The organism is Helicobacter sp. (assembly GCF_017502485.1).
In the GTDB taxonomy this organism is placed as follows: domain Bacteria; phylum Campylobacterota; class Campylobacteria; order Campylobacterales; family Helicobacteraceae; genus Helicobacter_B.
Genome location: NZ_JAFVUX010000001.1, coordinates 1 through 111893, shown reverse-complemented (window position 1 = coordinate 111893; position 111893 = coordinate 1). Strand labels below are relative to the sequence as shown.

At 42.4% G+C, this 111893-nt stretch carries 134 protein-coding genes and 1 pseudogene (1 of these 135 running past the window's edge); 61 read left to right on the top strand and 74 right to left on the bottom strand.

All coding sequences use genetic code 11. From position 1 onward, the window contains the following. Positions 1 to 336, bottom strand: partial view of a hypothetical protein gene (locus IKB69_RS00675; RefSeq protein ID WP_290945068.1) — the 5' portion only. It extends 54 nt beyond the left edge of the window; 336 of the gene's 390 nt are visible here — the first part of the coding sequence; it begins with the start codon at positions 334 to 336; its stop codon lies beyond the left edge, outside the window. 67 nt (positions 337 to 403) lie between these two features. Here IKB69_RS00675 and IKB69_RS00670 point away from each other — a divergent pair, with 67 nt between their 5' ends. Next, complete coding sequence (locus tag IKB69_RS00670; RefSeq protein ID WP_290945066.1) at positions 404 to 814, top strand: hypothetical protein; 411 nt, start codon at positions 404 to 406, stop codon at positions 812 to 814. 3 nt (positions 815 to 817) lie between these two features. Here the strand turns inward: IKB69_RS00670 and pseC are convergent, their stop codons facing one another. The 4 genes from pseC to accB are packed head-to-tail and all read right to left on the bottom strand — an operon-like array spanning position 818 to position 4569. Beyond that, positions 818 to 1963: a UDP-4-amino-4,6-dideoxy-N-acetyl-beta-L-altrosamine transaminase gene (gene pseC, locus IKB69_RS00665; protein ID WP_290945065.1), complete on the bottom strand. Its 1146-nt coding sequence runs from the start codon at positions 1961 to 1963 to the stop codon at positions 818 to 820. Further along, on the bottom strand, positions 1963 to 2694 hold the full coding sequence (locus IKB69_RS00660; protein WP_290945063.1) for a hypothetical protein: 732 nt from the start codon (positions 2692 to 2694) through the stop codon (positions 1963 to 1965). The genes pseC and IKB69_RS00660 overlap by 1 nt, the downstream gene beginning before the upstream one ends. Positions 2695 to 2719: 25 nt before the next feature. Next, positions 2720 to 4078, bottom strand: a complete 1359-nt coding sequence (locus tag IKB69_RS00655; protein ID WP_290945062.1) for an acetyl-CoA carboxylase biotin carboxylase subunit — start codon at positions 4076 to 4078, stop codon at positions 2720 to 2722. Between the two features lie 2 nt (positions 4079 to 4080). Beyond that, positions 4081 to 4569 carry an acetyl-CoA carboxylase biotin carboxyl carrier protein gene (accB, locus tag IKB69_RS00650; RefSeq protein WP_290945059.1) on the bottom strand — a complete coding sequence of 163 codons (489 nt, stop codon included), beginning with the start codon at positions 4567 to 4569 and terminating at the stop codon, positions 4081 to 4083. A 130-nt stretch (positions 4570 to 4699) separates the two neighbouring features. Between accB and dcd the strand changes: the two genes are divergently transcribed. Continuing rightward, positions 4700 to 5269: a dCTP deaminase gene (gene dcd, locus IKB69_RS00645; protein WP_290945057.1), complete on the top strand. Its 570-nt coding sequence runs from the start codon at positions 4700 to 4702 to the stop codon at positions 5267 to 5269. 466 nt (positions 5270 to 5735) lie between these two features. Here the strand turns inward: dcd and IKB69_RS00640 are convergent, their stop codons facing one another. The 3 genes from IKB69_RS00640 to mltG form a co-directional block, all read right to left on the bottom strand. Continuing rightward, a complete protein-coding gene (locus tag IKB69_RS00640; protein ID WP_290945055.1) occupies positions 5736 to 6131 on the bottom strand; it encodes a hypothetical protein in 396 nt (131 codons plus the stop codon). Positions 6132 to 6141: 10 nt separating this feature from the next. Further along, positions 6142 to 7086 (bottom strand): alpha/beta hydrolase, encoded by a 945-nt coding sequence (locus IKB69_RS00635; protein ID WP_363239976.1) that lies wholly within the window; start codon positions 7084 to 7086, stop codon positions 6142 to 6144. 70 nt (positions 7087 to 7156) lie between these two features. Next, complete coding sequence (gene mltG, locus IKB69_RS00630; RefSeq protein WP_290945053.1) at positions 7157 to 8107, bottom strand: endolytic transglycosylase MltG; 951 nt, start codon at positions 8105 to 8107, stop codon at positions 7157 to 7159. Here mltG and IKB69_RS00625 point away from each other — a divergent pair. The 41 genes from IKB69_RS00625 (at position 8049) to IKB69_RS00425 (ending at position 38019) form a co-directional block, all read left to right on the top strand. Then, positions 8049 to 11633: a DUF3971 domain-containing protein gene (locus tag IKB69_RS00625; protein WP_290945051.1), complete on the top strand. Its 3585-nt coding sequence runs from the start codon at positions 8049 to 8051 to the stop codon at positions 11631 to 11633. The genes mltG and IKB69_RS00625 overlap by 59 nt on opposite strands. Continuing rightward, positions 11633 to 13648: an ATP-dependent helicase gene (locus IKB69_RS00620; protein WP_290945049.1), complete on the top strand. Its 2016-nt coding sequence runs from the start codon at positions 11633 to 11635 to the stop codon at positions 13646 to 13648. Before IKB69_RS00625 ends, IKB69_RS00620 begins: the two co-directional genes overlap by 1 nt. A gap of 286 nt (positions 13649 to 13934) precedes the next feature. Further along, complete coding sequence (gene rpsJ / locus IKB69_RS00615; RefSeq protein ID WP_290945047.1) at positions 13935 to 14246, top strand: 30S ribosomal protein S10; 312 nt, start codon at positions 13935 to 13937, stop codon at positions 14244 to 14246. Positions 14247 to 14275: 29 nt separating this feature from the next. After that, a complete protein-coding gene (gene rplC, locus IKB69_RS00610; protein WP_290945045.1) occupies positions 14276 to 14854 on the top strand; it encodes a 50S ribosomal protein L3 in 579 nt (192 codons plus the stop codon). Positions 14855 to 14863: 9 nt separating this feature from the next. Continuing rightward, the gene (gene rplD, locus IKB69_RS00605) at positions 14864 to 15493 is read left to right on the top strand and encodes a 50S ribosomal protein L4 (protein ID WP_290945043.1); all 630 of its coding nucleotides are present in this window, start codon (positions 14864 to 14866) and stop codon (positions 15491 to 15493) included. Continuing rightward, positions 15494 to 15799 carry a 50S ribosomal protein L23 gene (locus IKB69_RS00600; protein ID WP_290945041.1) on the top strand — a complete coding sequence of 102 codons (306 nt, stop codon included), beginning with the start codon at positions 15494 to 15496 and terminating at the stop codon, positions 15797 to 15799. It begins immediately after the preceding gene. 11 nt (positions 15800 to 15810) lie between these two features. Then, a complete protein-coding gene (gene rplB / locus IKB69_RS00595; protein WP_290945039.1) occupies positions 15811 to 16638 on the top strand; it encodes a 50S ribosomal protein L2 in 828 nt (275 codons plus the stop codon). Between the two features lie 9 nt (positions 16639 to 16647). Next, the gene (gene rpsS, locus IKB69_RS00590; RefSeq protein WP_290945037.1) at positions 16648 to 16929 is read left to right on the top strand and encodes a 30S ribosomal protein S19; all 282 of its coding nucleotides are present in this window, start codon (positions 16648 to 16650) and stop codon (positions 16927 to 16929) included. 9 nt (positions 16930 to 16938) lie between these two features. Next, entirely contained in the window at positions 16939 to 17442 is a 504-nt protein-coding gene (gene rplV, locus IKB69_RS00585) for a 50S ribosomal protein L22 (protein WP_290945035.1), read from the top strand. Positions 17443 to 17444: 2 nt separating this feature from the next. After that, positions 17445 to 18155, top strand: coding sequence for a 30S ribosomal protein S3 (rpsC, locus tag IKB69_RS00580; protein WP_290945033.1), 711 nt, complete (start codon positions 17445 to 17447; stop codon positions 18153 to 18155). A 3-nt stretch (positions 18156 to 18158) separates the two neighbouring features. Then, complete coding sequence (gene rplP / locus IKB69_RS00575; protein ID WP_290945031.1) at positions 18159 to 18584, top strand: 50S ribosomal protein L16; 426 nt, start codon at positions 18159 to 18161, stop codon at positions 18582 to 18584. Further along, positions 18571 to 18759, top strand: coding sequence for a 50S ribosomal protein L29 (gene rpmC / locus IKB69_RS00570; protein WP_290945029.1), 189 nt, complete (start codon positions 18571 to 18573; stop codon positions 18757 to 18759). Before rplP ends, rpmC begins: the two co-directional genes overlap by 14 nt. A 3-nt stretch (positions 18760 to 18762) precedes the next feature. Beyond that, positions 18763 to 19020, top strand: coding sequence for a 30S ribosomal protein S17 (rpsQ, locus tag IKB69_RS00565; protein WP_290945027.1), 258 nt, complete (start codon positions 18763 to 18765; stop codon positions 19018 to 19020). A gap of 1 nt (position 19021) precedes the next feature. Continuing rightward, complete coding sequence (rplN, locus tag IKB69_RS00560; protein WP_023930279.1) at positions 19022 to 19390, top strand: 50S ribosomal protein L14; 369 nt, start codon at positions 19022 to 19024, stop codon at positions 19388 to 19390. Next, entirely contained in the window at positions 19390 to 19620 is a 231-nt protein-coding gene (gene rplX / locus IKB69_RS00555) for a 50S ribosomal protein L24 (protein WP_290945023.1), read from the top strand. Before rplN ends, rplX begins: the two co-directional genes overlap by 1 nt. Positions 19621 to 19623: 3 nt before the next feature. Then, positions 19624 to 20169: a 50S ribosomal protein L5 gene (gene rplE / locus IKB69_RS00550; protein WP_290945021.1), complete on the top strand. Its 546-nt coding sequence runs from the start codon at positions 19624 to 19626 to the stop codon at positions 20167 to 20169. Position 20170: 1 nt separating this feature from the next. Next, entirely contained in the window at positions 20171 to 20356 is a 186-nt protein-coding gene (locus IKB69_RS00545) for a type Z 30S ribosomal protein S14 (protein ID WP_290945020.1), read from the top strand. Positions 20357 to 20370: 14 nt separating this feature from the next. After that, positions 20371 to 20766: a 30S ribosomal protein S8 gene (gene rpsH, locus IKB69_RS00540; RefSeq protein ID WP_290945018.1), complete on the top strand. Its 396-nt coding sequence runs from the start codon at positions 20371 to 20373 to the stop codon at positions 20764 to 20766. A gap of 12 nt (positions 20767 to 20778) precedes the next feature. Further along, positions 20779 to 21315 (top strand): 50S ribosomal protein L6, encoded by a 537-nt coding sequence (rplF, locus tag IKB69_RS00535; protein ID WP_290945016.1) that lies wholly within the window; start codon positions 20779 to 20781, stop codon positions 21313 to 21315. A gap of 13 nt (positions 21316 to 21328) precedes the next feature. Then, entirely contained in the window at positions 21329 to 21685 is a 357-nt protein-coding gene (gene rplR / locus IKB69_RS00530) for a 50S ribosomal protein L18 (protein WP_290945014.1), read from the top strand. A 12-nt stretch (positions 21686 to 21697) separates the two neighbouring features. Then, positions 21698 to 22138, top strand: a complete 441-nt coding sequence (gene rpsE / locus IKB69_RS00525; protein WP_023930286.1) for a 30S ribosomal protein S5 — start codon at positions 21698 to 21700, stop codon at positions 22136 to 22138. A 9-nt stretch (positions 22139 to 22147) separates the two neighbouring features. Further along, entirely contained in the window at positions 22148 to 22591 is a 444-nt protein-coding gene (gene rplO, locus IKB69_RS00520; RefSeq protein WP_290945012.1) for a 50S ribosomal protein L15, read from the top strand. A 14-nt stretch (positions 22592 to 22605) separates the two neighbouring features. Continuing rightward, entirely contained in the window at positions 22606 to 23865 is a 1260-nt protein-coding gene (gene secY / locus IKB69_RS00515) for a preprotein translocase subunit SecY (protein WP_290945010.1), read from the top strand. 34 nt (positions 23866 to 23899) lie between these two features. After that, positions 23900 to 24658, top strand: a complete 759-nt coding sequence (map, locus tag IKB69_RS00510) for a type I methionyl aminopeptidase (RefSeq protein ID WP_290945008.1) — start codon at positions 23900 to 23902, stop codon at positions 24656 to 24658. A 10-nt stretch (positions 24659 to 24668) separates the two neighbouring features. After that, positions 24669 to 24887 carry a translation initiation factor IF-1 gene (gene infA, locus IKB69_RS00505; RefSeq protein ID WP_023930291.1) on the top strand — a complete coding sequence of 73 codons (219 nt, stop codon included), beginning with the start codon at positions 24669 to 24671 and terminating at the stop codon, positions 24885 to 24887. 110 nt (positions 24888 to 24997) lie between these two features. Further along, on the top strand, positions 24998 to 25111 hold the full coding sequence (rpmJ, locus tag IKB69_RS00500; protein WP_033588102.1) for a 50S ribosomal protein L36: 114 nt from the start codon (positions 24998 to 25000) through the stop codon (positions 25109 to 25111). A gap of 3 nt (positions 25112 to 25114) precedes the next feature. Next, on the top strand, positions 25115 to 25480 hold the full coding sequence (gene rpsM, locus IKB69_RS00495; protein WP_290945006.1) for a 30S ribosomal protein S13: 366 nt from the start codon (positions 25115 to 25117) through the stop codon (positions 25478 to 25480). Positions 25481 to 25559: 79 nt separating this feature from the next. Continuing rightward, on the top strand, positions 25560 to 25895 hold the full coding sequence (gene rpsK, locus IKB69_RS00490) for a 30S ribosomal protein S11 (protein WP_290945099.1): 336 nt from the start codon (positions 25560 to 25562) through the stop codon (positions 25893 to 25895). Between the two features lie 10 nt (positions 25896 to 25905). After that, positions 25906 to 26532 carry a 30S ribosomal protein S4 gene (rpsD, locus tag IKB69_RS00485; RefSeq protein ID WP_290945004.1) on the top strand — a complete coding sequence of 209 codons (627 nt, stop codon included), beginning with the start codon at positions 25906 to 25908 and terminating at the stop codon, positions 26530 to 26532. Between the two features lie 18 nt (positions 26533 to 26550). After that, the gene (locus IKB69_RS00480; RefSeq protein ID WP_290945002.1) at positions 26551 to 27564 is read left to right on the top strand and encodes a DNA-directed RNA polymerase subunit alpha; all 1014 of its coding nucleotides are present in this window, start codon (positions 26551 to 26553) and stop codon (positions 27562 to 27564) included. Positions 27565 to 27587: 23 nt separating this feature from the next. Beyond that, a complete protein-coding gene (gene rplQ / locus IKB69_RS00475) occupies positions 27588 to 27941 on the top strand; it encodes a 50S ribosomal protein L17 (RefSeq protein ID WP_290945000.1) in 354 nt (117 codons plus the stop codon). A 54-nt stretch (positions 27942 to 27995) separates the two neighbouring features. Continuing rightward, positions 27996 to 28376, top strand: a complete 381-nt coding sequence (locus IKB69_RS00470) for a rhodanese-like domain-containing protein (RefSeq protein ID WP_290944998.1) — start codon at positions 27996 to 27998, stop codon at positions 28374 to 28376. After that, positions 28377 to 29297 (top strand): pyrroline-5-carboxylate reductase, encoded by a 921-nt coding sequence (locus IKB69_RS00465; RefSeq protein ID WP_290944997.1) that lies wholly within the window; start codon positions 28377 to 28379, stop codon positions 29295 to 29297. Then, complete coding sequence (locus tag IKB69_RS00460; RefSeq protein ID WP_290944995.1) at positions 29294 to 30973, top strand: ABC transporter ATP-binding protein; 1680 nt, start codon at positions 29294 to 29296, stop codon at positions 30971 to 30973. Before IKB69_RS00465 ends, IKB69_RS00460 begins: the two co-directional genes overlap by 4 nt. A gap of 66 nt (positions 30974 to 31039) precedes the next feature. After that, positions 31040 to 31387 (top strand): pirin family protein, encoded by a 348-nt coding sequence (locus tag IKB69_RS00455; RefSeq protein ID WP_290944993.1) that lies wholly within the window; start codon positions 31040 to 31042, stop codon positions 31385 to 31387. Positions 31388 to 31505: 118 nt separating this feature from the next. Further along, positions 31506 to 32255, top strand: coding sequence for an amino acid ABC transporter ATP-binding protein (locus tag IKB69_RS00450; RefSeq protein WP_290944991.1), 750 nt, complete (start codon positions 31506 to 31508; stop codon positions 32253 to 32255). Between the two features lie 212 nt (positions 32256 to 32467). Then, entirely contained in the window at positions 32468 to 33145 is a 678-nt protein-coding gene (locus IKB69_RS00445; RefSeq protein ID WP_290944989.1) for a response regulator transcription factor, read from the top strand. 27 nt (positions 33146 to 33172) lie between these two features. Continuing rightward, positions 33173 to 34438 (top strand): ArsS family sensor histidine kinase, encoded by a 1266-nt coding sequence (locus IKB69_RS00440; protein WP_290944987.1) that lies wholly within the window; start codon positions 33173 to 33175, stop codon positions 34436 to 34438. 142 nt (positions 34439 to 34580) lie between these two features. Next, entirely contained in the window at positions 34581 to 36056 is a 1476-nt protein-coding gene (purF, locus tag IKB69_RS00435) for an amidophosphoribosyltransferase (protein WP_290944985.1), read from the top strand. Next, positions 36056 to 37021, top strand: coding sequence for a TIGR01212 family radical SAM protein (locus tag IKB69_RS00430; RefSeq protein ID WP_290944983.1), 966 nt, complete (start codon positions 36056 to 36058; stop codon positions 37019 to 37021). The genes purF and IKB69_RS00430 overlap by 1 nt, the downstream gene beginning before the upstream one ends. After that, on the top strand, positions 37021 to 38019 hold the full coding sequence (locus IKB69_RS00425; protein ID WP_290944981.1) for an asparaginase: 999 nt from the start codon (positions 37021 to 37023) through the stop codon (positions 38017 to 38019). The genes IKB69_RS00430 and IKB69_RS00425 overlap by 1 nt, the downstream gene beginning before the upstream one ends. A 14-nt stretch (positions 38020 to 38033) precedes the next feature. Here the strand turns inward: IKB69_RS00425 and IKB69_RS00420 are convergent, their stop codons facing one another. The 6 genes from IKB69_RS00420 to IKB69_RS00395 are packed head-to-tail and all read right to left on the bottom strand — an operon-like array spanning position 38034 to position 42751. Beyond that, positions 38034 to 38591 carry a D-sedoheptulose 7-phosphate isomerase gene (locus IKB69_RS00420; RefSeq protein WP_290944979.1) on the bottom strand — a complete coding sequence of 186 codons (558 nt, stop codon included), beginning with the start codon at positions 38589 to 38591 and terminating at the stop codon, positions 38034 to 38036. Positions 38592 to 38601: 10 nt separating this feature from the next. After that, positions 38602 to 40026, bottom strand: a complete 1425-nt coding sequence (gene rfaE1, locus IKB69_RS00415; protein WP_290944977.1) for a D-glycero-beta-D-manno-heptose-7-phosphate kinase — start codon at positions 40024 to 40026, stop codon at positions 38602 to 38604. Further along, entirely contained in the window at positions 39998 to 41089 is a 1092-nt protein-coding gene (rfaD, locus tag IKB69_RS00410; protein WP_290944975.1) for an ADP-glyceromanno-heptose 6-epimerase, read from the bottom strand. The genes rfaE1 and rfaD overlap by 29 nt, the downstream gene beginning before the upstream one ends. 9 nt (positions 41090 to 41098) lie before the next feature. Next, positions 41099 to 41638 (bottom strand): HAD family hydrolase, encoded by a 540-nt coding sequence (locus tag IKB69_RS00405; protein ID WP_290944973.1) that lies wholly within the window; start codon positions 41636 to 41638, stop codon positions 41099 to 41101. 14 nt (positions 41639 to 41652) lie between these two features. Then, positions 41653 to 42330: a sulfite exporter TauE/SafE family protein gene (locus tag IKB69_RS00400; protein ID WP_290944972.1), complete on the bottom strand. Its 678-nt coding sequence runs from the start codon at positions 42328 to 42330 to the stop codon at positions 41653 to 41655. 13 nt (positions 42331 to 42343) lie between these two features. Then, on the bottom strand, positions 42344 to 42751 hold the full coding sequence (locus IKB69_RS00395) for a hypothetical protein (protein ID WP_290944970.1): 408 nt from the start codon (positions 42749 to 42751) through the stop codon (positions 42344 to 42346). Between the two features lie 129 nt (positions 42752 to 42880). Here IKB69_RS00395 and lysA point away from each other — a divergent pair, with 129 nt between their 5' ends. After that, positions 42881 to 44410 carry a diaminopimelate decarboxylase gene (gene lysA / locus IKB69_RS00390; protein WP_290944969.1) on the top strand — a complete coding sequence of 510 codons (1530 nt, stop codon included), beginning with the start codon at positions 42881 to 42883 and terminating at the stop codon, positions 44408 to 44410. On the opposite strand, the gene IKB69_RS00385 is transcribed toward lysA, so the two are convergent. The 3 genes from IKB69_RS00385 to rfbF are packed head-to-tail and all read right to left on the bottom strand — an operon-like array spanning position 44393 to position 47490. Continuing rightward, entirely contained in the window at positions 44393 to 45613 is a 1221-nt protein-coding gene (locus tag IKB69_RS00385; protein ID WP_290944967.1) for a glycosyltransferase family 8 protein, read from the bottom strand. The two genes, lysA and IKB69_RS00385, sit on opposite strands and share 18 nt — an antisense overlap. A gap of 31 nt (positions 45614 to 45644) precedes the next feature. Continuing rightward, entirely contained in the window at positions 45645 to 46667 is a 1023-nt protein-coding gene (locus tag IKB69_RS00380; RefSeq protein ID WP_290944965.1) for a radical SAM protein, read from the bottom strand. Between the two features lies 1 nt (position 46668). After that, positions 46669 to 47490, bottom strand: a complete 822-nt coding sequence (gene rfbF / locus IKB69_RS00375; protein WP_290944963.1) for a glucose-1-phosphate cytidylyltransferase — start codon at positions 47488 to 47490, stop codon at positions 46669 to 46671. A gap of 273 nt (positions 47491 to 47763) precedes the next feature. Between rfbF and IKB69_RS00370 the strand changes: the two genes are divergently transcribed. After that, positions 47764 to 47928: a transcriptional regulator gene (locus tag IKB69_RS00370; protein ID WP_290945097.1), complete on the top strand. Its 165-nt coding sequence runs from the start codon at positions 47764 to 47766 to the stop codon at positions 47926 to 47928. A 52-nt stretch (positions 47929 to 47980) separates the two neighbouring features. On the opposite strand, the gene IKB69_RS00365 is transcribed toward IKB69_RS00370, so the two are convergent. The 3 genes from IKB69_RS00365 to IKB69_RS00355 are packed head-to-tail and all read right to left on the bottom strand — an operon-like array spanning position 47981 to position 50233. Beyond that, positions 47981 to 48637 carry an amino acid ABC transporter permease gene (locus IKB69_RS00365; protein WP_290944961.1) on the bottom strand — a complete coding sequence of 219 codons (657 nt, stop codon included), beginning with the start codon at positions 48635 to 48637 and terminating at the stop codon, positions 47981 to 47983. Between the two features lie 20 nt (positions 48638 to 48657). Further along, positions 48658 to 49353 (bottom strand): amino acid ABC transporter permease, encoded by a 696-nt coding sequence (locus IKB69_RS00360; RefSeq protein ID WP_290945095.1) that lies wholly within the window; start codon positions 49351 to 49353, stop codon positions 48658 to 48660. Then, positions 49346 to 50233: a DUF5718 family protein gene (locus IKB69_RS00355; RefSeq protein ID WP_290944959.1), complete on the bottom strand. Its 888-nt coding sequence runs from the start codon at positions 50231 to 50233 to the stop codon at positions 49346 to 49348. The genes IKB69_RS00360 and IKB69_RS00355 overlap by 8 nt, the downstream gene beginning before the upstream one ends. Before the next feature lie 231 nt (positions 50234 to 50464). Between IKB69_RS00355 and IKB69_RS00350 the strand changes: the two genes are divergently transcribed. From IKB69_RS00350 to IKB69_RS00330, 5 genes are all read left to right on the top strand, one after another. Further along, on the top strand, positions 50465 to 50593 hold the full coding sequence (locus IKB69_RS00350; protein WP_290944958.1) for a hypothetical protein: 129 nt from the start codon (positions 50465 to 50467) through the stop codon (positions 50591 to 50593). 221 nt (positions 50594 to 50814) lie between these two features. After that, positions 50815 to 51831 carry a DUF3943 domain-containing protein gene (locus tag IKB69_RS00345; protein WP_290944956.1) on the top strand — a complete coding sequence of 339 codons (1017 nt, stop codon included), beginning with the start codon at positions 50815 to 50817 and terminating at the stop codon, positions 51829 to 51831. Positions 51832 to 51875: 44 nt separating this feature from the next. Beyond that, on the top strand, positions 51876 to 52481 hold the full coding sequence (ribA, locus tag IKB69_RS00340; RefSeq protein ID WP_290944954.1) for a GTP cyclohydrolase II: 606 nt from the start codon (positions 51876 to 51878) through the stop codon (positions 52479 to 52481). 17 nt (positions 52482 to 52498) lie between these two features. After that, positions 52499 to 53506, top strand: a complete 1008-nt coding sequence (gene hypE / locus IKB69_RS00335) for a hydrogenase expression/formation protein HypE (protein WP_290944953.1) — start codon at positions 52499 to 52501, stop codon at positions 53504 to 53506. 30 nt (positions 53507 to 53536) lie between these two features. Continuing rightward, the gene (locus tag IKB69_RS00330; RefSeq protein ID WP_290944951.1) at positions 53537 to 54964 is read left to right on the top strand and encodes a nicotinamide phosphoribosyltransferase domain-containing protein; all 1428 of its coding nucleotides are present in this window, start codon (positions 53537 to 53539) and stop codon (positions 54962 to 54964) included. 11 nt (positions 54965 to 54975) lie between these two features. Here IKB69_RS00330 and IKB69_RS00325 read toward each other — a convergent pair whose 3' ends face one another. From IKB69_RS00325 to tig, 10 genes are all read right to left on the bottom strand, one after another. Next, the gene (locus tag IKB69_RS00325) at positions 54976 to 55695 is read right to left on the bottom strand and encodes an HNH endonuclease family protein (protein ID WP_290944949.1); all 720 of its coding nucleotides are present in this window, start codon (positions 55693 to 55695) and stop codon (positions 54976 to 54978) included. Between the two features lie 161 nt (positions 55696 to 55856). Further along, positions 55857 to 56780 (bottom strand): DUF262 domain-containing protein, encoded by a 924-nt coding sequence (locus IKB69_RS00320; RefSeq protein WP_290944947.1) that lies wholly within the window; start codon positions 56778 to 56780, stop codon positions 55857 to 55859. A 178-nt stretch (positions 56781 to 56958) separates the two neighbouring features. After that, positions 56959 to 58146, bottom strand: coding sequence for a glycosyl transferase family 90 (locus tag IKB69_RS00315; RefSeq protein WP_290944945.1), 1188 nt, complete (start codon positions 58144 to 58146; stop codon positions 56959 to 56961). 12 nt (positions 58147 to 58158) lie between these two features. Then, entirely contained in the window at positions 58159 to 59229 is a 1071-nt protein-coding gene (locus IKB69_RS00310) for an LptF/LptG family permease (protein WP_290944944.1), read from the bottom strand. 1 nt (position 59230) lies between these two features. Continuing rightward, the gene (gene pth / locus IKB69_RS00305) at positions 59231 to 60025 is read right to left on the bottom strand and encodes an aminoacyl-tRNA hydrolase (RefSeq protein WP_290944942.1); all 795 of its coding nucleotides are present in this window, start codon (positions 60023 to 60025) and stop codon (positions 59231 to 59233) included. Between the two features lie 21 nt (positions 60026 to 60046). Beyond that, positions 60047 to 60583, bottom strand: a complete 537-nt coding sequence (locus IKB69_RS00300; protein WP_290944940.1) for a 50S ribosomal protein L25/general stress protein Ctc — start codon at positions 60581 to 60583, stop codon at positions 60047 to 60049. A gap of 132 nt (positions 60584 to 60715) precedes the next feature. Beyond that, complete coding sequence (gene def, locus IKB69_RS00295) at positions 60716 to 61246, bottom strand: peptide deformylase (protein WP_290944939.1); 531 nt, start codon at positions 61244 to 61246, stop codon at positions 60716 to 60718. Next, complete coding sequence (locus IKB69_RS00290) at positions 61224 to 62315, bottom strand: hypothetical protein (RefSeq protein ID WP_290944937.1); 1092 nt, start codon at positions 62313 to 62315, stop codon at positions 61224 to 61226. Before IKB69_RS00290 ends, def begins: the two co-directional genes overlap by 23 nt. A 35-nt stretch (positions 62316 to 62350) precedes the next feature. Continuing rightward, complete coding sequence (clpP, locus tag IKB69_RS00285) at positions 62351 to 62938, bottom strand: ATP-dependent Clp endopeptidase proteolytic subunit ClpP (RefSeq protein WP_290944936.1); 588 nt, start codon at positions 62936 to 62938, stop codon at positions 62351 to 62353. After that, positions 62935 to 64329: a trigger factor gene (gene tig / locus IKB69_RS00280; RefSeq protein ID WP_290944934.1), complete on the bottom strand. Its 1395-nt coding sequence runs from the start codon at positions 64327 to 64329 to the stop codon at positions 62935 to 62937. The genes clpP and tig overlap by 4 nt, the downstream gene beginning before the upstream one ends. 100 nt (positions 64330 to 64429) lie before the next feature. Between tig and fliI the strand changes: the two genes are divergently transcribed. The 4 genes from fliI (at position 64430) to queF (ending at position 68067) form a co-directional block, all read left to right on the top strand. After that, a complete protein-coding gene (gene fliI, locus IKB69_RS00275; RefSeq protein ID WP_290944933.1) occupies positions 64430 to 65770 on the top strand; it encodes a flagellar protein export ATPase FliI in 1341 nt (446 codons plus the stop codon). Between the two features lie 325 nt (positions 65771 to 66095). Then, positions 66096 to 66896, top strand: coding sequence for a spermidine synthase (locus IKB69_RS00270; protein WP_290944931.1), 801 nt, complete (start codon positions 66096 to 66098; stop codon positions 66894 to 66896). Next, a complete protein-coding gene (gene coaE, locus IKB69_RS00265) occupies positions 66881 to 67540 on the top strand; it encodes a dephospho-CoA kinase (RefSeq protein ID WP_290944930.1) in 660 nt (219 codons plus the stop codon). The genes IKB69_RS00270 and coaE overlap by 16 nt, the downstream gene beginning before the upstream one ends. A 47-nt stretch (positions 67541 to 67587) precedes the next feature. Then, positions 67588 to 68067 (top strand): preQ(1) synthase, encoded by a 480-nt coding sequence (gene queF, locus IKB69_RS00260; RefSeq protein WP_290944928.1) that lies wholly within the window; start codon positions 67588 to 67590, stop codon positions 68065 to 68067. Between the two features lie 131 nt (positions 68068 to 68198). Here the strand turns inward: queF and IKB69_RS00255 are convergent, their stop codons facing one another. Both IKB69_RS00255 and IKB69_RS00250 read right to left on the bottom strand, forming a co-directional pair. Continuing rightward, positions 68199 to 69335 (bottom strand): hypothetical protein, encoded by a 1137-nt coding sequence (locus tag IKB69_RS00255; RefSeq protein ID WP_290944927.1) that lies wholly within the window; start codon positions 69333 to 69335, stop codon positions 68199 to 68201. Positions 69336 to 69562: 227 nt separating this feature from the next. Next, the gene (locus IKB69_RS00250) at positions 69563 to 71767 is read right to left on the bottom strand and encodes an NADP-dependent isocitrate dehydrogenase (RefSeq protein WP_290944925.1); all 2205 of its coding nucleotides are present in this window, start codon (positions 71765 to 71767) and stop codon (positions 69563 to 69565) included. A 174-nt stretch (positions 71768 to 71941) separates the two neighbouring features. Between IKB69_RS00250 and IKB69_RS00245 the strand changes: the two genes are divergently transcribed. Beyond that, the gene (locus tag IKB69_RS00245) at positions 71942 to 72424 is read left to right on the top strand and encodes a hypothetical protein (RefSeq protein WP_290944923.1); all 483 of its coding nucleotides are present in this window, start codon (positions 71942 to 71944) and stop codon (positions 72422 to 72424) included. A gap of 12 nt (positions 72425 to 72436) precedes the next feature. Here the strand turns inward: IKB69_RS00245 and IKB69_RS00240 are convergent, their stop codons facing one another. The 11 genes from IKB69_RS00240 to IKB69_RS00190 all read right to left on the bottom strand — a co-directional run bounded on the left by IKB69_RS00240 (position 72437) and on the right by IKB69_RS00190 (position 86791). Next, positions 72437 to 74494 (bottom strand): glycosyltransferase, encoded by a 2058-nt coding sequence (locus tag IKB69_RS00240; RefSeq protein WP_290944922.1) that lies wholly within the window; start codon positions 74492 to 74494, stop codon positions 72437 to 72439. 111 nt (positions 74495 to 74605) lie between these two features. Then, positions 74606 to 75397: a glycosyltransferase family 2 protein gene (locus tag IKB69_RS00235; RefSeq protein ID WP_290944920.1), complete on the bottom strand. Its 792-nt coding sequence runs from the start codon at positions 75395 to 75397 to the stop codon at positions 74606 to 74608. Next, positions 75387 to 77237: a glycosyltransferase family 2 protein gene (locus IKB69_RS09125; RefSeq protein WP_363239987.1), complete on the bottom strand. Its 1851-nt coding sequence runs from the start codon at positions 77235 to 77237 to the stop codon at positions 75387 to 75389. Before IKB69_RS09125 ends, IKB69_RS00235 begins: the two co-directional genes overlap by 11 nt. Before the next feature lie 124 nt (positions 77238 to 77361). Continuing rightward, positions 77362 to 79128, bottom strand: coding sequence for a glycosyltransferase (locus IKB69_RS00225; RefSeq protein WP_290944918.1), 1767 nt, complete (start codon positions 79126 to 79128; stop codon positions 77362 to 77364). Beyond that, the gene (locus IKB69_RS00220) at positions 79115 to 79339 is read right to left on the bottom strand and encodes a hypothetical protein (RefSeq protein WP_290944916.1); all 225 of its coding nucleotides are present in this window, start codon (positions 79337 to 79339) and stop codon (positions 79115 to 79117) included. Before IKB69_RS00220 ends, IKB69_RS00225 begins: the two co-directional genes overlap by 14 nt. A 44-nt stretch (positions 79340 to 79383) precedes the next feature. After that, on the bottom strand, positions 79384 to 81666 hold the full coding sequence (gene wecB, locus IKB69_RS00215) for a UDP-N-acetylglucosamine 2-epimerase (non-hydrolyzing) (protein WP_290944914.1): 2283 nt from the start codon (positions 81664 to 81666) through the stop codon (positions 79384 to 79386). A gap of 115 nt (positions 81667 to 81781) precedes the next feature. Then, positions 81782 to 82825, bottom strand: a complete 1044-nt coding sequence (locus tag IKB69_RS00210) for a glycosyltransferase family 2 protein (protein ID WP_290944912.1) — start codon at positions 82823 to 82825, stop codon at positions 81782 to 81784. Continuing rightward, complete coding sequence (locus IKB69_RS00205; RefSeq protein ID WP_290944910.1) at positions 82815 to 83306, bottom strand: glycosyltransferase family 2 protein; 492 nt, start codon at positions 83304 to 83306, stop codon at positions 82815 to 82817. The genes IKB69_RS00210 and IKB69_RS00205 overlap by 11 nt, the downstream gene beginning before the upstream one ends. A gap of 500 nt (positions 83307 to 83806) precedes the next feature. After that, on the bottom strand, positions 83807 to 84742 hold the full coding sequence (locus IKB69_RS00200) for a glycosyltransferase family 2 protein (protein ID WP_290944908.1): 936 nt from the start codon (positions 84740 to 84742) through the stop codon (positions 83807 to 83809). A gap of 49 nt (positions 84743 to 84791) precedes the next feature. Next, positions 84792 to 85745 carry a methyltransferase FkbM gene (locus IKB69_RS00195; RefSeq protein WP_290944906.1) on the bottom strand — a complete coding sequence of 318 codons (954 nt, stop codon included), beginning with the start codon at positions 85743 to 85745 and terminating at the stop codon, positions 84792 to 84794. After that, on the bottom strand, positions 85745 to 86791 hold the full coding sequence (locus IKB69_RS00190) for a hypothetical protein (protein WP_290944905.1): 1047 nt from the start codon (positions 86789 to 86791) through the stop codon (positions 85745 to 85747). Before IKB69_RS00190 ends, IKB69_RS00195 begins: the two co-directional genes overlap by 1 nt. A 167-nt stretch (positions 86792 to 86958) precedes the next feature. Between IKB69_RS00190 and IKB69_RS00185 the strand changes: the two genes are divergently transcribed. Continuing rightward, on the top strand, positions 86959 to 87984 hold the full coding sequence (locus IKB69_RS00185) for a putative sulfate exporter family transporter (protein ID WP_290944903.1): 1026 nt from the start codon (positions 86959 to 86961) through the stop codon (positions 87982 to 87984). Between the two features lie 32 nt (positions 87985 to 88016). On the opposite strand, the gene IKB69_RS00180 is transcribed toward IKB69_RS00185, so the two are convergent. The 15 genes from IKB69_RS00180 to IKB69_RS00110 form a co-directional block, all read right to left on the bottom strand. Further along, positions 88017 to 88967, bottom strand: coding sequence for a metallophosphoesterase (locus tag IKB69_RS00180; RefSeq protein ID WP_290945093.1), 951 nt, complete (start codon positions 88965 to 88967; stop codon positions 88017 to 88019). Next, positions 88967 to 89962 (bottom strand): hypothetical protein, encoded by a 996-nt coding sequence (locus IKB69_RS00175; protein WP_290944901.1) that lies wholly within the window; start codon positions 89960 to 89962, stop codon positions 88967 to 88969. Before IKB69_RS00175 ends, IKB69_RS00180 begins: the two co-directional genes overlap by 1 nt. Positions 89963 to 89970: 8 nt before the next feature. After that, positions 89971 to 91647: an AAA domain-containing protein gene (locus tag IKB69_RS00170; RefSeq protein ID WP_290944899.1), complete on the bottom strand. Its 1677-nt coding sequence runs from the start codon at positions 91645 to 91647 to the stop codon at positions 89971 to 89973. Between the two features lie 96 nt (positions 91648 to 91743). Continuing rightward, positions 91744 to 92508, bottom strand: a complete 765-nt coding sequence (gene dapB, locus IKB69_RS00165; protein ID WP_290944897.1) for a 4-hydroxy-tetrahydrodipicolinate reductase — start codon at positions 92506 to 92508, stop codon at positions 91744 to 91746. A 7-nt stretch (positions 92509 to 92515) separates the two neighbouring features. After that, positions 92516 to 93454 (bottom strand): thioredoxin-disulfide reductase, encoded by a 939-nt coding sequence (trxB, locus tag IKB69_RS00160; RefSeq protein WP_290944895.1) that lies wholly within the window; start codon positions 93452 to 93454, stop codon positions 92516 to 92518. A gap of 57 nt (positions 93455 to 93511) precedes the next feature. Then, on the bottom strand, positions 93512 to 93829 hold the full coding sequence (gene trxA, locus IKB69_RS00155) for a thioredoxin (protein ID WP_290944894.1): 318 nt from the start codon (positions 93827 to 93829) through the stop codon (positions 93512 to 93514). 130 nt (positions 93830 to 93959) lie between these two features. Next, positions 93960 to 95210 (bottom strand): hypothetical protein, encoded by a 1251-nt coding sequence (locus tag IKB69_RS00150; protein ID WP_290944892.1) that lies wholly within the window; start codon positions 95208 to 95210, stop codon positions 93960 to 93962. Positions 95211 to 95256: 46 nt separating this feature from the next. After that, positions 95257 to 96771, bottom strand: a complete 1515-nt coding sequence (locus tag IKB69_RS00145) for a YifB family Mg chelatase-like AAA ATPase (protein WP_290944890.1) — start codon at positions 96769 to 96771, stop codon at positions 95257 to 95259. Between the two features lie 34 nt (positions 96772 to 96805). Continuing rightward, the gene (locus tag IKB69_RS00140) at positions 96806 to 97450 is read right to left on the bottom strand and encodes a phosphatase PAP2 family protein (RefSeq protein ID WP_290944888.1); all 645 of its coding nucleotides are present in this window, start codon (positions 97448 to 97450) and stop codon (positions 96806 to 96808) included. Then, on the bottom strand, positions 97440 to 98528 hold the full coding sequence (gene aroC / locus IKB69_RS00135) for a chorismate synthase (protein ID WP_290944886.1): 1089 nt from the start codon (positions 98526 to 98528) through the stop codon (positions 97440 to 97442). Before aroC ends, IKB69_RS00140 begins: the two co-directional genes overlap by 11 nt. After that, positions 98525 to 99226, bottom strand: coding sequence for a ribonuclease III (gene rnc / locus IKB69_RS00130; RefSeq protein WP_290945091.1), 702 nt, complete (start codon positions 99224 to 99226; stop codon positions 98525 to 98527). Before rnc ends, aroC begins: the two co-directional genes overlap by 4 nt. A gap of 28 nt (positions 99227 to 99254) precedes the next feature. Then, a complete protein-coding gene (gene rnhA / locus IKB69_RS00125) occupies positions 99255 to 99719 on the bottom strand; it encodes a ribonuclease HI (protein ID WP_290944884.1) in 465 nt (154 codons plus the stop codon). Positions 99720 to 99734: 15 nt separating this feature from the next. Further along, entirely contained in the window at positions 99735 to 100784 is a 1050-nt protein-coding gene (locus IKB69_RS00120) for a hypothetical protein (RefSeq protein WP_290945089.1), read from the bottom strand. Beyond that, positions 100777 to 100929, bottom strand: a complete 153-nt coding sequence (locus tag IKB69_RS00115) for a hypothetical protein (RefSeq protein WP_290944883.1) — start codon at positions 100927 to 100929, stop codon at positions 100777 to 100779. Before IKB69_RS00115 ends, IKB69_RS00120 begins: the two co-directional genes overlap by 8 nt. Next, on the bottom strand, positions 100916 to 101791 hold the full coding sequence (locus IKB69_RS00110) for a peptidylprolyl isomerase (protein ID WP_290944882.1): 876 nt from the start codon (positions 101789 to 101791) through the stop codon (positions 100916 to 100918). The genes IKB69_RS00115 and IKB69_RS00110 overlap by 14 nt, the downstream gene beginning before the upstream one ends. Positions 101792 to 101978: 187 nt before the next feature. Between IKB69_RS00110 and IKB69_RS00105 the strand changes: the two genes are divergently transcribed. From IKB69_RS00105 to dsbI, 3 genes are read left to right on the top strand one after another with little or no spacing between them, the layout of a single operon-like run. Then, positions 101979 to 103145, top strand: a complete 1167-nt coding sequence (locus IKB69_RS00105) for an MFS transporter (protein WP_290944880.1) — start codon at positions 101979 to 101981, stop codon at positions 103143 to 103145. 57 nt (positions 103146 to 103202) lie between these two features. Then, the gene (locus tag IKB69_RS00100) at positions 103203 to 103865 is read left to right on the top strand and encodes a thiol:disulfide interchange protein DsbA/DsbL (RefSeq protein WP_290944878.1); all 663 of its coding nucleotides are present in this window, start codon (positions 103203 to 103205) and stop codon (positions 103863 to 103865) included. Between the two features lie 22 nt (positions 103866 to 103887). Further along, positions 103888 to 104517, top strand: coding sequence for a protein-disulfide oxidoreductase DsbI (gene dsbI / locus IKB69_RS00095; protein WP_290944876.1), 630 nt, complete (start codon positions 103888 to 103890; stop codon positions 104515 to 104517). On the opposite strand, the gene obgE is transcribed toward dsbI, so the two are convergent. From obgE to IKB69_RS00070, 5 genes are all read right to left on the bottom strand, one after another. Further along, positions 104503 to 105567 carry a GTPase ObgE gene (gene obgE / locus IKB69_RS00090; protein ID WP_290944875.1) on the bottom strand — a complete coding sequence of 355 codons (1065 nt, stop codon included), beginning with the start codon at positions 105565 to 105567 and terminating at the stop codon, positions 104503 to 104505. The genes dsbI and obgE overlap by 15 nt on opposite strands. Before the next feature lie 28 nt (positions 105568 to 105595). Continuing rightward, positions 105596 to 106084, bottom strand: coding sequence for a DUF2059 domain-containing protein (locus IKB69_RS00085; protein ID WP_290944873.1), 489 nt, complete (start codon positions 106082 to 106084; stop codon positions 105596 to 105598). A 92-nt stretch (positions 106085 to 106176) separates the two neighbouring features. Continuing rightward, complete coding sequence (rpmA, locus tag IKB69_RS00080; protein ID WP_290944871.1) at positions 106177 to 106440, bottom strand: 50S ribosomal protein L27; 264 nt, start codon at positions 106438 to 106440, stop codon at positions 106177 to 106179. A gap of 9 nt (positions 106441 to 106449) precedes the next feature. Next, complete coding sequence (gene rplU, locus IKB69_RS00075; protein WP_290944869.1) at positions 106450 to 106761, bottom strand: 50S ribosomal protein L21; 312 nt, start codon at positions 106759 to 106761, stop codon at positions 106450 to 106452. Positions 106762 to 106855: 94 nt separating this feature from the next. Then, positions 106856 to 107254 (bottom strand): RidA family protein, encoded by a 399-nt coding sequence (locus IKB69_RS00070; protein ID WP_290945087.1) that lies wholly within the window; start codon positions 107252 to 107254, stop codon positions 106856 to 106858. A gap of 71 nt (positions 107255 to 107325) precedes the next feature. Here IKB69_RS00070 and IKB69_RS00065 point away from each other — a divergent pair, with 71 nt between their 5' ends. Beyond that, positions 107326 to 107967 (top strand): hypothetical protein, encoded by a 642-nt coding sequence (locus IKB69_RS00065; protein WP_290944867.1) that lies wholly within the window; start codon positions 107326 to 107328, stop codon positions 107965 to 107967. Between the two features lie 84 nt (positions 107968 to 108051). Here IKB69_RS00065 and IKB69_RS00060 read toward each other — a convergent pair whose 3' ends face one another. From IKB69_RS00060 to IKB69_RS00020, 9 genes are all read right to left on the bottom strand, one after another. Then, positions 108052 to 108225, bottom strand: a complete 174-nt coding sequence (locus tag IKB69_RS00060) for a hypothetical protein (RefSeq protein WP_290944865.1) — start codon at positions 108223 to 108225, stop codon at positions 108052 to 108054. 68 nt (positions 108226 to 108293) lie between these two features. Next, on the bottom strand, positions 108294 to 108437 hold the full coding sequence (locus tag IKB69_RS00055) for a hypothetical protein (protein ID WP_290944863.1): 144 nt from the start codon (positions 108435 to 108437) through the stop codon (positions 108294 to 108296). Then, positions 108425 to 108703, bottom strand: a complete 279-nt coding sequence (locus IKB69_RS00050) for a type II toxin-antitoxin system RelE/ParE family toxin (protein ID WP_290944861.1) — start codon at positions 108701 to 108703, stop codon at positions 108425 to 108427. Before IKB69_RS00050 ends, IKB69_RS00055 begins: the two co-directional genes overlap by 13 nt. Next, positions 108684 to 108908 (bottom strand): hypothetical protein, encoded by a 225-nt coding sequence (locus tag IKB69_RS00045; RefSeq protein ID WP_150337697.1) that lies wholly within the window; start codon positions 108906 to 108908, stop codon positions 108684 to 108686. The genes IKB69_RS00050 and IKB69_RS00045 overlap by 20 nt, the downstream gene beginning before the upstream one ends. A 145-nt stretch (positions 108909 to 109053) precedes the next feature. Continuing rightward, positions 109054 to 109332: a type II toxin-antitoxin system YafQ family toxin gene (locus tag IKB69_RS00040; RefSeq protein WP_290944857.1), complete on the bottom strand. Its 279-nt coding sequence runs from the start codon at positions 109330 to 109332 to the stop codon at positions 109054 to 109056. Continuing rightward, positions 109319 to 109546: a hypothetical protein gene (locus IKB69_RS00035; RefSeq protein WP_290944855.1), complete on the bottom strand. Its 228-nt coding sequence runs from the start codon at positions 109544 to 109546 to the stop codon at positions 109319 to 109321. The genes IKB69_RS00040 and IKB69_RS00035 overlap by 14 nt, the downstream gene beginning before the upstream one ends. 129 nt (positions 109547 to 109675) lie before the next feature. Next, positions 109676 to 109945, bottom strand: coding sequence for a Txe/YoeB family addiction module toxin (locus tag IKB69_RS00030; RefSeq protein WP_290944853.1), 270 nt, complete (start codon positions 109943 to 109945; stop codon positions 109676 to 109678). Next, complete coding sequence (locus tag IKB69_RS00025; RefSeq protein ID WP_290944851.1) at positions 109926 to 110207, bottom strand: type II toxin-antitoxin system RelB/DinJ family antitoxin; 282 nt, start codon at positions 110205 to 110207, stop codon at positions 109926 to 109928. Before IKB69_RS00025 ends, IKB69_RS00030 begins: the two co-directional genes overlap by 20 nt. A 165-nt stretch (positions 110208 to 110372) precedes the next feature. Next, positions 110373 to 110969 carry an NYN domain-containing protein gene (locus IKB69_RS00020; RefSeq protein WP_363239983.1) on the bottom strand — a complete coding sequence of 199 codons (597 nt, stop codon included), beginning with the start codon at positions 110967 to 110969 and terminating at the stop codon, positions 110373 to 110375. Positions 110970 to 111003: 34 nt separating this feature from the next. Between IKB69_RS00020 and IKB69_RS00015 the strand changes: the two genes are divergently transcribed. Beyond that, on the top strand, positions 111004 to 111201 hold the full coding sequence (locus tag IKB69_RS00015) for a hypothetical protein (protein WP_290944847.1): 198 nt from the start codon (positions 111004 to 111006) through the stop codon (positions 111199 to 111201). Positions 111202 to 111227: 26 nt separating this feature from the next. On the opposite strand, the gene IKB69_RS00010 is transcribed toward IKB69_RS00015, so the two are convergent. Together IKB69_RS00010 and IKB69_RS00005 are read right to left on the bottom strand one after the other, a co-directional pair. Beyond that, on the bottom strand, positions 111228 to 111431 hold the full coding sequence (locus IKB69_RS00010) for a hypothetical protein (RefSeq protein ID WP_290944845.1): 204 nt from the start codon (positions 111429 to 111431) through the stop codon (positions 111228 to 111230). A gap of 131 nt (positions 111432 to 111562) precedes the next feature. After that, a pseudogene (locus IKB69_RS00005) lies at positions 111563 to 111893 on the bottom strand (transglycosylase); the annotation flags it as partial.

Sequence of the window (111893 nt, the reverse complement as noted above, 5' to 3'; positions counted from 1 at the left end):
GAATGCTTCATAAGCACGGATTTTGTCCTTATTTTTTAAAAATGTCTCTAGGGCTACACGATTTTCTATAATGTTATTGAGGAATGAAGTGATAATAGGTGAGTAGTTGAGCGTTTTTTCATCTAAAAACACTTCGATGTTGAATTTTTGCAGTGCGCTAAAGTCTGCCCTATGCTTACTAATCCCTTCTGCTACGATGTCAAATTTATTTAAGAAAAATCCCTTTTGAATAAGGTCGGAATCTCTTTGTAAATGTTGCATAATCTCTATGATATTGGATTCTAGTGCACAAAGTGAACTACAAAAAAACGCGATAAAAGCTATATTGCGAAGCATTGGTTATCCTTTTTGGGGCTTTGTGTATTGTATAATAAAGTCTATAAAAATATGTAAAAGAGCGAAGATGTTTAAATATAGCTTGGCAGCGGCAGTGAATATTTGTGTAGCACTAGGGATCTCGCTATTCCTCCATATCCCAGCTGGGATAAGTTTTGAAGTGGCGTATTTTTCTACACTACTTGTGGTCATAAGCTCGTGCTATGCGCTACAAAAACGACTGGCTAAAGAGCTAGAATCCATACAACAGCAAGCGGGCGAGCAAGATAAGCAAGATCAAGCAACAAACAAGGGTATTGGCATATCTAAGTTTATGCTAGGGGTACGACTATCATTTGGGTTATATCGATTGCTCTCTTATATCGTGCTTGGGTTTTGTGTGGTAGTTTTAATCGATTTGCGGTGCTTCCATATTGTGGGCTATGTGGCAGGCGTGCTAGTGTGTCTGTGTAGCGTGATTATCTTGCGCATGCCTTAGACTCTAACAGTTTTTGCGTACTTTGGCACATACTTCAAGTGTGGTATCTATGCAGTATCGCACTTGCTCATCACTCATCGCCTGATGGCAAGGCAACGATAGTTCGGCATAATACCAATCAAGCGCATTTTGCCCGCCGCTTTTGCGCGCAGAAGCATAAAGCTCATAGAGAAAGATCGGCTTATAATGCACCTGCACGCCAAGCCCCTTTTCCCATAGCATTGTAAAAATCTCTTCCTTAGCACAATAAAGCTCTTTATGGAGCAAAATGGGATAGAGATGATTGGTGCTTATGTGAGTGTGCGGGATTGCTGGGTGTGTGGGTGTGAAGTAAGGGTTTTTCATAAATGCTTCGTCATAGATTCTAGCGATTGTCTCTCTACGCGCCAAAAACTGCTCGATTTTGTGGAGCTGGGAGAGCCCAAGCGTGGCTTGTAGCTCGTTTAAGCGGAAGTTAAAACCTATTTGCGCTACTTCTGTATTCCAAAGCCGTTTTTTTACTAAGCCGTGGGCGCGCACAAGCTTTGCTTGTTCATAGATTTTCTCATTATTAGTGCTAATCGCACCACCTTCAGCGGTGGTTATAGGCTTAATAGCATGGAAGCTAAAAATGCTCACATCAGCAAGGCCTCCAATCTTGTGCCCATCAACACTCCCACCAAAGGCATGCGAGCTATCTGCTATGAAGTGTAAGTTATGTTCTTTTGCGATAGTTTGTATGCTATCTACATCAGCACTGTTGCCAGCAAAATCTACGCTCACAATCCCTTGCAATCTCTCCCTATCATTAGAATCTAAGTTGCTAATAGCGCGCGCAATGGAATCTGGCGCGATATTGCCATCAAACCCAATATCAGCAAATATAGGCTCGCAGTCACAAGCTAGTAGCATATTTGCCGTGGCAACAAAGCTTATAGGTGTGGTGATGACAAGAGCATTTGGACTAAAGCAAGCTCGATATGCTGCATAGAGCGCAGAAGTGGCGGAGTTGAAGCATATCACATAACGCACTCCCAAATACTTAGCAAGAGCCTTTTCAAACTCTTCTACCGCCTGTCCTTGTGTAAGTAAAGGCGCACGCAGAGCTTGTGCCACACAGGCAATGTCTTCCTCATCAATAAGCTGTGTGCTATAAGGGATAACTTGCATTATCGTAATAGGTGTAGCACTCTATCAAGTGTAACGCCACTACTCCCTTGCGCAGCTTTAAACTCACTAGAATCTAGCTTACTGGAATCTAGCTTCTCATACCTAGAATCTGTCTTTTGTACAGAATCTAGCTTCTTATCAAGCTCACTTTGGATAAGCTTTTTTGCCTGCTTGGCATAGGATCTTTGCTCGCTTAAATCTTTGGCATAAAGAGAGAGATTCTCGAGCTGTTTGACATCAAGCTTATTTGGTGAGAGTTTTTTGGCATTGAGATGACTCTCTGGGATTTCTGCATAGCTTTTAGTGAAAACATTTTCATCATTAAAGAGCGCGGAGTCAAAAGTCTCTTGCATTTTGTCTTTTATCGCACCTGCTTTGTTTGCAAGATCTTTGGCTTCTTGAGTGTTATCTTGGAGATTTTGAAGCTTTAGAGCCAGCTTTTTGTAGATTTTGTTTTGTGTCTGCAAAGAGTGAATAGATTGTATCATCACATCAAGCGCGCCTATCATAGTATTGGCATTTTGAACTACCGCACCTAGATCTTTTGTCTCTTCTTTGCCCAAAGATTTGGGCTTAGGCATTTTAGGGGATTTTACGCTCTCTTCTTGCGTGTTTTGGGTAATTTGTGTTGCTTTTGGCCGCTCTTTTTGCTCTATAACCTTTCTTGTACTCTTACTTTTTAGAGCATCGTCTTTCAAGGTGGTTGAAGCACTTGTATTTGCCACTTTCACGCTTTTCTCCTATTCTTTAAGCCTACTACTCCATATTTTGCTCAAGGTATTTTGTATGAATAGCTGACTTGAGAAAATCGGCATTATTCATCATTTTTAAATGGAAAGGTATGGTAGTTTTGATTCCTTCAATGCTAAATTCTTTAAGCGCGCGACGCATTTTAGCGATCGCCTTATTGCGATCTTCGCCCCAGACGATGAGTTTGCCGATCATTGAGTCATAAAACATTGGCACTACATAGCCCGCATACGCGTGGCTATCAAGCCGTACATTTGCTCCACCGGGTGCAATCCACTGCGTGATCTTCCCAGCACTTGGGTAAAACTTCACAGGATCTTCAGCAGTGATTCTGCACTCTATGCTATGCCCCTTGCAACATATCTCTTCTTGCTTTGGAAGCTTCTCTCCCTCTGCTATGCGGATCATCCATTCCACCAAATCAAGTCCGCTTACCATCTCGCTCACTGTGTGTTCTACTTGCAAGCGCGTATTCATCTCCATAAAGAAAAAGTCTTTATTATTAGAGTCTAGCAGGAATTCAAATGTCCCAGCCCCCACATAGCCAATATGTTTAGCTGCTTTTACTGCAGTCTCAAGTAGTCTTTGGCGCACATCTTCGCTTAACACCACTGCTGGCGTTTCTTCAATGAGCTTTTGCTGGCGGCGTTGTGCTGAGCAATCACGCTCGCCGATATGCACGACATTACCGTGTTTATCAGCTAGAATCTGTACTTCTATATGCTTTGGCTTGTTGATAAACTTCTCCATATAGATTGTGCCATCGCCAAATGCACTCAAAGCTTCGGACTCTGCAGCAAGGTAGAGATTTTTAAGCAGTGATTCATTCTCTACAATCCGCATACCCCTGCCACCACCACCAGCAGCAGCCTTTAGGATCACAGGATAGCCGATTTGCTTGGCGACTTCTTGGGCGTGATTGGCATCTTTTAGCGCACCATCGCTACCCTCAATCACCGGCACTCCCGCATCTTTCATTACATCTTTTGCCTTAGATTTATCACTCATCATCACCATCACATCACTGCTTGGTCCAATAAACTCTATCCCGTGATGTGTGCAGATCTCTACAAAATGCTGATTCTCACTCAAAAATCCATACCCCGGAAATATCGCATCAGCATCAACAAGTGCTGCGGTACTCATAATCGCTGGGATATTGAGATAGCTCTCCGAACTCTTTGCCCCACCTACGCAAATCTTCGCATCAGCTACATCAAGATAATGCGTATCTTTATCTGCCACAGAGTAAATAGCGATTGCCTGCTTGCCCATCTCCTGTATCGTTCGTATTGCTCGAAGCGCAATTTCTCCGCGGTTTGCAATGAGAATGCGCTCAAGCTTTTTTGTAGCTACCTTTTTCATCTCTATACTTTTTCCACTTTGATAAGATGGCTACCAAACTCCACAGGTTGCCCATCTCCTGTCTCAATAGCTAGAATCTTGCAGTCAAACTCCGCTTCAATCTCATTCATAATCTTCATCGCTTCGATAATCCCTATCGTCTGTCCTTTTTTGATCACATCACCAACCTTAATGTATGGGTCAGCATCTGGGCTTGGGCGGTGGTAGAATGTCCCTACCATAGGAGAAGTGATAAAATCTCCACCCTTGCTAGCACCCACGCTGGATTCTAGGGTTTGGGCTGGAGCTGGATCTGCTGCTACTTTCGGCACTTGCGCTTGCACTTGTGTGGTGTGGGCAGCTGGCATAGCAGACACTGGTGCAACAGGGAGAGCTGTCGCATTGCTTTTATCAAGCTTTAGCTCAAAGTTGTCTTGCTTTATGCTAAGTCTTGCAATTTGTGAGCTGCTATTGAAAATCTCAATCAGCTTCTTGATTTCAGCCAAATTCATCAAAAATCCTTTAAAAATGAAGTAAATTTTGTATAATAGCACACTTTTAAGCCCAAAATTGCTTAAAATATCGTTTTGGACTACTACTCACTCCGCAAAATAAATCCACATTACTTAAAGGACAAACACTATGGGACTAAAATCAGATGCGTGGATACGCAAGATGAGCCTAGAGCATAAAATGATCGATCCATTTTGCGAGAAGCAAATCGGCAAAAATGTCGTGTCTTACGGACTTTCAAGCTATGGGTATGATATTCGCGTAAGCGATAGATTTATGATCTTTAGTAATGTAGATTCTATGGTCGTAGATCCTAAGAACTTCGATGAGAAAAATGTCATCATCAAAACAGCTAAAGATGGATTTTGCATAGTCCCACCAAATTCTTTCGCCCTAGCCCACACGATAGAATACTTCAAAATGCCCCGCGATGTGTTAGCGATTTGCCTAGGTAAAAGCACTTATGCAAGGTGTGGGATTATCGTCAATGTTACGCCATTTGAGCCAGAGTTTGAGGGGCATATCACCATTGAAATCAGTAATACCACACCTCTGCCTGCCAAAATCTATGCTAATGAAGGCATAGCGCAAGTGCTATTTCTCCAGGGTGATGAACCTTGCGAAGTAAGCTACAAAGACAAAAATGGTAAATACCAAGGGCAAAGAGACATCACACTCCCTAGAATCTTGCGTGATTAGAACAGATTCTACATTCGCGCAATGTCATTTTATGCGCATTAAAAGGATCTTAAGCCTCCTAGAATCCTGCGCTAGTTTTAGGAGCGTGATATAAAATGCTTGTGTCTATCTTAAATTATAAACTCCACACATACTAACTAAACAAACTTAAGCGCGACGCACTACTTTGCTTTATGGAATTTTATATTGTATGTAATCACACAAAGAAAGCTTAAAGAAATTTTTACAGCCTTGTGCGACTTCTTTGACAACTTGATTAGAAAAATGTATTTAGTTATAGCCCTAGACTTAATGTATGGCGATCCAAACCGCGAACTTTTGCATATAAAGTCGATTCTAGTCAGATGCAAATGGATTGGAAAGAAACATCTGCTTACCAAGACTTGCTTCGCAAGTCTTGCAATGACAGCAAGTTGAATTCTAATTTATTATCTGCTCAAGTGTAGAACTAGAATCTATACAGACTTTAAGGATTATCTTTTAGTAAATCCTTGAGCCGTAGCTCTTCTTGGCGTGCGGCAATGTATTGTCTTTGCGCGATTTTTTGCGCAAGGGTGGCTTGGTGGATCGCGCTTTTATCCCCCGATTCTCTTGCTTGTGCTAGGGTCATATTGGCGTGAGTAAGCGCAGATTTCATTGAGGCGATATGGCTACGAACTTCTTCTAAAATCTCCTTATCATCGCAGTGCTTTAGTAGGCTATTTAGCTCATCTTGTGCATCTTGAAGCTTATGGGGATCTTTATGTGGTTTTTGCATATAGGCATCTAGCCCATCTTGTGCCTGCTTGATTTTATACTCGCAAATTGAGCCTCCATAGAGTAAAGAGACAAGCCCTAAAAGTAAGATAGTGGCATATTTCATTAGTGAATCCCTATAAGCCTTTAGATTCTAGCCATAGTAGTATATCTGCTATGACTTGCTCTTTTACAGGCTCATTTAGCACTTCGTGGCGCGCGCCTTTATAGAGCAAGATATTAACATCATCAAAGCCTTGAGACTCTAGGTGATTACGCGCTCTTTTCACCCCTATGCCAAACTGTCCGCTTGCATCATCGCTTCCGCTGACAAACAAAATAGGCAAATGTGGATTCTTAGGGTTAGGGTAAATGCCATAGACTTCTTGCATACCCACAAAGAGATGCAAAAAGCTCTCTATGTCAAAGTTGAATTGGCATTTTGGATCATCTCTATATGCTTGTCTTGTGGTTTCATTAGAGCATAGCCAGCCTAAGCCTACTGGAAGATCCTTTTTAAATTGCTTATTAAACCCACTAAAAAGCGTGTTTGTAAAAAACTTTTGTCCAAAGCTTTTCGCCCCAAAAAACCGCAGAAATTTAGCAAGTGTGATGCCGTATTTGAGATTCTTATCAAATGCTGGATAGCCACTAAGGATAAGCGCACTAAGTGCTTCGCTATATAGTGAGGCATATCGTCTAGCTAGTAGCGATCCCATAGAGTGTCCAAGTAGTACAACGCGCGCATTTGCATAACGCTCCTTAAGTAAGCAAGAGAGTTTATAAAGATCATAGCTCGCGCGGCAGAATCCATCTTCGCCCATTGAGCCAAGCACAATGCCATTATCACCATTAACACTTTCTCCGTGCCCTCTGTGATCGCTTACTGCCACGATGTAGCCCTTTTGTGCAAGTGTGTTTGCTACCCACTCATAGCGGTCTTTGTGCTCAATCATTCCGTGTGCGATTTGAATGATTATAGGGTTAGAATCTACTTGCGCTGGCTCATAGAGATCATAAGCCACTCGCCCAAAATCTGAAGAGAAGTGGAGATTTTTTGTGCATTGTATAGCTGCTTGCATAGGCACTCCTTGTGTTTGTGATTCTAACCAGACTAGATTCTAGCCTAGTAGGCTAGAATCTAAGCTAAAACTATTTGTCAAAATTCTCTCTATGCTCCTTGAAAGTTTTGCTAAATGAGTGCGTGCCATTTTTGTTGCGCACGAAGTAGAGATAGTCCACCTGCGCCGGCTCAAAAACTGCTTGAATAGCTTCTAAGCTCGCGCTACCTACTGGGGTCTTTGGCACGCCTTTATTGCGGTAGGTGTTGAAAGGGGAGCTATCGTTGCGTATGCGCTCTGGTGTTATTTTGCTATGGGAGTATTTGCCATAGTTTAGTGAGCCATCCATTTGCAGTGGCATATTGAGCTTTAGGCGGTTGTAAATCACTGCGGCGATGATGGGCATTTCTTGTGTATTGGCAGCTTCTTTTTGAATGATTGAAGCCATAGCGATATGCTTAAACCACTCATCGCTCTCATATCGCCCTAGATATTTGCGCGCTAGATTCTCGTGGATTGCTAGAGACTGCTGGATAAGCGATTGCATAAGAGTGTCTTCTGTGGCGTTGGTGTGGATTTTGTAAGTGTTTGGTAAGATCACGCCCTCTTCATAGGGTGCATAGCGCAAATAGGATTCTAGAAGCTTGTCTTCATCTAAGTTAAGCAGTGCTGCGCTCTCTTTGATGAAAAAATACATCGTTTCCCCCGGAATTAGCGTAATACTCTCTTGTGCGGCTTTAGCAGAAGTGAGTGCATAGAGAAAATCACCTTTTGCAATGACGCCATTAGATAAAGCGTAGCTTATGTCAATCGCTCCACTTTGTGGCTTGCCAAGTAGGCGCAAAATATGTTTATCGATTTGGTTAATATCCAAGCCATTTTTGGCTAGATGTGCTATAATCCCGCTAATTGAACCTTGTGGCACCACGACAACAGGTGTACTAGTAATAGGTAACCCCAAGTAGAAAAAGATTACCAATATAATGAAAAAAATGCCATCTAAAAGAGCGTTGAGCGTATATATTATTTTGTTTCTTACCATATTTACCCTTATTGGTGGCTTCAAGATTCTATCCGATGGGATTGCTATTAGTAGTCTCCGCTTCGCTGATATACAAGTCCGTGGATTGTATCTAAAACTAAATAATAAATTCTCCTTAGAGATCAAAGAACTTGATTTAGCAAAAGCAATGAAAAAAAAACCTCAAAAATCCACCCAAGATCCCACACTCAAAGAAATTAGTGATTATGTCAAATACGCGCTTTGGGGGCTGGCGTATTTTGAGAATTTGCGGGTCGAGAAAATCATCTTAGGTGATGAGTATGTCGCTAGTGTGTTCTATGATGGAGGGCATTACGCGCTTTCTTTCCCCAAGCTGCAAGCGGTATTTAATGTCCAAAGTCAGGGCAATACAATTGAACTTGATATTCGCAAGCTACAGGTGTTTGATCCAGATGTTGAGGTAACTGGGCGCATTATCTACTCTGGGGCGAGTGGGCAGTTTAGCTTTGGTGTATCAGTAGCTCCTTTACTGATAGATTCTAGTGGGGATAAGCACGATGTGGTGCAAACTTCTGCTAGTAAATCTACAAGCAAACTATTCTTACAAGGCACAAGTGACTTCAAACGCCTTGTGCTCAAGGCGAAAACTTCAAAAATGAGCGACTTTAGTGCCATTAGAAAGCTTGTAGCCCAAAGTGCCAAAGATTTGCTTCCTACGCTAGATATGTGGTTATTTAATGCACTAGGTTTTAATGCGCTAGAGATTGACCAAGCAAGCTTTGATATAGTTTTGCATCAAAAGCAATTTATGAAATCACTCATTAATAACACTAAGCTCACGCTCTATGCCACTAAGCCTACATATAAGCTTGATCCTACGCTCGCACCTTTCAGTGCAGATCGTGCCAAAGTCCAAGTAGAAAATGGCAAGGCTACGCTTGAGATGATAGCACCCAAGCTAGAATCTATCGATCTAAATGGCTCGACACTTGCCTTTGCCTTTGTGGATTCTGTGCCTACACTCTCTATCTTTGCTACTTCTAGCAAGTTGCTTTATACAAAAGCTTTGCGGGATTTGCTGGCATTCTATGGTGTGCAGATCCCTATTGATCGCATTAGCGCGGATATGCAGGCGGATTTGACCATAAACATTCCATTTGCTGATAATATCCCCCTAAAGCTAGCGGGCAAGCTAGCAGCACAGCAAGTGATCTTAAGTGCCGGGAGCTTAGATTTTGTGAGCAAGGGGGCTTCCATAGCGATTGATATTAACCCAACAGTCGGGAACAACTTCATCGATATATGGACACAAAACACAAGCTATGAGAATCTCTTTGACATCGATACAACAATGCATATTGATCTTTCTCAAAAGCTGCTAAAGACAAGCCTTTTTGTGCACTCCTTGCGTGTGAGCACTAATCCAGAAATCAATCAACGCCTAATTGACTCCCAAGACAAAATACACCAGTCAAAAAAGCAAGCACGATCCGCAGAGTCGCTAGAATCTAGTGCGAGCCTTGAATCGTGGAGACTCTCTAAAATTGCACCATTTACTCCTCGAACTATGCTCACGCACATTGAGCACTTAGCTTCTAATGCCCGGCTAGATTCTACTCAAAATCTAGTAGTGTCCGCTATACAGGAGCAAAATTTAGAAAGCCCTAACACTAGCAAGCAAGACACGGAGCTAGAATCTAGCACATCAAACACACTAGTCGCAGAACCAGCACAAGATGAGGTGGTAGATTTTAGGGACACTTCTGCGCCTACTATGCCACTTGCCAAGCCAGATACTTCCCTAGCTCCCACAGAAGAAATTATCGATTTTTCTAACAGAGAGTACGAAGATGATTTGCAAGACCAAGAGAGTGTGCGTAAAGAGCTAGAGACACTAGAATCTATCTTGCAAGACGCGGAGATGCAAGAGGAGCAAGAAAGGCAAGATTCTAGCAAGGCAAAACAAGAGCCTAAGTTTTCTCAAGATCTATCTATCTTGCAAGACGAGAATCTAGTGCAAGATCCAAGCCTAGAATCTATCGAACCTAGCGCGCAAGAGTCGAAAGACCCTAGGATGGAGACTAGAAAGTATAGTAGAAATGGCATAGAGCTTGATTTCTCAAAACCTATGGGTGAGAAAGAAATGCTTGAGAAAATTATCGCGCTTGTTAAAAGCCAAGATGAGCAGAAATTCACCTATGATATTTTCAAGGCTACGCGAGAGATATTGCCGCAGGTTGATGTGGAGATCGACTTTTCAAGTGAGCCTGTGCGCGTAAGTATCCCAGCTCTTGATGTGTATATGCAAATCTCTAGTGGTGGAGTCCGCGCTAATGTAGTAGATTTTAGTAAGTTTGCACCTTTTTCTCCCATTATGAAGTATCTTGGACTCTCATCTGGGAGTGCTGTCGTGGAGCTAAAAAGCGCGCAAAATGTAACATTCCAAGTGCGTATTGCTGATTTTTCTACATTTTTGCTCTCTAAAGATAAGGCAATGTTACATACCTTTGTCTTTAATGGTAGCTATAAAGACAATAAGCTAGAAGTGCTGAGTGATGATGGGAAGATCCGCCTTGATTTGTATGACAACACAACTCTTGTAAGCTTTACAGACATTGATGTAAGTATTGATGGTTTGCTTGCTAGCAAAATCCCAGTGATTCAAGAAGCCTTTAGTACATCAAGTGAGAAAAAGGTGGTTTTCACTAGAGAGGAGATTTTGCTTGAAAGCGAGTTCTTGCGTGCTAAGCGTAGATATGAGCGCCAAAATGGTATTAAACCTAGAATCATAGCAATCCAAGCGCAGAATATTACAGGGTTTTTCAAAGATATCACAATCCCCTTTGATGACTTCAATGCCAAGATTCGTGATGATCGCATTAGTGCTGATGCAACTTATAAAAATGGTATTGCTAATATTGACATTATCCATGGTAATACCATTATAAAGGCAGGGAATTTTAGCGGGGAGTTTTTAAATCGTGTTGTTGGGAAACATATTGTTGATGGCGGATTATTTGAGCTAAGTGGAATCTATAAAAACGATATTTTTAATGGCGATATTCGTATGCAAAACACTAGCTTTAAGGGCTTTGCAATTGTACAAAATGTCATTGGACTCATTGATACAATCCCCTCACTTGTAATGTTTAGGAGTCCGGGGCTTAGTGCTAAGGGCTATGAAGTAAAGCAAGGCACTATTAAACTTGCGCTTAATACGCAGTATGTGGGCTTAGAGTCGATTAATCTTATTGGTAAGTCTATGGATATACAAGGGAGTGGCTTTATCGAGCTAGAGAGTCAAGAAGTGGATATGGGGCTCTCTATCTCCACGCTAAAAAATCTTAGTGGGATTTTAAACAAAATCCCCATTGTTGGGTATTTGCTCCTTGGCAAAGATGGCAAGGTAACCACCCAAGTAAGCGTGCGTGGCACGATTCAAGACCCTAAAACACAAATTTCTCTCGCACAAGACTTGCTCAAAACTCCGCTTAAAGTACTTAAGCGCGTTTTTACACCAGTGGATATTGTGATCGATGAGATTGTAAAGGGTATTGATCGCTAATGCCCTTGCAGAATCTAAATGCGGAGCAATACGCAGCAGCCACTGCGCCTATGGGGCATAATCTCATCATCGCTTCTGCTGGCACGGGGAAGACTTCTACTATTGTTGGGCGTATCGCGCATTTGCTAGAGAGTGGTGTGCAAGCAAGCGAGATTCTACTGCTAACTTTTACTAACAAAGCCTCCCAAGAGATGATTGCGCGCGTGGCAAGTCGCTTTGGTGAGGTGGCAAAGCAGATAGAGTGTGGGACATTTCACGCTGTGTGCTACCGCTTTTTGAAAGATAAATATGCCATATCGCTAAAGCAGCCAAAAGAATTGAAAGTACTATTTAAAAGTATCGCAAAATCGCGTGTCTATCAACATCAGACAAACACACCCCCTTACTCTGGGGAGTATCTTTTTGATATTTACTCTCTTTTTCTCAATTCGCGCAATAAAGAGAGCTTTGAAGAATGGCTTGGCGCACGCGCAGGCGATCATAGCGCGTATATTGATATTTATGAAGGGATTTTTGCAGAGTATCGCGCGCTAAAAAAGTCGCATAATTATATGGACTATAATGACTTACTTCTAGAATATGCAAAAGAAATGTGCGAGATAGAGTGTCCTTATAAAGAAATCTTATGCGATGAATACCAAGATACCAATCCATTGCAAAATTATGTAATCCACGCGCTAAATCCTAAAAGTCTCTTTTGTGTAGGGGATTATGATCAAAGTATTTATGCCTTTAATGGTGCGGATATTTCGATTATCTCAAGTTTTAGGGAAACTTACGCAGATTCTCGTATATTTACCTTAAGTAAGAACTATCGATCCACGCGCTATATCCTTGATCTTGCTAATCGCGTGATCGAGAAAAATGAGCGCATTTATCCCAAAGAGCTTGAAGTTGTCAACCTGCAAGAGCCTATCGCACCAAGGCTACTCATTTATAATGGTTTGTTTGAGCAGTATCAAGGCGTAGCGCAAAAGATCCTGACAGCTAATTATCCGCTTGATGATATTGCGATTATTTTTCGCAACAATTCTTCTGCAGATGGCTGTGAGGCATTGCTACGGGAGCTTAATATTCCCTCAAAGCGCAAGGGTGGGGTGAGCTTTTTTGATGCTAAAGAGGTGGTATTAATGCTTGATCTATGCTCACTTTTATACAATCCAAGGGATATGATGGCATATATCCATATTTTAAGCTATGGTGCTGGGATTGGGGATTCCATCGCTAGAGAGATTTATGAGGGATTATTGCGATTGGGGGAAGGCAGCGCAAGAAAAGGGCTTTTAGCACCAGATTCTAGCAAGCGTGCATTTGAAAAAAAAGCCAAAAATGCCCAACTTGGACTTTTTGATGATTTTTTTGTTTTGCAAGATGTGAAGAAGTTTGACTCCGTTGTACAAGGTGGGTTTGTGGGGCATCCAATCTTATCTCACCCAAAACTTAGCTTTGATGGAGTGCGGTTTTTGAGCGATTTTTATGCACTAGTGGAGCAGCATAGCCATTATAGTAAGCCTTATGATTTGATTAGCTCCCTTGCGACAACTCCACTGTATCAACATATTATCGAGCTGCTTTGTGCGAGGCGTGCGAAAAATAAAGATGGGAGTATTGATATAGAGCGCAAGGCACAGGCAAAAGATGCCATTGTGCGTAAGATCATTTTGCTCCAAGATATTGCGAAGAATTATGAGAATCTAGGGCGATTTTTAAATGCAATGGTACTTAGTAGCGGTGAAAACACACAAGGAAGCGGTGTCAATCTCCTAACGATCCACGCAAGCAAAGGGCTAGAATTTGGTATGGTTTTTATCATTGATCTAATGCAAGGGCGTTTTCCTAACCTTAAACTAATCGCCAAAGGAGGGAGCGTAGAAGAAGAGCGGAGATTATTCTATGTTGCTATCACAAGGGCAAAGGAGATTCTTTATCTCTCCTATGCCAAAAAAGATGAGATAAAAAATATTAGCTACGAGCCATCGGTATTTCTCTATGAAGCTGGGCTTGTGCGCCAGTAGATATAGATTCTAGTAGAATCTAGTAAGCCTACTATAATTTTCTTGTTTTGTGGAGACTAAAACAAACTTGTTCGACTCTGTGACATATCCTTTTTATAAGGAAATATTTTTTTCTTTTTACGCCTAGAAATAGGCAAATTGCTTGACTATTTTTATGGTTTTTATCTATAATGTCGTTTTCAAATTTCATACATTGCATTTATGGCAGTGGGTTCTTTAAGAGAATAGCCAGGGAATCTTTGTTTTAGAGTTTGATACATCTTTATAAATGACTTAAGGAAAATCTATGGAAAAAATTCGATTGAAGCTCAAGGCTTATGATCATCGGGTTCTTGATAGATCAGTTGCTTCTATTGTGGAAGCTGTGAAGCGCACTGGCTCGGAGATATGTGGACCTATTCCGCTCCCTACTAGAAACAGAAAATACACCGTGTTGCGCTCTCCGCATGTAAATAAAGATTCTCGAGAGCAGTTTGAAATCCGCGTGCATACTAGGATTATAGATATTATGTCTGCAACTCCGGATACTGTTGAGGGATTGATGAAGCTTGATCTGGCTCCAGAAGTTGATGTTGAAGTAACTTCAATGGGCAAATAGCTTACACAAACATTACATAAGGATTTGAGATGGAATTTTTAGTGCAAAAGATAGGAATGAGCAGGACTATTGGTAGTGTTAGTACGCCTGTTACACTCCTAAAAATTTTAAACACTAAAGTATGTGAGATTAAGGAAAGTGGTCAAGCATTGGTCGCCTACGCTAGGGGTAAGGCGCAAAATAAGAGTATTGTAGGACAGCAAAAGAAGTATAATCTCAGCAAGGAGTATAACCGCTTCGCTACTTTAGTGGTGTCAAACACCGAGATTGGTGATCTTGATGTGACTTCTCTTGAGAATGCACAGCGTCTAAAGGTGTCGTTTAATACAAAAGGGCGCGGATTTAGCGGGGCGATGAAGAGGTGGAACTTCCAAGGTGGTCCAGCTGCGCATGGTAGCAGATTCCATAGAAGGCTTGGATCTATAGGGAATAGAGAGTGGCCGGGTCGTGTCCAGCCGGGAAAAAAGATGGCAGGACACTATGGGAATGAGAAAGTAACAGTGCAGGCGCAGGTGCTTTCTTTTGACAAGGAAAACGGCATTATCGTGCTAAAGGGCTCTGTCGCTGGGTATAATGGCGCGTTTGGCAAGATTGCTATCATTAAATAAGGGTTGCAAATGAGTAGTGCAGTAGTGTTGGATAAATCATTTAAAAAGACAAGCGAGATTACTTTGCCCGAGAGCTATAAGGGTATCAAAGAGCATAATCTCTACTTGTATGTTAAGTCGTATTTGGCGTCTTTGCGTGCCAATAATGCTAAAGCTAAAAAGCGTGGCGAGGTAAGCGGGGGTGGCAAGAAGCCTTGGGCGCAAAAGGGTGGCGGACGAGCTAGAGCTGGCAGTATTACTTCACCGGTGTTTGTTGGAGGTGGTGTGGCTCATGGTCCAAGCAATAATCGTAATTATGACCTAAAGATTAACAAAAAGCAAAAGCGACTTGCCCTTGAATATGCCATTAAGCAAAAGGCAGAAGTAGGCAAGCTTTATATTGTGGACTCTCTAAGCATTGAGAGTGGGAAGACAAAAGATGCGTATGCAGTATTTAAAACTCTTAACGAGAGAAGTGTGCTTTTTGTTTCTCGGTCAATCCATGATGAGAAGACCTTTTTGGCATATCGCAATTTGCAAGATTGTTATTTTATCGAAGCAAGTGAGATGAATGCTTATCTTGTGGCGGTTTTCCACGCAGTGGTGATTGAAAAAGCTGTATTCGATGCGTTTTTAGAATCTGGAAGTAAGGGGAAGTAAATGGCTGATATAACAGATATTAAATCCATTCTCTACACAGAGAAGTCATTGTCGCTTCAGGAGAGCGGGGTTTTGGTCGTGCAAACATCAACACGCGTTACAAAAAATCAACTTAAAGAAGTCTTTAGGGAATATTTTGGAGTAGTCCCGGTAAAAATTAATTCCTTGCGCCAAGATGGTAAGGTTAAGCGTTCGATGAAGAGAGGTAGCAGTACAAGTCAGAAATTTTATGGACAGCGAAGCTCTTATAAGAAGTTTTATGTGAAGATTCCAGAAGGTGCGAAGATTGATTCGCTCACAGCATAGAGGAGTAGAGTATGGCAATTAAGACATATAAACCATATACCCCAAGTCGTAGATTTATGAGCAATCTTAGCTCAAGCGACATTACCGCAAAGCCTAGTGTAAGAAAGCTATTGATTAAGCTTCCTATTTCTGCTGGGAGAAATAACAATGGTAGGATCACAAGTCGCCACAAGGAAGGCGGTGCAAAAAAGTTATATCGTGTGATTGACTTCAAGCGTAATAAGTTTGGTATCCAAGGGCGTGTGGCAGCGATTGAGTATGATCCATATAGAAATTGTCGCATAGCTTTGGTTATATATCCTGATGGTGATAAGCGCTATATACTCCAGCCTAGTGGATTGCAAGTAGGGGATATGGTGATTTCTGCGGAGTCTGGGCTTGATATTAAGACTGGATATGCAATGAAGTTAAAAAATATTCCTATTGGGACGGTTGTGCATAATATTGAGATGCATCCGGGTGCTGGTGGACAGCTTGCTAGAAGTGCTGGATCAAGTGCGCAGATTATGGGGCGGGAAGGTAAGTATGTGATCTTGCGTTTGCCAAGTGGAGAGATGCGCTATGTTCTTGATGAATGTATGGCGACTATTGGTGTAGTGGGAAATGAAGATTTTATCAACATATCCATTGGTAAAGCCGGTAGAAATCGCCACCTAGGAGTTCGCCCTCAAACGCGTGGTAGTGCTATGAACCCGGTAGATCACCCACATGGTGGCGGTGAAGGTAAGACTGGATCTAGTGGGCATCCTGTTTCTCCGTGGGGAACACCAGCTAAAGGCTATAAGACTCGCCGCAAAAAAGCGAGCGATAAGTTAATTATCTCAAGAAAGAAAAAGTAAGGATGTGGTATGGCACGATCGATTAAGAAAGGTCCTTTTATTGATGAGCATTTAGCAAAGAAAGTGGCAAAATCTAAAGAGACTAAAGATAATAAACCTATAAAAACTTGGTCTCGCAGAAGCACCATTTTGCCCGATATGATAGGTTTGACTTTTAATGTCCACAATGGGAGAGCGTTTGTCCCAGTATATGTGACAGAAAATCATGTTGGATACAAGTTAGGTGAGTTTGCTCCTACGCGAACTTTTAAGGGACACAAGGGCAGTGTTCAAAAAAAGATTGGAAAGTAGGGGTATGCTATGAGTAAAGCTTTGTTGCGTTTTGTTAGATTATCTCCAACGAAAGCTCGCCTAGTAGCGAGAGAAGTGCAGGGGCTGAATGCTGAGCTTGCGCTTGCGAGCTTGGAATTTACTCCAAATAAGGCGGCTAAGCTGATTGCTAAAACGATCGCTTCAGCCGTGGCAAATGGTGGGTATGAGGCGAAGAATACCATTATATATTCTTGTCGTATTGACGCGGGTCCTGTGTTAAGAAGATTTATGCCTAGGGCTAGGGGACGAGCTACTCCTATACGCAAGCCTACTTCACATATTCTTGTGGAAGTGTTGTCTCAAAGTGAGATTGATTCTTTGCGCGCAAAAAGGTCTGCTAAAACTACTTCTAACACATCTGTTACTGGCAATGATAGGAAAAGCAAGGCAGAAGCACGTAAGAATGGAGTGAAGCGCGTTAGAACATCAGTCTCTAAAGCGAAGGCTCAGCCAGAATCTAAAGCAAAAAAATCAGAAACTAAGGATAAATAACAATGGGACAAAAAGTTAATCCAATAGGACTTAGACTAGGTATCAATAGGAATTGGACATCTCGCTGGTTTCCTAATGTCCAAACTGCCCCTGATAATATTCTTGAGGATCATATTATTAGGAGGTTTCTCAAGAAGGAGCTATATTATGCAGGCATTAGCGAGATTATCATAGAGAGAGCAGCAGCAAGGATCCGTATAACCGTTGTGGCAGCGCGCCCTGGACTCATCATAGGTAAGAAAGGTGCGGACATTGAAAACAAAAGAGAGATATTAAGAAAACTCATCAAAAAGGATGTCTCGATCAATATTAGGGAAGTTAAGCGTCCGCAAGCCAACGCGCAGTTGGCTGCGGAAAATGTCGCTATGCAACTTGAGAAGCGTGTGGCATTTAGGCGTGCTATGAAAAAGGTTATGCAAGCTGCTATGAAATCTGGTGCGAGAGGTGTAAAGATTAAGGTATCTGGGCGGTTGGCTGGAGCTGAGATGGCACGAACGGAATGGTATATGGAAGGTAGAGTTCCGCTTCATACTTTGCGCGCTAAAATTGACTATGGTTTTGCTGAAGCTTTTACCACTTATGGAATCATTGGGGTTAAAGTGTGGATCTTTAAGGGTGAGATTCTGCAGAAGGGCATCCAGCCAGATAAACGCGAGGATAGCGAAGAAGAATCAAGAGGGTCACGATCAAAATCTAGAAGAGGGGGACAATAAATTATGTTAATGCCCAAAAAGACGAAATACAGAAAGCAAATGAAGGGTCGCAATCGTGGTAAGTCTATGCGTGGCTCATCTTTGGCTTATGGAAACATAGGTATCAAGGCTCTTGAGCTAGGTAGGATAGATTCTCGCCAAATAGAGGCTGCAAGAATAGCTCTTACCAGACATATTAAGAGGGCTGGTAAGGTTTGGATACGCGTGTTTCCTGATAAGCCATTGACAGCCAAGCCACTTGAAGTGAGAATGGGTAAGGGGAAAGGTGCAGTAGAAAAATGGGTGATGAATATCCAGCCCGGTAGGATTATTTATGAAATTACCGGTGTTGAAGAGAGTATGGCTCGAGATGCTTTGGCTTTGGCGCAGAGTAAGCTTCCTTTTAAAACAAAAATCATAACTAGCGAGAGTGAAAATGAAATTTATTGATTTGAAAGATAAAGATTTGGCAGAGCTTCACAAGATTCTTAAGGATAAGAAATCCGAGCTTTTTGAGTTACGCTTAAAGCTTAAGACGATGCAATTGACCAATCCTAGTCAAATTGCAATGGTGAGAAAGGATATTGCTAGAATCAATACTGCAATATCAGCAAAAAAAGGATAGTAAATGAGTCAGATACCACATAAAAGAGTGATACAGGGCAGGGTTGTTTCTCGAGCTGGGGATAAGAGTGCGGTAGTTTTGGTAGAGCGCAAAGTCGTTCATCCAAAGTATCGCAAAATTGTCAAGCGCTTTAAGAGATACACGGTACACGATGAGAAGAATCAAGTTAAGGTTGGTGATGAAATTATCGCGATAGAATGCAAGCCTATTTCTAAAACCAAATCGTTTAATCTCAAAGAGATTGTATCAGTAGGAGTGTAATATGATACAGAGTTTCACACGCTTAAATGTAGCAGATAATAGCGGTGCGAAGGAAATTATGTGTATTAAGGTGCTTGGCGGTAGCCACAAGCGTTACGCAAGTGTTGGTGATGTCATTGTGGCGTCTGTTAAAAAAGCGATCCCTAATGGTAAAGTAAAAAAAGCTCAGGTTGTCAAGGCTGTTGTTGTTAGGACAAAAAAGGAGATCCATAGAGCTAATGGCTCGCTTGTTCGATTCGATGATAATGCAGCAGTGATTCTTGATGCCAAGAAAGAGCCAATAGGGACGAGAATTTTTGGTCCAGTAAGTAGAGAAGTACGATATGCCAATTTTATGAAGATAGTATCGTTAGCTCCGGAGGTGTTATAGTGGTAAAGTGTAAGATAAAAAAAGGCGATATGGTTAGAATTATCGCCGGAGATGATAAGGGCAAGATGGGAAAAGTGCTGGCTGTGTTTCCCAAGAAGTCATTAGTAGTTGTCGAGGGTTGCGCTCTTGTCAAGAAGGCGGTAAAACCCACTGATAATAACCCTAAAGGTGGGTTTATTACTAAAGAAAAATCCATACATATTTCTAATGTTAAGAAAGATGGGGAGTAGGTTATGTTTGCATTGAAGAAGAAATATAATGATGAAATAAAAGGGCAGCTTAGGGATGAGCTTAATATACGAAACCCTATGCTTCTTCCAAAATTGGAAAAGATAGTTATTAGTGTAGGGGCTGGTGATTATGCCAAGGATTCTAAGATTATGCAAAACATAGCTGACACTATTTCGCTTATTGCTGGGCAAAAAGCCATTATTACCAAGGCAAAAAAATCTGTCGCTGGCTTCAAAATGCGTGAAGGTATGCCTGTTGGTGTAAAGGTAACTTTGCGTGGCAAGCAGATGTATAACTTTTTAGAAAAGCTTATTGTGATCTCTTTGCCTAGGGTCAAGGATTTTAGGGGTGTACCTAGGAATGGGTTTGATGGGAGAGGGAATTATAGCTTTGGCTTGAATGAACAATTGATGTTCCCGGAGGTTGTTTATGATGATATTATGGTAACGCATGGTATGAATATTACAATTGTTACTTCAACGCAAGATGATAAAGAGGCATTTAAGCTCTTAGAGTTATTTGGTATGCCATTTGCGAAAGGGAGATAGTATGGCAAAAAAATCAATGATAGCAAAAACCACTAGGAAAGCTAAGTTTAGTGCAAGGGCATACACTCGATGTAGGGTGTGTGGGAGACCACATTCTGTTTATAGGGATTTTGGACTTTGTCGAGTTTGCTTGCGAAAAATGGGAAATGAAGGATTGATTCCCGGGTTACGTAAAGCTAGCTGGTAGAAAAAGGAGTGAATATGGTGAATGATATTATTGCAGATTCTTTAACAAGGATTCGTAATGCTTCTATGAGAAGGCTAGAATCTACGACATTATATTACGCCAAGATTGTTGTATCGATTTTAGAGGTATTTAAGAATAAGGGTTTTGTTAAGGAATATAGTGTAACAGAGAAGGATGGTAAGCAGTCTATTCTTGTGCAGCTTGCTTATGATGAGCGTGGTAAATCTGTGATTAATGAGATCAAGCGCATTAGTAAGCCTGGTCGTAGGGTATATAAGGCTCGTAGTGAGCTAAAGCGATTCAAGAATGGGTATGGGACTATAGTTGTAAGCACTAGTAAGGGAGTGGTATCCAACGATGAAGCATACAGTGCAAATGTCGGTGGCGAAGCTTTGTGTAGTATTTGGTAGTAGGAGAATATTGTGTCAAGAGTTGGTAAAAGACCTATTGGTATTCCGGATTCTGTGCAAGTGAATGTGGAAGGTAGTAAGATCACTTTTAAAGGGACAAAAACTACAAAGGAGCTTGAAACATATGGCAGAGTCAAGGTAGAGTTAAAAGATAGGGAGCTTGTTTTTTCTGTATTAGATTCTACTCCACAGTCTAGGGCTTTTTGGGGTACTTATCGAGCTTTGGCAAATAATATAGTTGTTGGATTGACTCAGGGATTTGCGAAAACTCTCGAAATTAATGGAGTTGGCTACAAGGCTGCTATATCTGGTAGTGTGCTTGAACTTGCTCTTGGGTTCTCTCACCCAATCAAATATCCTATACCTGCTGGGGTAGAGATGACGCTTGATAAAAATCAGCTTACTATCAAGGGTAGTGATAAGCAACAGATTGGACAAATTGCAGCTGAGATACGGGAATTTAGACCGCCTGAGCCCTATAAGGGTAAGGGGATTAAATATGTTGATGAGATCATCATTAGAAAAGCTGGTAAGACGGCGAAAAAATAACTAAGGGGATGATATGACTAGTAAGGTTTTGGAATTGAAAAAGAGCTTGCGCCTTAAGAGAAAAGCTCGCATTAGAGATAAGGTGAGTGGAATAGCTTCTCGTCCTAGAATTAGTATTTTTCGATCAAATAAGTATTTGTATGCTCAGGCAATTGATGATGTTAAGCAAATAACTCTTGCGGCTGTCGATGGGAGAAAGCTCAAGCTTGGTAATAATAAGGATCAGGCTAGACAGATTGCTGCAGTATTTGCGCAAGAGTTAAAGAGCAAAGGGATTAATGAGGCTGTGTTTGATCGCAATGGGTATTTATTTCACGGTGTTGTTCGCGTATTTGCAGATTCTTTGCGAGAGCAAGGTATAGCACTATAATAAGGAAAATGTATGAAAATCGATAGGGAAGAATTCAGTGAGGTTGTTGTAAATATTGGTCGTGTAACAAAGGTGGTTAAAGGAGGGCGGAGATTTCGTTTTAATGCACTTGTTGTTGTTGGTAATCGCAATGGTATGGTTGGATTTGGCTTAGGCAAGGCAAAAGAAGTTCCGGATGCTATTAAAAAAGCCGTTGATGATGCATTTAAAAATGTTATTAAGGTTAATATCAAAGGGACAACGATTGCGCACGATATTGAGTATAAGTATAATGCAAGTCGCATTTTGCTCAAACCTGCCAGCGAAGGAACGGGTGTTATAGCGGGGGGGTCAGCTAGGCCTGTAATCGAGCTTGCTGGCATCAAGGATATTTTGACAAAATCTTTGGGTTCTAGTAATCCTTACAATGTGGTTAGGGCTACTTTTGATGCTCTGGCACAGATTAAAGCATAGGGGGAATGTATGGCTTCTTTACATATAATTAAACCGGCTAAGGGAAGCGTAAGGGATATTAGGAGAGTAGGTCGTGGTCAAGGTAGTGGCATGGGTAAAACATCTACTCGAGGGGGCAAGGGACAGACAGCTCGCACTGGTTACGCAGCTAAGAGGGGGTTTGAGGGTGGGCAGCAGCCACTTCAGCGTCGTCTGCCAAAGGTCGGCTTCACAACTAGAATTCAAAAACCTTATGCTATCAATGTTGATAGAATTAAAGCCGTAGCTGTTCTCAGTGAGATTACCATAGAAAGCATAGATAGTGTTCATAAGCTTCCCGGTTGTGTCAAGGTTGCTCAGTCCACATCATCGACACAACAGAAGGCTCTTGTTAAGCTTATAGGCGCTGGGGCGTCTGCACTTGCAGATAAAGTAAGAGATGCTAGAGTTGCTGTAAGCGGACAGCGGAAATAGGATAAGAGTTTCGTATGAATAAAGCGATTGTCAATAAGATCCTTATCACATTAGCTTTTTTATTTGCTTATCGTGTACTCGCGTATATTCCGATACCTGGGGTCGATGCGGCGGTGATTAAAGATTTCTTCCGTATGAGTAGTAGTAATGCTTTGGGGCTTTTTAATATGTTTAGCGGTGGGGCTGTAGAGCGTATCAGCATTATTACGCTTGGTATTATGCCTTACATCACAGCCTCCATTATTATGGAGCTTTTAGCAGCTACTTTTGCTCCACTTGCAAAAATGAAAAAAGAACGTGATGGTATGCAGAGATATATGCAGATCATTCGCTATGTTACGATTTTTATTACAATTATTCAGGCTATTAGTGTATCGTTTGGATTGCGTAGTATTGGTGGGGGTCCTAATGGTGCAATTTTGGTTGATATGCAAGAATTTTTACTTATCTCTGCATTTGCTATGCTTGCTGGGACAATGCTTCTTGTATGGATTGGTGAGCAGATTACACAAAGGGGTGTAGGTAATGGTATAAGCCTTATTATCTTTGGTGGTATTGTATCAGGGATACCAAGCGCAGTTGGATCGACTTTCAAGCTTGTTAATACTGGAGAAATTAGTATCCTGAGTCTTGTTGTTATTGGTGTTATTATTATTGCTACAATTTGTTGTATCGTGTATATTGAGCTAGCCGAAAGGAGGATTCCTATTTCTTATGCGCGTAAAGTTGTAATGCAGAATCAAAATAAGCGTATTATGAACTATATCCCTATCAAGCTAAATTTAAGTGGTGTGATACCGCCTATTTTCGCCTCCGCATTGCTCGTGTTTCCATCCACAATTTTACAAGCTTCGAGCAATCAGTATTTACAACTGATTGCGGATATTTTAAGCCCTAGCCATTATTTGCATCACATTTTGATGTTTGTGTTTGTCGTGTTTTTTGCTTATTTTTATTCTTCGATTGTATTTAATGCCAAGGATATCGCAGATAATCTTAAGCGTCAAGGTGGGTATATACCAGGAATGCGTCCGGGTGAGGGGACTTCATCATTTTTGAATTTTGTCGCAAACAATTTGACTTTGTGGGGTTCATTGTATTTGGCGATTGTATCCACACTCCCTTGGGCTTTAGTGAAACTTTTGGGCGTACCTTTTTATTTTGGAGGGACTGCTGTGCTTATTGTTGTGCAAGTTGCCATTGATACAATGCGCAAGATTGAGGCACAAGTCTATATGAATAAATATAAGACATTGAGTGCGGTTGGATTCTAGAATTGTGAAGAATGGATAGTCGCGGAGCAGTGTTGTGGCAATAGCAATTCGTAGCAAGCGAGACCTTGCTTGCTTAGAGAAATCATCGATAATTGTGGCTAAAACACTGGCGCTTGTGACAGAGAACGCGTTGCCCGGAATTAGTCTTTATGAGCTTGATAGGATTGCGGAAGATTATATCATATCCCAAAGTGCTCGTCCGGCTTTTAAAGGACTTTATGGATTTCCAAATACTACTTGTTTGTCTCTCAATTCTGTGATTATCCATGGTATTCCCAGCGACTATAAGCTACGAAATGGCGATATCTTAGGAGTTGATTTGGGTGTTGAGTGTGGGGGGTGGTTTGGTGATGGCGCTGTTACTATTGGTATTGGGGAAATAAGCTCTAAAGACGAGCAATTGATCGCTTGTGCGAAAGATGTGTTATACGAGGCTATTGATTTTTGTCGCTCTGGTATGCATTTTAAAGAATTGAGTTTATTCTTAGAACAAGCAATTACACGAAGAGGTTTTGTCCCCTTGCAGGGATTTTGTGGGCATGGAATAGGTAGGAAGCCACACGAGGAGCCAGAGATACCAAACTACTTAGAATCACCCAACCCAAAGCAGGGTCCAAAAATTAAAGATGGTATGGTGTTTTGCATTGAACCTATGGTGTGCCAGAGCGATGGGGTGCCGGTGATTTTGAAGGATAAATGGTCTGTTGTCGCTAAGGATATGCAGAATGGCAGTCATTATGAGCATACAATTGCTATGATTGACGGTAGAGCGAGAATTTTAACCCACAATTAAAGGAGTAAGATTGGCGAAAGATGATGTGATAGAAATAGATGGTAAGGTGATTGAGTCCTTGCCAAATGCAACCTTTCGAGTCGAGTTGGACAATGGACATATTGTTCTATGTCATATTGCTGGGAAGATGAGAATGCATTATATTAAGATTCTGCCGGGCGATAGGGTAAAGCTAGAATTAACCCCTTATAGTTTGGATAAAGGCAGGATTACATATCGCTATAAATAAGCCTGCTTTAAACTATTGTTGGTATAATCCGCATTTTTAGTTTTTGGAAATGGCGGAGCTATTGCGTTAATGCGATATGCCTAGGTGTCATTAATTTATAAGGAGTTCGTATGAAAGTGCGACCATCGGTCAAGAAGATGTGCGATAAATGTAAGATTATCAAGCGTAGGGGTGTAGTGCGAGTGATTTGTGCTACCCCAAAACATAAACAGAGACAAGGATAAACAATGGCGAGAATAGCTGGTGTAGATTTGCCGAAAAAGAAAAGGGTTGAGTATGCGCTCACATATATTTATGGTATCGGACTTAAGAGTTCGAAAGATATTCTTAGAGCTGTAAATATTTCTTTTGATAAGCGAGTTAATGATCTCAGCGAAGATGAAGTGTCCATTATTGCTAAGAAAATTCAAGAAAGCTATGTGGTTGAGGGTGATTTGCGCAAAAAGGTGCAGATGGATATAAAGGCTCTTATGGATCTTGGTAGCTATCGTGGTCTAAGGCACAGAAAAGGACTTCCCGTTCGTGGGCAGACGACTAAGAATAACGCGCGTACAAGAAAAGGCAAGCGTAAAACAGTTGGCTCTAAAAGCTGAATAGGATCTTGAAGGAGATATTATAATGGCTAAGAATACTACAAAAAAACGCGTTGTTAAGAAAAATATCGCGTGAGGGATAGTGTGCATATCAGCTACTTTCAATAATACGAATGTAACTGTTACGGACGAGATGGGCAATGTGCTGTGCTGGGCTACTGCTGGTGGATTAGGCTTTAAAGGAAGCAAAAAATCTACCCCATACGCCGCACAGCAAGCGGTTGAGAGTGCCATGGCGAAAGCTAAAGAGCATGGTATCAAAGAAGTTGGTATTAAGGTGCAAGGACCCGGAAGTGGCAGGGAGACCGCCATTAAGAGTGTAGGTGCTGTTGAAGGTATTAAAGTATTATGGTTGAAGGATATAACGCCGTTGCCACACAATGGTTGCAGACCACCAAAAAGAAGAAGAGTGTAAGGGGATATAAATGGCACGATATAGAGGACCTGTTGAAAAATTAGAGCGAAGATTTGGTGTTTCACTTGCGTTGAAAGGTGAAAGAAGACTAGCAGGTAAGAGCGCACTTGAAAAGCGGCCGTATGCACCAGGACAGCACGGACAAAGACGAGGAAAAATTTCCGAATATGGTTTGCAATTGCGAGAGAAGCAAAAAGCTAAGGTGATGTATGGTGTCTCTGAGAAGCAGTTTCACTCCATTTTTGTTGAAGCAAATAGACAAGAAGGCAACACTGGGGAGAATCTAATTAGACTGATTGAATGTCGGCTTGACAATGTTGTATATCGCATGGGGTTTGCTACTACTAGGCGCTTTGCTAGGCAGCTCGTTACACACGGGCATATTCTAGTTGATGGTAAGAGACTTGATATTCCATCTTATTTTGTAAAGCCGGGTCAAAAGATTGAGGTGATAGAAAAGACTAAAAATAATCCACAGGTATCTACCGCGCTTGATCTTACAGCACAGGTTGGGATTGTGCCTTGGGTAGACATAGATAAAGACAAACGATTTGGTATTTTTACACGCTATCCACAGCGAGAGGAAGTTGTTATTCCTATTGAAGAGCGCTTGATAGTTGAATTGTATTCCAAATAATAATTAGGTAGGTGATTTATGGATATTTTTAGAACTATTCCTTACATTCCTAATGAGATCAAAATAGAAGATATTGGTGAAAACCGCATTCGTGTGAGTGTGTGGCCATTTGAACCAAGAAGTGCCATTACCTTTGCTCATCCTTTGAGGCGCTTGCTTTATTCCTGTACCCCTGGCTATGCACCTGTTATGCTGCGTATTGATGGCGTTGCTCACGAGTTTGATTCTGTGCGTGGCATTGCAGAAGATGTTACTCCTTTTATTGTTAATCTTAAGGGTATCTATTTTGCCGGCAAGGGTTCAGAGATCAAAGACACAATTCGTGTTAATTATGAATTTACCGGTCCTATGGAGCTTCGCGGTGCAAATTTGGCGAATGATGAAGTAGATGTGGTTAATAAAGATGCCTATCTTGCTACAATTAACGAAGATGCGAAGTTCAGTTTTTCTCTTGTTATCAAGCGGTCCATTGATTTTATGCCTAGTGAGCTAGTAAGAAAGGATAAGGATTTCACAGGGGAGGTTGGACTAATACCTCTTGACGCATTCTTTAGTCCTGTAAAGGAAGCTGTGTATAGGATCGAAGATGTACTTGTGGAAGATAACCCCAATTTTGAAAAGATTGTGTTTGAAATAGAGACAAATGGGCAGGTTGCGCCAATTGATGCATTTAAAAATGCTGTAGCTGTGGCACAAACTCAGCTTAATATATTTGGAGAGGATGTAGCGGTTTTGAGTCCAGATTCTAGTGGTTCTACAGAAGATGCTGTGGATATAAAAAATCTTCTTGTCAAAATTGATACGCTCAATCTTAGCACACGTTGCTTTCATTGCTTAGATAAAATTGGTATTCAGTATATTGGTGAGCTTGTGATGATGAGTGAAAACGATTTGAAGAATATTAAAAATATGGGTAAGAAGTCTTTTGATGAGATTGCTGAGAAATTGAGCTCATTTGGCTATCCCATAGGGACATCTTTGAGTGTAGAAGTGCTTGAAGCTTTTAATAAAAAAATTGGTCGATCAAGGTAACCTGTCGTAGCTAAGGAGTATAAATGAGACATGGACACGGATATAGAAAGCTTGGTAGGACAAGCTCTCATAGAAAAGCATTGTTAAAGAATCTTGCCATTGCGCTGATTGACAATGGTAAGATAGAGACTAGTGTTTTTAAGGCAAAAGAATTACAAACTTACATAGAGCGTCTTATTACGACCGCTAGAATTGGTGATTTTAATGCGCATCGTTTGGTATTTGCATATTTACAAAATAAAGGTGCGACAAAAAAGCTAGTAGTTGAAATTGCCCCAAGGTATAAAGATCGTAAAGGCGGATACACTCGCATACAAAGAACGCGAACAAGAAGAGGCGATGCTTCACAGATGGCTTTTATCGAGTTTGTTGGGTAGGTACTAGGTTGTACCTTTGCTCTCGTTGATAGTTTGTATTAAAAGAGGCTAGGGATGTGTGGCGTTAATACAGGTAGTGGCATGAGTTACTCCCCCATTCACCCAAGCAGTGCGGAGTCTGTATGCTCCGCAAATCTTGCAGCACTGCTAGAAAACATCCCAGATGTGCAAATCATCGATATACGAGAGGCTAGTGATTATGTTGTGGATCATATAGACGAAGCTAGGAATTTTCCTATGCAAGACTTTGCTAGCCTATCGCAAGAGATTTTAGCTAACCCACAGACAGCATATCTACTTCATTGCTATAGCGGCTATACGGTGGCTGTATATGGCTCTTATCTTGTGGAGATGGGTGCAAAGAATGTGTATTATTTTGATGAGAGTTTTTATGAGCTAAAGCAGGCATTAAGAGCCTATCGCAAGGAACAATAGATGGGCACGCAAAAGCCACAAGTCAATAAGAAAGTAGCGCGAGATACCATTATGCAAACTATTATTATAGTAGGCTATGGTGCTATGGCAAGGGGTATTGCTGATGGTTTGAGACGGATAGGCAAATACCACTTGGAGATGTGCGGCAGATATGTGTCAAAAGCCCAAGATCTTATTTATGATCTTGGGTTGGAAAATGCCAAGGCTATCGCGCTAGAATCTAGCTTTAGTAATCAGCGTGATAGTAGCCATAACACCCTAGAATCCACGCAGAGTAACGCTCTCTCTCTCTCTATAGATATCCAAGATAAAATCGTGTTTTTGTGTGTGAAGCCCTATGGGCTAAGTAGTTTTCGCTATGTTGGACGGGCTAAGGCTGTGTATAGTGTGCTTGCTGGTGTGAGTGTTGCTACATTGCAAAGCCATATAAGCGCGCAAGCATATATCCGCCTTATGCCAAATGTCGGCGCTAACCAGCTAGTTAGTGCGACTGCGGCTTTTTGTGTCAATGCTGACATGGAGCAAGCGCAAGAGATTTGCGAGAGTTTTGGCAGCGTGGTGTTTGTAGAAGATGAGAAGCTTGTTGATGCTAGCATTGCCACAAGCGGTAGCTCGCCTGCATTTCTCGCGCTCATTGCTCAAGCATTAGTGGATTCTGGTGTCCGTGCTGGACTTAGTAGAAAGGATTCCCTTGAGCTTGTGGGGCAGACTTTCCTAGGCGTTGGTCTAATGCTTGAACACCGCACCCCTCAAGAGATTATTGATATGGTAACCACACCGGGCGGGACAACCATTGAAGGACTAGCTGTCCTAGAGTCTAGTGGCGTGCGTGGCGCGATTATGCGTGCTTGTCAAGCAAGTGTCTATAAGGCTACTAGCACGCAAACAGCCCAAGATAGCCCAAGCAAAGAATCCAAATGAGCTATGTCTCTATGCTTCGCGCTATGCTCACAAGGCGCGACAAGATTATCTTACTTTGTCTTTTTATCGCTACGATATTTTTTTCTGTGATGGAGACTATTAGCATTAGTATTATTATGCCCTACATTACTTTTGCCTCCAATCCTGACTTAATCTTTGCTCAAGATATTACGAAGCGGATTTATGAGCTTTTAGAGTGTAACTCATCATTGCAGTTCATGGTATTTTTCAGTGTGATTTTGATTGCATTTTATCTATTTAGAATCGTCTATGGTGTGGCGTATAATTACGCGTTAAATCGCTTCGCATTTCGCAAATACCACTTCTTTGCCTATCGGCTCTTTTGCAAGGCAGTGGATTTAAACTATGCTGATTTTACGCGTAAAAAGACTGATACTATTCGCCACTCCATCACAGACTCCGCGCTTAAGGCATCTTTTTATGTGCAGTATTGGCTACAAATGTTTGCTGAGATTTTTACAATCGTGCTGATGTATGGGCTACTGTTACTTACTAGTTGGAAGATGACATTGGTGCTAAGTGTGATTCTATGTGTGCAGGTATTGCTGATTACGCGATTTATCGGTGGTAAGATTAAAAAAATGGGTACGATACGCAGTGCTATGGATATGCGCTTCCACGAGATTATTTCTAAAACTTTTGGAAATTTTAAAATCATCAAATTAAAGGGGAATCAAGAAGATGTGCAAAGAGAGTTTGAGAGTGCTAGTCATACGCGCATTGGTGCGGAGATTCTCACACAAACTCTTCTACCCACACCTAAGTTTATTTTAGAGACAATAGGCTTTAGTGTGCTTATTGCTAGTGTGGTGTATATTTTGGTGCGTTATGATTCTGCTACTGCGGTGCTACCGATCATCTCTATGTATGCGCTTGCGTTATACAGAATCCTACCTGCAGTAACAAAGATTTTGCACAACTACAATATGATGGGGTTTTATGGTGTGGCTGTGCAGCAGGTTTATGAGGATTTGCTCTACCATACAGATTATGAAGATAATGCGCCCTGTCATTTTACAAGCAGTATTGAGCTGCGCGGTATCGAGTTTGGTTACAAACCCAACAAGCCCATTATTAAAGACTTTAACCTCACAATCAAAAGGGGAGAAAAAGTAGCATTTTACGGAGAGAGTGGCGCGGGCAAAAGTACTTTAGTGGATTTGATTATTGGCATCTATAAGCCTCAAAATGGTGAAATTCTCATTGATGGAGTAAAAATTGACAACCACAATCTCCGTAGCTGGCGCAAGAAAATAGGCTATATCCCACAGACAATTTATCTCTTTGATGGAAGTGTGGCGGAGAATATAGCCTTTGGTAGCGAGCTTGATGAGCGCAGAGTGATTCAAGCGTGTAAAAAGGCAAATATTTATGACTTTTTATGCGAGCACGATGGTATTGATACGCGCGTGGGTGAGGGTGGGATTTTGTTAAGCGGGGGACAGAAACAGCGTATAGGGATTGCGCGCGCTATTTATGATGACCCAGAAATCTTAGTTCTAGATGAAGCTACAAGCGCACTAGACTCCAAGACAGAAACTAGAATTATGGAAGAGATTTATGGTGTAGCACAGGATAAAACTCTACTAGTCATTGCTCATAGGCTTAATACCATTGAGCATTGCGAGCGCAAGATAGAGCTAAAAAGACCCTAAAGTAAAGTCAAAATAATTGCAAGAGAGAAAAATGCTAACACTACGCAAGGCAAATGAGCATGAACATTGCAGGGGTTTCAGGTAATGAGTGCGGGCAGTGGCATTACACATTCTGAATTTAATCTTTTAAGTGAGTCGTTGCATTTTTATCAAATTTGGGTTATGCCAAATGAGCTAGACATCACCCAACGATATGAACAAAAAGCTTTTGACAAAAGTAAAAGTAAAATACTTATTTTATCACCAAATGCCGAGCAAGATTCTCTAAAAGTTTATCAAGATATGTGTTTGTGGCTGTATAGGGATAGTGCTAGTGAGACTTTTAGTTTTAAGAGTGGTAAAAAAGCTTATATCCAAGTTGTGCGTGGCAAACTAGAGATAGAATCTAGCCAAACTAAGCCCTTTGTGCCATAGAGCAAGCGGTGGCGTAATGTGTTGCACTGAATTAGCTTTAATCGCGAAGGCTTAGATTCTAGCAATGAGATGCTGATTTTTGATTTGCCTTAGGCTTGTATGCTTATAAAGGAGCGTGATGTCTGCGATGCTTACAATCTCACATTTGCATAAGTTCTATGGCAGTCATCTTGTGCTAGATGATATTAGCCTAGAGCTACACAAAGGATCAGTCCTGACACTTCTAGGTCCTAGTGGCTGTGGCAAATCCACCCTTTTGCGCTGCATTAATGGGCTAGAATCCACGCAAAAGGGTGAGATCTATCTAGAATCTAAGCAGATCAACACCAAACATACAGACTTTACAAAGGTGCGCCAAGACATTGGTATGGTGTTTCAAAACTATGAACTATTCCCGCATTTAAATGTGGAGGAAAATATTATGCTAGGACCGATAAAAGTCCAAAAACGCGTGCGAGATGAAGTATTGGAGCAAGCCCATAGCCTACTAAAACGCGTAGGACTAGAATCTAAATCAAAAGCCTACCCAAAAGCTCTAAGCGGAGGACAAAAGCAGCGCGTAGCGATCGTGCGCGCTCTTTGTATGAATCCAAAGCTTATGTTATTTGATGAAGTAACCGCTTCGCTTGATCCAGAAATGGTAAGGGAGGTGCTTGATGTGATTTTAGAGCTTGCAGATTCTGGTATGACAATGATGATTGTAACCCACGAAATGGGCTTTGCAAAGGCTGTGAGCGATAGGATTGTTTTTTTGGATTCTGGCAAAATCGTGCAGGAAAGCACACCAAATGAGTTTTTTACTAATCCTGCTACCGAGCGCGCGCGTAGCTTTCTCCACACTTTTGACTTTAAACGCAAGTCGCAATAGTGGCAAAATCGCCTAAGATTCTAGTAATATTTACAAAATTTCGCTAGAATCTACTTCGCCTTTATGGCAGTAGTGTAGCTTATCCCCTCCAAAGCTACACTACTTAGGCTACTGCACCCCCTCCAGCAGTAGCCTTCCTGCTCCTTATCCTTTAATCCATTATTTAGACTATTTTTGCTAAGATGCCGTAAGATCTATCCCAAAGAGGTACTATGCTAGAAATCTTAATGATAGAAGATGATGTAGAGCTTGCAGAAATTTTGAGTGAGTATCTCTCACAGCACGATATTAATGTAACAAGCTATGATGAGCCATATACAGGTATGAGTGCGATTAATGCCAAGCATTTTGACTTGCTTTTACTTGATTTGACTCTGCCTAATCTTGATGGGCTTGAAGTGTGCAAGCGCGTAGCTAAGCAGAAAAACATTCCCATAATCATCTCATCTGCGCGTAGCGATGTTGATGATAAAGTGCGCGCATTTGAGAGTGGAGCTGACGACTATCTGCCAAAGCCCTATGACCCCAAAGAGCTTCTCGCTAGAATCCAGTCTCTTCTACGCCGCTACAAAAGCCAAACCCCAAAAGATGATATAGAGGCAAGCCCGACTTTCCGCATAGATAAAAACTGCCGAGAAATCTACTTCCACGATAAGAAGCTTAGCCTTACTCGCGCGGAATATGAGATTTTGACGCTACTTATTAGCAAGAAAGGCAATGTTTTCACACGAGAAGCAATTGCCATAGAATCTGAATCCATAAACCCAGAGAGCTCCAACAAAAGCATCGATGTGATCATTGGGCGATTACGCGCAAAGATTGAAGATGATCCTAAAAAGCCGAAGTATATCATCTCCGTGCGGGGCGTTGGCTACAAGCTTGAGTTTTAATCCCTTAAGCCACTCTCTCTAACAACAATGAAGCACTCTATATTTTTCAAAATTTCTATATTGTTTTTGTTTGCTATGGGGAGCTTTTTTGCCTTTTCTTTTTACTTCTTAAAATTTCAAGTCGAGCGATATGACAATACCAATGAAAAAGAAAAATACGAAAAAATCAGTATTGTCTTTAACCGTATAATTTCCCAAGAAAACAACCTTGAGACTATACAAAACTATCTCAAAGAAGTAGGTTTCATACAAATCAATGACAATCATTTGCGCCAAGCCATTATCCAGTCAAGCCCCATTCCTTACGATACTCCGGGGATATTTTTGCGCTCTGTGGAAGTGCAAGATGATTTATTTATCCTTGTAGTAAGCGATGGGGAAGTGTATCTGTATAAGGACTCTATGAGAAGTCTTTATGTTGATTACTATTTTATTCTTTTGATGGGTTCAGTGATTTTGGTCCTACTGTTTGCGCTTGTGATACGCTCACTACTGCCAATGATCTACCTACGCAGGCAGATTAGGAAGTTTGCCAAGGGTGATGTGCAAGTAGATTGTAGAATCCCACAAAAAGATGAGATAGGTGAGCTTGCAAGTGAATTTCATAAGGCGATCAATCGCATTAACGCGCTTAATAACTCGCGCACGCTCTTTTTGCGTTCCATTATGCACGAGCTAAAAACTCCCATCACCAAGGGCAGAATCACAGCAGAAATGGTTGAGAGCCCCACACATAAGCAGCGACTAATCTCAGCATTTGATCGGCTTAGTTTCTTAATTGATGAGTTTGCCAAGATCGAGCAGCTCTCCTCGCACAACTACAACCTACAAAAAAGTGAATTTATCGTGCAAGAGCTTATCGCCCATATAGAGAAAATGCTTCTAATTGATAAACTAGAATCTAGCCCCATTGCCAACCATTGCCCCAATGATTTGATAAAGGCAGATTTTGATCTCTTTGCAATGTCGGTGAAGAATCTAATTGATAATGCGATTAAATACAGCACAGATGGTAAAGTTTCTCTGGAATCTGATGGGCGCAATCTCATTATTTCTAATTATGGTGCGCCACTCACAATGCCCTTTGAAGATTATTGCAAGCCCTACTTTAAGGATTCCACTAAGCTTAGATCGCAGGGCTTTGGACTTGGAATGTATATCATCAAAAATACCCTTGATGCACAAAATTTCAATATCACTTACACGCATAAGGATGGGATCAATAGCTTTATTATCGAGGGTTGCATTATTGAGAGCTCCTGCCCACTGCCTATCCCAGATATAACAGTCTAGCCGCATAAGCTACTTTAATGCTAAAGCTAGATCTAGCTAGCAGATTCCTAGAATCCCCATACTTTAAGCCACACTTGGATATTTTCTCTTATAATTCCGCAAGCAAATTTCATTGCCTATTATCGAATCTAAGGATACATATATGCCTAGCTCCATAAAAGCCCCCACTTATAACCCCAAGCCAAAAGTACTAGAATCTAGCCAAGCACAATCTAGCTGGCGCGAGAAGTGCGCAGTTGTTGGCGTCTATAATGCAAGCAATGCTAATGTCCTAGCCTATTATGGACTTTTTGCTATGCAACACAGAGGACAAGAAGCTAGTGGGATTGCCCTAAGCAATGCGCAAAAAATTTCCCTATACAAAAGCAATGGACTTGTAACCAATGTCTTTAAGCCGGAGATTTTGGCAAATCTTACGGGTTTTGCTGCCATAGGGCATAATCGCTACTCCACTGCAGGTGAAGATAGTATTAATGAGTGTCAGCCTATTTTTGCTCGCTACTCGCTTGGAGAAATTGCCATCGCACACAATGGAAATCTAACCAACGCCGATGTTTTGCGCGATGAGCTAACTCAGCAGGGCTCAATATTCCAAAGCCACCTTGATACAGAAGTGCTAATCCACCTAATTGCTAAATCCCAGTGTGCGACTCTAAGCGAGCGCATTATAGAATCTATTTGTAAAATTGATGGCGCATTTGCTCTAGTGATTCTCTCGCGCACAAAGATGTTTGCCATACGCGATCCTTATGGCTTGCGCCCTTTAAGCCTAGGCAAGATAGAAAACGAAGATGGCACGCAGGGTTACATTGTAGCTAGTGAGACAAGCGCCTTTGATTTGATTGGTGCGCAGTTTGTGCGTGATGTAGAGCCCGGAGAAATGATCGTTTTTGAAAAAAGCGCGACAAATCCTACCTATAAATCCTACCGCTACAAAGTCTCCACGCCATTTCCTTGCGTGTTTGAGTATGTGTATTTTGCGCGTCCAGATAGCGTGGTGTTCTCGCGCAATGTCTATGAAGTGCGCAAAAATCTAGGCAAGCAGCTAGCAAGAGAGCATAAGCTTAAGGCTGATATGGTGATCCCTGTGCCAGATTCTGGTGTGGCGGCAGCTTTGGGCTATGCTAAAGAGAGTGGTATAGACTTTGAGCTAGGCATTATCCGCAATCACTATGTAGGTAGGACATTTATCGAGCCAACCCAGCAGGCAAGAGAGTTAAAGGTTAAGCTTAAGCTTAACCCCATAGCAGGGCTCATTAAAGACAAAGATATTATTGTCATCGATGATTCTGTGGTGAGAGGGACTACGAGTAAGCAGATTATCAAAATCCTACGCCAAGCAGGTGCGCGTAAGATCTATTTGTTAGTCTCTGCACCACCTACGATCGCTCCTTGCTACTATGGTGTGGATACGCCAGAGAGAGAGCAACTAATTTGTGCAAGCCATAGTTTAGAAGAAGTGCAGAGCTTCATAGGCGCAGATTATCTAGGGTTTTTATCGCTAGATGGCTTAAGAAATAGCATAGAATCTAGCGCACCAATCACTCAAACGCAAGAGAAGTTCTCCTATTGTCAAGCGTGCTTTGATGGTTGCTATGTAGATTCTATTCATAAGTGATGAGAGAGTTATTAACACTTGGACGATACTTTCAAGCACGCTTTTTAGGGCGTGTGCGCAAAATTCCCATAACTCTACAGGGCTTCACTTGTCCAAATATCGATGGCACGCTGGCTAGGGGTGGGTGTATCTACTGCTGCAATGAAAGCTTCTCGCCAAGTGCAATAAAGGTGAAGGCTTTAGATTCTAGCCTTACTATGCACCCAAATCTCTCTACAAACCCACTGCTTCCTAAGCAACTAAGCCAGCTAGAAGAGCAGTTTCTCTGGCATACAGAATTCCACAAGCGCAAATTTGGTGTGCAAAAATATATGGTGTATTTCCAATCTTATACCAACACTTACGCACCCCTAGAGACACTGCGCACACTTTTTAGTAAGGCTTTGAGCTTTTCTAATGTGGTAGGGCTAAGTATCGGCACGCGTGTGGATTGTGTGGATTCTCATGTGCTTGCTATGCTAGAAGGCTTTGTCAAAAATGGCGCAGAGATTTGGCTGGAGTATGGTGTGCAATCAGTCTTTGATGAGACTTTGCGCAAGATTAATCGCGCTCATAATAGTGCTGGGATTGATAGGCTCTTTGCTAAAACGCGTGAGTGTGGGATTAAAGTGTGCGCACATCTAATCTATGGACTACCAGGCGAAGATGGGGAGATGATGTTACATTCTTTGCAAAAAGTGCTTGAATGGGGGATTGATGGCATTAAAATCCACCCACTCTATATCATCGCAGACACACCGCTAGCGCGTATGTATCACGCGCGCACCTATGTCCCAATCGACCTAGAATCTTACGCTGATTTAGTTACCAAATCTATCCAAATGCTTCCGCCTGAAGTGGTGATCCACCGCATTAGTGCTAGTGCGCACGAAGAGAGCTTGCTTGCTCCTAAATGGTGCTTTGACAAAAATATCCAAATGCGACTTTTGCGCGAGAGGTTGTTAGAAATCGGGGTGGTGTATTGATGTATGTTAGACAGGAGATAGTAGTTATCGCACTTGGTGGGACAATTTTGGGCAGAGGTAAAATGGGCAGTGATGGCTATGTGAGTGGGGTAATGGGTGTGGAGTCCTTGACTAAGGAGCTGTGCGCAACGCTGGGGATCAAGCGTGCTGAGCTAGAGCAAAGACTTGGTATGAAAATCACCCTATCAAGCCTAGCATGCATTGATAGCACTGATATAGATTCTAGGATTTTACTGGAGCTTGCAAGAGTGGTGCAAAATGCTCTGCAAAAAAAGTGCGTATGTGGAGTAGTCGTGCTACAAGGCACAGATACTTTAGAAGAAAGCAGCTTTTTTCTCCATCTACTAAGTATTAGCAAAAAGCCTATTATTTTTAGTGCGGCTATGCGTCCAAGTAGCGCGCTAGGTAGTGAATGGGTGCGCAATTTCTATCACGCACTTGTGCTAGCTGCTTGCCCAAAATCAGCGAAAAATGGCGTGCTTATCGTGCTAAACGACTTAATATTAAGTGCGCGCGATGCAATAAAGTCTCACACTCTAGCAGTCAATGCTTTTGAATGTGGATATATGGGCTATATGCTAGAGCATACGCCACAATTTCTCTATAAGCTTACCCGTATCCACACCTATAAGATACCATTTTCTTTAGAGCAGCTTTGTGCTCCGCTGCCTAAAGTCGCCATACTTTATGGGCATCAGGACGATTGTGTGGATGATTTTGCTAAAGTACTTAAGAGAGAGTATAAAGGCGTGGTGTATGCGGGGCTTGGAGCTGGGAATTGCAGCACTAGAACCCTGCAGATTCTAAGTGATCTTAGCGAGAAAATCCCTATTGTCATAAGCAGTAGAATTCAGCAAGGCGCAGTATCTGGAGCTGTCGCTAGGAAGTTTATCAACGCTAGTAACTTAGGCGCACCAAAGGCTAGAATCTTGCTCCAGCTAGCTTTAGCACATAATTTTACTCATAAAGAAATCGCGCAAATCTTTAAGCTGGTGTAGGCATTAAGGTAGGTTTAATACTCTGCTTCAAGCAGTCCGCAAATAATGTGGATCACAAGAATATGCGCTTCTTGGATTCTAGGTGTGTTATTACTCGGAATTACTAGATTCTGGCTTAACTCATTCATCTTGCCCCCACCTTTACCACTTAAGCCTACGCAATAGCAGCCAAGCTTCTGTCCAATCTCAAAGGCGCGTAGCACATTTGCAGAGTTTCCGCTTGTGCTAATGCCAAAGAGCGCATCCCCCTTGCGGGCAATCGCCTCTACTTGACGAGAAAACACAAATTCAAACCCATAGTCATTGCCAATAGCCGTAAGTGCAGAAGTATCTGTAGTGATAGAAATCCCTGCTAATGCTTGGCGCTCCTTTTTATAGCGTCCACTAAGCTCTGCAGCAAAATGCTGGGCATCTGCCGCGCTTCCACCATTGCCAAAAGTGATGATCTTTCCACCAGAATCTAGCACAGCCCTAAGCTTTTTCGAGACTTGCTCAATTTGTGGATGCAAGGCAAGCGTAGCTTGCAAAGTAGCGATACTCTCAGTCATTTCATTATGGATAAATGCTTGCATAAACACTCCTTTAGGATTGATTGTGGTTAGATCGGATTTTTTCAATAATACTTGTGCTAGATCTGCCTTGCACAAATTCTATGAGCTTTACTTCTTTGGCAAACTCACTACCTACTACTTCCTTGTCTCTATAGTCCGCGCCTTTTACAAGTATGCTAGGAGCTATGAGCTTGACAAGCTCATAAGGTGTGTCTTCTTCAAAGATTATGACAAAATCCACACACTCTAGCGCAGCTAGCACGGCGGCGCGATCATCTTGGGTGATAATGGGGCGACTTGAACCCTTTAACCGCCTAAGCGACTCATCACTATTTAGCCCCACGATGAGTAAATCCCCAAGCTCTCTTGCTTTTTGTAAATAGGATACATGCCCTGCGTGCAGAATATCAAAGCAGCCATTGGTGAAAACGATTTTTTTCTCACTTAAGGCTGGGAGCAAAGCTTGCACATCACTTCGTGTGATGATCTTAGAATCTGCATACGCTCCATTATGTAAGAAGCTAATAATCTCACTTAAGCTTGCAGTCGCGCTACCAATTTTGCCAATAACTACCGCAGCAGCAGCATTAGCAAAATCGCTTGCTTGGAAAATATCAAGCCCATTGCTAAGACCAAAGGCTAGGGCTGCTATGACTGTGTCTCCTGCGCCTGTTACATCATAGACTTCTTTGGCAATAGTGGGGGACTTCACTAAGCGACCATCACATAAGATCGCAATGCCATCTTCACTTAGTGTAACAAGACAAATATCAAGATTGCATAAGGACTTAAGCTTATCCATAGCGATTTTTAGGCTTGTATCATCAGTGATTTGTGTCTGTGTAGCAAGGCTTGCTTCAAGCTTGTTTGGTGTTAGTAGCGTAGCGTTTTTGTATTTTGTATAATCACTTCCCTTTGGATCAACAAGTACAGGCTTGTGTAAGCTTCTAGCAAGAGTGATAATACGCTGGGTGAGACTCGTGGTTAGCAAGCCCTTCGCATAATCAGATAAGATGATTGCATCAAAATTATGGAGCTTATGCTCTAATAGCTCATAGAGCTCATCTTCTAGCTGCGCCGTGATAGGGGCAGAATCCTCTCTATCTACGCGCAAAACTTGCTGATGGGAAATTAGGATTCTACTTTTTTGCGTGGTGGGGCGATTGGTTGGGATAATGCAAGAGATATCAATGCCCAAACGATCTAGATCGCTAGCTAGCCACTTGCCCAAGCTATCATCGCCAATAATCCCGCACAAGCTTACCTTCGCTCCAAGAGCGCTAAGATTCGCGCCTACATTACACGCGCCGCCTAGGCGGTTGTTTTCACTTTTGACATTGACTACTTGTACAGGGGCTTCTGGTGAAATTCTATTGCAAGATCCCCAGATATAGTGATCTACCATTATGTCGCCTATGACAAGGATTCTAGGTGTTTTGTTGTGCAGTCGTATCATTTTTAATCCTTTGTGAATATAACTCATAAATACCATCGATATAGTCAGCTATTCCATCTTCTAAGCTATAAGCTGGGATAAAGCCTAGATCCTGCGTGCTTAGAGTAATGTCTGCTTGGGTATGTGTTTGGAAAAATGTGTAGGGGTTTTTGATGTATTCAAGATTAAAGTCTCCTAGGGGTGCTTGGAGCTTTTTGCGCATACTTAGAGCATCTAGCTCCTTGCGCAAAATAGCAATGATGTCATTAAAGCTACGACTAACTCCTGAGCCGACATTATAGATCCCACCTTTTTGCGCATTCATCGCCAGCACATTTGCTGCTACCACATCATCAATATAGACAAAATCTCTCATTTGCTCGCCAAACTCAAAGAGCTTCACACACTTAGATTCTAGTGCTTGCAAGCTAAGCTGCAAAATCATCGAAGCTGTTTTGCCTTTGTAAAACTCTCTTCTACCATAGACATTAAAGTAGCGCAGCCCTATAATTGGCGTATTAGGCGAGTCTTGTAGGATTTTACGCACGCTATGATCCATAAGTAGCTTTGAGTAGCCATAGATATTTTCTGGGTTCTCGCCAGAGCCTATGGTGTTTGGAGCTTTTGTATTGCCATAAGTGCCTGCTGAGCTTGCATAAATCATCTTTGCACCCTTTTGCAGTGCGATATGCAAAAGCTCTAAAAATGCATGGTGATTGGTCTCAATCATTAGCTTTTGATCGCTTACAGTTGTATCAGAAATCGCAGCTTGGTGGAATACATAGTCAAAGTCGATTTGTTGCAAAATCTCTAAGCCTTTAGTGATGTCAAGAGCTAGCACATCGCCTTGAAAGCCTAAGAGATTTTTAAAGTGTCCTAGGGAAGTGGGATTCCCACTTGGGAAGCATTCTCCATCGCGGAACTTATCTAGCACGATGACGCGCGTATCTTTATGATGGGCTTGGAAGTAGGCTGCAAGCGCACTACCAACAAATCCTGCTCCACCGGTGATTAGAATACTCTTGCCAGAGAGATTTGGGAGCAGATGCTTTGGAATTTTTGGATTAGGGATAGAATCTAACATTGTACACTCCTATATAGAAAGGATTGTTTGCATACTCTCGCAAATCGCCTTGGTGTTTGGGATTATATGGAGATTATCAATATGAGTGAAGCGTTCTTTAGGTAGCTTGCCTATAAGGATTTTATGGCGGATCCCACCTGTTTGTCCTGCTTGCATATCAGTAATTTTATCACCGATGATAAAGCAGTCATTAAGCTTTATATCATAATCCTTTTTCGCTTGCTCAATCATACCAGCCTTTGGCTTGCGACACACGCAATTTTCCTCTTCTGTGTGCGGACAAAAATAGACACTATCAAAGCCAAAGCCCAGCCTAGTTTTTAGCTCTTTTTGCATATAGGTAGTGATGGCGCGGAAGTCCTCTAGCGTGTAATACCCCTTACCTATGCCACTTTGATTTGTAACGACAAAGAGCAAGAATCCATTATCCTTGCAAAAGCGCAACGCATCAAAAATCCCTTCGCTAAAGATGAAGTTCTCTTGCTTGTGCACATAGCCTAAGTCTTTATTGATCACACCATCTCTATCAAAAAACACAGCCTTTTTCATTACACTCCTTTATATCACATTGTAGTAATGCCTGCATAAATATTCCATAAACCAAGCAGCACCATAGCTACAAAGCTCACCCAAAATCCCTGCTTTTTATACGAACTAAGCACACTGCTTAGCATACCTAGCCCTAGCATACTAGGCAAGCTCCCTAGCCAAAATACGCTCATCACACACACAGCCCCAAGCACGCCACTAAGTCCTAGGATTTGCTCATTGAGCGTATAAAGCGCAAAAAAATACACCAGCCCGCAGGGCAGGAGTCCATTTAACACCCCAATGCCAAAAAAGCTCCATAAATAGCGTGATTGCAGCAGCATACCAAAGCTTTTACTAAGCCACCTAAAATCTTGCACTCTTGGCTCTAGAGCGCGCAATACCTTTGGAAAAAAGCCATAGCATATCGCATACACGATTAGCAACACCCCTACAAACAAGCTTGCAAACTCGCGCCACAAATGATGCAACGCAAATGCCTTCCCAAGCAGTGCAAACGCTACGCCAATGCACACATAACTACACCATCGTCCTAGACTATATGCCAAATGTCCCATCCAGCTAGGTTTTTTGACTTGCGTATAAGCTAGCACAATTCCCCCACACATTCCAGCACAATGCCCAAGGGAGAGTGAAAGTGCGCTTACAAACACTAAGCCTAAAGGGATTAGAGTAGATTCTACTAGCTCCATTACTAGAATCTAGCTAGACCATTCTCTTGACAAGATCACGCCTATCAAGTCCCTTTTTCACGCTTGCTTCAAGCTCTTTGGCTATGGTTGGGTTTTTTTCACTCATATCATCAAGGGCTTGTAACACTAAGTCGGCATGGACATTTGGGTGCTTACTAAGGCCGTAGAGAAAAAATCTCTTTTGTGTCGTTGTCATCTCAAGCTCATCGTAGTGTGCAAAAAGCTTTGCGACAGTTTGGGTTAGCTGCTCATTAGAGCTAGAAGCAAACTCAAGTGGCAGGAGAATTGTCTCAAAGTTGATGATCTCATACTCATTGCTAGAGTTTTTTATAGGGGCTGGCTTACTAAAGCGCGCTACTACAATTACACAGGCTAAAATCACAAAGATAAATAAACTTAGATAAAAGAGCAACTCTTCCATTGCTATACCTTAAACACCCAATTTTTCATAATTTTGGTAGAATTTTAGCTTATTTTTCTTATTTTTTGTCCGTAATAGTAGGTATTAGCACATCATAGAGCAATAGTATAGATTTGTAAGGATAGTGATATGGCAAGCACGCATTCTTTGACCCCCGATTGTTTAGTAGATTCTAGGCGCGAGCTTCTCGCCCAGCTAGCAAGTACTTATGGCACGCCACTTTATGTCTATGATATGCCAAAAATCGCGCGTAATTTCACAGCATTTAAGCAAGCCTTTAGTGGTCGAAAATCACTTATATGCTACGCCCTGAAAGCAAACTCCAATCTTAGCATTTTGCGCCTTTTAGCTGAACTTGGTAGTGGGGCGGATTGTGTCTCCATCGGCGAGGTTAGGCGCGCGCTTCTAGCTGGAATCCCAGCGTATAAAATTATATTTTCTGGTGTGGGGAAAAGAGATGATGAGATCAGACAAGCACTAGAGCTCGGGATTTTGTTTATCAATGTAGAGTCTTTTGAAGAGCTGCGGCGTGTAGAGACTATCACTAGGGATCTAGCACAAAAGCTAGAATCTAGAAAAGCCCTAGTGCAAAAGGCGCGCATTTCTATCCGTGTCAATCCAAACATCGACCCAAAGACCCACCCCTATATCTCCACAGGTTTGTATGAAAATAAATTTGGCGTGGATATGGATAGTGCGAAACAAATGTACCTCTATGCGCATAAATCCGCATTTTTAGAGCCTATTGGTATCCACTTCCACATAGGTAGCCAGCTTATAGACCTAGATCCACTCACCCAAGCTGCGCGTAAAATTGCTGATTTAGCGCGCGCTCTGCTAGCTCTTGGGATCAATCTGCGCTTTTTTGACATTGGTGGGGGGCTTGGGATATGTTATGAAGATGAGAAGCCTATTGATCTCTATGACTATGCGCAGGGCATTTTAGCTACACTTAGTGGCTGTGATTTGACTATTATTTGCGAGCCGGGTAGAAGGATTGTAGGTGATAGTGGGCTACTACTTACGCGCGTGATTAGCCAAAAGCTCACAGAATCTAAGCGGTTTGTTATTGTTGATGCGGGTATGAATGATTTGATGAGACCGGCGTTGTATGGCGCATATCATCAACCCATTGTGTTGGGCTATGATGGGGATTTGGCTTTGGGTAGTCATAGTGGCGATTTTGTGGATTCTGGGGTTTTTAGCAAAAATACCCAAAGTGTAGCCAACTCGCAGGAGACAGGATTTGCGATGAGAAATCAGGGTTTTGAAGGCGGTAGCGAAGGGATTTATCTAGGCGATAATGAGCAAGCTCCCACCGCAGAATCCACGATTTATCGCGCAAAACCAACGCGAAAACCAAGCAAAGCCGAATCCACCAGCGAGCAGCCAATATCAAAAGCTGACATTGTGGGACCTGTGTGTGAGAGCAGCGATACCTTTTGCAAAAATATCCCACTGCCTCCTTTGCACAATGGCGCATTACTGGGCTTTGAAAATGCTGGGGCGTATGGATACTCTATGGCTAGCACTTATAATGCTAGAATGCGCCCAGCAGAAGTGGGGATTTATGCAGATGGAGCGAGACTGATTAAACCTAGAGAGAGCTTTGAAGCAAGTGTGGCTGATGAGCTAGCCTTGCTAGATTCTAGTAAATAGTCCTACCACCTTTGCTTTGCAAGCGCGGTAGGCAAAGCCCAATGGGTTTTTGAGTAGGGCTATGATTTTATCAATGCGTAGTTGCATTGCTTGCAGGTCTTTACTTAGGGCATTTGCGTAGTCTTCTAGTGCGCGGCTTGTAAAGCTAGATTCTAGCTCTATAAGCTGCTTGGCAAAGGGTTTTGTGCGCCGTGCTAGATCCCACCAGATCGCGCGTTCATAGCCAAACATCGGCAAATGCGTAGAATCTAGCGCGAGATAGGGAGAGCTCCATGGCTTTGGCTCACAAACATAGTGGATAATCTTCCTTGTAGCAAAGCTTTGTGCCATAGGGTTTGCGTGAAAGGGTTTGTAGGTATCATAGAATCGATATTGATTATAAAACTGCGTTTGGAGATTCCAGCATATATCGAGATAGTAGGCATTCTTGCCTACTATGGCATTTAGCGCATCTTGGTCGAAGCATAGCGCATGATAGGTGTTAAGAAATTCTACGCATCGCTGCTCGATTAGCTCTTGTCGCCATTTGGGGAGATTTATGAGCATCATTCCGGAGTTGAAGTAGATATGCTTTGGGCTAAAGTGATAGGGCGCACCTGTGGTATCGCGCGCGCTTAAGGGGGGCTGACTAGAAACCACATCTCTTGTCACCGCTATAATTGAGTCTTGCATATTGCTTGAAAAAACCTCTCTCACATCGCTAAGGGCTAGCATATCAATATCCAAATAGAGAGCTTTTTGCACGCTTGTAGGTACAAATCGTGCTAGAAATAGTCTGCTATAAATCACGCGTGTGGCGTTGATTGGAGCGGTGATCGTATCTAAAAGTGTGGCGCAATCATGTGTGCTAATCGTGCAAGGATGTATGCTATTTAGCAGTGATTGTAGGGCAGGTAGCTTAGCTAGCTCTGCTTGACTCTCTAAATCAAAACCCCTAGAATCCAGTAGGATATGGAATACATAGGGCGCACTATGGCTAGAATCTGTATGCATTACAATGCTGTGTAAAAGCACAGATAGGTATTTGAGATAGGGGGTGGAAGAATTAAAGAATATGTGAAAGCTAGCGCGATCGAGTGTATTTTTTGTGCTTTGTGCTTGACAATCAGTAAAATCCCCCCAAATTGCTTCTGTCTGTGAGCTGTTTAAATGCTTAAGGCACAAATTTTTATCGTTTCTGGCTTGGTATTTGGGCTTTTTCATAGCAAAGCCTTTGAGTAAAGCACAATCTAGCTTAACTCTCATCAATCGCTCCAGTTACACATTGCTTACAAATCACACTTTTAGTAAATTCCCCTTTTTTATGCAGTGTGCGTAGCTCTTGCATTTTCTCCCCTAGCCAGAAGCTCTCTATATCCACGCATCCATTTTGCCTGTAAGATTCTAGTATGTTGCCAAGCACGAGCTGCTCTCCCCAAAATGTGCAGCAAGGAAGCACATTGCCTTCGGCAGTGATGACAAGCTGCTTGTAGGGGAAAGAGCAAGAGAAACTTTGCTTTTTTGCTGTGGTTTTGGAGAGTATAGACTCTTTCTTTTTGGTGGGTAGTACCATCTCTTGCACGCCAATCATATCCACCTTGTCTTGCCAAAATTCTAGGAAATCTTGTAGTTGAAATTCATTCCTTTGTGTGCGTACAAAATTCACACGCACAAGCGGGGTTAGGGAGTTTCGCTCTTTTTTGTAGGCTAGAAGAGTTAGGACATTTTCTACCACGCGCTTATAGTCTCCGCCTGGACGGATAATGTCATAGACTTCTTTAGAGATTGCATCAATAGAAATTTGTAAGCGATCTAGTCCAGAGTCGATTAAGGAGTATATGCGGTTTTGATTAAGCAAAAGTCCATTGCTAGAGAAATACACATCAAGCACTCCAGCTTTCTTGGCATAGATGATAAAGCGTTCTAAATCCTTGCGCAAAAGTGGTTCGTTTAGGTAGTTTAGCTTGATTGCCTTTAGTCCCTTAGGTACGCCATCATCGATGATTTTGCAAAAGAGCTCATAAGGGAAGTTAATATGGGATTTTTCTGTATTGTTCTCCATTGATAGTGGGCACATAGGGCAGGCGAGATTACAAGTAGCATTTAGCTCAAAGTCGATTTGCAAGGGGTAGGGGGTGATTATCTCTAGCTGTTGTGCTTTAGCGTAAGTGTCTCGGTAGTTGCGCCAAAGTATAGGGTTATTGATGGCTTGTAGGCTCTCAATCTTGTGTGCCCCTAGAATCCCTGTAAGCTCGCTTGCATTGCGTTGTAGTTCCATACTAGTCCTTTGTGCTTTGCTGCCATAGTGCCCAAGGTGCATTGCCACTGCTCCATAGCTCTATGAGTTTATTTCTATCGCGCAAAGTATCCATACACTGCCAGAATCCATAATGTTTATAGGCATAGAGATTTTTAGAAGCGCATAGATTGCGTAATGGCTCTTGCTCAAAGACGCAGCCCATATCGCTTGAAAGATACTCAAACACGCTAGGCTCACAGATAAAAAACCCAGCATTGATCCACCCACCTTGCGCGCTAGAATCCAGCGTGGCTAGATCGCCTTTAGGCTTTTCACAAAATGAGTCAACTCGCTCTCCACTCTCATCAAAGTTTAGTGCGCCAAATCGCCCTTCGGGCAGTACGGAAGTCATCGTTAGCGCGCCTTTGTGTGCCTTATGGAAATCTAGCAGTGCGTGCAGGTCAATATCGCCTAGTCCATCGCCGTAAGTTAGGGCAAATCTTTCATTGCTTACATAGTTTTTTGCTTGATAGATCCTACTGCCTGTCATATTTTCTTGCCCAGTGTAGAGTATGGTGATCGTCCAAGGCTCGACTTTGTTGCTGTGGATTTGTAAGGAGTTTGTGGAGAGATCAATAGTTACATTGCTATAGCGCATAGTGTAGTTTGTGAAGTATTCTTTAATAATGTGGGATTTGTAGCCCGTTAAGATGATGAAGTCATTAAATCCATAGAATCCATAGAGCTTCATAATGTGCCATAAAATGGGGTAGCCACCGATCTCTACCATAGGCTTTGGCTTGAAGCTTGTCTCTTCGGCAAGCCTTGTTCCAAGCCCACCGGCTAAAATTAGAACTTTCACGCTACACCTTTCATCTTGTGCTTTAAGTAAAACTTTTGCGAGATTATAGGGGTAAAAAGTTTTAATCATACTTAATAATTAAGTAATTATTACTTATAAAAATAGAATTTAAAGAAAATATTACTTTGTTTATTTTTATGCTAAGAGTTTATATGCTTGCAAAAACTCCAAATAGCAAGGTCGCTTATGTCAAGCTCCACACCTAAGCTAGAATCTAGCCAAGCCTCTAAAGTACCCAAACAAAAAAGCGGTAAGCAGCTCTCCCAGCGCGATATGGCTGGGATTTTGGGTATTGATACTAAAACGCTCTACAATTGGAAAAAGCATAAGCCAAATCTTTATCGTATCGTTATGTTGGGCTTTAAATTTGACGAGTTGCTAGAGTGTAGCAAAAGAAACTATGTAGAGCTTTTGGAGATAGAAGCGCGCTTTACTTAGTGGCATTAGCTAGGGCTTAATGCAATCTACTTGGCTAGATTCTAGCTAGAATCTACTTCGCGCGTGCTTCTAGGGATTTGGCTAGGCGACTTAGTGGAAAGCACATCGCAAAATACCCCACAAGTAGCGCGCTATATATTACAAATGCCGCTGTAGGGATAGAGCGATTTGCTTCTATGATCTGGCGTCCTACTTGTAGCATATCAGCAATACCGATGAAAAGTAACAGCGAAGTGGTCTTAATCAGCCTTGTAAAAAGATTAATAAGCCCGGGTAAGAGTCGCTTATTAGCAATGGGTAAGATGATAAAGAGCTGCACACTAAGAGTGGAGAGCCCAAGAGATAGGGCGGCTTCTTTTTGGTGCTTATCGACACTCTGTAACGCCCCTCTTACTAGATCTGCCATCTCAGCACCTCCCCAAAAGCTAAAGACAAGCACTGCTACTGCGACATTTGATAGACTTATATGCAAGAGCTGGGGCAAGCCAAAGTAGCACACATAGAGCAAAGCTAGGATAGGGATAAGTCGCACAGATTCTAGGTAGAGCTTGCAGGCTATGCGTAAAATCCTAGAGCTAGACACCATCATAAGTCCCACAATCGTGCCAATGACGATGGAGCAAGCAATTGCAGTAAATGCGATAGAGAAGCTAATGCCAATTCCTTGCAAGAGTCTAGTGAGATTATGGATATTATAGAGTACTTCCATTACAACTTCCTTTGTGCTTCTTATAATTGCTTGTTTAGGTGGGATTCTAGCGCGCTTGCTGCTAAAGAAATGGGCAAAAGCAACACGACATACATTAAAAGTAGCATAGTGAGAGCCTCATAAGTTTTCCCATATAAGTCAATAATATCTTTACTAATGTATAAAATATCTCCTAATGCCAAAATCCCTACAACAGAAGTTTCCTTGATGAGAAAGATCACATTTGCTGTGATCCCGGGCAGGGCGATTCCAAGTCCTTGAGGTAGCACAACAAAGCGTAGCACGCTTAGTCGCGATAGCCCTATGCTAAGCGCGGATTCTACTTGAGTCTTGCTAATGCTCCCAAGTCCAGCGCGGAGACTCTCGCACATATACCCCCCGCCAAGAAATGCCAGTGCAGTAGTCGCACAAGCAAAGGCAGAGAGCGTAATCCCAACCTTTGGCAAAGCAAAATAGAGAAAGAAGAGATGAATAAGTAGGGGTGTGTTGCGCGCTATTTCGACATAGCTTGTGATACTTAAGCGCGTAGCTTGTAAAAGCGCGCGCTTAAGCTTGCTACTATTAGCTAGTTCGCGCTCACACTCTATAAGCACACACGCACACAAAAGTCCTACAACAATCGCTAGTGTAATGCCACAAAGCGAGATGGTGATTGTAAGAAGTAGTCCGCTTTTAAACAGCCCAATATGCTGCCAAATAAATGCAAAATCAAGCATTGTGTGCTTGCACGATTTGATAGAGCGCAGAGATTCCATCTACGCAGCTTTGTGGCGCACCATCTCTGCGTGTTTTAGCGATAGATTCTACAAGCTCCCTTACTTGCGTGGCACTAAAGCGTGTGTGGTCAAACACGACAATGGCAAGCTCATCGCCTACTTGCAAGAAATATTGCTCATAGCGTGGCATATAGCGAGTAGCACCAATAGAGATGAGTGCTTGGCGAGGGTAGCCTGCTTGCACGAGAATCTGGGGGAGATCTTCTAGGACACCAAAGTCCTTTTGTGTATTAAGCTTGCAAGCGATCCACTCAGTAAGTTTGCTATAAAAGTAGCTATAAGAGTGCAGTGCGCTACATTCGCCATAGGGCACAAACTCTGTGCCTTTATGTGAGATAAAAGAGGCGATTGAGTAGCGTTGGCAAATCCCAGATTTTGTGAAAGTATCGATAGAGATTTTTGTGCCAAGCCCTTTGGAGCCAAGGGAGAAATTTTTCTTTTGTGAGATTTTTGTGGCATAGCAGTCGTTGCGTACAGAAGCATCATTACACGCCATAAAAAACTTTGGCACAACGGCTTTAACTAGCCTTTGCACGCTAGAATCTATATCTTCATAGATGATCTCGCACTCTAGGGCGACTTCTGGTTCTGCTTGTATGCGCTTAGTAGAATCTTGTGGCAAGATTATGGCTTTATCATTAAAACAGTCGCGCCCTAATGTAGCAGAGTTAGGCACATAAAATGGAAAAACCCCCTTAGGTGCATTTGCATCATCGCATACGATGTTGGCAAAATCCTTTGCTTCTCCTGCTTGCTCTAGGTGGTTAGCGAAATTCCCCGCGAGTCCAAAGCTAATGATTGCCTGTTTATCTGCTTGCATAAGTGTCCTTGCGGATAAAATAAACGCGATTCTAGCCAACTTTGCACAAAACGCTACTAATTTTTATAAAATTTCTCTCACAAAAGTCCAAATCTACGCATTTGCAGCGTTTGCACCTTGCTAGGAGTAAGCCAAAGGGTGCGAGATAGATTCTAGGCTAGAATCTAGTAGGCTTGCTAGAGTCTGCTATGCTTGCGGGCTCAATGTTACAATGTTTGTAAGGATTGTTGTATGGATTCTAGGAGGCGTGGTATGTTTGCTCTAAGTTTGCGCACAGCTCTGCCATATACGCTCCCAATTTTTGTAGGCTATGTACTTATGTGCGCGGTGGCGTTTTTGCATCATAGCTTTGGGTTCTAGGTTGTGTGGGTGGGGCGATTTTAGGCGGATATGTGTGCAAAAATACTAGGCGATGTAGAGTGCCTTTTATGGGGATGCTTGTGAGCTTTTTGTGTCTTTTGTTCTTTGGGAAAGAGCTGTTCTTGATCCCAGCACTTGTGCTAATATGCGCATTGCTATTTTATGATACTATGAGTAAAAAACCGATACAATGAATTCTTTCAGCTTTCCTAAGGATATAAATGAGAATCTGGCTACTACTTTTATGTAGTGCGCTTATTATACAGTCTATATGTGCACACCCTATAAGCCACAAGGGGATCAAAAAAAGTGATGATGTGCTCTATGCACCTCCTAGATTCTATGGCTCTCAAAATAGGGATTTGGCTTTGTGTGCAAGGGGATTAGCCTGTGGGCTAGGATCAGGGATTTCTTCGGCTCGACTCATCGATAGATCATTAGTTTTATCTTCCTTACAAGCCTTGAAAACGAGCGCGGTGCAAGGTGCAAGCACACAAGCAGGTTTCTTTAGTAAAAATCTCAATTCTAGCTCTACAATCTTAGAATCCCAAACAGAAAATAAAAAACTAGCCACTGCAATTCCTAGCATCTTAGAAGAGAGTCGCGTGCAGAAATTAGATTCTAAGCCTACTTACTACAAGCCAGACTCGCCTAATACTTATCTTAATACAACCATAGGTTTGCTTGGTGGGGGGATTATCGTTAGTATCATTGGGCTATATATTATGCCAGAGAGCGTTACAAATTGGGATCGCTCGCGCTTTGGCTTTAAGGCATGGCTGCAAGATGTAAAAATAGGACCTGTCATTGATGTGGATAATTTTTGGCTAAATGGTGTGGCACACCCATACTTTGGTGCGGTGTATTATATGCAACCGCGTGTGGCTGGATACTCGTGGGCAGAATCTGCGCTATTTTCTTTTATTACTTCATCGATTTTTTGGGAGTATGGGATTGAGGCATTTGTGGAGATCCCAAGCTGGCAAGATCTTATCTATACGCCTGCTATGGGCTCGATATTTGGTGAGATTTTTTACCAGAGTACCAAATATATCCAGTCTAACGACAATCGCCTCTTTGGCTCTAGGATTCTAGGGCTGATTGTTGTAGGGCTTATGGATCCTATCGGGGTGATTATGCGCGACTTTGGGCTAGCGAAGTCTATGGGTGCGCATGATGTGCGCCAAATCACTTCCTATGCTATGCCGATGAGAGTAGGCTTTGCTATGCGCTTTTAAGCAAAAGCCTGCTATAAAGCAAGTTTTTTTACTAAGGATTATCTATGCACACTATTTCTAAGCTTGCCAAGCTTCCTACATGCTATGGCGACTTTCTTATCCAATCTTTTAGAGAAACCCTAGAATCTAGCGGCGCAGTGCTGGAGCATTTAGTTGTGATGACACCACATCTCCCGGAAAATCCGCTTGTACGCGTGCATTCTGAGTGCTTGACAGGCGATGTCTTTGGCTCGTGTAAATGCGATTGTGGACCAGAGCTAGATATGGCGATGAAAAAAATAGCTAAGGATGCTAGTGGTGCAAATGGAGCAAAAGGTGGTGGTATGCTTATCTACTTACGTCAAGAAGGCAGAGGTATAGGGCTGTTTAATAAGGTCAACGCCTATGCCTTGCAAGATCAAGGACTTGATACTGTGGAGGCAAATATCAAGCTAGGCTTTAAAAGCGATGATAGAAGCTATGGCATCGTGCAAGAGATTTTTACACATTATGGGATTAAAAGAGTGCGCTTGCTTACCAATAATCCGCGCAAGATAGAGACAATTAGCGCGTATGTGGAAGTGGAGCGGGAGAGCATCATTGTAGAGAGTAATGAGCATAATGCCAAGTATCTTGCTATCAAAAAGCAAAAGCTAGGGCATTTGCTCTAACTGAAGTGAGGTAGACTATGGGGAGAATCACTCTTGCACAAGGTAGTGGCGGTGCAGCGACAAGCGCACTCATCGATAAGGTGTTTTTAGCGCATTTGCGTGAGCTTTTTGTCTCGCTGGGTGAAGATGCTGGCGTGGTGCGTGCAAATGGACTTCTTGCGTGTAGTACAGATAGCTTTGTGATCACGCCTATTTGCTTCCCCGGGGGCGATATTGGCAAGCTTAGTGTGTGTGGGAGTAGTAATGATGTGGCGATGATGGGTGCAAAACCTCTGTATATGAGCTTTGGTTTTATGCTAGAAGAGGGCTTTAGTATAGAGCTATTAGAATCCATTATCCAAAGTATCAAACAAGAGCTTATGCAGACAAATATCGCAATTATTAGTGCAGATACAAAAGTCCTGCCAAAAGGTAGCATTGATCAAATTTTCATCAACACCACTTGTATAGGTGAGATTCTACTGCCTAATGTTTCTACACAAGCTCTAAGCGTGGGCGATAGCATTATCATCTCTGCGCCCATAGGTGCGCACGGGGCAAGTATCTTTGCTTCGCGGGAAAATATCGGGCTAGAATCTAGCGTGCAAAGCGACTGCGCCCAGCTCTACCCTATGCTAGCACCACTATTTGTAAGCGACCTTACGATCCACACAATGCGTGATGCCACGCGTGGCGGACTTGCAGCTGTGCTGTATGAGTGGGTGCAGGGCAGGGAGTTGTGCATTGAGATTGATGAAAAGGCTCTGCCTATTGATGAGGGCGTGCAGGGGATTTGTGAAATTTTAGGACTTGAGCCTACATACTTGGCAAATGAAGGGGTATGTGTGCTAGCAGTCAAAGAGCAAGATGCGCACAAGGCGTGTGAAATGCTTCGTGCGCATACTTTAGGGAGTAGGGCTTGTGTGGTAGGTAGGGTCTGTGCGCCTAGCAAACAGACACAATCGCGCGTAGTTTTGGTGAATGAGTGGGGTGGAAAGCGGTTTATGGAGTATCCTGATGGTGAGTTGCTCCCTAGAATCTGCTAGAGTGCTAAAGCCCAATATGAAAGAGAGAGTATGAAAAGTCCCTGCTACCCTAAACTACTTTTTATCGCTGATTGTTATAAATACACACATGCTACGATGTATCCAAATGGCGTGGAAGAAGTGTATAGCGTGCTTTACTGCCGTAATCCGGGACTTGATTTATCTGCGCTGAATGGTCATATCGTAGCCTTTGGTATGCGCCAAGCGATAAAAAAGCTCTATGGCTTATATGAGGAGTTTATAAACGCACCTAAAGAGATCGTGCAAGCAGGGTTAGAGTTTTTGTATAGCGATTTTATGAAGCTAGATTTTGGCACGGAGTCTTATCGCTTGTTAGTGGGCAAGTGGCTTTCCTTACCTAAGACTATGCCACTTGCTTTTAAAATCCTGCCAGAGGGGAGCTTTATTGCTTCAAATACGCCTATTATTACCATTTCTTGCGATCAGGCGCAGCACTGCTGGTTTGTTAATTTTGTAGAGACTTATTTGAACTCGGAGTTATGGAAGAGTTGCTTTGTCGCTACACAAGCTGCGCTTTTTAAGCGCATAGAATACGATTGCACGGGTGTATATATCGATGAGAGTTATAACTTCCACGATTTCTCCCAGCGCGGTATGAATGGCATAGCTGATTGCTATGCTTCATCGATGGGGCATTTGCTCTTTTTTAGCGGAAGTGATTCTATGATGGCGTTGCAAAATGTGTGCGAAAACTATGGCGGTGATGTAAGTATGCTAGGTTCAATTCCTGCGAGTGAGCATAGTGTGATGTGCCTAGGTGGGGAGAGTGGCGAACTAGAGAGTTTTAAGCGTATTATGCGATCTTTTCCTACTTCTATGGTCTCAATTGTGGCAGATACTTGGAATCTATGGGCAATTATCCAAGCATTACGAGATGATAAAGAAGCTTATGCGATGATACAAGAGCGTCCCAAGCCCATCGTGCTAAGACCAGACTCTGGCGATCCTTTTACAATCCTTACAGGCGATGACAATGCTAGTGATTGGCGCGCGAAAATGGGCGTGATACGGCTTGTTGATGAGAACTTTGGGCTTGATAGGGTGAAAATTATTTATGGGGATGCGATCACACCTGTGCGCGCTAGGAAAATCTATGAGTGGTGCAAGGCTAACGGCTATAACCCCACGAAATTTCTAAGCTTTGGGGTTGGGAGTTATGCGTATAACTCAGGCATACGCGATGATGTAGGGCTTGTTAGTAAGATGACTTGGGCTAAGATTGATGGCAAGGCTTGCAATCTTATCAAGCAGCCAATCACCGGAAATGAAAAGACTTCACTCTCTGGTAAAGTCGCGCTAAACGCACGCTATGAGGTCGTGCAGTTTTTGGATAAAGAGCTTGCAGATGATAGGCTCACAACAGAGCTTAGCCTGCCTAGCTTGCGCGATTTACGCGCTTTTTGTAAGCGGGAGTTCCTACGCGTGGTGCAAGGTTAGCACACTAGAATCTAGGCTGGATTCTGCGACATTACAAAATTTTTCAATCCCTTGTAAATCTCTTCGCCCCGTTTATCTATGTCTTCTTTATACCAAGCATTTTTTTCTTCTTTGGCTGCTAAATCCTTCACTTCTTTTAAGTTTAAGTTATCTGAAGATTCTTTATATATTTCTTTCTTTTTAGCGAAGAAGTTGTTGGCACATTTAATATTGCGCTTGCTGTCAAGCAGAATCTTATTGCCTATCTTCTCTAAATATTCTGCGTGGCTATTTTCATCCCAGCCATCAAAGCAAGCATTCTGCCACTCCTTGGGCAAAATATGTTCAATTTGCAACTTAGAAACATCAATAGGGTTTGAAAAATCACCATAAATATGGGCATAAAGATAGAGCAAGTATTTAACTCTTCTGCTGTTAGCTGTTTTAAGGTCATCAAAAAACGATTCTTCATCTGGATATGAGACTTTTACAATTTCACTGCTCAAAGGTTTATTATGTAAAAGATCAACATTAAGTTTAAATGCAATATGGTCGGTTTTGTTGGTGTTAGCTTGATCATTAATGAGGAGTAGGCTCATCATTTTAAGTAATTCTAGTAATGGTGCTTCAAAAGCATTGCTAATCACATTTTTATCAATACTTTCGCATATAAATTGCTCTTTATTTTTCCACACTAAACAACTCACAAACGATTTCCAGCTTGAGTTTTGGAAGAGAAAAAGCACATCCATATATAAAAGTGATTTATCTTGCAGATAATCTTGTGGCTTTAGCCAAAAATTTGTCAAAAGAGTGATGAAAGACATCGTTTCATCTTTATATAGCCATTTGTCCCTATAGCCATAAGTTACCTTTTTCTTACTATTTCCTTTACTTTCTTTCGTAAAAAAGTCTAAAAGGTTAGGTGTGTTGTATCAGAATCGTTATTTTCCGCCCTAATAATGTGCATATACTGCAAAAAGAGAAAATCAAGATTCACATCTTTATTACTCTCCATGCTCTCTATATTTGCTTCAATCCCACTCCATTGAGCGATAAAGCTATCGATATTGCCTTGCTCTTTGTGGTGTTTATATAAATATCCCTTTAGTATATCAGCATTGGAGAGTGGCATTCCGCGAGAATTAAGTGTATTAAAAATTGTCATTGCAGATTCTTGACTATCGCATACTACAAATAATACAAAGAGATTTTTGCCCAAGACAAACTTACAAAACTTACTCCAGCTAAGTGCTTGGGAGTCTTTGAACTCTTTTAATCTATCTTTAAAATATAAATAGTTTTGCACATAAGGTGAGCGATTATTTTTTATTTTCTTATTATCTTTTTGTATTAAATTCTCATCAATTGTATCACTTAAAATCTTGTTGAGATTCTCTTTCTCTTTTTCTGTAGTGACATCACTTCGCAAACGTTGCTTGTCAAAGTGAAACCCTTCATCATTTTCATACTCCCACAAGCATTTGCCAAACGCTTTTTCATTATCCCCCTTTTCTTTTGCTTTTTCTGTTTTGAAACATTCATAAAATGCTCGAAAAAGCAGAGTGAAAGTCGTGATTCTCTGCTGTCCATCAATGATTTGAAATTCATCTTTCTTTTCTTTAAATGCAATAATAGAGCCTAGAAAATACTCATCACCACTATCGCTATCATCCTTATCATTAAAAGCATCAAAAGCATTGACAATATCATTCCACAATGTTTCACATTCATTTATCCCCCATCTATATGGGCGTTGATACGGTGGGATAATAAACTTTACACCCTCTTCGCTTAGCATTTTTGCAATATATTTTGTATGACTGTCGAATGTCATAATAATCGCTCCTTACTATAGAATACTAGACTATAGCGCAGGTCGTTTTTTTTGTCAAACTTTTGGGTGAAGATGGTGGGATCGATAAGAGTTGAGATAAATTGTAATACCAACATAGTAGTTTTCAAGCTAGCAAGATTGGGCTAGTACCAGTAAACTTTAAGCTCGTGCATAAGCCTTAGAACCCTAGCAGATCACGCTCATTAGGACTTAGATTCCCTTGATCACTTAGGTAGAAATACTTGCGCAGGACAAGCAGGTTGCACGCTTCTTCTATGTGTGGGTTTTGGAAAGCTTGGCAGTAGATGTTGGCATTGTGAATAATTTCTTTTGCTGCTTTTTCATTGTGGAGAAAAAACTCGAGCAAGGAGTCGAGATTACCATAGTCATCATCAAGCAAGGCGTAATGCACATTTTCTTGGAGCTTTTCTTCCATAAACCAGCTTTCATAGCGCGGCTTTGGCATAATGCAAAGGCTATTGCTCCCTAGAATCCATTTAAGATTGCTTGCTACATCATTGCCTTCTAGGCTTAGGAGAAACTTATAGTGTAAATGCTCTTTTTTGGAGATTTTAGGCTTAGTGTAGGCGGGGTGTTCATCTGCACTGCCTGTATGTCCTAGGTTGCAGAGTGGATGGGAGAAATATTGCTGTAAAAACTTGCTTCTATGCTCTTGCGGACACGCCCCACGGAAGAAGAGCAAATCGTGTTTTTTCTCATAGGGGATAGGGTCTTTAATGAAGCTAAAGTGGCGGTGTTTTTCGAGCTGGAGAATGATGCTGTTGGCGTTATTGTGGGTTTGGCTAGTTTCAGTAAGTAATTTATTTGTTTGCAAGGCGGTTTTGCCATCACTCAATGTGCTAGAATCTAACCTTTCGTCGTTGCAGGTGTTGTTTGTTAGCAACGCGTGGCAATCTACAAGATCATCGCTATTATTACTCCTAAGCATTACACGCCCATCTATTGGTCTAGTCTTCGTAATCGCTGGGCTTGTGAGATAGTAATTTACATCACTAAACTCATAATTCCACACAAAGTGGTCTGGGAAGTAGCGCGTCCATTGATATGAATCATAGAAATACACGCTTGAGTGGTCTTTACTAAGCTTATTTTCGCGCAAATAGCCAAAGTGTGGTGGCACGATAGTGTCTCGCATAGGTTTTGTGGCAGGGAGTGCGAAAGGCTTTGGGGTAAAGTGGGTATTTAGCTTATGGTAGTGGGCTACGCGCGCGGCGATAGAATCTAGTATGCGAACATCTAGGGTAAAGATGGCTTTAAGTTTAGATTCTAGGAGTGCTTGTGGGATAGCCCTTGGCAGTAGCATTCTATATATGCCTTTAAGATTATAGATAATTTTTGCGCCCATTTGTCTTGCTCCTTATTTTTTGTTTAGCACCACATAGTAGCCACACGCCACACATACCAGCAGGGCAAATGGCACTAGCACACCAATTTCTGGCAAAATCACGCCTGTGATAGAAAACTGACTGAGTGAGAAAAAGCCCCCCCATACAAGCAACGCAAACACGATAAACAAAAATCCTAGTAAGTATAGATTCCCATAGCGTGCAAGGCTTGGAATATAGTAGGTGATGATGATGGCTACAAATGGCACAAAAAGTGGGACGATGATAAGCGCGTAAAGCACAGCACGGATCTTCTCGTTACCGATCTTTTGCTCCTTCAAAAGCTGCAAGGAGTTAAATGCGTCGATGATAGAAATAGATGGCTTTGCTTGGGAGAATGAGTCTAGTACCTTTGGGTTGAAATCTTTAAGTATGGGAAGTTTGGCAAAGGTTTTTGCATCTAAGCCTTTGCTACCTAGCTCCCAAAGACTAGGCATATCTTGAGTGAAAGCACTGTAAAGCATCCAGTGTGCATCTTCAAATGTAGCATTTCTAGCTTGCGTGAAGCGCGTGAGATTCTGCTTGCTAGAATCTAGCCCAAAGACACGGATCGTGCTGGCTTGGCACACAAGATTGATCGAGCCAAAATAGACATAATCATCATTGTACTTGACAAAGAGATCTGTCGTGGGCGCGCTAGAATCCTTGGCAAAAAACTTTTCTACCTTTTCTTGCGCATAAGCAAATGGCGTGGCATTTAGCCCAATATGTATGCAGGAGATAAAAAGACTTAGCCAAAGTACAGGACGCAAAAGCGCGCGCTTAGAATAGCCAAGTGCGAGTAGGGCGGTGTATTGGTTGGTCTTAATGAGAAAGAGATAGCAAATCGCCATAGCAAGCAGTAGGGAAATAGGCAGGGTGAAATTCATCGCGTATAAAAAGTCATAGACAAAAAACAAGATCAAAAGATTCGCAGAATCTGCAAAGTTATCGATATATTGCAGGCTATCAATACTGACAAAAAACAACCCCAACGCTAAAAAAATTACAACAAAATAGCGCAGATAATAATGAGCGATAAAGAGAAAAAGTCCAATGCGCATACTAATCCCCTTTGCAAGCACGCGCAGGTGAGATGGTAGCTACCCTAGCATCTCGGCTAGATTCTAGGGTAGTTTGCTTACTGGGGACTTGGGCGGAATCTTTTGGCTTGCTTATGGTGAAGTGGCTTTGTAGGGCGGTAAAGTCTCTTGCTATAATGAAAAATAGCAAGCCTCTCACACTCTCATCAACTAGCTCTAGTAGTTGTTCCTTGGGCAAGGAAAAATCCCCTAGCACAAAATCGATGATTTGCTTATGCTTGCTTGCTTGCGTTTCAGGTAGGCTTTCTTTAATCCCAAAGCGCAAGCGCATATAGTCTTGTCTATTTAGCGCGCTATCGATGGATTTTATCCCATTGTGTCCGCCACTGCTACCACCAAGCTTATAGCGGATTGCACCAAGGGGGAGGTCTAGCTCATCGTGTGTGATACAAAGCTGACTGATTTTATAAAAGCTTGTGATTGCGGCAATCGAGTTGCCTGAGAGATTCATAAAGGTCTGCGGTTTTGCGATATGGATATGTGGAGTAAGGGTAGCAATGTGCGCGTAGAATCTATTTGATGCTTCAAGCTCAAGTCCTAGGCACTCACATAATCGGTCAATGATGATAAAGCCTATATTATGGCGGTTTTGGGCGTATCTGTCTCCCGGATTCCCAAGCCCAGCGATGAGTAAAGGCTCTTGCGCGCGCATCTGTGGGAGATATTCTGCTAGTAAGGATCGCGCGCTAAAAGCAATAATAGGTAGGCTCTTTATCGTAGAGATTAAGTGCTTGATATGGGCTTTTTGCGCAGACACAGCCCCTGCCTTTGGGTTGGGCTACTTGGCTTTGATACAGCTAATAACTGCGACAGATTGGTTTTCTGTGATTTTTACGCCATCAATTTGCGGTAGATCGCGCACAAGGATTGAGTGTCCCACATCAAGCGCACTTACATCAAGTGCGTAAGAAGCAGGGAGATTTTCTGGGGCGGCTTTAACGCTTACGCGCTTTTTAGCGATGAGCAGGACACCTTTGTTTTTTAATCCAACGGCTGTGCCTTGTGCTTGCACAGGGATTTTGTAGTTTGCCACCACACCCTTTTGTGCGACCATAAGGTCGATATGTAAAATTGTGCCATACACAGGGTCTTTTTGATACTCTTGGATCACTACATCAAGTGTCTTGCCACCAACTTTGACAGGGAAGACTAGAGAAGTCTTTGCCTTTATTGTGCGGATAAAGTCGTTGATCTTAAAAGCACAGTGGATATTCTCCACACCTTTTGCATAGATGTTGGCAATTAGATAGCCATCTTTCCTTAAGGCTTTTGCATTCGCCTTTGAAATACTCTCTCTAATTTGTCCTTCAAGCATTCTGTGTCCTTTGTATAGTGAAATAAGCGCGCATTCTAGCGATAGTTTGCTTAAACTTCCTAGAATCTATTTGCAAGCTTGTTTAGATTCTAAGCTGGGGTTTGCGTAAGCTTTAGTGTTTGGGTGGTGTAGCTAGGGCTTTGCTTTCTGCTCTTTTTGGATTCTTTTTAGCTCTTTTTCAAATTTTTTTCTCCGCAAGATTGGCAGCCTATCGACAAATAGTACGCCATTGAGATGATCCATCTCGTGCTGCACTGCTATGGAGAGCAAGCCATCTGCTTGGAGCACTCTCTCCACCCCAAAGCGATCCTGATATCCCACGCTAATGGTCTCAAATCGCTCAATCTCTTCATAAAATCCGGGGACAGATAGGCAACCTTCTTGGTAAGTGGTTATCCCTTGGGTTTTTAGCAAGGTTGGATTGATTAGCTCAAGTTTGTCTTCTTCATACTGCTGCCCATCTTCTTCGCGTGGTAGTGTGATTATAAGCGCACAAATGGGCTTATCCACTTGGATTGCTGCAAGTCCTATACCATTTGTGGCAACCATTGTTTCATACATATCATCAAGCAGTTTGTGTAGATTCTCATCAAACTCTCTAACTGCTTGGGATTTAACTTTGAGTCGCTTGCTTGGATACTTAACTATTGGCAGAATCGCCATTAATATCATCCTGTTGATAGATTTTGCAATGTCGTTTTTCATCAAGAGCGATTTTGAGCGTTGAGAGACAAGCACTTTGCGTTTCTTCTACGGATCGCTCTGGCATAATCTTAGCGATACTTGAAGCTACATCAAGCTGTAAATTCATATCGCCTACAAACACATCTGTGGTCTGGGCTGATTGGTAGAGAAATACGCAAAGCTCTTGGGCTTCAAGCAAGTCAGAATACTTTAGTAAGATTCCAAACACGCCATCTCCCATATAGGCGATGAAGCTGCTTGTTTGTATATGCTTTTGCAGAAATTTTGCCATTGTTTTTAGAAGAATTGTGAAAACTGGAGAGTCTTGCCCAATTTGGCGCGATAAATCTTGGGAGAGCGTGATATAAATGAGCACTGATGAATGGTTAAACTCTAAACATAGCTTTTGCTCCTTTTGCAACACATCAGTAAAATAACTTTTGTTATATACATCAAGATTAAGGTCATAGACAGAATTTTGGCTGATTTGCTTGAGATTTTTATCTGTTTTAGCATAGAGATCTCGGATCTGATCAAGCTGCTTGGAAGTAACTTTAGTGACTTTAGTCATATCGCGGATAAAAAAGTCCATCACATTGCGCATAGTGAGTTTATTATCTGCTTGCTCTACATCTTTAGAATATTGTTTGACAACATTTTCAGCGATTAAGAAATTTTGATACACAACAGACATACAGCTAAGCACTTGTTTGATGATACGCAAACTCTCGCCAACAGACTTCTCAAATACAAGTGCGCGATTTTCTAAGTCTGATTGCATACGCATAATTGTGCGCACTTTCTCGCGGACAGCTGGAGATTCTTGTTGCAAAAATTTTTCAAAATATAAGCGGTAGTTTGATGGCAAGCACGGTAAGGATTCTGCTTGGAGTGTTTGGATCGTGGTTTCTGACAAGCGACTTACCACTTCAAGAAAATCTCCACTATCGCCAGACCCGGGCGCAATATCGGCGCGTACATCTGGGTTAATCCCAGATAAGAAAGGGTTAGTGCCTATATCAGATGCTTTTTCTTGATTTTTATCCATCGTTTTATACTTTCCTTAAAACTTAACTTGAAAATTTATTTGATGCTTTTTGTTAAAACTTTATCAATGAGTCCATAATCTTTGGCTTCTTTGGCACTCATAAAAAAGTCTCTCTCTGTATCTTGGGCAATTTTTTTTAGTGGTTGCCCGGTGTTGCTAGCCATAATCTCATTAAGTATGGAGCGAAGTCGCAGGATTTCTTTAGCTTGGATTTCTATGTCTGTGGCTTGTCCTTGTGCGCCACCAAGGGGCTGATGGATCATAATCCTAGAATTAGGCAAGGAATACCGCTTGCCCTTAGCCCCACAGCTTAGTAGAAATGCCCCCGCACTTGCGGCTTGCCCTATGCAGATTGTGCAAATATCTGGGCGGATATATTGCATTGTGTCATAGATACTAAATGCGCTTGTGATAACGCCTCCGGGGGAGTTTATGTAGAGATTGATGTCTTTTTCTGGATCTTCTGCTTCAAGGAATAGTAATTGAGCGACAATGGAGCTTGCTACCATATCGTTGATCTCTCCGCTTAGTAAAATTACACGATCTTTCAGTAGTCTTGAGTAGATATCATAGCTACGCTCGCTACGCCCTGTTTTTTCAATCACATAGGGGATATAGTTCATACTTGTGCCTTTGGATTTTCTTTGGGCGTTGATGCTTTCGTCTTAGTCGGCTTTTTGGCTAGCTTTGGACTTTGGCTAGCTTTGGAATCCTTAGATTCTAATAAGCCGGCTTTTTCATCAAGAAGATGGCGTAGCACTCGATCTTCTATTATTGCCATTTTGACTGCTGGAATCAGGTTGTTGTTGCGATAGTATTCGAGCACTTCTTTGGGGTTTTGCCCTTGCATCATTGACTCGTAGTAGATTGCTTGCATTGCTTCATTGTCATTGATTGTGATATTTCTTTCCTTGGCAATGGCATCGACAAGGAAAGTGATTTTCACGCTTTTACGCGCTTCATCGCGGAAGCTCTCGCGCTTGTCTTTCGCTTTTTGCGCATCTTGCTGATAGGATTTAAGCTCTTCTTCCGGGATACTTGCAAGTGCATTGCGGAAGAGTACATCCATTTCTTGCTCGACAATGGCATTAGGCAAGTCAAAGCTAAAACCCTGATCTAAAGCTTCAAGGCATTTTTGCTTCATTTCTTCGTTGTAATAGCGGTTTTTAAGCTCTGTGGCAAGCTCATCTGTCACGCGAGATTCTAGCTCTGCAAGCGTTGCGTCATCTCTGCCTAGAATCTTTGTAGCAAACACATCATCAAGAGCGCATTTAGTTCGCTCTTGGATTTTGTTGATTTTGACCTTGAAGGTCGCTGATTTGCCCGCTAGAGCACTTGAGTGGTAATTGTCTGGGAAATTTACTTCAATACTTTTTTCTTCCCCACATTTTACACCTACAAGCGCATCTTCAAAACCGGGGATAAACTGCCCGCTTCCAATGGTTAGATCAAAGCCTTCAGCCTTTCCACCTTCAAATGCCACGCCATCAACAAAGCCTTCAAAGTCGATATTTACGATATGATCTTTCTTAATGGCTTCATCCTTAGATTCTACTAGTTCGCCTTGTGATTGTGCCATCATATCAAGCCGCTCTTGGATATTCTTTTTCTCTGGCGTTGGGATTTTAGGCGTGGGAATTTTAGATTCTAGGGACTCTAGGCTAAAATCTGGGATAATTGAAATGGCAATTTCCACATCAATGCTTTCGCTTCCTTTGTCAAACTTTGTAATGATAGGATCGCCGATTAACTGCTGTGGAGTGAGTTGCAGCTCTTTGAGTGCGCTTGAGAGCATATCCTGTATGAGCTCTCTTTGCGCATCCTTTTCCAAAGAGTCTTTGTAGCGAGATTTGACAATATGTGCAGGGACTTTGCCCGCTCTAAAGCCAGCAATCTTAAGCGTCTTGCTCGCTTTTTGCGCTAGAGACTCTAATTTTTTCTCAAGGTCATTAAGTGCGATTTTGCCTGTTGCAGTCGCATTAGCGGTGTTGGTTCTGTTTGTTTGGAGATTCATACTATTCCTTAGGAGTGATTATCGAGTAGATTCGGGCATTTTAGCCAAAAATATCAAAAAACATTATAAAATTACGCATTTTGGCTACTTAAGGTGTGTAATGTCGCTTCATATACTTAAACACAAACTCGCCACTCGCCCTAATCTCTCACCACAATATGGAGTCATATCCAAAATCACGCCGACAATTATTTATGCCAAGGGTATTAGTCCGTCTGTGGGTGATATTGTCAAAATCATACATAAGGATTCTAGACAATCTTTAGGGATTGTCACACTAAGTGAGGAACAGAGCTTTGGCTTTAATCCTTTTTCTTTCGTGGAGCATTTTGGGATTAATGATGTTGTAATGATTGAGAAAAATGGCTTAACTTTCCCAATGACAGAGTCTATGCTTGGGCGTGTGTTTGATCCACTTGGAACGCCTATTGATGATAAGCCAGCTCCGCTACATGCAACACACCTGCCTATTATCTCACCACCAATTCGTGCGCTAAAGCGGGGAATTATCGATGAGGTCTTTGATGTGGGAGTGCGCTCAATCAATGGCTTACTTACTTGCGGCAAGGGGCAGAAGATTGGGATTTTTGCAGGATCTGGTGTGGGGAAATCCACCCTTATGGGGATGATTGTGCGTGGCTGTAAAGCCCCTATAAAAGTCATCGCACTCATTGGCGAGAGGGGGCGAGAAGTGCCAGAGTTTATCCATAAATCTCTAGGAGGCGATCTTAGTAGCACTGTGCTTATTGTAGCTACAAGTGATGACTCGCCACTTATGCGCAAATATGGGGCATTTAGTGCGATGGCAGTGGCAGAGTATTTTAAATCTTTGGGACATGATGTGCTTTTTATTATGGATTCTGTAACGCGCTTTGCTATGGCGCAAAGAGAAATCGGGTTAGCCCTAGGAGAGCCACCAACAAGCAAGGGTTATCCGCCCTCTGTGCTAACGCTTATGCCCCAGCTTATGGAGCGTGCAGGCAAAGAAGAGGGTAAGGGTTCTATCACGGCATTTTTCACCGTGCTTGTAGAAGGCGATGATTTAAGTGACCCTATCGCCGATCAAGCGCGCTCAATCCTTGATGGACATATTGTGCTAGAGCGGGCTTTGACAGATTTTGGGATTTATCCGCCCATCAATATCCTAGCTTCTGCCTCACGCGTGAGTAATGACATCATCACTAAAGAGCATAGATCTCTAATCCAGCAATTCCGCCGCTACTACGCGCTTTTGAAAGATAATGAAATTCTAGTGCGCATAGGATCTTACCAGCACGGCAACGATGTAGAGCTTGATTACGCATTAGCGATTAAGCCTGTTATGGAGGAGTTCTTGAAGCAGGCAGAAGAACAGAGCGTGAGCTTTGAAGAAGCTTTGCGTATGCTAAAGGCGGTATTCTCGCTCCCTCAAAGCGAGATAGGGCATAGTCCAGAAGCTTAGAATCTAAGCCCGATGGGATTAAGACCGATTGGGGTATCATTGCCACAAGGCATTTTGCGTGAGGTTAGTGAGAATAGCGCGTATAAGGAGCGGTGCGAGCATTATGCTAAAGTATTGGAACAAGTTTATCGAGAAATTTCACTATCCTAAATTGCGCACATTAAAACACGCTATCTTTCGAGCTTTATGGCAAGACCTATGCTTTATGTAATGCTTGGAGGATAAGCTGTTTAAATTATCGCGATATGTGTGGGGCAGGGTGTGGTAATTAGATTCTAGGTAAATACGCTATAATCGCAACTCATCAACACTACAAGGATTGTATATGTGGCTAAATCACCAACTTAGCGCGGATTTTCATAAAGAATATGCTATTGAGGAAAAAACTTTAGATGTGCGCAGTGAGCATATTTTAGAGATTTTTAAAAGTAAGCAATTTGGGCAAATTGCGCTTATTGATGAGCGCGAGCTACTGCTTGAGGATCGCTTGAGCTATGTGAGTGAGTTTGTCGCACACACTGGGGCGTGTTGCTTAAAGCTTAAAGCCCCAGAATCTTCACAAGACCAAGCTCTTATACTTGGGGGGTTTAATCTTGAGCTTGCCTTTGAGCTATTGAAGCACAATATGAGAGTTTGTTATATTCAAAGTGATAAAAAGGTGCTAGATTCTCTTATAAGCTTTTTACCACATTTCCAAGAGGTGCGCGAGCATAGGGACTTTGAACTTTATGCTAGAGCTATCGACTTGCCATTAGGCAAATACCACTTAATCATACATCAAGCCACGCCCAATGCTCACGAGCTTGATGGGCTAAGTCGTATGCTGCATACAGATGGCGTGCTAATCATTAAACTTCCGCACCCTTACTTCCAAGCAGATGAGTGTAAGCGGGCTTTGCGTGATGTGAGTGGGCTATTTTCTATTGCGATGCCATTTTTTATGCCATTGTTTGGTGATGAGAGCTTTGTCTTTGCTTCTAAGGGCACGCATCCGCTTGCTGATTTATGGCTACAGAGAGCTGATATGCTTGATAGTCTTAGCTTCTATAATGCTGATATTCATAATGCCGCCTTTGCAATGCCTACACTTCTAGCAAGCACTTTGCAGCCGTGGGTCAAAAATTAGCAAAGCTAGAATCTAGCTTCTCCAAACCCATATCCTTGCACTATGGAGTCGTGCTAACTGGTGGGATCGCGTGTGGGAAGAGTAGTGTTGGTGAGATTTTGCGCGCGCGGGGGTTTGAGATCATCTGTGCTGATAGTATCGCTCATCGCGTGCTTGAGGAGAGTGCTAGCACGCTTATTGACATTTTTGGAGAGAGTATTGCCGACTTTGATTCTAAGAGTTTGGGGGTGATTAATCGCAAGGCTCTTGGGGAGATTGTCTTTAGCGATCCTGCAAAGCGCGCCTTGCTAGAGTCTATCACCCATCCGCATATACACGCTCAAATTATCGCTAAAGCCTGTGGGTTAGAAGCGCGTAAAAGGTGGTATTTCCTTGATATTCCGCTGTTTTTTGAGAGTGGCGGAAGGGTGCGTTATGGTGTGGATGTAGTGGTGTGTGTGAGTGCTAAAGAGAAGCTCCAACTCGCGCGCTTAATGCAAAGAAGCGCACTTAGCCTAAGCCAAGCTAAAGCCAGAGTGCGCGCACAAATGCCTCTAGAGCAAAAGATCGCTCAAAGTGATATTGTCATAGATAATAACAGCACGCTTGCCGCGCTAAACTCTAAAGTAGATTTTATGCTGCACACTCTTACTACGCGCGCATAGGGCATATTGTTTGCTTAAGGTTTTCTATCTTTTCTAAGGAGTATGTAATGTCTAATCACACAAATTATGATGTAAAAGCTCTAGGCTCACACACGACTTATGAACATAACTATGCGCCAAGCTTGCTAGAAGCAGTCCCAAACCCCCATCCAGATGTAGCGTATTTTGTCAAGTTTAACTGTCCAGAATTTACTTCTTTATGCCCTATCACAGGGCAACCAGATTTTGCCACAATCTATATCAGCTATATCCCAGATAGGCTCATTGTAGAATCTAAGTCGCTTAAGCTCTATCTCTTTAGTTATCGTAATCACGGAGCATTCCACGAAGACTGCATTAATCTTATCCTTAAAGATCTTAATAAGCTTTTAGAGCCACATTATGTAGAAGTTTGGGGTAAGTTTCTCCCAAGGGGTGGGCTAAGTATCGATCCATACTGCAACTATGGCAAGGGACAATATCAGCAAATGGCACAAATGCGCCTAGCCAACCACGACCTCTACCCAGAGACAATTACCAATCGCTAGAATCTAGCATTTTGCTTTGGTGACCTTATGAATCAAAGCGTGGAGCTCAAACACCTAGAATCTAAGAAGTGATTTACTAAAAAGAAAGCAAAGAGAAATCGATAGCGGAGAGTCCCGCTATCTTGTAAGACTTAGAATACAAGTTTTGCAAATGCTAGGGCATTGTGGAATTGGATGCTATTACCAAACCCATTGCTCACATAACCACCACCTACATCAATTCCCAAGCCTTCTCGCATAAAGGCTAGCTTCATATCAAACACACGCACTGAAGCTACTGCTGAGAATTCACTATAGTCGCCATTAGCATAGAGTATATCAAGCTTGACTCTCTCGTGTTCTACACCACCAAAGGCATACCAACTGCTTGAACCCGCGCTAAAATATCCAGTGCTGGATGGCACCATATAGCGACCATAGAAGCGAGTGTTATCCCAGATGGTTTTGATGCCAGCATTATTGCCGACCATATACCAACCAGCACCAAGCTTGAATATGTCTTGGAATCGAAGCTCTTCTTCAAGTTGTATAAAGAATGTATTGCCATTCCAGCCGTTTTGCCACATAAACTTACCAGAAGTGATAGATTCTACTCCGCGACCACCTAGCACAAGTGCTGCTCTAGTCCCTGCTTGAAGCACATTGCTTTGTGCATAAGAATCTAGGAAGTAATGCACAAATGGATCAATTTGGAAAATACCAAAGTCAAGATTCGCACCACCAGCCATAATATCGCGCTTGCCAATGTCGAAATTGTTAAAGCTTGATGGGAAGCGATAATATGCGGTAAGCTCGCTTGCAATGCGCCCTGGCAATATACCAAATGTCGTATGATCATTAATCCAGCTAGCCCAAATATTTGATTTACTACCTAGATTATAGCTAAAGCTCACGCCTTGCATATAACTACTAAGCCAGTCCGATTTCACAAAGCTATTGCTAAAACGTCCTACATAGAAGTCAAATGTGCCGTTGTAGCGGAAATACAAATCGGAGAGATCAATGTGCTTATTACCATAAACGGATTTGGCATAGTTATTTGTCGCCCAAATTTGTGAGCCACCCCAGACACCGACACCAAAGCCAACATTGCTAGAGCCGATGTCAACCCCTAAGTGTCCTGTGAGACCACCATAATTATCGGGATTATCGCCAAGTTTTTGATTATATAGCACACCTAAATGCCCAAATAGCTCTACATTCATTGCGCTTGAACTTGTAGCAACTGCTGAAGCAAGAATAGCGCTTACTAAAAGTTTGCTTTTCATTATTGTGTCCTTTGTTGTTGGGTTTGAGCTTTGCTCGTGGAAAGTATATCGACAAAACGCGAAATAATTTAATAGAAAAGTTAATGAAATCGTAAATAGAGTACAAGTAATGCGGAGTTTTAATCACGCAAGCTCTTAACCCTAGCTTACAATTATGCTATTTCTCTCAAGCAAAGCCCCTAGACAAAACCTAAAGATACCTCATGTCTAGGGATTTACATTGAGATTTATTTCTTCGCAATCTTTTCAATCACCGCATTAAAGCTGCCGCTTGGTCGCATAATGGTTTCTGCCTTGTTATCATCAAATTTATAATATCCGCCTAAATCCACCTTAACACCTTGTGCGGAGTTAAACTCTGCTCTAATAGAATCTTGCTTAGATTCTAACTCCTCGGCAATGGGCTTAAAAAATGCTGCAATACTAGAATCTGCGTTTTGATTTGCCAATGCCCTTGCAAAATAAAGACTCAAGTAAAAATGGCTTGTGCGGTTGTCATCTTCGCCCACCTTTCGTGAAGGGGCTTTATTATTATCAAGCCATTGTGAAGTCGCAGAATCTAGCGCGTCTGCTAGCACTTTTGCTTTAGGGCTATTTTGCTTTTGCGCGTAAAACTCTAGGCTTGCTTGAAGTGCTAAAAATTCCCCTAAGCTATCCCAACGCAAATGATTTTCCTCCACAAGCTGCTCTACTTGCTTTGGAGCACTGCCCCCAGCCCCTGTCTCAAACATCGCCCCACCATTTAGCATAGGCACGACTGAAAGCATTTTTGCACTTGTGCCAAGCTCTAAAATTGGGAAAAGGTCAGTCAAGTAATCACGCAAAACATTGCCTGTAATAGAAATGGCATTTTTCCCAGCACGGATAAGGCGTAAGGATTCTAAACAGGCTTCTTTTGGGGCTAAAATAGCTATGTCCTTGCCTCTTTCTTGTAGTCTCTTTTTGACTAAATCAATCATAACCTTGTTGCTTGCTCTTTTAGAATCTAGCCAGAAAATCGCCTTATCCCCTGTCAAGTCCGCCCTTTCAATCCCTAAATCAATCCAGTTTTGCACCGCATCAAATTTAGCTTGATTTGCCCGATAAATGTCATTTTTACGCACTTTGTGAGAGAGCAGCACCTTATCATTAGAATCTATAATGAGAAACTCCCCATTACTTGGGGCTACAAAAGTCTTATCGTGTGAGCCATATTCTTGTGCTTTTTTTGCCATTAAGCCCACATTGCTAACACTGCCTAGTGTCGCGGGATTAAGCGTGCCATTAGCTTTTAAATCTTCAATCACAGCTTCATAAATAGTCGCATAAGTCTTATCAGGGATTACCGCGTTTGCGTCGCATTCTTTACCATCTTTATCCCATAATCTCGCACCATTTTTTAGCATAGCAGGCATTGAAGCATCTACAATCACATCGCTTGGGATATGCAAATTTGTAATGCCTTTGTCAGAATTTACCATAGAAATTTTGGCGCTTTTGTTTAGAATCTCGTTGTATTTAGCTAGGATCTCCGCTTTTTTAGGGCTAGATTCTATCTTTGTAAGCAGCTCATTCACGCCATTATTGGCATTCACACCTAAAGATTCTAGCTCATCTTTAAATTCGCTAAAAAGCTCTGCAAAATACGCCTTCACCGCATAGCCAAAAAGGATTGGGTCGCTTACCTTCATCATCGTAGCTTTTAAATGCAGTGAAAATAATATGTCTTGCTTTTTGCAAGATTCAATTTGTTCTGTATAAAACTCACTTAATTTCTGTGCATCCATAAAAGTAGCGTCTAATATCTCATTTGCCTCTAGTTTTAGCCCATCTTTTAGCACCTTTTGCCCGCTAGAATCTTTGAAAACAATCTTTGCAGTTGTTGGAGATTCTATTAGTACTGCCTTTTCATTATCAAAGAAATCACCCTCTTTCATATAGCTCACGCAACTTTTTGAGTTTTTATCAAAAGGTGTTACGCGGTAGGGATTTTTCTGTGCGTAGGATTTCACCGCATTGGTGCTGCGACGGTCGGAATTGCCCTGTCGCAAAACGGGATTAACTGCTGAACCTAGCACTTTTTGGTATTTTTCTTTTACCGCCTTTTCTTGCTCATCTTTTGGCTCATCGGGGAAATTTGGTACATTATAGCCCTTTGCTTGGAGCTCTTTAATGGCGTTTTTTAGCTGGGGGATTGAAGCGGAGATATTTGGGGTTTTAATAAGGTTTGCATTTGGTGTTTTTACAAGCTCACCAAGCTGAGACAAAGCGTCTTCTACGCGTTGATTTGGGGCTAGATTCTCCGGGAATTGTGCCAAGATTCTAGCACTTAGGGAAATGTCAGCAGTCTCTACTTTGATGCCCGCGTGGTTTAAAAAAGCCTTTGCGATAGGCAAAAACGAGTAAGTCGCTAGGGCTGGAGATTCGTCTGTGAGTGTGTAAGTGATTTTCATCGTGTGTCCTTTGCGGTAAATTACAGAAAAGTGGATTTTAGTATAGCAAAATCACTTTAAAATCAACTCAAGTTTAGTCCAAATCCACCCTTAAAGTATCTAAATGCCACAGGTTAAAAATATCACGCCATTGACCGATATGGCTGATACGACTTTAGCTTTGAAGGAGATTGTATGAAACCACAGATAAAAAGCGCCCTATCCGTAGTGGCGAGCTTATGTCTAGGAATGTGTGCGCTAAGTGCGCAAGCAGCATATTTAGATACACAAGCAAGTGTCAATACCACAACCAGTGTGCCGTATGAAAGCCCCTTTATCACTTCTGTTGCGGAGCAAGATATTCTTGAGATAGAGGCTGTGGGTATTGGTGTGGCACCTAGCGAGTCTTGTTCGCCAGCGCAGGCGGTGGCTCTTGCCAAAAGAGCGGCGATTATCGATGCGTATCGGCATTTAGGCGAGCAGATGTATGGTATCAAGCTTAATGCGAATGACACGGTGCAAAATATGGTGCTAAAAAACTCTAGCATTAAAACAAAGCTAAATGCCATTATCCGTGGTGCTAAGGTGCGTGAGAGTGCGTGCGAGCAGGGGATCTGCCAAGTAACGATGGAGCTAAAGCTTGATGGCAAGATATGGTCGCAGGTATTAGGGATTTAGAATCTAGGGATTCTAGCTTTTAGGGCGGTGCTCTTGGGCTGCCCTATGGTAGTGAGCGATAATGCGCTTTATATCATAACTCTTGCACGCAAGCTCCCTTGCATTTTGCCCCATTTTTTCTTTCACTTGAGAATCTAGATTGATAAATTCATTCATAGCATCGGCTAATGTTTTTGCATCGCGCACCTGGCATAGAAAGCCATTAGGGTAGCCATTGCTAAATGTTTTTATCAAATGTTTGCAGCCACTGACATTGCTCGTGATGATTGGCTTGCCCATACTCATTGCTTCTAGCAAAACTCTAGGTGCACCTTCCCTATAGCTTGGTAGCACCACACAAGTTGCAGATTCTAAAAAGGGGCGGACATCTTTTGTACTGCCTAAATATTCTATAATCCCTTGCTCCTGCCAAGCTAGAATCTGCTTTGCACTTATGGCACTAGGATTTTCACAATCACTTGCACCCAAAAGTTGGAAGTGGATTTTAAGTGAAAGTTTTGTTATGCCCCCCCCCCCATTAGATTCTATCTTATTGGCTTCTTTCATAGATTTGTTGATAGAATCTTGCACCATTTTTGCCGCTTCCACAAACTCACCTACCCCCTTATCCCATAGCATTCTGGCCACAAGTAAAAAGACTATTTTCTCTTGTTTTTGTATTTTCACGCTATTTTTAGGAGAGAAGTATTCTGTATCCACCCCTTCACTATCAAGCAAAAAGGCTTGATTTTGGGCAATGAGTTTATAAAATAAAAATTCTTGTTTATCATCATTGTTTAAAAACCACACTTCTTGTGTCCTTTTAAGGGCAAAACGATACATTTTGCATACAAGAGAGCGTAGCACGCGCTTTTTAAGAGTGTTTGTTTTGCCTTTATCGTTGATAAATACATAGCCAAGTCCCGTGATGACTGCGATATTTGGGATTTTTAGGAAATTACACACGCTTGAAGAGTAAATGGCTGGTTTTATGGTGTAGTTAAACACAAGGGCTGGGCGTATTTGCTTTAGGAGTTTGTGGAGTATAGTGATTGTGCGGAAGTCTTTAAGGGGATTAAGTGAGCGGGAATCTAAGTAAAGGTTATGCGTGATAAAACCTTCTTGTTTTAAAGCTTGTGTGCTAGAGTCAAAGGGGGCGATGATATGGATAGCAAAGCCACTTTTTTGCAAGGATTGTAGGACTTGGAGGCGGAAGTTATACATACCAAAGCAAGTGTTACTAACGAAAACTAGCTTTGGCGTCGCATTTGAGCGATAAATCGCTGACCCTGCGTGGTGGGCTTGCTCATTATCGCTTAGGTAAGTCCCTGCGCCCACCGCTTGAAAGCAGCGATTTCTCATCTCAACTGCTTCTACCTGCGACTTGTTTAGACTCTGGGTTTTTCTGTCATTGCGAGATTTTCTAAAGAAACCTGCTGTGCTATGTTTGCGCTGCTTCGATTGTTTTGCGTTAGCACAATCGTGGCAATCCACTTGCACACTAGATTCTAGTTCTGTTTGTTTCTCTTCAAAACTCCCACATTGCTCACCCGAAGCTAAATTCTCCTCTACTGCTCTTTTATAGCGCTCAATAACCCGCGTTATGTCAAAACGATTTTTGACAAACTCCCTAGCTTTTGTCCCCATTTGCGCAAGCGCATTGTGAGTGTGTGGCAGTTTATTTGAGAGCAGTAAAGATACTGCAAGACTTAAGGCTTGCGTGTCTTTTGGCGGGATAAGGATACCATTTTGCCCGATAAGGAGATTTTCATAAGGCGTAAGGGGCGGGGCGACACATTCTCTGCAGCCTGCGATATTTGTGGTGATGATTGGCTTGCCCATACTCATTGCCTCTAGCAAAACTCTAGGCACACCCTCCTTATATGAGCTTGGTAGCACCACACAAGTTGCAGATTCTAAAAAGGGGCGGACATCTTTTGCACTGCCTAAATATTCTATAATCCCTTGCTCCTGCCAAGCTAGAATCTGCTTTGCACTTATGGCACTAGGATTTTCACAATCACTTGCACCCAAAAGTTGGAATCTAGTGGGTTTAAGTGCTAGGCATTTGCGTTGGGTTCTAGGCAGCATTGTATCCGCCTAGCTTTGTTTGTAGAGCAAAAGAATTGTCTAAAGCAAAAGAAGTGAAATGATAGGATGGAGCAACAGTAATATGATATGTGAGATAAAGCGGTTTAGATTCTAGTGCTGCCCCCCCCCAATCAACATTACAAGCCTATGAAACATCTTACGAAGTGGCTTTAGCACGATAAAGATAGGGAAGGTACTTAAGCCATTATCCTGCCACGCACGAGCACACTCAAAATTCGCCCGCATAATATTTGCAAGGCTTACATTTGAAGTCCCACCCACACGCATTTTGACAAAGCATTCATTAATATATAGGGACTTTGCTTGATGCTTTTGCAAAAATCGTAGCATAATCTCATAATCCGCTGCGATTGTGTAGGAGAGATTAAAACCCCCATAGCGTGTATAAAGAGCCTTTCTAGCATAAAAGCTTGGGTGTGGTGGGTGGAATCCTAGCGCGAAATCGTGTCTTTTAAGCACTTTGCCATTAAGCACTCTTAGTGGCTTTAATGTGCGGCTTATGTAAATGATATCGGCATAGACAATATCAATGGAGTCAGGCTTATCAAACCCCCAAGAAATAAACTCTAGCACAAGATTTGAAGCGAAAAAGTCATCAGCATTCAAGAAGCCTACAATCTCTCCGCGTGCTTTTTCTAAGCCCTTATTCATACCATCATAAATCCCCAGATCTCTTTGGCTAAAGACTTGTAAGCTTACGCCCTTGGACTCATAACGCACGCGGTAGGATTCTATGATTGATAGTGTGGAGTCGCTGCTTTGATTATCGATGATGATATGCTCAAAGTCGGTATATGTTTGCGCTAGTGCAGAATCTAGTGTGCTAGCAATGGTTGCAGCAGAGTTGAATGTGGTGGTGATTAAGGAGATTCTAGGCAGCATAATCTGCCTTTAAGCTTAGTGGCGATTCAGCTTGGCTGGTGGATTTGGCTTTTAGTGAAAAATGTGGGAGTGGCGAAAAATCCCTGCGATCATTACCATCTAGGTAACTCCCTTGTGATTTTCCTTGCAACCCACATTTTTCATCTAAAATCCTAGAATCCTTTATGGACTCGTTTAGATTCTGGGCTTTATCGTCATTGCGAGCTTTGCTTTGCAAAGCGTGGCAATCCACACTAGAATCTAGCTCCGCTTCCGCCTGCGGCGTGGTTGGCGTTGTGGCGTTTTCGCAAATCCTAGAATCCTTTGCGGACTTGTTTAGATTTTGTGCTTCATTCCTAGAATCCACTTTTTTACTAGTGGCATTTTTTCCGTCATTGCGAGCGGACTTGTCCGCGTGGCAATCCATAGTCTCAAAAGTAGAATCCACTTTTTCTAAAGAAGCTATGCTTTGTGCTTTTTGTGCGTTGTTTATGTGGATCGCCACGCCGTGTTGGCACACGGCTCGCGATGACAGAGTGTTTTTGCTCTGGGCTTGTTTTTCTTCTAGGATTCTAAGATTTCTAAAGAAACCTGCTTCGGTTACGCCTTGCACCGCTATTGCTGGTTTTGCGGTGGGGCTGTGGGAGCTTTGCGCGTTATGGTAAAGGTTAGCGAACTTGCCGTTCGTGCCTTTGCCATAACGCGCAATACTGCCGCATTGCTCGCCCGAAGCTGAATTCTTTTTAGAAAAAGTGGATTCTAGGCTTTGATATACCCTAAAGAAATAATATAAGCAAACATACGAATATAAGTAAGGCAGCGTCCCCAATACTGCAGAGACAGGGCGCAAGAGAGTAGATAAGGTGATTTGATAAAGCGCATATATTTTGGAATCTTGGGTGCTGGGATAAGCCCAGCTTCTACAAGTGGTGTGAGCGGAGCTAGTATAGATTCTAGTGCCCCCCCCCCTACGCGCTATTTTTGTCTCTTGCAAGCTTGTGTCAAAAGTTCTAGAATCTAAAACGCGCGATTCTAGGATAATGAGTGCGGCAAGATCCTTGCTCATAGCCCTAGCGATTAGGGGCAAAAGGCTAGAATCTAGCTCTAAAGTATGTAAGGCATTAGTGACATAGGCGAAGCTCTCTATCCTGCGCGCTCTCTTACTGGGGGCTTGCATACTTGAATGCGTATTTAAGCAGTAGAAATATAAGCGTTTATCAATGCTTATATAGTTTGTAGCAAGGCTAGCAATCACTAGGAAAAAGAGCAGGTCATCTGCTACGATGGGTGTGAAGCAAGAGTTCGTGAAATGCTTGCAAGCTTGGCGCAAAAGCGCGGTATCATAGCACTTATCCCACAGAGTAAATTTAGGAAACTGCCTAGAATCTAAAAAGAAGTTATAAGCAATTTGCTCGTTGTATAGTGGGCGTTTGCAAAAGCGAGTGGGGAGTATATAGCGAGTGTAGTGCGTGAGCCTAGCTAGCAGTGGGGTGTGTGGGTTTGCCTTGTAGCTAGCTTTAAAGTGCAAGATGCTAGCGCTATACTTAGTGCTATGCTTGTAGAGTAGCTCACATGCTTGTAAATGCAAGTAATCATCAGCATCGACAAACAGCACATATTCCCCTAAAGCCTGCCTAATGCCCACAATGCGCGTAGCAAATGTGCCTAGATTGTTTTCATTATGGATGATTTTGATTCTAGAATCTAGCTTGGCATAATCTTGCGCAATTTGTATCGAACCATCACTCCCACAATCATCTATAACTAGAATCTCAATCTCGCGCAAGCTTTGGTTAATGCAAGACTCAAGGCAGCGAGCGATATAAGATTCTACATTGTAGGTGGGGATAATGATAGAGATCGCACAGCTGCTTGCCACTTGCTTCCTTAGTTTTAGTGTTTGGGGTGTAAAAGTGTGGATTCTACCTAGAAGTTGCTTAAAGTCTTTAGAATCTAGTGCGCCTTTGGGGTGGGGTGCGAGCTTGCTAGCGCGTATAGATTGCATAAAGCTCTTTGTAATAAGGGCGAGAGAGGATATAGGAGCTAGCCCTTTCACGCTCTTGTAAAAAGTGCGTGAAATGCGCTTCATACTCATCTAAAATCTTGCATAGCTCCTGCTCCAAGTCATCAAACACAAAGCCCCCAAACCTCTGCGCTGTGGTGCTAAGCTCTTGGCGGTTTGCCACTAGGGCTGGTGTGCCAGAGAGCATAGACTCTACAATGGTTAGCCCAAAGGTCTCATTGAGTAGGCTTGGCGAGATAGAGAGCTTGGCAAGGGCTAGGATTTGCTTTAGCTCCTGTGGGGGCAGGGCAGGGGCAAATTGGACAGGAGAGTTGAGATAGCAAGCAAGTGCATAAAGTTTAAGCAAAGATAGCTCAATAGTTATTATGCCCCCCCCCCCATAGAGATAAAGGTTTATAAGCTTTTTTAGATAGTGGTGGGAGTGCAGGTTTTGCATAATTTCTTCGCGCTTTTGTAGCAAGGTGGCAAATTCGCTCTCATAAGAGTCTAGGGTATTTATGATGCACACTTCTAGGCTTTGTATATTGCTATCTTGCAGGGCTTGGTGCGGGTCAAAGCTAAAGCTTTTGCCATAAAAACTAGCAATGGTCTCTTGCATAGCTCCTAGCTCGCTTGCTATGGGGATAGCTCCGGCTAAGATAGATTCTACAATGGTTAGCCCAAAGGTCTCATACCACAGGCTTGGCAGGATTGATAGCTTTGCCTTAGCTAGAATCTCGGCTAGCTCTTTGGGAGAACGCGCTGGTAAAAAGATGTAAGGAAGCGGACTTGGCTTGCTCTGTGTATTTGGGGTTTTGGAGCTAGAATCTAGCCTAGATTCTAGCTTTATATCTAAGTGTTGCAATAGGCGGTTTGCTAGCTCTAGGCATTTTGGCTTATCATCGCCATCACCTATAATAAGGAGTTTGTAGTGAGAGAAGCGAGGGAGTTTAAGCAGATTGGCAAAGGCGTGGAGTAGCAGGGGGACATTTTTCTCCGGGGAGAGCCTGCCAAAAAACACGAGCAAGTCCTGCTTATCTTGTAGCGATATGTGTGGGTTGTAAAAGTGCGTTTCTATCGGGTTTGTAAGGGTGATTAGCTTGGAGCTATCCCAGCCATCTTGGATGTGTTTTGATCGCTGAAACTCCCCCACGCAAATAATCGTGTCAAAAAGCTCTTTTTCCTGCAAAAATGCCCCTTGGTAAAATGGCACGCGCAGGGCTTTTAAAATCGAGTGGATTCTCCCTCTTCTATCGCAGTTTTCATAGGCTATGCGCAAACCTTTGCTATGCCCTATACATTTCTCGCAAATTTGCCCCTTGGCATAGTTGTATAGCCCGCCATTTGCGCAAGGTCCAAAGCCGTGCTGCGTGTAGATGAGCTTTACTTTTAGGTGCTTTGCCCTATAGGCTTGTAGGGCGAAAAGCACGCTAGGGCTTAGGCGGGAGAGGTAGTTTTGCGTGTGGATAATATCTGGCTTGATAGTAAAAAGAAAGGCTTTAAGCCGTTTGTAATTAGTGGGGTTGAAGATGTATTTATATGCTCCGCGCCATTTTGGATAGAGCTGCCAATCATCAAGGTGTAAAAAATGCGCATTGTCTATGTCGCAAGGGGGCAGCTCATCGCAGCTTGCGACATAGATGTCAAACTGCTTGGATTCTAGGGTGGCTTCTATGGTGTTGCGAAATACACTCTCTGCGCCGCCTTTGAAGGTGTCGGAGGCTAGGTGGAGGAGCTTAGGCAGCGACATAGTCTGCCTCTAAGGTCAATTTAGCTTTTAGCGATAGATGCGGGAGTGGTGAAAAATCCCTGCGGTTACTACCACTTAGGTAGCTCCCTTGCAATTTTTCTTGCAGCCCACATTTCTCATCGCAAAATCCTAGAGTCTTGTGAATTTTTAAAGGTGTCAGTTCTGGGCTGGTTGATTGCTGTGCTTTGCCTAGTAGGACTTGCAATGACAAGAAAAGGGCAGTGCTAGAATCTGCAAAAGTATAAACCTTAAGTCTTAGTGCTGCCCCCCCCCTAAGAGATTTTCTAAAATACTAGCGATTTGTTTAGCACTTGTACCATCGCCATAGGGGTTTTGCTTGGCTGTCATTGTCGCATAGAGCGCTTGATTATGTAGTAGCTCATAAGCGGTGTGGAAGATATTTTGCGGATCTAGTCCCACAAGCTTTAGTGTGCCAGCTTCTAGCCCTTCTACGCGCTCTGTGCTATCGCGTAGCACAAGCACAGGCTTATGCAAAGCGGGGGCTTCTTCTTGGATGCCACCACTATCTGTTAGGATAATATCAGCTCTGTATAAAAGATTGTGGAAAGCAATTACATCAAGTGGGGGGATAATGCGTAGCCGCTCTTGGGATTTAAGGTGCTCTTGCGCACTTTTTTGTATGGCTGGGTTTGGGTGAATGGGGTAGATGACTTTAAGATCTGGGATAGATTCTAGTAGGGCATTCACTGCACTAAAAATCTGCGCTAAATTTTTGCCTAGATTCTCCCTTCTATGAGCTGTTAGTAAAAGACATTTGCTAGTGCCTAGCCACTCTAGCAATGGGTGAGTGAAGCTCTTGCTAATAGTTGTGCGCAGGGCATCTATGGCAGTGTTGCCCACGACAAAAATGCTAGATTCTCTCACGCGCTCATTGAGTAGATGTGCTTTGGTGGTTTTGGTGGGGGTGAAGTGGTAGGTGGCAATTAGGGCTATGGCTTGGCGGTTAAACTCTTCTGGGAAGGGTGTGTGTATATCATAAGTGCGTAGTCCTGCTTCAATATGTGCTATGGGGATATGCTGGTAGAATCCACATAATGCGCCTATATAGGCGGTGGTCGTATCGCCGTGGATACACAGCAACTCTGGCTCTATGTGCTTTAGCAGTGGGGAGAGATGGGAGAGAAGCTTGCAGCTGATAGACTCTAGGCTTTGGTGTGCTGCGTGTATGGATAGATTATAGCTAGGCGTTATATCAAAGGCTTGCAAAATGGGTGAGAGCATCGCATCTGTGTGTTGTCCGCTAGTAATAGTGCAGATAAGAAACTTCTCGCACTCTTCTAGTTGCTTGATAAGCGGAGCTAGCTTGATGGCTTCAGGGCGCGTGCCAAAGAGCACGACGACAAGTAGCTTGCAGAGATTTGGGGCAAATGGCTTATAGAGATTCCATAATCGCTGCTCCATAATCTCCCAAGCAAACTGCTCATCATAGAGTCTCTTTCTGCGCGCTTGCAACTCTTTTGTATCGCTCTTTGCTAGGGTGATAAAGGCTTGTGTTAGATTGCGTGGGCTAAAGTCAATCACTGCGCCAATATTTAGGGCTTCTACAATCTCGCTCATTCCTGTGCCTTGGACCATTACCACAGGCTTACCTAGTAGAAGTGATTCGTAGAATTTATTGGGTGCGGCGTAGATGTGATTGGGTACGCTTGGGTCATAGAGTGCGGTTATGATGTCGCAAGCAGATTCTAGGGCTAGGGTGTCTTCATAGCAGATCTTCCCATAGAAGCTAATGTTTGGCGTGTTTTTGGCATAGCTCTCTACTAGTTCTTGCAAAATCCCAAATCCAGCGATATGTAGCTCAAAGCTTGGCGTGGATTTAATCAGCTCTAGTAGCTCTGGTAGGTAGCGAGCGTGAGAAAGCACGCCGACATAGGCGATTTTGATCCTACTAGGACTAGAATCTAGTAAGGAAAATGGCTTGATAGTTGCAGGCTTCTTGGGGGCATTGTGGATAACTTCTAGGGCTTTGGGCTTGCTTGGGGCAATTTGCTCTAGGCGAGATTTTGCACAAATGATACAAGCATCGCTATGGTTTATGACAAAGGTTTCTAGCGACTTGATAAGTGGCTTTAGGATTCTAGGGACATTGAAGGTATCAACATAGTAGTCAAAAATATCATAGATTAAAGGCTTATTACAAAGCTTTGCTATACAAAGTGCGGGTAGCGCTGTGTCAAGGTCGCAGGCGTGGAGTATGTCGATATGCTTGCGATGTCTCCATAGATACAAGAGAGTTTTAGTTTGGAAGAGAAGTAAGGGGAGGATATTTCTTAGTCCTACCCCATAGCCAGCTTTAATGCCTAGCCTATGAACAAGTATAGTAGGCGTGTGTGGCAAGAGTGGGGCACTAGAGTCTTGCGCATTGCTTCTATCCCACGCAAGCACACGGACTTTGGCACGCTGTTTGGCTAGGCTGGTGGCGATTTTTTGCACTCTTGTGTCTGGGTCGCAGGGATTTGAGCGGATGATTAAGATAGCTACTTTAGCGAATGCGCTAGATTCTAGTGAGGCTTGCATTATGCCACCACCATTTGGTTAGAGTCGCTAGAGTAAGTTGTAACTTCTAAAGCAATATTGGTTAATGCTGAGTGTCGTCGTTTGTTTTCTAAAGAAGTTTGCTGTGATTTGGGGCTTAGAGCTTGATATACCCTAGAGAAAAGATACAAGTAAACAAGCGCATAAAGGTCTGCCACTTGCGATGGTAGCGTAGAGACTTGAGACAAGCCATAATATATACCGCCCCCCCCCAACTGCCATTTATCAGCCCATCATAGCGGTGCTCTAGGACTTGCACGCTTGTAAGGATGGCAATTGCACGCCTTTGCGCGATACTAAAGCTTGCATTAGCGCGTAGGCAATCAACTTGAGAGAGCTTACTAAGCTCGGTGAGCACTTGCCCTATATCAGCAATCTTTTTATCGCGCGTTTTTGCATCGATTTTGCGCGTGATCGAGGAGCTAGAGTCGCAATAGACATAGAGCTTATCAGGTATGCCGATACTCCTTTGTGCTAGTGCTGTTAGCCAAAAGCTTTTAAGCACATCTTCTGCCATTGTTAGGCGGACATCTTCGCCCATATGTGCCACGAGCTTCTCGATCGCGTCTCGTATGTGCGAAGCTTTATAAAGCTTCGCCCATATGTGCCACGGAGGTGTGGCACAATGGGCGAAGACTTCATACAGCACTTCATCTCCGAAAAGTGGCTTGCAAGGCACAGGGGGACTTACGCGCTTGAATGTACGCGGCTCAAAGCGCATACCAAAAAACACAATATCCGGACTTGCATCAGGCTCTTGGGGGCTTTGCTTTGCTTTGCTAGGGTTTGTGGTGCTTTTGGCTTGTGTAGGCGTTTGTGCAGCACTATAGGAGATCTCACACGCATTGGCTGTTAGATAATCATCAGCGTCCAAAAAGGCTATATACTCCCCCAAAGCCTGCCTAATGCCCACAATGCGCGTAGCAAATGTGCCTAGATTCTTTTTATTATGGATAATTTTGATTCTGCAATCTTTATTTGCATAACTTTGTGCAATTTTTATGGAGTTATCATTCCCGCAATCATCTACTACAATAATTTCTATATCATTCAAGGTTTGATTAATACAAGATTCTAAACATCTTTCAATGTAGGATTCTACATTGTAGGTGGGGATAATGATAGAGATTTTAGGCGGCATAGTATAGCTGCCTTGAAGTATATGAGGAGATGTATGCGCTATAACAGAGCTGGCACGCGTAGCTTGGTGCTGCCCCCCCCCCAACGGGATTTTTATATGCTTTTTTATTGGCTAGGAGTGTGAGCTGCTCTAGTGGGGTGGAGTCTGCTAGATTATGTAGCAAGCGATAGAGTCTCTTGCAAGTGCTTGACTCTATAAAGTCATCGCTATCTAGGGGCAAGATGTATTCTCCTCTTGCTACTCTCTCTCCTGCTATGCGTGTGCTAAAAAGCCCAAGATTTTTTTCATTATGCACGATATGGATTCTAGGGTCTTGCTTGGCATAATCTTGCGCGATTTGTATCGAGCTATCACTGCTGTAGTCATCTATAATGATCATTTCTATATCGTGTAAGCTTTGGTTGATACAAGAATCCAAACAGCGCGCGATGGTGGATTCTACATTATAGGCAGGGATAATGATAGAGATAAAAGGGCGCAATATGTGTCCTTAGGGTGTAGGTATTCGTATCATAACTGGGGTTTGATTAAAACTCGCTTTACACGCGTGATTTTGTCTTTGGTAAATGTCTCCACTCTTTTAAGTGCGTTAGAGACTTTAGCCTTTTGTCTGTCTAGCACTGCCATATACCACACTATAACGCTTCTGCTCAAAGAGTGTTAAGCACACCATCTCTCTCCTAAAGCCTCTCTTAATTAAGGCTAATTAACAATAGCTAGCAAAATTGCTCAAGCTGCTTTTCAAAAAGCTCAATATTATTCGCATCTAAAAACAGAGGCTTTTGCAGTATTGCAAGCTACTTGGCTTTGTCTGCTTCTACTCTTTGGCATTAGTAATGGGTGAGTGGAAATGCCCACTTGGGACAAAGTCTATTTGTCCAAAAAGTGCTTGAATCTTGTGTCTAGCTTTGTATAAAGTGCCTTTATAGTGTGGGCTTTTGATGGAGTGTGAGGATGCATAAAATCTCCTTGTAGTGTGAGTTAGCTTGTTTTCTTGCCTAGTAAGATTCTAGCTTGGCTGCGGAATCTTGCTGGGATAAGCTCGCGGACACATACGCGTGGGATTATCCAAAAAAGATATTTAAGTGCGTGGAGTAAAGGGAAAAGGCGATTGTATTTATAGCCGATTTGGCAGTCTTCTTTAAACATCTGCCACGAGAGCCTAGAGCTTACGCCTTGCAGGCTAAAGCTTGCAATCACAAGCGGGATATACTGGAATCTCGCTCCATTATTGTAAGCCTTGGCGAAAAAGTCCGTGTCTCCTGCGATTTTAAAGCCTGTGTCGTAGCGATACTTTTGCATAAGGGGTGTGGCAATAAAGGCGGATTGATGGATAAAATGGTGGTGGTATTTATGTGGTTTTGTGGAGGCATAGAGAATCTTAGAATGTGTGTCATCATAGATAAGCTGGGCATCGCCATAGATGATTTGGGGAGCTGCTTGTGATGAGTCTAGCGAGCTTTGTAAAAAATGTGTGAAAAACTCTTTTAGCGTATTTGGGCTATAAAGTCTATCCCCACAATTCATAAAGTTGCACCACTGCCCTGTGGCAAGCTCTATACCCTTATTCATCGCATCATAGATTCCGCTATCGCACTCACTTAGGAATTGAAAAAAAAGATTTTTCTCTCTATGTGTGGCTGTAAGGTAGATTCTGCTATTTTGCTCTGTATGTTCTAAAGATTCTATTTTGTTAGAATCTGCTTGAGAATCTACTTTCGCACACGAAGTGATGTATTCTAAAATCTTTTCTTTTGTGCCATCACTGCTTGCACCATCAATGATGATGTATTGTATATGTGGGTAGTTCTGTCCCACCACAGAATCCATTGTTTCTGCAATATGGGCTATATCATTATAAACAATCGTAACAACAGAGACAAGCGGTAGCTTCGGTGATTGGGGGCTTTGATTCATTTAGGAGACTTTCTTGTGATTTTGAGACATTGTAGCAAAGATTGGCTGATTATGTATTAGGTTGTAGTGGCAGATATTTGCGTATTTTTCTAGCAATTCTCACTAGTATGGATAATGGTGTAAAAGTTATAGCGAAGCTTATGTAATCCATTACAATATTAGGCGTGATTGCATTTGGATGTTTGAGCGGGAAAACAATATCATAGCTTGGCATTGTGGCAAATTTAGAATCTCCTGTGGTATGAGTGGCATCGCTTCGATTAAAACCGATGTTTGCAATCATATTATTCTTAGGATAAATGCAAAGCCCCTTGTGCTTCCATATACTATGCACAAGTGGATAGTCCCAAGTGTCTATCTTACCTTGAGAATAGGATTTAAAAATTTTATACCAATATCGCCTTTCTCTCACGGAGTAAAAATTATCAAGTAGGCTAAATTCTGCTTCAAAGTCGCTAAACTCTAGCTGATATTTTTGCCACGCTCTAGCCCAGCTAGCCCAGCCCCAAATATGTGGGTATTTAGAAAAAAAGTAGTCTTCTTGCAGCTGTGCTTTTGGGCTAAGCGTATTGACTGAAGTGTTTTTGGCAAAATCAAGCGCACTCCAGCCACTTATCATAAAAATATTTTCTTGCTTAGCATAACGCTCCAAAAGCTCATCGCAGAATCTAAAAAAGCTTAGCGTTGGCAGGCAATCATCTTCTAGGATAATGCCTTGCTTTTCGTGTGAGAAAAACCACGATATAGCAGAGCTTACAGCTATCTTACAGCCAAGATTTGTATCTAAAAATCGTGTGCATATCTCGCACTCCCAAGTAATATGTTCTAAGACACTTGCGCGTATAGTAGCAATCTGCCTTTTTTCTATCGTATTTCTACCTCCATCTGCGGCTAGATAGAGTTTTTTAGGTCGGGCTTTGGCAATTTGCTCTAGGGTGGTAAGTGTAGTATCAAGACGATTGAAAAAGAGCAATAAGATGGCATTTTGGCAGACATAAGCCATTATGCTGCCTTGCTTTCGTCATAGCGATGCGAGACATTTGCATAGGTAATGACAGGAAGTTTATATGCTGCCCCCCCCCTACGCGCTATTATGTGCGCTAGCTTGGCTTGTATGGTTGTGGAGATTTTTGCTAGCTTGCGTTTCACTCGTTTTTGTATGGTGATTTTATGTGCTAGCTCAAAGGCACGAATACGATCTAGTGCTAAAGTAGATTCTATAACTTCTTTGGGGAAAGTAATGGGAAATTTTGTATTTATGCTAGAAGTATTAAAAATATTCCCATTATCTCCACAATGCACTCCACTTCCATCAAAGCCAATTTGATGGATATATGAGAGACTTGGGCAGAGAGTTAGGGCATTGCGCTTATATGAAGCTAAGTAATTAAAAATTGCCCAAGTTTTTAGCTTGCCTTTATGATTTAGTGTGAAATGACTAAAATAGTCGGCTGCTCCATCGCAATTTATGTAGTGAATGTCAGCCTGTGTAAATTCTGCTAAGGATACATCTCTGCTAAAATACTGCCACCTATCACTCCAGCTAGCCCAGCCCCAGCAGTGCGGGATTCTCCAAAAGTAGCAATCCCCCAAGCCTTGTGTAGCTATTGGGTAGCCCCAGCCCGCTATGCTCCATACTTTTGGCTGATCTTTGTAATGCTTAAGGGCAGTATTCATATAGTCTAAAAACACAGGCGATACAACAATATCATCTTCGAGCACAATAATTGCGCCGTGTTTGTTGATAACGCTTGTAACACCATCAATGATAGAATCTGCAAGCCCAAAGTTACGCTCTCTTTGGGTAAAAGTAATATGCTTAAAATATTTTTCCTTTTCATTACTAGCAATAAAGTCTTGCAAGTAGGCACTAACCTCTAGGGCGGAGTCTTTTTGCTCCTTTGTAGCAGTATCTTTCAACCCATCTTGGTAGATATACAATACACTCTCTTTGGCTAAGAGATTGCCCTTTAGTGCGTCCAAAGTTGCTTTAGTATGCCTTGGGCGATTGTAGGTAAAAAGCACGATAGGCGCAAGTGTAGAATCCATAAATTTTAAACTCTCTAGGTGAAATAAGCAAAGCACATTATAACGACCTAGCCCTTAAATTAGACTATGTATTATGTGCTATTTATGCAGGTTTTATGGCTTTTGCTCTACAATGCTTCACTTAGTCGCACTTGTAGAGCGGTGGTAGGTCGCAATTACAAAGGAAAATGATGAAAGCTTCTTATGTTTCATTTATTTTGGGGGTGGGTTTTACTCTAGTGCTAGCGGCTTGTAGTATCGCACTAGCAAAGACAAGTATTATTAGTGTGTGGCATATTTCTCCGCTTATTTTGGGAATTGTGCTAAGCATTGCTGTAGCAGGTGTGTGCTCTGTCTTTGGGCTTAGGATTGTTGATAAATGGAGGAGCGGGGTAGATTTTAGCGGGAAAAAGCTCTTGCGTTTAGGGATTGTTCTCTATGGGTTTTTTGTCTCGCTAGCAGATATGCAAAGTGTAGGGTTTGCGGGATTTGGGCTAGCTATTGGCATCGTAGCTGGAATGCTTATCGCAGGGTTTATTATAGGGGTGAAGATGTTTAGACTTGATGGGGAGTTAGCGATTTTAATGAGTGCGGGCTGTGCCATTTGTGGGGCAGCAGCAGTACTAGCACTAGAATCTGCCCTGCGTACTAATGCGCAAAAAAGCGCGATTGCTATAGGCAGTGTGGTGGTCTTTGGGCTTTTGGGAATGTTTGCCTACCCTATTGTCTATAGTACTGGGCTTTTGCCCTTTGATCAAGCACAAATGGGCTTATATATGGGAGCTAGCCTGTATGAGGTGGCTAATGTCGTGGGGGCAAGTGATGTGCTAGGGCAAGAGGGTGCAAATATCGCCCTTATTGAAAAGATGATTCGCGTAGCCTTGCTAGCGCCTGTACTATTTATCGTTCCATTTTTGTTTGCCAAATACGGGCAAGGCAGTGGGAGTAAAAAGCTCTATATCCCCTACTTCGCGCTAGGCTTTGTGGCGGTGGTGTTTTTGCACTCTTTGGTTGAGATTCCAGCGCAAATTGTGCAGGCGATGCAGTTTGTTTGTGTGCTATGCCTTGGGGCGGCGATGTGTGCGCTTGGCTTGCAGATTGACCTTAGAGCTATGCGAGGTACTAAGGTGGTGTTTTGGTTTGGGCTTTTGCTCTTTGTGCTTGTGAGTGCGCTAGGCTTTGTTGGGGTGCTAGGCTTGCGTACCTTTGGCTAGATTTTAGTGTGGGTGAGTGTTTAAGCTAGAATCTACTTTAAAGTGATAAACACGACCTCTGGTGGGTTAAATATGCGAGGTAGGCGGTAGTTTAGGCTAAGTCCCCTTGAGACTACAAGATACTGTCTTTTACTAGAATCTAGCTCATAGATCCCACCAGCATATTTTGGGAAAAGTCCTTGATTTGGCGCGTAAAGCCCATTGAGTAAATAGGGTAGGCGCACTTGTCCGCCGTGTGTATGCCCGCTTAAGATGAGATTAATGGGCAAGGATTTAAAAAGCTCAATAAATTCTGGACGGTGTGAGAGTAAGATAGAAAAGTCTGCGTGCTTGCTAACTTCTAGGCTACTTTGGCAGGTAGAGTGGATCGTGCTTGAGACAAGCTCTTGCCACTCTTGCTCCCAGAAGCCACCCTTCCACTTTGCTCTATCCCACACAACTTTATCTATGTGTTGATTAGGCTTATTATAAGTGCTGTAATATGGATCATCAACCCCAAAGACTGCTATCTCTAGCCCATTTATACTAAGCATTGTGCAAGGGTGGCTAAAGTCTAGCACAGAGACATTGTAGCTTGCAAGCTTTTGCTTAATGCCTACCATTTCTCCACTCCAAAACTCATGATTGCCACTGACATAAAACTTGGGGATTTTGGCAAGATTAGATTTTACTTTCTTAAAACTTTCCTTTTTAGAATCTGCCCTAGAATCTAGCCGTGCGAAAAACTCCCACGCTCCTTGCATATCTTCTTTATCATCGATTATGTCTCCACTTAGGGCAATAATATGCACCTCTCGCTCTTGCAAGGTGTGTATAATCTCATCTTGATAGAATCTCCCGGAGTGTAGATCACTAAGCAAGGCTATGGTGATAGGTTTGGTGGGTTTTGTGGCAGTGGGGAGTGTAATGATGTAGTCTTGGCTACGCAAGGGTGCATAGATAGCTAGAAGCGCAAATGTAAGGAGTAAAATCCCTAGTAGCACTAGCAACCGCTTATTACTGCTTGGCATTTGTCTTGGTTGGGGCTTCTAGCAATTAGATTTTGGAGATTTTCTATGTGCTGTACAAGGCTTAAGCTTTCTTTATCATAGATTGCTGTATTTGCACCATTTTGGATAGGAAATTTTGTGCCTTGCGTTTGCTTGCTTACTGCTATGGCTACTAGAGGTGAGTAGGCGAAAGAATTTTGCCCTTGCAGGCATATATGGGTGTCATTTATAGACACATCTTTTGTTAAAAGCAGCGTGATCATCTCTATATCACTACCAATGCCCACACTTTGCAAAGCGCGTGTAGGATCTGCGCCACTATCGATAAATAGCACTGCTGTTTCTTGTGCGCTAGCGTGATCTTCTTTTTGCAGTGTTTGCATTGCCATAAGTGCAGTATCAAGTGCTTCAAACTGTGCAGGTTTGCTAGATTCTAGCTCTAGAGTGATGAGCTTTTCTTTAAGCAAAAGCTCTGTTGTGTGGGAGAACCCTAGTATAATGGCATATGCTAAGGCTTGCTGGTATTTGGCTTTTTCTAGGGTATTAAGTAGCTTTTTCTTGCGAGCAAAGCTCTCGCTAAGATCATCCGTATTTGGGGTGAAAATAGATTCTAGTGTGGCTTTAGGGTTTGTCTTGATAGATGGGCTATCTGCTAGGAGTGCTTCTTGATAAGACATATTAAGCTTGGTTGGTGTTTGTAGGTAGTTTTGATAACCTTTCTCATCAAGTGCGACAATATCGCGCTTGTGTAGCGCGCCTTGCGTATTACCTACGATAATTTGTATCCAGTGAGGGTTTGTGCTATCTGTCCTATCAACAAGGCTTGCAGGTAGAAAGTCGCTTTTATTGATCTTGGCGATAATGGCGCCATTAGGAGATTGGCGTGGGTTGATAAAAGTATCTTTGCTATTAAAGTTAGCTCCTTGATTGGCAAAAGCAACTATAGCAAAAGTGCTATACATTAAGATAAGCATCAAAAATTGATACATAGTATGTCCTAGATTGGAACAATGTCGATGATGTGAGAAGTTGGTGGTGGGTACTCCTGTTTCTTTTGTGGAGGAGTCTTGGTGATGGGATAGGGCTTAGCACAGTGTAAAATCGCCGTGAGAAATTGCTCATCTTGCCTGATCCAATAGTTATAATCACACACAAGGATAAAGCACTTTTTCATACGACTAACAGCAACATTGAGTGCGTAGGCAGCGTGGCGATTCCTAGAATCTGTCAAGTGGTGATGCAGCATAACAGGTGAGAACACTACAATCTCAAATTCCTGCCCTTGTGAGCCGTGGATCGTCCAAGTGTGATTATAAGGGATTTGGTATTCATAGAGAAGCTTGCGTTGCTTGACAAATGGAGTAATGACGGCTACAGAATTAGAATGTTTAAGAAGTGTTGGAAAAATGGTGGCTATAACTTGGGCTTCAGCGTGGTTGCATTTATTTTGTGGGGGCTGGCTTTTACAATCGATAAAAAACAAATCCGTTGGGCTATCTTTGCCATACAAGCCATTGTGGTAAATATGGTGGTCAAGGATTTTAGCAAGATTATCGCCGTAGCGGTGAGTTTCACGCAAGATATTTAGACTTGTGTGCGTGAATTGCAATGGGCTTACTTGCGATTTGATAAAGATTTTGGCACTGCTTGTGAAGTGCTCTTGTGTAAAAAAGTCTTCCATAAACAATGCCGATAGATTAAAAAGGTTTGCCCACGCTTTATCACCGTGCATATGTGATGTGGACATTTCACAAATGGGCATAAGCTGCTTGTGATCACCTAGAAGAGTTATAGGGGTATTTTGCGTGCTAAGTGTTAGGGCTTTGATAAGTGGGGTGAAAGCGCACTCATCTAGGAAAAAGTGCGCAAACTCAACATCAAGACTTGCATATCGCTTGACAAAGGCATCTATGGTCATTCCTATAATAAGCGATTCTTTAAGCCTTGATTTTAGGCTTGTAGCACTAAAGAGACTTTGTGGCTGCTTTTTTTGTAGGATTTGTGGGTCGCACACTTCGGCATATTGCTCCATAAAGGCATTGCTGGGTGTACCTAGTCGCAAGATCATCGATCGCTCAATTTTTAGGGTATCAAATTTTTTGATAAGGGATTGTAGAACTTGCTCAAGTGCGGAGTTAGTCGGAGCTAGCACGCATACACGCGTACTATTATAGACATAGTGTAAAAGTGCTTCAAAGAGTACTACTTGTGTCTTACCGCTACCGGGTGCGCCCCACACATAGCTAAATGGCTTGCTAAGAATATCTCGCAAAGCACTTGCTTGCTCTTTATTGAGATAGGGTTGAGTGGTGATAGAGCGATAAGCACTTGTAGAATCTTTGTGTGCGAATATAGGGGGAGCTGCTGGGATAGCAAAGGTGTTTTGCTGCTCGAAGAATGCTTCAAGGTTGCGTATGAGAAATTTAAGATCACTAAAAATTTTTAGCTGGGATTTGTGCTTTTGCACGGCATTGAGTACGCTAGAGTCTAAGCACTCTATGGAGAGAATCTGGCTTTTCTCATCATAAAAACGCACATAAAATCCAAACTCTTCATTAAGTGGAATGGGTGCAACAGATCCAATTTGGATCATCAAAGAGTCAGCGTTAAGCATCTTTGCTTTGATGCGGATATGAATATTTGGATCATCAAAGACAACTTGCGCAACTTGCAATTCTTCACAGCCTAGACTGTGCTCTTGCAGATAAGCATAATAGACTTTGCAAGCTTGCAATAAGGCGTATTTAATGGTATGCATACTTTGGATTAATTATGCGAAAACTTCATCAATGCTATAGAGTTTTGGTGGTTTATTAACTAGCCAAGCGGCACATTCAAGCGCACCTTTTGCAAATGTTAAGCGATTAGTGGCATTGTGGGTGAATTCTAAATATTCCCCATCTAAATAAAACCCCACGCAATGTTTCCCTACTACATCACCACCTCGCAGAGAAACAATGCCTAGCTCACCATTTTTGCGCGCTCCTTTAGATCTATCTGTTACAAGAATTTCGTTTAAAGGCTGTTTTCTCCCTTTGGCGCAGGATTCTGCTAGGCTTAGGGCTGTGCCACTTGGAGCATCTTTTTTGTATCGGTGGTGGATTTCGCTTATTTCAATATCTGCGTGCGTGAGTTTGGCGGCTACTTGCTCGACAATCTGGCGCAGTAGTGCCACTCCAAGAGACATATTTGAAGCATACAAGATGGGTATGCGTTTGGAGCAGGACTCCATTAGTGCGAAGTCTTGTTCATCTAGCCCTGTTGTGCCTATCACACAAGGTACAGGTGAGCTAGTAGAATCTAGCGCACATAGCAAGGCGTTTGTCGCTTCTTTTGAGCTAAAGTCAATAATCACATCGCAGCATTGCATAAACGCACTAAGGTCGTTTGTTACAAGGCTACCCTCTGGTAGGTTAAAATCTAGCTCTTTGCGCACAAACACCGCGCCTATTTCCATATTTCTATGCACGCCTATCTCGTGAATGATAAGCTGTCCCACGCGCCCACTCGCGCCAAAAATCCCTACTCTGATCATAAGCTTCCTAATGTGCAGAATCCAAGTAGGCTATTGCCTGTAATGCCGCAGTCGCTCCATCCCCGGCAGCACATACTACTTGCTTTGGCGCGTTTATGCGAATATCCCCAGCGGCAAATAGTCCGGGAATGTTAGTCTTCATCGATAAATCCACAATGACAGAATTATACTCATCGCACGCACATAGCATAGATCCATCATCTTGTCGTAAAACTTGTGTATTGACATCATAGCCCACGAAGATAAAAACACCGGGTACAACTAGCTCTTTGCGTTGCTTTGTTTGCGTATGCTCGATGATAACCCCCGTAACACCAAGCTTGTCGCCCGTGATTTCTATGGGAGAAAATGGCGTGAGAAATTCAATTTTGTCATTATTTCTAGCGTGCTCTAGTGTAACAGGTGCTGCGCGGAATGCATCTCTTCTATGGATAAGATAAACTTTTGCACACATTTTAGTGAGATAGATTGCTTCTTCTATGGCAGTATCTCCACCACCTATAACCGCTACTTCCTTGTCTTTGTAGAAAAATCCATCGCAAGTTGCACAGGTGCTAACACCCTTGCCCCAAAGATCGCTTTCTCCTAGGATTCCTGTGCGCTTGGGGCTACCGCCAGTGGCTAAGATTACAGCTCTTGCTTCTGTGGTTTTGCCACCATCGTGGTGGATAGTAAAATGCGCACCATTTTTGGTGATTTGATTGACCACTGCCATTTCATGCTTGAGACCAAAGCGGAAGCATTGCTCCTGCCAAGGCTCCATAAAATCTAAACCACTTTTAATCTCTTTTATGCCAGGGTAGTTTTCTATCTCACTACTTCCTGTGATTTGCCCCCCAGGCATACCCTTTTCAAACAAAACGACATTTTTCACACCCCCTCTTGTCGCATATAACCCAGCAGATAGCCCAGCGGGACCACCACCAATAATTGCTAAATCAACCATAGAAACTCCTAGATAAACCCCTTGTTTGCCAAGGGGTAAGAATTGTAAAAGCCGAGATTAAAGAAGAGCGTTGATTTTGTCTGCTAAGACAGATTTAGGCGTAGCACCGACAACCTGATCGATAACCTCGCCATTTTTCATAAATAGGATTGTAGGTATGCTTCGAATACCAAATCGCGCAGCGAGTGCCTGCTCTTCATCGGTATTGACCTTGCAAATTGCAGCTTTGCCTTCAAACTCATTGGCAAGCTCTTCAATCACAGGGGCAAGCATACGACAAGGACCACACCAAGTAGCCCAAAAATCAACAACCGCTATGCCATCTTTGGTCTTTTCGTCAAAATCAAGCTCTGTCAATTCAATATATTGTCCCATTTTTTCTCCTTAGTATGTGGGTTGGCGGGGATTATACAACAAGTAGTGTAACATTTTGGACAATGTCTTTTGGGATCTTGGTGATTTTTTATCACTTTGCAAGAAGTGTTACGAATATAAGCGTTGTAAGCTACTTAACTGGGATAAAGTTTGCGCCCTTTGTCGTCCAAATGCGGTTTTGATATTGGATTTGTTTATCGCGCATAGACTCACTAAAGAGCTGTTTAGAATCTTTGGTGATGGTTCTTAATCCAAACTCTACACCAAGTGATGTGGCATAGCTTACCCAATCATAGCGCAAGTCGTTATTGAGCAAAAACGCATACTCCATAAGGTTGCTATCAATTGTACCAATAGAACTCACAACAAAGAGATTTTCACGCGCTTTGGGCGAGGCAAGCTGCAAGACAATTGGGTTAAAGTTAATTTGCGTGGAGAGATAGATCCTAGGTGGTTCATCGCTAAGCTCGATTTGTGAGAGAATTAGCCCAGTTTTTGGCGCAGAAGTGTTGAGTATAAGTGCTGCGTTGGGAAAATATGTAGATTCTTTTTGGAGTGTTTTAGTAAATTGAGAAGCTTCCTGACTACTCAAAGATCGCTGGTGGATTACACGCCCTTCAAAGCTTGAAAAAAGCGTAGATAAATAGCTACCTATTTGACTATCATCGGCATATTCAATGAGTGGCATATCTTGCATTAGTGGGAGTAAAACATGGAATTGTTCTTTATAACTTATCCCACCAAAGTACAGATTCTCTGGGAGTTTATCTATGACTTCTTGCGATAAACGCTCTTTATTAATCGTAGGGATATAGGTGGGATAAATGAGATTGTCATAGTTTATGAGATTTTGTACGCCGGTTGGTCCGAGCATAGCGATGACAAAATTTGCATTGCTTTGGATAATGCGTAAATAAGTGGATTCTAGGTTTTCTTTGCTCTCATCAATGCTATCAAATACCTGAAAGTCAAAGTCGATATGACGCGCGATAAGATAGGATAAAATCGTGTTTGCCACACTTACAGAATATCGCCCCACAAGTTGCTTAGGGATAAGCAGAGCGATTCTAAAATGCTCTTTGCTACTAGCATCCTGCATTATTTCTATGCCACTTAGTTGTGCCATCGCTTCAGAAAAGTAGCGCAAAATCTTTTTGTCCGTTGTGCCGGTGCTAAACTTTGCCAAAAATGAAAAGATATAGCCATTAGTATATAGCCGTTTCAAGCACCCATCGTTACAGCTATGCTCATCAATATCAAGGATTTTTTGTTGGGGGAGTGGGACAGGGGAGATGATAGAACTTTTTGCGTGGAGATTTTGGCTTATAAGCCCTAATGCAAGGAGAAATGACAATCGTGTTATGGCGATAAGATGCTTCAATGATATGCCTTTAATCAAAAATAAAAAATATCCTAGCATAATTTATCTAAGAGATATATCGATAGCTTAACGCCTCAAGTAAGTGTTGCTTGGCAATATGCTTTGCGTCGTCTAAGTCAGCGATTGTGCGGGCGATCTTTTTGATCTTTTGTATCGAGCGATGAGAGAAATTAAACCTTAGGCTCGCTTGTTGTAAGATAGTCTGTGTCGCATCATCTAAGATGCAAATTTGCTCTACTTCACGCTCATTTAGCTTACCATTTAGCCTGCTTTGCCCCCGCTCAATTTGCGCTCTAAATGCCTTAAACACCATCTCTTGCATAGAAGTAGAATCTATGGAAGCCTTTGGGTCTTGATCGTTTTCTTGCATTTGCACAAACAAATCTATGCGATCCAAAAACGGCTCGCTCAAGCGCGCCCTATAAGAGCTAATCTCTTTTTGCGTGCAACGGCACTCTTTGGCTTGGCTTAGGAGATTTCCACAAGGGCAGGGGTTTTGTGCCCCTACAAATAAAAATGCCGTAGGGTAAGTTACTTTACTATGCACACGAGAGACTACAAGCTCGTTGTTTTCAAGTGGTTCGCGTAAAGATTCTAGCACTTCCTTGCCAAAGTGTGGTAACTCATCAAAAAATAAGATGCCCTGATGGGCTAGAGCAATCTCCCCGGGCTTGACTTCATTTTGTGTAGCAGATCCTAGTATTGAAGATTTTGACGCACTTTGATGAGGCGCGCGAAATGGTCGCAATGGCGTGTAGCTTGGAGTTTGTGAGCTTATGGACTGAAGCTTGACACTCTCTATCATCTCTTCCAAACTCATTGGGGGTAATATGTAGCGCAGGCGTTTAGCGATCATACTTTTTCCACAGCCCGGACTTCCTTCATAGATGATATTATGGAATCCACTCGCAGCGATGAGTGCTGCTCTTTTGGCGATTTCTTGTCCCTTGACTTGGGCGAAATCTAGTGGGAACTCACGCTCATAGTAGTAGCTTGTCTGCTTGATTTGCAAGGTCTCAAACTCTAGCTGGCTTTGTATAGTGCTAGGCTTAGATTCTGGATCTTCTAAAATCTGCAAAGCTTCTTGCAGGCTACTTGCATAATAAATTTGCAAATGGGGCAAATGGCAGAAAAGCTCTTTGCTAGATGTGGGTAAGATCACCTTGGCATTTTGGTACTGCAAGGCGATCTCAAGCAAAAGGGGGTAGATGTTGTTGTTGTAAGTAAGTGTGCCATCTAGAGCTAGCTCGCCAAAGGCAAACCACCCTTGTGTATCTATCCCTTTTTTATGCAAGGCGATTAGTAGAGCTATAGGCAAATCAAAGTGGCTACCAGATTTTGCCACATCAGCAGGAGCTAGGTTGATAGCAATTTTTAGCGGTGGAAAGTGGAATCCAATGTGATGAAGCGCACTTTGGACTCTCTGCTTGCTCTCTTGGATAGAGCTGTTTGCAAGCCCTGTGATGACAAAGGCAGGTAGAGCACGCACGAAATTCGCCTGCACTTGGACGATTTCTCCGCCTATGCCATTTCTTGTTGCACATAGAATTTTATTTACCATTTATGCTGCCACCCTTTAGTTGTATTTAGCTTTGTTAAAACCTATAAGACACATTTGCTTTGTAGGTATTTTCGTACATAGCACCCAGTGCAATGCTATGTGGAGTTAGGATAGCTGCTGTGCCTATATCTATATCAAGTGTGATATATTGTAGTCTTTTAGCACATAGATAGCTTACTCCATAACCCAGTAATGCGCCAGCTAGCACCTGCAAAATCGTGTGTCTTTGACTTGTTATGCGCGAGATACCAACAGAAGTGGCAAGGATTGTAGTAGGTAGCCCAAATTTCCAGCCATAACGCTTTTGCATAAAGCCTGCTGCGCTAAAGGCTGATGAGGTATGCCCACTTGGGAAGCCATCAAAGTCGCTATTATTAGGACGCTGGCTAATCCCAGCTAGCTGCTCATTTGCTTGAGAAATACCGACAAAAGTGTATTTGCTTGCAAAAGTAATAGCAAGTGTCGCACCTGTGCCAAGTGCTAGCTGAGCTACTCCATGGTAGTCTTGGCGCGCTAAGGCATAAGCTCCTGCCATCACCGGGAGAAATTGAAAAACATCGCCCCAAGTCTCAAACCAATCACCCGGCTTTGCATGTAAGCTTGGCATACAAAGGCTAGAGAGAGCGCATACAAGTAGCGCGCGCTGGCATAGGCGCATAAGGTAGATTCTAGTGCGCATTATAAAAATCCTTGATAGATTCTAGGCGTGTGTGCGTGTGTAGCAGTGCCATATCTGCAAGAATAAGCGCTAGCATACTCTCGCATACTACACTTCCGCGCACAGCGATACACGGATCGTGTCTGCCTTTTAACGCTAGAATCTGTGGCTCATTGTGAGAGTTGATTGTTTGCTGGGGGAGAAAGATGCTAGGCGTTGGCTTGAAATAGACTTTTATGCGGATTTCTTCGCCTGTGCCAATACCCCCTAAAACCCCACCACAATGATTGCTAGCAAAACCACTAGAATCCATATTGTCGTTATTTTGACTACCTAGCCTTGTGCTAGATTCTATCCCATCGCCAATTTCTAGAGCTTTGACACCATTTAACCCCATCATCATCGCGCCAATTGCTCCGCTAAGTTTATAGTAAAGTGGTTGTCCTAGACCTTTGAGCGCACCATTTGGACTAAAGGCTCGCACAAGTGCGCAACCACCTATGCTATCGCCATCTTTTCGTGCTTCTAAGATTGCTTGTTTTTGGGTTGCTTCCATACTCTTATCTAGGGCAAAAATCTCACTCGTCTTAGCAAAGGCAAAGTCAATATCCTTGCCTTTATGCGTCCCTATATGTAGAATTCCACTCTCACAAGTAATACCAATCTCTTGCAAAAGCATTTTGGCAAACGCCCCACTAGCTACGCGCGCAGCACTCTCTCTAGCAGAGCTTCTCCCTCCTCCTCGGTAATCTCGTGTCTCATATTTTGCTTGGTAGGTAAAGTCCGCGTGTCCCGGGCGGAATACATCTCTAATGGTTTCATAATCTTTGGACTTTGTATTGGTGTTTGGGATAAAAAGTGTGATTGGCGCGCCTGTGCTTTTACCTTGAAATACACCACTTAAAATCTCGACTTTATCATCTTCTTTGCGCGGTGTGGCATAAGGAGTTTGCCCACCTTTGCGCCTTTGCATTTGTGCTACTAGAAGATCTTCATCAATCACTACGCCCGCTGGGAAACCATCAATCACACAGCCTACACCTAAGCCGTGAGATTCGCCAAAAGTGCTTACGCGAAGCGCTTGTCCAAAGGTATTCATAGCTTTGCTCCTTGTTTAGCAGAAGTGAGCTTTGTAAGCTTCTCATACGCGATTTTTGCGCAAGCTTGCTCGGCTAGTTTTTTCGAAGTGCCAGAGGCTGTGCCATATTCAATATTATCGATGAGAATCTGCATTGTAAAACGCTTTTTATGGTCGGGTCCTTCTTGTGTGAGAAGCTTATATGTAGGTAGCACGCCAAAGCGTTCTTGTGTGATTTCTTGCAAAGTTGTTTTGTAGTCAAGGGCTAAATCTTGGATCTGCATATTTGGGTAGTGTTTAGTAAGGATATGATAGACAATCTCACGCGCACAATCAACCCCTGCTTCTTTATAAATCGCGCCAATAATCGCTTCAAATGCATTAGAGAGTAAAGAGTCTTTATCTCTACCTTGGTTTTGCTCTTCGCTACTTGAGAGGCGCAGTAAAGAGCCTATGTCATAATCGCGTGCGAAAATGGCGAAGCTCTTTTCATTGACAAGGCTTGAGCGCATTTTAGAGAGTTTGCCTTCGTTGTAGTTGGGGAATCTATCAAAGAGATATTCTCCTACAAGCAAGTCTAAAACCGCATCACCTAAAAACTCTAAACGCTCGTTGTTGCTGGATTTTGTGTAGCTTCTGTGTGTGAGTGCTTCAAGTAGTAAAGACTCATCTTTAAAGCTATATCCTAAGAGTTGCTGCAAGCGTTTAAGAGAATCCATCATCACCCTTTCTAAGTAGAATCTACTTTCACAGATCAAGCAAGGTTTTTGGTGCTTCAATATGCTGTGCTAGATTCTGGATTTGCTGTGCGACAGAGCGCGCAATTCTATCACATTCTTCATTGAGTATATCGCCGTTGTGTCCTTTGATCCACTGCGCTTGGATAATGTGTTGCTCTTTTAAAGTGATATATTGTCTCCATAAATCTGGGTTTTTGACTTCTCGAAAGTTCTTGCGTATCCAGCCAGATAGCCACTCATTGATCCCTTGTGTGACATATTGAGAATCTGTGTAGAGTTTGATGTGGCAAGGCTCTTTTAGCACCTTTAAGGCTTGTAGCACTGCCATAAGCTCCATACGATTATTAGTCGTATCTGGCTCGCCACCTTGGACGATTTTTTTCACACCTTTATAGAGCAAGATAGCACAGTAGCCACCTGCTCCCGGATTTCCAAGTGATGACCCATCTGTATAGATTGTGAGCTCTTTCATAGAGTCTACCTCTCTTTACTTGTATTTGATGATTTTATAGACTAAATCCATTTCTCCCATTTTCGTGCATATTGGGCAACGGTAGGAGTCAAATGGGAAGAGATTTTTGCAGTGATGACATCGATACTCAAAGCTAAGCTCTCCCCTTTGTGCAGAGTGTTCTAAAAGCACGCGTAGCACTTCTAGTTCAAATATTTGGCTTTGTGCTAGGCTAGATTCTAGCCCTAGATAAAAGCCTTTAGCGATAAAGACTTGCAAAATATCTGGGCGTGATTGTAGCTTGTCAAATGGTACTTCGTCTTTGGCACATCGCCACAAAATATCTAAGCAAAATGTGATGGTAGGGAAGCGCACAAGCTCCTCCCAAAACTTCTCCCTAGAATAGGTGAAGAGATAATCTAGCACCAAGCGGTTGATTTGCCCACTATATCGCATAAGATTGATAATTTCTTTATGTTTTTTTTCTAATGGCAGCAAGGAGTTTTGGGAGAGAATCATAAAGTGTAGATACTGCTTGATTTGCCCTAATTCTTGCTCTTCTTGGGCATTTAGCTCATCGATGCACTCAAGTGTATCAAGCGCAGCTTGGTATTCCCCCATACTCTCGTGCGTACGCATTAGATAGCTTAGAATCTGCGTGTTTCTAGGGTAGGTTTTTAGGATTTCTAGGAAAATATTTTTGGCTCTTTGTAAGAATCCTGCTTCAAAATATGTAATGCCTAAGGATTCTAGGATAATGATTTTTTCCTGTGGGTCGCGCGTAGTGTCAAGTAGGCTGAGATAGACTTTTATCGCCATCGCACTATCCCCAGCACGAGCGTAGGTTTTAGCAAGCAGTAGCAAGGGCGGGATAGGCTTTTTAGCTAGGTGGAGAAACTCCACTAGCTCATCACTTAATGCACTACCATCGTAGGATTTGGTGAAGTTTTCTAGGGAGATTTGACGCTTTTTAGCACGGTAGCGATTGCGCCCATAATCTGCAAACACCAAAATCACAATAATGCCGACTAAAATCGCAATCCCAAAGAGCGGGTCTCTATACATAGTAGCTAGATAATCAAGCATATTTTGCACCGCATCTTGCTATAGAGCTAGAATCTAGCTCGGTGGATTCTAGGCGTGATATTTTAGTAAGGTAGATTCTGCTAGGTTTGATTCTAGAGTGGTAGGCTATGCTATGCCATTTTGTGGCTAGGTTATTGGCGTACATATTCGATATGGGCTTTTTGCTTGATTTTTTCAAAATACTCACTAAGGATTTGCTCTTGGTGATCTTGTGCGAGTTTTTGAGCGATGATGCCCCTTGCTTCTTCAAAGCTCATGGCATTTTCCCCGCTTTTATCCTGCACCAAAAATGCAACATAGCTACCATTGCCCGCATCAAGAATGGGGCTAAACTCGCCACTTTGTAACTGGGCAAACATTTGTGCGATTTGGGGGTTTAGCATATTTAGTTTAAGTTTTTCTGGTGTTTTTTCTACGCCATTTAGCGTCAAAGTCGTGTTGGCAATGGCGCGCTCAAGGAGCTTTGGGTCTTTGGAGCTATAGCGGATTGTTTGCACTTGGTCTGCAGTGATAAACTCATTTTTGTGGGTGTTATAGTATTTGCGCATTGTTTCCTCGCTAGTGGTGTCGGCTGCGAGCAGGATATTGCGCATAAGCTCGCGTGTTTGGATTTGGTCTTTGAGCTTTGCTTTGTAGGATTCTGGGGTTAGTCCTTGCTGGTAGAGTGCTTGGATAAACTGCTGGTAGCTAAGGTTGTTTTGTGCGGCTATAGATTCCATTTCTTGCTCAAGCCGCATATCGTCTGCAACAATATTGAGTCTTTTGATCTCTTGATCTTTTAGGCGGTTTGCGATTAGGATTTCTTGCGCTTGGGTTTTAGAGATATGTTGCTTGGCACTAAGGCTTTGTATCTCATAGAGCGTGATAGGGTCGTTATTGACCTTAATAGCAATCCCACCTACGATATTTTGCGCACTTGGTGGTGAGTCTTTGGCGTATATGCAGCTAGAGCTACCATATAGCATAAGGCTTGCAGTAAGCAGAATCCTAGAGTAGAGAGAAGGCATTGTAATCCTTGCGACGGTTTTTGATTTATGGATTCTAGCATTATTTTTAGTGTTTGCGTAGCTTTGTGCTATCTTCGGCAGTACGCAGGATAACAATACCTTAAGTCAAAAATCTCTACAATGTTGCTCCGCTAAGTTTGCATAGTTATTACACTTAGAATTACCCAAGCAGAAAGAGAATCTATCAATGACGCACAAGCAAAAGTCATCATCAAAAGGCATTTTCGCGCTTGCATTAAGCGCATTTTGTATGGGAGTTACAGAGTTTATTGTTGCGGGGATTTTGCCCGATCTTGCACAGCACTTTATGGTCTCACAGCCTGTAGCTGGATGGCTTGTTACAATTTATGCTATTGGCGTGGTGATTGGCGCACCGATTTTGACAATCCCCATAAGTAGGCTTGATCGCAAATACCAGCTTATGCTAAATCTTCTTATTTTCTTGCTGGCAAATCTCATTGTCGCTATAAGTGATAATTTTTACTTGACTTTGTGCGCACGCTTTGTGGCTGGCTGTATGCACGGGGTGTTATTTGTCATTGCCACTATTGCTGCGATAAAGATCGCTAAAGCAGGGAAGCAAAACACTGCCCTAGCACTAATGGTATCTGGGCTTACGATTGCACTTGTTACAGGCATACCTTTAGGGACATTTGTGGGGCAGCTCTTTGGCTTTAAGGCGATTTTTTGGCTTATCGTGGTGCTTACAGGGGTTGCGATTATTAGCGTGTGGCTTATTATGCCTCACATTGAAGGGCAAAGGACATTTATCCGTAATCTTTTTCTAGCACTTTGTGTGCCTAAGCTTTTGCGCGCGTATGTGGTAACTGCTTGCACCTGTGGAGCGAGCTTTGTGCTTTATACTTACATTGCGGAGTTTTTGCTTGTGCTCTCTGCTTTTGACAAGCAGTCCATTGCTTCGATTTTACTGCTTTATGGTGGCAGTGCAGTTGTAGGGAATCTTGTGGGTGGGAAAATCACTGATGCCAAAGGCTCTATCATCTCACTTCGCCTAATGCTTAGTGCGCAGATAATTACTTATGCATTGATGAGTGTAAGTGCGTATTCACAAATGCTTGCGCTCATCAATTTGTGCGTTATGGGTATGGTGAGCTTTGCTTCAATCGCCCCGCTAAAGTCGCTTGCCATTCTCTCATCGCATAAGTATGCCAAGGGCTTTGAGGATAGCGCAATTAGCGTTAATGAAGGGTCGTTTAATGTAGGGATTGCTTGTGCTAGCGCACTTGGAGGGGCAATTTTCGCGCATTTGGGGATAGAATTTAACGCGATTTTTGCAGCACTATTTGCTGTACCAGCCCTTGTGATCGTGCTGTTTATACCGCGGAGTTTATAAAAGCGTAAGGGTTTGGTGGATTTAGCTACAATATGGCATTTACACTAAGGAGATTGTATGAAGAGTTGGCTAGGATCTAGGTTATTGGGTGCGCTTTTTTTGTGTTTAGCTGGTATGAAGCTTTTGGGGGTAGAGATTAGAGAGGGGATAGATTATTTCGTGCTCAAAACTCCTGTCCCAAATGCGGAAAATTCTGTGATTGAAGTATATAGCTATGCGTGCCCGTTTTGCTTTAAATACTCAAAAATCCTGCCACAAATCATTGAGAAACTTCCAGATGGAGTAGAGTTTAGACCCTATCATTTAGAACAAAAGGGCGATTATGGTAAAGTGGCTAACAAGCTCTTTGCTGTGCTGCTTGTTAAAGATAAGCGAGCTGGGATTGGGGCTAGTGATAAAAATTCGTCATTTTATAAGGCGGAGAATGCGTATTTTGAGGAATACCACATCAATAAAAATCGTTGGAGAGATGGCAAAGATCCGCAAGGCTTCTTAGAAACTGGGCTTAAAGCAGCGGGCATTAGTGAGAGTGATTATCTACAAGCACTTGAAGATCCAGAGGTGAAAAAGCTTCTTAAAGCTTGGGAGGCTAGTTATGATATTGCCATTATCCAAGGTGTGCCGGCGTTTGTGGTTAATGGCAAATATCTCATCAAAATAAGCGAGCTAAAATCCCTTGATGATTTAGGTGAGAAAATCACAGAGCTTTTAGCGCGCTAGAATCCACCTGCTGGGATTTGGTGTGAAGTTGGTATATAGGATTGTATTGTGCTTGCAGAAATGGCAAGGCAAGCGCGCGTGGTGGGTTCTACTAGCTGGGGTAAGTCTAGGGCTTGTAGTGTTCTCACACTGTGTGCTACAAGTGTATGGCTATATGCGCCCTTGTGAGCAGTGTGTGTATATCCGGTATGCCTTTATAGTGCAAGCATCTGGCGCGCTCATTGTCGCGCTAGCACCTAGGGGTGTGCTAGCTTTTAGTGTAGGTGGTGCGTGTATGCTCTATGCAGGTGCTAGGGGGATAATGTCTGCTTTGCAGCTTCATAGAATCCACACCGCTATCCATAGCGATGTGGTGGTGTTTGGCGTGCGTGGGTGCTCAATGGATGCGCGCTTTGACTTTGGGCTACCCTTAGATCGCTGGCTACCGGAGTGGTTTGCTCCAAGTGGGGATTGTGGGCTTGATGCACCTATAATTCCAAGCGATGTGGTGCTTAGTGGCGCGCAAAAAGCATTTGTCGAGTTTTATGCAAATGGCTGGTATCTCCTGCCTAGATGGGAGATTGGCACTATGGCGCAGTGCTGCTTACTTGTATTTAGCGTGTATATGGTGATTATAGCGGTGTGCGGTTGGATTAGGCTATGGGGTCGCTGATTCTAGTGCCATTTGGAGTGAAAATCTAAGTGTATCGGTGTTGGTATGCGCCACAGAAGAGATGCCCAAGATGAAGTGAGGCAAGTGTGGGCAATTCTCCCTGCTAGATTCTAGGAGTATGGGCTTAGATATATCCAAATCCTGCGGGATTGGTTGCGCAAATGTTGCTAGCAAAGTAGCAAATTTACTAAGAAGATCTTGTGCGACATCAACTTTGCTAATAATAATCCCAAATGGACGCGTGCTAAGATCTGCACTAAAGCTTGCAAGCTCTTTTGCCAAGTGGTTATACTGCGTGCTTGGGTCTTTTAGCCCATCTAGCACAAAGAGTAGAAACTTGGTGCGCTCAATATGCTTCAAAAACTCCAGCCCAAGCCCCTTTCCTAGACTCGCCCCATCAATAATCCCCGGAATATCTGCCATCACAAAGGATCGCAGTTCATCGACTTCTACCACGCCTAAATGCGGGGTAAGGGTTGTAAATTCATAGTTTGCTACTTCTGGTTTAGCGTTAGAGAGTGTTGAGATAAGGCTAGATTTCCCAGCATTTGGATATCCCACAAGCCCTACATCAGCGATGAGCTTTAGCTCTAGGCGCAAGTGTAGTAAAACACCGGGCAAGCCTTTTTGTGCGTAGGTTGGAGCTTGATTGCTCGCATTTTTAAAGCGAGCGTTGCCTAGCCCGCCTTTGCCACCTTTAAGTAGTAGCACTTCTTTGCTAGGAGTATCTAAGTCTGCAAGTAGCTCTCCACTCTCATAGTTGAAAATTTGCGTGCCTAGCGGAAGCTTTATGATGAGGTTTGTCCCATTTTTCCCTGTGCAACGGCGCGCGCCACCGGGTGCACCGTGCTGGGCTTTGTGATGCTTTTTGCCACGGAAGTTTGAGAGCGTATCGGCATTATTATCGACACATAAGACAACATCACCTCCCTTGCCACCATCACCTCCATCAGGTCCACCCTGTATGACAAACTTTTCTCTCCTAAAGCTCACAGCACCGGCACCCCCATTTCCAGAAGAGACAATAATATCTGCACTATCAATAAACATCAGTTACCTTTAGCTACTTTATAAGTGGCTATTTTTTGGACTCTGTTAGGATTTGTCGGATTTGGGATTCCATCTTGGGGAGATATTGACTCATTATAGTTTGGGCTAGTTTTTGAGAGTCGTTGAAAATCGCCACTGCATTAGTGGCTAGCTTTTTGCCAGCTGGGGTTTGATAGAACGCGATTAGATCTTGTAAGTCTTGCTCTGTGTAATACTTACTATAAAGTAGTGGCATTTGGCTTTCTAAGTCTTTTATTATGCTGGAGAAAGCATTATGCACAATGTGAGTAATTTTATTTACTTGGGTTTCAGTCATATCTTGCTCTTTTGTAATTTGCTTGATGAGCTCATCACCGTTTATTTCTTTTAGTATAGCGTTAGTTCGAGAGATTTCTAGGAATTGCTTAAGGGTTTCTTGATACGATGCACTGGGGGTTACTTGCTCAGCACATAGTGGCATAGATATAAGAAAAAGCGTGCATACAAAGCGAGTAATAAGGGATAGCGTTGGCATCATAAATACTCCTTGGATTTTGTGGATCGTGCGGATGATAGACTCGCGCAGAATCTATACGCGCGAGCAAATGTGGAGAGAGCTACCGCTAGATTCTAAGCGCTAGTAGCTGGGATAACAGAAACTTTCTTGCGCTCTTTGGTTTTCTGTGAGAATTGCACGACCCCATCGATAAGTGCGTAAATGGTGTGGTCTTTTCCAATCCCTACATTATCTCCGGGATGGACTTTGGTCCCCCTTTGGCGGATAATGATATTGCCAGCGCGGACAAACTGCGAGCCAAACTTCTTGACGCCTAATCTTCTCCCCGCAGAATCTCTGTTGTTTTGGGTGCTTCCTTGACCTTTCTTGTGTGCCATTGTTACTCCTTATTTTGTAATGCCTGTGATTCTCACGCGTGTGAAATCTCGGCGAAATCCACGCTTAGTTTTACTATCTTTTCTCCTGCGTTTTTTAAAGGTTATGACCTTTTTTCCGCGACCTTCGTTGATCACTTCAGCTTCCACCTTCGCCCCTTTGACAAATGGCGTACCCACTACGATAGATTTGCCATCGTGCAGGGCTAGGATTTCTTCAAAGCTGATTTTTGACTTTGGCTCAAGGCTTAGTTTATCAAGCAGGATAATGCTTCCTTGCTCTACCTTGTATTGCTTGCCTCCATTCTTAAAAATCGCATACATTGTGTTTCCTTTGTGTAATGTGCTAGCTTCCTAAATCAAGCGCGTAAGCTGCAAGGGCGCGATTATAGCTGTAAAATGTTTGCATTTTGCTTAATTAGTGCAAGGTGTGGCTTGTGCTTTTAAGGGCGATCACTTCTACTTCTACTAGCGCATCTTTTGGTAGAGATTTGACAGCGATCGTGCTACGCGCAGGCTTATGCGTACCAAACGCCTTGGCATAGACTTCATTAAACACAGCAAAATCCCCCATATCAGCCAAAAAACAAGTAGTCTTTAGCACATATTCAAGCCCAGAGCCGCTAGCTTCAAGTACTGCTTGTAGGTTTTGCATTACTTGCTCGCTTTGCTCTTTTATCCCGCCTTGGACAAACTCGCCATTAGCTTGCAGGGCAATAGATCCAGAAGTGAATATCAAATCCCCAAATCCCATAGCCTGTGAGTAGGGACCTATGGCTTGTGGGGAGTTTGGTGTGTAGATAGGGTAGGGCTTCATCATTGATCCTTAATGTGTAGAGTGTGTAAGTTTTAGTATATAATCGCTTAACAAATTATTAAAGGATACAAATGGGCTATAGAGTGAAACTAGTAGCTTGCTTTTGGGTAGTTTGCGCGTTTGGTGCGCAGGATCAAGAGAGGCGAGATTCTGCTTCGGGTTTAAATGATGGGGTAGGGGTAGAATCCAGTGCTGCGTCTTTAGAAGATAGAGTAGAGATCATTGACTATAAGCGGGGCAAGATTCTAGGCTTTATGATCGTGCGCAACGGCAACATCATTAAGCGCGTACTTTTTAAAGAGCCTAGAGCGATTGGACAGCCCACCATAGAGCAGCCATTTAGCCAGCCTAGCCCAAAGCTCACGGAGCAGACAAAGCCTGTGGGCACGCAAGAGCCAAGCCGAGCAAACCCACCTACTTCGCCAAAACCCCTAGAATTTAATCAAGCCACCTCAAAGCCAAAAATCACGCCGCAAACAGCAAGAGGTACAGATGAGCAAGCCATACAGACTATATATGAGCGTCAAGTCTCTAATGCACCAAAGGATATTAAAAGCCCTGCAAAGCCAGCACCTAAGGTATCTTCTGGTATCACGCAAGAGGTCGGCATAGAATCTATGCGCATAAATCCCACCTATAAAAATCGCCAATGGAATAAGAAGTATATTATCCACGACATTAGCACAGAAGAAGTTATAGAGCTTGAGAGATAGTCTCTAGAGTCCTAGCTAGGCGCGCAGTGTGTGGCTTTAGATTCTAGCATTAGTTTTCTATGTTTTGGAATCTATGGTTGTGATTTAATCATCTGTGAGATTGCAGAGTTTATAGACTAGGCTGTCGATTTTAGATTCTAGCTCTTTTTGCTTATGGATTGCCGCGCCGACTTCATCGGCTCGCAATGACGATTGGGGTTGGATTGCTTCGGCTTCGCAATGACGGAAAAAGGGCATTGTCATTGCGAGTAAGCACACTAGAATCTAACATTCTGTCATTGCGAGACTTGCAAGGCAAGTCGTGGCAATCCATAGTAGCATCTGCTCTAATCATCGGTGCGGAATTGTAGGTCGTAGTTGATGATAAACTCTGTCTCATCATCGCTTAGGTTATAGAGTGTATAGACTAAGCTGTCGATTGTGGATTCTAGGGTTGGTTTTGGGCTGATATGGCAGCTCACATCTCCCATAGATTTTGCTTATAGATTCCTAGCACATCGATGCTATCGCTAATGACAAACACCACCACAAAGCCCTTAAATATCAGCTCACGCACACACTCATCATCGGCGATAGGGTTTTGGCGGTAGGAGTATGGCATAGCAGGTATAGCCCTAATCTTAAATAGCAGAGCATCTTTAAACGCCCTAGCACTTTGTGGCTTATCCTTAGCGATATGCTCGGTGATTTTCTTAAGCTCGGCGACAAAGCGTTGGCTAAAGCGAAGGCGTTTCATACTTGGCTATGCTTGCTTCTAGCTCGTTTTCTAGCTCCACACTATCGACAAAGGCTAACTCCCCTGCCTTATATGCTTCATAGTCTTTTTGCGCCTGTGTGATATAGCTCTCATCTTTGATGATTTCTAGCTTATTATTGACAGAGCGTAGCTGCTCTATGCTCTGCAAGGTCTTTTCATCGACATTTTTTAGCATTAGTGTCATTGGCTCTTCCTTGTCATTTTGTGTTGCTTAGATTCTAGCATTAGTTTTCTATGTTTTGGAATCTATGGTTGCGATTTCATCATCGCTTAGGTTATAGAGTGTATAGACTAAAGAGTCGATTTGAGATTCTAGCTTTTACAGCTTACTACTTTTTAAATAATTTGCTATGGCTTCCCACACGCAAGGCGTTAAGCTGCAAAATATCATCACATAGCTCATAAATTAGCAATAAATCTGGCTTAATATGACACTCTCTAAAGCCCTGCAAGTTTCCACTTAATGCGTGGTCTTTGTGTTTTGGCTCTAGTGTCGCACCTGTGGCTAGCTTATCTATAAGCGCGTCAGTCAAATCTTTGTCTTTTGTTTGCAGCTTTTTGTAGTCTTTGATAAAGCTTTTTGTGAAATTGACACTATAGCTCGCCATTATCGATCGCCTCCCTAAACTCAGCCACATTGGCATAAGTCTTTAGTGTGCCTGCTGCTCTCTCTTTTTCAAGCTCTGCTTTTGCCTTTAGAATCTCTTTTTCAAACTTTGTAAGTTTTGGCTTTTGCACCTTGCATTTTGCATTATCAATCTTTGCTAGACTTTTTATCGCGGTGTAAAGCTCTTTGCTGGCGTTTTCTATAGTGATTGTCATTGGCTCTTCCTTGTCATTTTGTGTTGCTTTAGATTCTAGCATTAGTTTTCTATGTTTTGGAATCTATGGTTGTGATTTAATCATCTGTGAGATTGCAGAGTTTATAGACTAGGCTGTCGATTTTAGATTCTAGCTCTTTATATCTTTATAATGCGTTTTACACGCGATTATATACAGCACATCATCTTCAAGTGTATAGACCAATCTATGCTCCAAATTTATGCGCCTAGAGTAAAGCCCACTTAAATCGCCTTTAAGTGCTTCTGGCTTACCTATGCCCTGCATTGCTCCGTTGCGCTCTATATCCTTAATCAATGTGTTAATCTTGTGTAAAATCTTTTTATCACTCTGCCACGCTACATACTGCTCCCACGCAGTGCTAGAGAACATCTTTTTCATTGATTAGCTCTTTTTCCACAGCTTTGCCCTGTTTAATCTCTGCGTAGCTTTTTTTTAGCATAGCGATATTTTCAGGGCTGTAAAAGGCTTGTGCTTCTTTTTGGGTTTTTGTCTGCACTTTAAAAGGCAAGCCTTGATTGTTAATCGCACTTTTTAGAAATATGCGAATTGCTGTTGTGGTATCTAGCCCTAGCTCGTTAAAAAGCTTATCCGCCTTGTCTTTAAGCTCCTTTTCCACACGCACTTGCACTAAAGTTGTCATACTCACTCCTTGTGATAAAAGTATGTGATTATACTTATAATTTCATTATATACTACTAATATTCCACGATTTCTATCTCATCATCGCTTAGGTTGTAGAGTGTATAGACTAGGCTGTCGATTTTAGATTCTAAGGCTGGTGTGGCTTAGCTCAAAAGAAGTAAAGCTATGGTGTTTTAAATACTGATGAGAGTAAATCAATATGCTCTAGTAGCCCCTTTTTGATTTGGCTGCTTGGTGTTTGCATAGGGTCAAGCTGGATAATAATCCCCTCTTTTCTCGCATATTTAATGGCAGGTATAAAGTCACTATCGGCTGTGATTAGTGTAATTTTTTCTACTTGTTGTTTGTTGGCAAGTGTGGCGATGTCTAGCCCTATTTTCATATCCACACCTTTTTGTCTAAAGTCTAAAACAAAATCATCATCGCTTAATGTATCTATCTCTATTTCCTTAAGCAAAACTTGCTTAAACTTCTTGTAGTCTTTAAATTTCCATTGATAAGAATTGTCATCGATTTCACCAAGTCTCAAAGCAAAATATGGCTGCTGCCTTAAGCACTCCAAAAGCTTGCTTCTAAACTGAAAAGTATGCGTTTTGCCTAGATTTTTTGTTTTATCAGTCTTTGTTATAGGTGGCATTGGCACATTTTTGTCCAAAGGCTCGCAGTCATACACATAGACTCTGTAAAGGTGGTCATCGTTTCTTCTCACAGACTCCCACACATAGTCTTTGATTATTTTTGCTAATTCTTCAGGCGACATCTCGCTGATTTTTTTCAATGTGCTGTATCTTTGTATGAAAAAAGACAAATCCACAAGCACGGCTGTTTTCATAGAATCAATGATAGAAAAGCCCGTATCCCAGCACATTTTGGAAGTATTTTTGGAATTTTGTTTTACAAGCGGTATCCTAAAAGATATGTACCAAGAAGCCAACTATGAAGATATAGCCATAGCAGCCTCTCAAGCACAAATGATTGCGTATTATACATAGCAATAGCTTAATGTGGCATTAGTTTTTTATGTTTTGGAATCTATGGTTGTGATTTCATCATCTGTGAGATTGTAGAGTTTATAGACTAGGCTGTCGATTTTAGATTCTAGCTCTTTGGTGTCTGTGGTAGGGTCTTTGGCTTTGGAATCTAAGATTTGCTCTACTAGGCTTATTATCTCATCGCTTAAGGCTTTGTTTGTAGAATCTATCATATAGCTAATTCCTTGCATTTTTATATCCCTTCTAGTTTGGCACTATGGAGTTTTTTCGTGCGGTTTTTTGGAGAGAGAAAAGCACCAAAGCTAAAAATATGGTATAAATCGTAATCAAAGCATTTTTAAAATCATTGTATCTTATTGTTTTAGCATTTGTATTTTTTGCGTAATTTTTCTAAAATATTTTCATTCTTGAACTCTGCTTTAATTTTCTTATCATCGCAAGCCTTTGTGTATATATCAATGATTTTTCTAATATCGTGCTTATCTAAAATTTTCTCATTTTCTAATCTAGCGATAGTATCAATCACTTTTGGTAGCATTGTTCCGCTTATTACAGAGATACGTTCAATAAGAAAAAATGCTTGTGCTTTTGAGGGGTTTTTAATATGTTTATCACAACCATAAAAATGTTGCATTGCCTGTATGATTCCAAATACTTGCTTGTCAAAACGCACGGCATTTAGATAGATTTCA

Coding starts and splice junctions, on each gene's coding strand:
- mltG (WP_290945053.1), bottom strand. CDS start 8,107: ATGGTAAGAAACAAAATAATATATACGCTCAACGCTCTTTTAGATGGC.
- IKB69_RS00115 (WP_290944883.1), bottom strand. CDS start 100,929: ATGTACGCCAATAACCTAGCCACAAAATGGCATAGCATAGCCTACCAC.
- rfaD (WP_290944975.1), bottom strand. CDS start 41,089: ATGTTAGATTCTATCCCTAATCCAAAAATTCCAAAGCATCTGCTCCCA.
- IKB69_RS00030 (WP_290944853.1), bottom strand. CDS start 109,945: ATGAAAAAGATGTTCTCTAGCACTGCGTGGGAGCAGTATGTAGCGTGG.
- accB (WP_290945059.1), bottom strand. CDS start 4,569: ATGAATTTGGCTGAAATCAAGAAGCTGATTGAGATTTTCAATAGCAGC.
- rplN (WP_023930279.1), top strand. CDS start 19,022: ATGATACAGAGTTTCACACGCTTAAATGTAGCAGATAATAGCGGTGCG.
- IKB69_RS00470 (WP_290944998.1), top strand. CDS start 27,996: ATGTGTGGCGTTAATACAGGTAGTGGCATGAGTTACTCCCCCATTCAC.
- IKB69_RS00600 (WP_290945041.1), top strand. CDS start 15,494: ATGGCTGATATAACAGATATTAAATCCATTCTCTACACAGAGAAGTCA.
- rplU (WP_290944869.1), bottom strand. CDS start 106,761: ATGTATGCGATTTTTAAGAATGGAGGCAAGCAATACAAGGTAGAGCAA.
- IKB69_RS00445 (WP_290944989.1), top strand. CDS start 32,468: ATGCTAGAAATCTTAATGATAGAAGATGATGTAGAGCTTGCAGAAATT.
- rplV (WP_290945035.1), top strand. CDS start 16,939: ATGAGTAAAGCTTTGTTGCGTTTTGTTAGATTATCTCCAACGAAAGCT.
- IKB69_RS00355 (WP_290944959.1), bottom strand. CDS start 50,233: ATGCAAGCAGATAAACAGGCAATCATTAGCTTTGGACTCGCGGGGAAT.
- ribA (WP_290944954.1), top strand. CDS start 51,876: ATGCACACTATTTCTAAGCTTGCCAAGCTTCCTACATGCTATGGCGAC.
- IKB69_RS00395 (WP_290944970.1), bottom strand. CDS start 42,751: ATGGAAGAGTTGCTCTTTTATCTAAGTTTATTTATCTTTGTGATTTTA.
- IKB69_RS00245 (WP_290944923.1), top strand. CDS start 71,942: ATGAAACCACAGATAAAAAGCGCCCTATCCGTAGTGGCGAGCTTATGT.
- IKB69_RS00270 (WP_290944931.1), top strand. CDS start 66,096: ATGTGGCTAAATCACCAACTTAGCGCGGATTTTCATAAAGAATATGCT.
- IKB69_RS00370 (WP_290945097.1), top strand. CDS start 47,764: ATGGCTGGGATTTTGGGTATTGATACTAAAACGCTCTACAATTGGAAA.
- IKB69_RS00655 (WP_290945062.1), bottom strand. CDS start 4,078: ATGAAAAAGGTAGCTACAAAAAAGCTTGAGCGCATTCTCATTGCAAAC.
- IKB69_RS00020 (WP_363239983.1), bottom strand. CDS start 110,969: ATGTCGCCTGAAGAATTAGCAAAAATAATCAAAGACTATGTGTGGGAG.
- lysA (WP_290944969.1), top strand. CDS start 42,881: ATGGCAAGCACGCATTCTTTGACCCCCGATTGTTTAGTAGATTCTAGG.
- dcd (WP_290945057.1), top strand. CDS start 4,700: ATGGGACTAAAATCAGATGCGTGGATACGCAAGATGAGCCTAGAGCAT.
- IKB69_RS00425 (WP_290944981.1), top strand. CDS start 37,021: ATGTATGTTAGACAGGAGATAGTAGTTATCGCACTTGGTGGGACAATT.
- IKB69_RS00320 (WP_290944947.1), bottom strand. CDS start 56,780: ATGACATTCGACAGTCATACAAAATATATTGCAAAAATGCTAAGCGAA.
- IKB69_RS00640 (WP_290945055.1), bottom strand. CDS start 6,131: ATGAAATATGCCACTATCTTACTTTTAGGGCTTGTCTCTTTACTCTAT.
- rpsJ (WP_290945047.1), top strand. CDS start 13,935: ATGGAAAAAATTCGATTGAAGCTCAAGGCTTATGATCATCGGGTTCTT.
- IKB69_RS00290 (WP_290944937.1), bottom strand. CDS start 62,315: ATGGATAAAAATCAAGAAAAAGCATCTGATATAGGCACTAACCCTTTC.
- rplC (WP_290945045.1), top strand. CDS start 14,276: ATGGAATTTTTAGTGCAAAAGATAGGAATGAGCAGGACTATTGGTAGT.
- IKB69_RS00545 (WP_290945020.1), top strand. CDS start 20,171: ATGGCAAAAAAATCAATGATAGCAAAAACCACTAGGAAAGCTAAGTTT.
- IKB69_RS00110 (WP_290944882.1), bottom strand. CDS start 101,791: ATGCCTTCTCTCTACTCTAGGATTCTGCTTACTGCAAGCCTTATGCTA.
- IKB69_RS00350 (WP_290944958.1), top strand. CDS start 50,465: ATGGATTCTAGGAGGCGTGGTATGTTTGCTCTAAGTTTGCGCACAGCT.
- IKB69_RS00010 (WP_290944845.1), bottom strand. CDS start 111,431: ATGCAAGGAATTAGCTATATGATAGATTCTACAAACAAAGCCTTAAGC.
- IKB69_RS00145 (WP_290944890.1), bottom strand. CDS start 96,771: ATGGTAAATAAAATTCTATGTGCAACAAGAAATGGCATAGGCGGAGAA.
- rplE (WP_290945021.1), top strand. CDS start 19,624: ATGTTTGCATTGAAGAAGAAATATAATGATGAAATAAAAGGGCAGCTT.
- IKB69_RS00255 (WP_290944927.1), bottom strand. CDS start 69,335: ATGAAAAGCAAACTTTTAGTAAGCGCTATTCTTGCTTCAGCAGTTGCT.
- IKB69_RS00330 (WP_290944951.1), top strand. CDS start 53,537: ATGAAAAGTCCCTGCTACCCTAAACTACTTTTTATCGCTGATTGTTAT.
- tig (WP_290944934.1), bottom strand. CDS start 64,329: ATGAATCTCCAAACAAACAGAACCAACACCGCTAATGCGACTGCAACA.
- IKB69_RS00195 (WP_290944906.1), bottom strand. CDS start 85,745: ATGGCTTATGTCTGCCAAAATGCCATCTTATTGCTCTTTTTCAATCGT.
- IKB69_RS00300 (WP_290944940.1), bottom strand. CDS start 60,583: ATGCTTGAAGGACAAATTAGAGAGAGTATTTCAAAGGCGAATGCAAAA.
- IKB69_RS00360 (WP_290945095.1), bottom strand. CDS start 49,353: ATGCTTGATTTTGCATTTATTTGGCAGCATATTGGGCTGTTTAAAAGC.
- IKB69_RS00325 (WP_290944949.1), bottom strand. CDS start 55,695: ATGGATGTGCTTTTTCTCTTCCAAAACTCAAGCTGGAAATCGTTTGTG.
- dapB (WP_290944897.1), bottom strand. CDS start 92,508: ATGATCAGAGTAGGGATTTTTGGCGCGAGTGGGCGCGTGGGACAGCTT.
- def (WP_290944939.1), bottom strand. CDS start 61,246: ATGGCGATTCTGCCAATAGTTAAGTATCCAAGCAAGCGACTCAAAGTT.
- IKB69_RS00250 (WP_290944925.1), bottom strand. CDS start 71,767: ATGAAAATCACTTACACACTCACAGACGAATCTCCAGCCCTAGCGACT.
- rpmA (WP_290944871.1), bottom strand. CDS start 106,440: ATGGCACACAAGAAAGGTCAAGGAAGCACCCAAAACAACAGAGATTCT.
- IKB69_RS00460 (WP_290944995.1), top strand. CDS start 29,294: ATGAGCTATGTCTCTATGCTTCGCGCTATGCTCACAAGGCGCGACAAG.
- IKB69_RS00185 (WP_290944903.1), top strand. CDS start 86,959: ATGATGAAAGCTTCTTATGTTTCATTTATTTTGGGGGTGGGTTTTACT.
- IKB69_RS00635 (WP_363239976.1), bottom strand. CDS start 7,086: ATGCAAGCAGCTATACAATGCACAAAAAATCTCCACTTCTCTTCAGAT.
- rnc (WP_290945091.1), bottom strand. CDS start 99,226: ATGGATTCTCTTAAACGCTTGCAGCAACTCTTAGGATATAGCTTTAAA.
- secY (WP_290945010.1), top strand. CDS start 22,606: ATGAATAAAGCGATTGTCAATAAGATCCTTATCACATTAGCTTTTTTA.
- rpmJ (WP_033588102.1), top strand. CDS start 24,998: ATGAAAGTGCGACCATCGGTCAAGAAGATGTGCGATAAATGTAAGATT.
- rpsC (WP_290945033.1), top strand. CDS start 17,445: ATGGGACAAAAAGTTAATCCAATAGGACTTAGACTAGGTATCAATAGG.
- IKB69_RS00310 (WP_290944944.1), bottom strand. CDS start 59,229: ATGCGCATTGGACTTTTTCTCTTTATCGCTCATTATTATCTGCGCTAT.
- wecB (WP_290944914.1), bottom strand. CDS start 81,666: ATGCAAGCCTCACTAGAATCTAGCGCATTCGCTAAAGTAGCTATCTTA.
- rplO (WP_290945012.1), top strand. CDS start 22,148: ATGGCTTCTTTACATATAATTAAACCGGCTAAGGGAAGCGTAAGGGAT.
- IKB69_RS00050 (WP_290944861.1), bottom strand. CDS start 108,703: ATGAAACGCCTTCGCTTTAGCCAACGCTTTGTCGCCGAGCTTAAGAAA.
- aroC (WP_290944886.1), bottom strand. CDS start 98,528: ATGAATACCTTTGGACAAGCGCTTCGCGTAAGCACTTTTGGCGAATCT.
- IKB69_RS00015 (WP_290944847.1), top strand. CDS start 111,004: ATGAAAAAAGACAAATCCACAAGCACGGCTGTTTTCATAGAATCAATG.
- rpsD (WP_290945004.1), top strand. CDS start 25,906: ATGGCACGATATAGAGGACCTGTTGAAAAATTAGAGCGAAGATTTGGT.
- clpP (WP_290944936.1), bottom strand. CDS start 62,938: ATGAACTATATCCCCTATGTGATTGAAAAAACAGGGCGTAGCGAGCGT.
- trxA (WP_290944894.1), bottom strand. CDS start 93,829: ATGGGACAATATATTGAATTGACAGAGCTTGATTTTGACGAAAAGACC.
- IKB69_RS00035 (WP_290944855.1), bottom strand. CDS start 109,546: ATGACAATCACTATAGAAAACGCCAGCAAAGAGCTTTACACCGCGATA.
- IKB69_RS00045 (WP_150337697.1), bottom strand. CDS start 108,908: ATGACACTAATGCTAAAAAATGTCGATGAAAAGACCTTGCAGAGCATA.
- queF (WP_290944928.1), top strand. CDS start 67,588: ATGTCTAATCACACAAATTATGATGTAAAAGCTCTAGGCTCACACACG.
- IKB69_RS00430 (WP_290944983.1), top strand. CDS start 36,056: ATGAGAGAGTTATTAACACTTGGACGATACTTTCAAGCACGCTTTTTA.
- IKB69_RS00105 (WP_290944880.1), top strand. CDS start 101,979: ATGACGCACAAGCAAAAGTCATCATCAAAAGGCATTTTCGCGCTTGCA.
- IKB69_RS00140 (WP_290944888.1), bottom strand. CDS start 97,450: ATGCGCACTAGAATCTACCTTATGCGCCTATGCCAGCGCGCGCTACTT.
- IKB69_RS00400 (WP_290944972.1), bottom strand. CDS start 42,330: ATGGAGCTAGTAGAATCTACTCTAATCCCTTTAGGCTTAGTGTTTGTA.
- IKB69_RS00175 (WP_290944901.1), bottom strand. CDS start 89,962: ATGTATCAATTTTTGATGCTTATCTTAATGTATAGCACTTTTGCTATA.
- IKB69_RS00210 (WP_290944912.1), bottom strand. CDS start 82,825: ATGCCGCCTAAAATCTCTATCATTATCCCCACCTACAATGTAGAATCC.
- pseC (WP_290945065.1), bottom strand. CDS start 1,963: ATGCAAGTTATCCCTTATAGCACACAGCTTATTGATGAGGAAGACATT.
- IKB69_RS00625 (WP_290945051.1), top strand. CDS start 8,049: ATGAAAAAAATGCCATCTAAAAGAGCGTTGAGCGTATATATTATTTTG.
- IKB69_RS00055 (WP_290944863.1), bottom strand. CDS start 108,437: ATGGGAGATGTGAGCTGCCATATCAGCCCAAAACCAACCCTAGAATCC.
- IKB69_RS00385 (WP_290944967.1), bottom strand. CDS start 45,613: ATGAAAAAGCCCAAATACCAAGCCAGAAACGATAAAAATTTGTGCCTT.
- IKB69_RS00315 (WP_290944945.1), bottom strand. CDS start 58,146: ATGGGCGCAAAAATTATCTATAATCTTAAAGGCATATATAGAATGCTA.
- rpsS (WP_290945037.1), top strand. CDS start 16,648: ATGGCACGATCGATTAAGAAAGGTCCTTTTATTGATGAGCATTTAGCA.
- IKB69_RS00620 (WP_290945049.1), top strand. CDS start 11,633: ATGCCCTTGCAGAATCTAAATGCGGAGCAATACGCAGCAGCCACTGCG.
- rnhA (WP_290944884.1), bottom strand. CDS start 99,719: ATGAAAGAGCTCACAATCTATACAGATGGGTCATCACTTGGAAATCCG.
- IKB69_RS00040 (WP_290944857.1), bottom strand. CDS start 109,332: ATGGCGAGCTATAGTGTCAATTTCACAAAAAGCTTTATCAAAGACTAC.
- IKB69_RS00440 (WP_290944987.1), top strand. CDS start 33,173: ATGAAGCACTCTATATTTTTCAAAATTTCTATATTGTTTTTGTTTGCT.
- rplQ (WP_290945000.1), top strand. CDS start 27,588: ATGAGACATGGACACGGATATAGAAAGCTTGGTAGGACAAGCTCTCAT.
- rplB (WP_290945039.1), top strand. CDS start 15,811: ATGGCAATTAAGACATATAAACCATATACCCCAAGTCGTAGATTTATG.
- obgE (WP_290944875.1), bottom strand. CDS start 105,567: ATGTTTATTGATAGTGCAGATATTATTGTCTCTTCTGGAAATGGGGGT.
- trxB (WP_290944895.1), bottom strand. CDS start 93,454: ATGGTTGATTTAGCAATTATTGGTGGTGGTCCCGCTGGGCTATCTGCT.
- IKB69_RS00225 (WP_290944918.1), bottom strand. CDS start 79,128: ATGTCGCTGCCTAAGCTCCTCCACCTAGCCTCCGACACCTTCAAAGGC.
- rfaE1 (WP_290944977.1), bottom strand. CDS start 40,026: ATGATACGACTGCACAACAAAACACCTAGAATCCTTGTCATAGGCGAC.
- rplR (WP_290945014.1), top strand. CDS start 21,329: ATGACTAGTAAGGTTTTGGAATTGAAAAAGAGCTTGCGCCTTAAGAGA.
- rpmC (WP_290945029.1), top strand. CDS start 18,571: ATGAAATTTATTGATTTGAAAGATAAAGATTTGGCAGAGCTTCACAAG.
- fliI (WP_290944933.1), top strand. CDS start 64,430: ATGTCGCTTCATATACTTAAACACAAACTCGCCACTCGCCCTAATCTC.
- IKB69_RS00070 (WP_290945087.1), bottom strand. CDS start 107,254: ATGAAGCCCTACCCTATCTACACACCAAACTCCCCACAAGCCATAGGT.
- IKB69_RS00120 (WP_290945089.1), bottom strand. CDS start 100,784: ATGCTTGATTATCTAGCTACTATGTATAGAGACCCGCTCTTTGGGATT.
- IKB69_RS00065 (WP_290944867.1), top strand. CDS start 107,326: ATGGGCTATAGAGTGAAACTAGTAGCTTGCTTTTGGGTAGTTTGCGCG.
- IKB69_RS00670 (WP_290945066.1), top strand. CDS start 404: ATGTTTAAATATAGCTTGGCAGCGGCAGTGAATATTTGTGTAGCACTA.
- IKB69_RS00380 (WP_290944965.1), bottom strand. CDS start 46,667: ATGGAACTACAACGCAATGCAAGCGAGCTTACAGGGATTCTAGGGGCA.
- rplD (WP_290945043.1), top strand. CDS start 14,864: ATGAGTAGTGCAGTAGTGTTGGATAAATCATTTAAAAAGACAAGCGAG.
- IKB69_RS00420 (WP_290944979.1), bottom strand. CDS start 38,591: ATGCAAGCATTTATCCATAATGAAATGACTGAGAGTATCGCTACTTTG.
- IKB69_RS00200 (WP_290944908.1), bottom strand. CDS start 84,742: ATGAATCAAAGCCCCCAATCACCGAAGCTACCGCTTGTCTCTGTTGTT.
- purF (WP_290944985.1), top strand. CDS start 34,581: ATGCCTAGCTCCATAAAAGCCCCCACTTATAACCCCAAGCCAAAAGTA.
- hypE (WP_290944953.1), top strand. CDS start 52,499: ATGGGGAGAATCACTCTTGCACAAGGTAGTGGCGGTGCAGCGACAAGC.
- IKB69_RS00025 (WP_290944851.1), bottom strand. CDS start 110,207: ATGACAACTTTAGTGCAAGTGCGTGTGGAAAAGGAGCTTAAAGACAAG.
- IKB69_RS00190 (WP_290944905.1), bottom strand. CDS start 86,791: ATGGATTCTACACTTGCGCCTATCGTGCTTTTTACCTACAATCGCCCA.
- IKB69_RS00240 (WP_290944922.1), bottom strand. CDS start 74,494: ATGCTGCCTAGAACCCAACGCAAATGCCTAGCACTTAAACCCACTAGA.
- IKB69_RS00450 (WP_290944991.1), top strand. CDS start 31,506: ATGTCTGCGATGCTTACAATCTCACATTTGCATAAGTTCTATGGCAGT.
- rpsM (WP_290945006.1), top strand. CDS start 25,115: ATGGCGAGAATAGCTGGTGTAGATTTGCCGAAAAAGAAAAGGGTTGAG.
- rpsH (WP_290945018.1), top strand. CDS start 20,371: ATGGTGAATGATATTATTGCAGATTCTTTAACAAGGATTCGTAATGCT.
- IKB69_RS00345 (WP_290944956.1), top strand. CDS start 50,815: ATGAGAATCTGGCTACTACTTTTATGTAGTGCGCTTATTATACAGTCT.
- IKB69_RS00085 (WP_290944873.1), bottom strand. CDS start 106,084: ATGATGCCAACGCTATCCCTTATTACTCGCTTTGTATGCACGCTTTTT.
- IKB69_RS00235 (WP_290944920.1), bottom strand. CDS start 75,397: ATGCTGCCTAGAATCTCCTTAATCACCACCACATTCAACTCTGCTGCA.
- IKB69_RS00405 (WP_290944973.1), bottom strand. CDS start 41,638: ATGAAAAAGGCTGTGTTTTTTGATAGAGATGGTGTGATCAATAAAGAC.
- rplP (WP_290945031.1), top strand. CDS start 18,159: ATGTTAATGCCCAAAAAGACGAAATACAGAAAGCAAATGAAGGGTCGC.
- IKB69_RS00365 (WP_290944961.1), bottom strand. CDS start 48,637: ATGGAAGTACTCTATAATATCCATAATCTCACTAGACTCTTGCAAGGA.
- IKB69_RS00465 (WP_290944997.1), top strand. CDS start 28,377: ATGGGCACGCAAAAGCCACAAGTCAATAAGAAAGTAGCGCGAGATACC.
- rpsQ (WP_290945027.1), top strand. CDS start 18,763: ATGAGTCAGATACCACATAAAAGAGTGATACAGGGCAGGGTTGTTTCT.
- IKB69_RS00100 (WP_290944878.1), top strand. CDS start 103,203: ATGAAGAGTTGGCTAGGATCTAGGTTATTGGGTGCGCTTTTTTTGTGT.
- IKB69_RS00480 (WP_290945002.1), top strand. CDS start 26,551: ATGGATATTTTTAGAACTATTCCTTACATTCCTAATGAGATCAAAATA.
- rpsE (WP_023930286.1), top strand. CDS start 21,698: ATGAAAATCGATAGGGAAGAATTCAGTGAGGTTGTTGTAAATATTGGT.